We start from the raw sequence: 111,204 nt of genomic DNA on the forward strand, positions 1-111,204 counted from the left end.
CCGTGACCGAGATGGCCGGCAAGGTCTTCGTGACCACCGAACTCGGCGGCGGCGGCACCGCCACGGCGAAATCGGTGGCCATCGCGAGGCGCGGTGTCGCGAATGTGCTGAGGCACGCCGGCATCCTGGCGGGGGAGCCCGAGGCCGGGCCGACGCGCTGGCTCGACATGCCCTCGGCCGACTGCTTCGGCTTCAGTGAGGAGGAGGGGCTCGTCGAGTTCCTCAAGGATCTCGGCGATCCGCTTACCAGGGGCGAACCGATCGCCCGCATATATCCACTGGGCCGCACCGGCGCCGCACCGTTCGAGCATTGCGCGGCCCTCGACGGCCTGCTGGCCGCCCGCCATTTCCCCGGCCTCGTCAAGCCCGGCGACTGCCTTGCCGTGGTCGCGACCGAAGTCGGCGGCCCCTGAACCATCACCGACAACCAGACGAGCCGGACACAACCGGACGAAGACCATAACCAGACAGGAGAAGAAAATGATGAAAGCGTTCCGTTTTGCCAGTATCGTGGTCCTGGCCTTCGCCGGATTCGGCGTGGCGCAGGCCACCACGCTCGATGAGGTGAAGAGCAACGGCTATATTCGTGGCGCCAGCGCCAACGAGGTGCCGTATTCCTTCATGGACGAGAACGGTTCTGCCAAGGGCATCGGCCCGGATGTCGCGGCGGCCGTGCTCAAGACGATGGGTGTAAGCGAGGTCGACTGGTCGGTGACGCCGTTCGGCTCGCTGATCCCAGGCCTCAAGGCCAAGCGCTTCGACTTCGTCGCAGCGGAGATGAACATCCTTCCCGACCGCTGCAAGCAGGTTGCCTTTACCGAGCCGAATTCGAGCTACGGCGAAGGACTGATGGTGCCGACCGGCAATCCAAAGAAGCTGCATTCATACGAGGACATCAAGAAGGATCCCTCCCTCAAGGTCGCGATCGTTTCCGGCGCCGACCAGCTCGACTTCCTGCATGGCCTCGGCGTTCCCGACAGCCAGATCGTCATGATCCAGGCCAATGCCGACGCGCTCTCCACCATCCAGACCGGCCGCGCCGATGCCTATGCCGCGACCGAGCTGACGGTGGCCCAGCTCGTCAAGGGCGCCACGGGCGTGGAGCAGGCCGAACCGTTCTCCGATCCTGTGATCGACGGCAAGCCGGCGCGTTCCTATGGCGGCTTCGACTTCCGTCTCGAGGACAAGGACTTGCTCGACGCCTTCAACAAGGCACTGGTCGAATTCAAGAAGACGGACGACTACAAGAAGATCCTGACCTCCTACGGGCTGAGCCCCGAGAGCGTCGAGGCTGCGCGGACCAAGAAGACGGCCGATCTTTGCGCCGGCAAGTAAGGTATCCCGGTGCGCCGGCCTGAAAGGCCCGGTCGAAAGTCGCCTGAACCTCGACCTTCCTCATTGCCGGGCCTTCCCCCGGCAATACGGGCAAGCGCAAACACTGCGGGAATTGCTCCTGGCTGCCCCGCACAAGCCCAGGCAAGGCGAGGAACAGAGTCTCGCTCCGCATTGTTGCGACTTTTGAGTCAGGTTCCCAAGGCCGGCGCATCGAATGTCAATCTGTTCCGCCGAGCCGGAGTGGCTTCGCGACACCGATCGAAAGGCCGCGACCATGGTCTGGACCCATTATCTGCCTGCCCTACTGCGGGGCGCGGAGGTCACGCTGATCATCGGCGTGATTTCCACGCTGATCGGCGCGGTGATTGCCTTCGCCGCCGGCATTGCCCGCGCCGAAGGCAGGCGCGTCGCCTCGTGGATCGCGCTTGTCTATATCGAGATTTTCCGTGGGACCTCGTTGCTTGTGCAGCTTTTCTGGCTGTTCTACGCCCTGCCGCTGATCGGCATCTCCTTCGATCCGATCGCCACCGGCATTGCCGGCCTTGCGCTCAATATCGGTGCCTATGGCGCGGAGGTCGTTCGCGGCGCCTTGCAATCCATCCCGCCGCAGCAGCGCGAGGCGGCGCGGGCGCTGAATTTCTCCCGGTGGCATACCCTGTTCCACATCTACCTGCCGCAGGCGGTAGTGGAGATGATGCCTTCCTTCGGCAATCTCGCGGTACAGAACCTGAAGGACACTTCGCTCGTCTCGCTGATCACCATCGCGGACCTCACCTTCCGAGCCCAGAACCTTCGCAACATGGCACCGGCCAACAGCGCGACGATCTACGGCATGACGCTGATCGGCTATTTCGTCATGGCACTGATGTTCTCCGCCTTCATGCGCTGGCTGGAGCGGTTCCTGCGCCGCGGGCCGGCCTTCCCGCGTAGCGCGCACGGCTGAAGGGAGGGCTCGCATGATCTACGGTTACGCGTGGGACACCTCCTCCGACCTCGCCTTCGCGCTCTCGATCCTGCCGATCCTGGGGATCGGCCTGCTGGTGACGCTGGAGGCGACGGTCTGCGGCTTCGTTATCGCGATGGTGCTCGGCCTCGGCCTCGCCTTGCTGCGCCGCAGCCGCTTCAAGCCGCTCGCCTGGACTACTGCCTTCCTGGTGGAGTTCATCCGCGATACGCCACTGTTGGTGCAACTCTTCTTCCTCTTCTACGTGCTACCGGTCTACGGCATCGTGCTGCCACCCTTCCTGACAGGCGCCATTGCCCTCGGCCTGCAATATTCGGCCTACACTTCGGAGGTCTATCGAGCCGGCCTCGACGCCGTGCCCCGGGGACAATGGGAGGCGGCGATCGCGCTTAATTTCAGCCATGCCCACACCTATTCCAGGATCGTGGTGCCGCAGGCCATTCCTCGCGTGCTCCCAGCACTCGGCAACTACCTCGTCTCCATGCTCAAGGAGACGCCGGTGCTCTCGGTGGTGACGGTAGCCGACATGGTCAACCTCGCTAATCTGATCGGCGACCGCACCTTCGAATATATGGTGCCGCTGTCGCTGGTCGGCCTGATCTTCCTCATTCTCACTTTGCTGTGCTCGGCCGGCATCCACGTGCTGGAGCGGGTGCTGCCCAAGAGCGGAATCGCCCTGCGATGACAGACACGCCCTCGACCATCGACCCCTGCATCCGCTTCGCCAATGTCACGAAGCGCTTCGGCACGCTTACCGTGCTCGACGATTTCAACTTCGCCGTCGCTCCCGGGGAGAAGGTCACGCTGATCGGCCCTTCAGGATCCGGCAAGTCCACTGTGCTCCGCATCCTGATGACGCTTGAGCCCTTCCAGGACGGAAAGTTGGAACTGCGGGGGCTGTCCTATCACGAGCCCGGTGGTCGCGGCCCCTTCCGGGCGAGCGAGAAGCACCTGCGCCAGATCCGCGGCCAGGTCGGCATGGTGTTCCAGAGTTTCAACCTCTTCCCGCACATGACAGTGCTACGCAACGTGGTGGAAGCACCCGTGAGCGTGCTCGGCCTTCGGCGTGCCGAGGCGGAGGCGCGCGCTATGGACCTTCTGCGCATGGTCGGCCTGGCGGACAAGAAGGACCATTTCCCCAGCCAGCTCTCCGGCGGCCAGCAACAACGTGTCGCCATCGCCCGCGCGCTTGCCATGCGGCCGCGTGTGCTCCTGTTCGACGAGCCGACTTCCGCGCTCGACCCGCAACTCGTGGGCGAGGTGCTGGGCGTCATCCGTTCCCTTGCCCATGAGCACGACCTCACCATGCTGTTGGTGACGCATGAGATGCGTTTCGCCCGCGAAGTATCGGATCGCGTCTGCTTTTTCGACAGGGGTAGGATCGTGGAGCAAGGCGATCCAGAGCGGATCTTTTCGGCGCCGGAACAGGCACGAACCCGGGAGTTCCTGCAGTCGGTGCTTTAGTCCGGCGAGCATGAGCGCCCCTGATCCGCCCGGGAAGCGACGAGCCTTCGGCGTCCCGCCACCAACACCGAAGATCTATCGGCGCCTTGCTGCCCGAACCGAGACATCCTCGTTCGCGCCCGGCCTAGACTCGCATGAGAGCCAAACGGAGTTGCCGGGATGACTGCTGCCACTGCCTTCAAACGCTCCTCCCATCCGACACTCGGCCATCTCGCCGACGGCCAGCTGCTGCGCGAACTCGCCTATGTCGATGGCCGCTGGACGCAGGCACAGGACGCGGCGAGCTTCGCCGTCGACGATCCGTTCTCAGGCCGCACACTCGTGCACGTGGCGAGCCTGGGCACGCAAGAGACGGGCCTGGCGATCGATGCGGCCCAGCGCGCCTTTCCCTCCTGGGCAGCACGGGCGCCGCAGGAACGCGCCGCCCTCCTGCGCGCCTGGTATGAGCTCATCCTCGCGGCGAGGGAGGATCTGGCGCTGCTGATGACGCTCGAACAGGGCAAGCCGCTGGCCGAAAGCCGCGGCGAGATCGACTATGCCGCATCTTTCGTCGAATGGTATGCGGAGGAGGGCAAGCGGGTGAATGCCGAGAGCATCACCAGCCATCTGCCCGGCGCATATATGCAGGTTACGCGCGAGCCGCTGGGCGTTGCCGCCTTGCTCACGCCATGGAACTTTCCTTGCGCCATGGTGACGCGCAAGTCTGCGGCTGCACTGGCGGCCGGGTGCACCGTGGTGGTGCATCCCTCCTCCCACACGCCCCTTTCGGCCCTGGCGCTGGCCGAGTTGGCAGACCGGGCGGGACTGCCGCCGGGTGTCTTCAACGTCGTCACCGGCGACGCCCGCATCATCGCTCCGCGCCTGTGCAAGGATACGCGCGTGCGCGTCGTCAGCTTCACCGGGTCCACCGAGGTCGGCCGCCTGATCGCGGCCCAATGCGCTCCGAGCGTAAAGCGCCTCGTGATGGAGCTCGGCGGCAATGCGCCGCTGATCATCTGCTCCGACGCCGATTTGGATCAATCAGTCGACATCGCAATGGCGGCAAAATTCGCCACCTCGGGTCAGGACTGCCTGGCGGCCAATCGCATCTATGTCCAGCGCCCGCTTTATGAAGCCTTCTGCGGAGCGCTGGCCGGTCGGGTCGCCGCGCTGAAGGTCGGCGGCGGCCTTGAGGAGGGCGTCGAGGTCGGCCCCCTCATGCATGAAGGAGCCGTGGCCCGTACAAGGGCGCGCATTGATGATGCACTGGCGCAGGGCGCCCGGCGGCTTGCGGGCGAGGGTGCGGCCCCGGGGAACCTCTTCGTGCTGCCTACGCTCCTCGTGGATGTGCCCGACCAAGCCGCCATCATGCGCGAAGAGCAGTTCGCGCCCGTCGCCTGCGTCACGCCCTTCGAGGACGAGGCGGAAGTGATCGAGCGCGCCAACGCCACCGAATACGGGCTGGTCGCATACGTCGTCACGCGCAACGGCGCGCAGGCCCTGCGCCTCAGCCGCGCGCTGCAATACGGCATGGTGGCTGTCAACCGTGTCAAGCTCACCGGCGCGCCAGTGCCCTTCGGGGGCGTCAAGCAGTCTGGCATGGGCCGCGAGGGCGCGCGACATGGCCTCGAAGCCTTCACCGATCTCAAATATACCTGTCTCGATCTTGCCTGAAAGGAGAGCCCCATGCTCGAACGCCCCGTTTCCGACAATGAGCTGACCGCCTGGGACCGCGATCACTTCTTCCACCCCTCGACCCACATGGCCCAGCATGCGCGCGGAGAGACACCCAACCGTATCATCAGGGGCGCCGAGGGCGTCTATATCCGGGATCGCAACGGCAAGAGCAGCCTGGATGCCTTCGCCGGCCTCTATTGCGTGAATGTCGGCTATGGCCGCACCAGCATCACAGATGCCATTGCGGCGCAAGCGGCCGAGCTACCCTATTACCACGCCTATGTCGGCCACGGTTCCGAACCGTCGATCCGGCTCGCCAAGATGATAATCGACAGGGCGCCGCAGGGCATGAGCCGCGTCTTCTTCGGGCTCGGCGGCTCGGACGCCAACGAGACCAACATCAAGCTCGTCTGGTACATCAACAATGTCCTGAAGCGCCCACAGAAGAAGAAGATCATCTCACGCTGGCGTGGCTATCACGGATCAGGCCTGATGAGCGGCAGCCTGACCGGGCTTGCCGCCTTCCACAACCTGTTCGACCTGCCATTCGGCCAGGTCGTCCATACCGAGGCGCCCTATTATTACCGCCGGCCCGACCGTTCCCAGAGCGAGGAGGAATTCGCACAGTATTGCGCCGACAAGCTGGAAGAACTGATCCAGGCCGAAGGTCCCGACACCATCGCCGCCTTTATCGGCGAGCCGGTACTGGGTACGGGCGGCATCGTTCCGCCGCCCAGGACCTACTGGGACAAGATCCAGGCCGTGCTGACGAAATACGACATCCTGCTGATCGCCGACGAGGTGATCACCGGATTCGGCCGCTTGGGCAGCATGTTCGGCTCGGATCATTATGGCATCAAGCCGGACCTCATCACCATCGCGAAGGGCCTGACCTCGGCCTATGCGCCGCTCTCGGGCGTGATCGTCTCCGAGAAGGTCTGGCGCATCCTCGAGCAGGGCTCGGACGAGTTCGGGCCGATCGGCCATGGCTGGACCTATTCGTCCCACCCGCTTTGCGCTGCCGCCGGTGTCGCCAACCTCGAACTGGTCGATGAGATGGATCTCGTCGCGAACGCGCGTACGGTCGGCGCCTATTTCAAGAAGGCGCTCGGCGAGGCGCTCGGCGCCCACACCCATGTCGGCGAGGTGCGGGGCGAGGGAATGCTAGCGGCGGTGGAACTGGTGAAGGACCGCGACGACCGTGTCTTCTTCGATCCGTCGGAAAAAATCGGCCCGCGCGCGGTCGCGGCGATGCTGGAGCGCGGCGTCATCGGCCGGGCCATGCCGCAGGGAGACATCATGGGTTTCGCGCCTCCGCTTTGCCTCACGCTCGAAGAGGCGGACATCGTTGTGGACGTCGCGAAAAAGGCGGTGGTCAGCGTGCTGGGCAGTTGAGTCGGACGGCGCGCCGGCACCGTCGAAACCCATGGCATCGATCCCGTCTGCGCACCCGCTCAGCCAAGCTCTCTCGCAAACTTTGAAATGGTTCGTGAAAAGGGCGGTTGGCGCCGCCTTTCAGGCGGCCAGGAGTTCGGACTGCGCCTTCAGTGATGGACATAGATTATAGGCAAACCGCGCCTGTCGTTTACGCATCATGTGAACCATCTCGGTGCCGGAGAGAGTGATTTCGGCACTTACCGTCGACTTGAAGCCGAGCATGGAGCGGACGCGGCGCTTGATGCGCCTATGGTCCTGTTCGATGCGGTTATTGAGGTATTGGCTCGTGCGGATCCGGATCGATTTCAAGGCCTGCCGCGATGAATTGCACAAGCGATTTTCTGCATCGCAGCATCGGATCGCCTCGCGGTTGGTCTGACTGCCATCGATGACGATGCGGTCTGGGCGACCATGGCGGGCAAGAGTCTGCCGCGAGCAATTGATGCGTTCAAGGTTAAGATTAGGATCGCTCTTCGCGCTGGCCACCTGGCATTTCTGTCAGACGACGCGGACGTCTCGCCCTACCCTAAAGCCGGGCTCCCTCTGCCGTCCTCTACAGCTATGATTGGGCCCAAAAAAAGGGGCAGGGGAGGAGCGCCGTTGGACAGGGAAGCGATCTTCTTGGACGGCTTTGGCATCACGGCCAGCGAACTGGTGCCCCTGGGTACGGTCGCCATCATTCACAAGAGCGGCGAGGTGAAAGTAGTGCCGGCCGAACATCTGCGTGCAACCATCGAGCAGTTGGGCAGCGACAAGGTGGAAGGCGTCTCAATGGCTCCATCGGAATTCGAGAAGGTGCGGCTTGTCCTCGATCGCCAGGAAAAACAGAAAGCCGCAAATGAGAAGGACAGCTGACCCAGCCGGGCGTCGCAGTGGTCCTGGCGGGGTGACTGCAGGGCAAGCTGCGCTTGGGAAGGATAGAGGAGGGGAGAGGCGATCGGGCGGTACGCAGCACTACTCATCCGCCAGATCGCATTCGTCCTTGCGAACCAGGTAATTGTCGTCCCGAAAGGTTACGATTGAGTGTGCGCCGCCAGGGTAACTTCTTTCTGGCAGCGCCGCCCTTTACGCCCCTCTTGGTATCCCGGCCTCAGTGTGGGCGGGACTATTTCTTGGGACGCTGGCGCTGCACGCCACCTTTTCCAAGTCCCATGGTCTTGGCGAGCTCAGAGCGCTGCCGGGCATAGTTGGGCGCCACCATCGGATAATCATCCGGCAGACTCCACTTTTGGCGGTACTCGGCCGGTGACATGCCATATTGGGAGTGACCTGAGACCCTTTTCTCCTCCGGCTTGAGGGAGAGTCCTGGGTTCATTTCTGGCCTTAGGCGGCCTGTTTTTCCAGCGCGGATTTAAGGGCGAACTCGGCGGGCGTCATGCTGCCGAGGGCCGAGTGGGGTCGATGCCCATTGCAATCCTCCTTCCATAAGCTGATGGCGCTGCGGGCCTCAGTGAGCGTCGAGAACAGCGTGTCGTTAAGGCACTCGTCCCGGAAGCGCCCGTTGAAGCTCTCGACGAAGGCATTCTGCGTGGGCTTGCCGGGGGCGATATAGTGCCATTCGACGCCGATCTCCTGGCACCAACGCAGGATCGCCATCGAGGTGAGCTCGGTGCCGTTGTCGGACACGATCGTATCCGCCCGGCCGCGCAGGCGAATGACGGTGTCCAGTTCCCGGGCAACGCGTAGGCCCGAGAGAGACGTATCGGCGACGAGTGCCAGGCACTCGCGTGTATAGTCGTCGACGATGGCGAGCACCCTGAAGCGGCGACCGTCGCTGATCGTGTCGGAGAGAAAATCGAGGCTCCAGCGCGCATTGGCTCGATCCGGCGTGAGCATGGGCCTGCGGGTACCCAGTGCCCGTTTACGGCCGCCGCGCTGGTGCACCTGCAACTTCTCCTCGCGATAGAGCCGCCGCAGCTTCTTCTGATTCATCACGATGCCCTGACGCTGCCCGCTGCGACATGGGTATGACCTTCGAGCATCGCCAGCATAAGGGCCTGAACAACCGGGCCGAGAATTCGCACCAGCCGACCCGGCGACGAGAACGAAGTATGAAGAGATTCAAATCCGTCCGCCATCTCCAGCGCTTCGTCTCAATTCACGATACCATCGCCAACCTCTTCCACTTTCCGCGCCATAGCCTGTCCGCCATCGACTATCGGAGCCTTCGCACCGAGGCGATGACCGTGTGGGAGGAGCTTGCCGGCACCTGCACCTTCGTCTGATTGCGGTGGTCAGTCACACCATTGCCCCGTCGAGATCCTGTCAACGTGACAGTGCCGATACCAGAGAGGATGACAGGCTCTCGGCCGCTCGGGAGGGGGTTTTGGCCCCAAACTCCACGTTGTCGTAAATGCGCTGGGCCCGCGTGTGCGCTCCGAGATCGACCCTGGCCAGTAGAATGACATGGCGCCAGCCTGCGACTTGATCCAGGGACTGCCGGCAACTCAGGTGATCGCCGACCGGGCCTATGATGCCCATCGGCTGCACCACGTTGTTCTCGATCAGGGCGGCGAGCCTGTCATTCCGCCCCGCCGCCACCGCGCGTACCAGGACCGCCAAGACAAGATTGCCTATAAGAACAGCTTGGGCACTGAAGGCTTCTTCGCCAAACTCAAACAGGGCCGGCGCATTGCAACCCGATACGACAAATGGGCCGAAAACTTCCTCGGTCTCGTCAAAATCGCCAGCATCATGCTATGGCTCAAATGATTAATTTGTCACCACAGCCTAAACTCAGACGGTTTTGGGCAACCTCGCTGGAGCGAACTGCTCCGAGATGACCTGAAGCCGTTCCTGCAGCCGTGGCGCGACAAAATCCAGGAATGCCCGAAGCTTCAACGGCTGATGCTGGCGAGCGGCATGGACCATCTGGACGGGAAAAGACGGCGGCGCCCAATCGTCCAAAATCGAGACGAGAATGCCCTCGCGCACGCTCAGGGCCACTTGGTAAGACATGACGCATGCAATCCCTAGGTCGGCAGCGGCGGCGGCGATAACCGCATCAGCCGTGCTAACCGAATAGCGCGGTCGGATGACGACCGTCTCCTCTCCCTGCGGACCGGCAAAGGACCACTCGCGCCAGAGCTCGATGCCCTCATAGGCGATGCACTCATAGCTCGGAAGTTGGCTGGGTGAGGCTGGTGTGCCACGGCGCTCCAAAAAGGCAGGACTCGCGCATGTGACCCAACGGACATAGCCGATGCGCCGTGCGATCAGCGTGCTGTCAGGCAGATTACCGATTCTCACCGCGACATCGATGTGCGACTCGACCAGATCCATGATCCCATCGGAAAGCGCCAGACGCACTGTGACCTCGGGATACGCCTTGAGGAAGTCATGGACGATCGGGGCTACATGCATCTTGCCAAACATGATCGGTGCCGTAATCAGAAGTTCACCGCGCGGCGCAAGATACTCACCGGACGCCGCTCGCTCTGCTTCGGCCAGTTCCTCCAGCACACGTCGTGCCGCAGCGACGTAGGCAGCGCCAGCCTCGGTCAGCAGGAGCCTACGGCTGGTCCTCACGAGAAGTTGGGATCCCAGCAACGCTTCAAGATCGGACACCCGACGGCTGACTGTCGGCAGTGGAATACTCAGCATTCGTGACGCGGCGGACAGACTGCCTCCGTCGACGGCGGCGATGAGCGTGCGTATCGCTTCAAATCGATCCATGCTTCCTCTCGTATTATGGAAGTCTCGCTTCCAAATATAGCGACTACTGCCGTTTTTCGGAAGGAGATACTCACTCCTGCGAGGCCAACCGTGGCCTCCCCTTCTCTCAGGAGTGAAGCCTATGTCACGAATCCCGACCCCGACGCTGGAAGAGGCGCCCGCCGCCTCGAAGCCATTGCTCGCTGCCGTCAAGCAACAGCTCGGCACTGTGCCGAATCTGTTCCGTATCGTCTCCAATAGCCCAGCGGCGCTGGAAGCGTATCTCGCCTTTTCGGGCACGCTCCGAAAGGGCGCCCTAGCGGCGGCGACCGGAGAACGTATCGCGCTGGCCATAGCCGAGGTGAACGGCTGCGACTACTGCCTCTCGGCGCACACTTACCTGGCTCGCAACCTCGCCAGGCTCGACGACGCGGAGATCACTGCCAATCGCAGTGGGGCCTCGAACGACGTCAAGGCGGACACAGCAGTCCGTTTCGCGGCAAAGCTCGCGCGGGAGCGCGGCCACGTGAGCCAGACCGACATCAATGCCGTCAAGGGTGCAGGCTATTCGGACGGCGAGGTCGTCGAGATCATCGCGCATGTCGCGCTCAACGTGTTCACAAACACCATCAATGAAGCTCTGGGCACAGAGATTGACTTCCCCCGAGTGGCGGCTCGGAGCGCCGCCTGACTCCGAGCGAACCGAATACTACAGCGAAGGCGCGACAGCGAACAATCTGTCACGCCTCCTATCGAGGAGAACTATCATGTCTGTTCATTTCAAAACCGCCGACGTTGACGGCCTTGAGGTCTTCTATCGCGAAGCGGGCGATCGCAACCGGCCAGCGGTGATGCTGCTCCACGGCTTTCCAAGCGCGAGCCACATGTTTCGCGATCTCATCCCCGAGCTTTCGGATCGTTACCATGTCGTGGCGCCGGACCTTCCTGGATTCGGCCTGACCGCCCAGCCAGGGCGTAAAGAATTCGCCTACACCTTTGAGAACATCACAAGGGTGATCGATCGTTTCACGGAGGTCCTTGGCCTCGAGAAGTTCGCGATCTACGTCTTCGACTATGGTGCGCCTGTCGGCTTTCGCCTGGCGGTCAAGCACCCGGACCGGGTGACTGCAATCGTCACTCAGAACGGCAATACCTATCTGGAGGGTGTCTCCGACGCGTTCGCGCCTGTCCAGGCTTACTGGAAGGAACCGACACAGGCCAACCGCGACGCACTGCGTGGCTTCCTGGCGCCTCAGACCACGCTGTTCCAGTATACCCATGGCGTCTCAGACCCGAGCCTGGTCTCGCCCGACGGCCGCAACCTCGACGACTTCTACTTGGCGCGGGCGGGTAACGATGAGATCCAGCTCGACCTGCTGCTCGATTACAAATCGAACGTCGCATTTTACGGAGCTATCCAAGCCTATTTGCGCACATATCAGCCGCCGGTACTGGCTGTCTGGGGCAGGAACGACCCGTTCTTCATTCCACCGGGCGCCATGGCCTTCAAGCGCGATGTCCCGTTGGCCGACGTCAGATTTGTCGAGAGCGGTCACTTCGCGCTTGAGACCCACGCCGCCGAGATCGGCGTAGCGATGCGCGAATTCCTGGCCAAGCACGTTGGCTGACGTCCTGAACTGCCCAGCGATCAAGGGGATCGCTGGGCAACGCCGCCACAGCCATGGAGGATCAGGCCCGTGGCGCCATCCACAAGGAGACCGACAATGATCACTCCCACCGAAATCATCCGTAGCTTTTACAACATGCTGAGCACCGGCGACGCACCGGGCGCACTCGCACTGATGGCGCCAGACATCGAATGGGTCACTATGTGGCAGTATAAGGTTGAGGGCCGTGGGCCGGAACGGGTTGCCGACGGCATATTCAAGCCGCTGATGGCGGAGTGGTCCACCTTTACGCTAGTTCCGACTGAGTTCGTCGCGGACGGCGACACGGTCGTATCGCTGGGCGACTTCACCGGCGTTTATGCCTCGACGGCCAAGCGGGTGGAGGCGCGGTATGCTCACATCTGGACCGTCAGGGACCTGACGATTATTCGCTTCCGTCAGTATATTGATACATTGGCGGTCGCTGAGGCGCGCCAGTCATGAACCGCGTAGCGATTGTCACAGGGGCCAGCCGAGGAATCGGACGCGCCACAGCCATCCGCCTCGCCCGCGACTTCGCCGCTGTTGTGATCGTGGCGCGCACTGCGCCGGCGCTGTCCGACACTGCGGATGCGATCCGCAAGGCTGGTGCCCAACCACTAACCCTGGTGCATGATTTGAGGGAGCCGCAAGTCAATGACGCCATAGTCCGGGCGACGTTGCACCACTTCGGCCGGATCGATGCGTTGGCCTGTATCGCTGGGGCGGTGCCGCAGCTCGACCTTTTTGCACTGACGGACGAACATTGGGCTGACGGCTTTTCGCTGAAGTTTCACTCGGCGCGGCGTTTGACGATCGCCGCTTGGGATGCGCTCAGGGTGTCGCGTGGATCTGTCGCAATCACATCTGGGATATCCGCCTATGCGCCCAAGGCTTCGCTGGCTGCCGTCGGAACGATCAATGCCGCGATCCTGGCGCTGGCCAAGACATTCGCAGATCGCGGCCTGCAGGACGGCATCCAGGTGAATACGATCCTGCCAGGGTCCGTAATGACCGACCGGCGCCGGTCTATGCTCCAAAGCTATGCGGACGTACACCATCTGGAGCTCAACGCAGCAACGGAGCGGTTCGCCGCCGAGGCAGGAATCGCTCGCTACGGGCAGCCGGACGACATTGCCAACGCTATCGCTTTCCTGTTTGCGCCCGATAGCCAGTGGATGACTGGATCGGCGCTGCGTGTGGATGGCGGAGAAACGAAGGTGGTGTGATGCGTAAGCGGCATTATATTCGGCCAATCAATCTGGCTGTTCAAAAAATTCGCAGATAGCGCACACTCTAAGCAAGGGACGAAGCGATCAGCCAACTCCAAGAGACCGGCTGGCAGAAGCGACTTGTTAATCTAGCTCGAGCTTTCGGGAAATTTCATCAAACGCTTGGTCAGCAGAATGTAACGATGATTCACGGGGCAATCGTCCAGCTGCGCCACTATTGAATATCCAAGCTTTTCATAAAAAACAGGAGCCTGGAAGCTGTGGGTTGACAGGATAACCCGTCCGCAATCCCGACGGAGCGCCTCTGCCTCTACCGCGTCCATCATTAGGCGACCAAGTCCTTGCCGCCGGTGCCTTTCCGCGACGAAGAGTACCTTGATTTCGCAATAGCCGCCCCAGGTATAGCCATGGAGACCGCCCTGAAACTCTCCTTCAGCCGACTGTGCGATAATCGAGAGCAGACGCGAATCTCCAACCCCGGTATGAGCGATATTGTGGCTGTCGAGAAGATCATCGAGCATGCACTGCTGCTCAAAGCTCGCAGACTCCGAAATGCAAAGGTGTATTGCGCTTGCCATACCTAGCACTTTTCTGTCGCTGAAGAGAATTCTGTTTGCGGGCAAGGCAAGCCATTCTCTTCTTTCCCTGCAGCTACGTCGAGCCGCATTGCACAGCGATGATGTCGCGGCAAACCGCGCTTTACCTCGTCGTTCAAAAGCGACTGAAGCCTTGGGGATATCGTTCCTTCACCCAATATGCTGAATCCCCAATTGGCATAGAGCGCTGCATTCCATGGCACGTTCTTGAAGGTAGTCATCGTCAAAGCCGATATATTGCGGCGACGCGCACATCTAACTGCAGATTCGACAAGCGCTCGGCCAATCCCACAGCCTTGCCAGTCTCGATAGACGGCGAGCTCCCAGACGTGCAGGTCGCCGTCTTCGATTGTGCTGCATAAAAAGCCAACGGGGTGCCCACTGGGGGACAAGGCACTCCAACTCAATCCCTGTTGGACCAAGTGCCGATACTCATCGAGTGAACGATCCTTCTCTTGCGCTATCCAGGCCAACTCGGCGATTTCCTCGAAGCGCATGCCAGCGCTTCGTTCGATCGTCGGGAAATGGCCCGCATCGGTGCTTGTTGCAGACCTAACGATGATATCTTCGACGTCAGCCATGAATTGCCCACGATGGATGTGAATGAGATCGGGTGCCATTCACCCTCCTTCGTTTTTCAACTCGCGCTCGTTACACGCGAGGAGACGGATGACGTCGGATCGATGCCATGATTGTGGATCACGCCGGGAGAAGGGACACAGTAGTCACTTTCAAGCAAGTGACATACACGGACCACCCAAGACAAGATCATGGGTTTCTTGACTATTAGCAAAGCATGCTACGACGCCTTCGGGATCGCTCTACCTGGCGATAGCCTTCTATTCCCCAAGCTCATCGCCTCGCGCTCCAGGCGTATGTCCCGTCCGACCTTCAGCCGGCTTCACAGTCGACCAGTCGATCGAGTTCGTCCAGTTCCTCAGCATGCTTCCGCCCCCAATCGCACAATGCGAGAAGCACGGGCTCCAGACTGAGTCCGAGGTGCGTCGCCGAATATTCCACTCTCGGAGGGACTTCGCGGAATACCTCGCGCCGGACGAGTTGGTGCTCCTCCAGCTCTCGCAGTTGTCCGATCAGAACCTTTTGAGTGATGGCCGGCATCAGCCGTTGCAGCGCGGACAGACGTCTGGGACCATCGAAGAGGTTGTAGAGAATGATTGCTTTCCAGCGCCCCGAAATCACCTTCAGTGCTCGCTCGGCGGGCAGGGACGGCAAGCGATTGATGATTTCCGTCATACTTACCTTTTGGTCGGTATGAGACATAAATGTCTGTAGTTCCGGTTCGGAGACTATCGCAGTTTCGCACCTGCAACAATGTTGTTCAGGAGCAAAATCATGAAGGCCATTTCCATCGAGCGGTTCGGCGGGCCGGACGTCTTGCAACTCATCGACCTACCGACTCCGCAACCCGGCCGAGGCCAAATCAGGATCCGCATCTACTCTGCCGGCGTCAACTTCGCCGAGACGCTCATGCGGCGCGATCAATATGCGATGACGCCACCGCTGCCGTCGATCCTCGGTTCAGAAGCCGCAGGTGTGGTGGATGCCCTCGGCGAGGACGTGGTCCAATTTCGCGTTGGCCAGCGTGTCGCCGTGCCAATGTTCGCTGCCGGCGCCTTCTTCGGAGGCTACGCGGAATATACCGTTATCGATGCCGCCTGGGCTGTGCCTCTGCCGGATGCCGTTTCCTTCGATGTTGCGGTCGCACTCATGGTTCAAGGCCTGACAGCCCTTCATCTGGTGCGCCGCACGGCTCCTGCCGGCAAGACAGTCTTGATAAGTGCTGCGGCGGGCGGCGTCGGGTCGCTGTTGATTCAATTGGCACGCCGGGAATCCGCGAACCGGATTATCGCCGCAGCAAGCACCCCGACAAAACGGAGCCTGGCGCTCTCATTGGGAGCCGACGCGGCCGTCGACTACACCCAGGCGGGCTGGCAGCAAGATTGCACCCCCGATGTCGTCTATGAATCGGTGGGTGGCGACATCACCATGCAAGCGCTCGGCGCGCTCGCTCCAGGGGGCAACATCGTCATTTTCGGTGCCCTGAACATCCAGCAATTCCAACTCGGCGTTCCGGATCTGCTCGGCCTGATCTTCAAGAACCAGTCCGTTACGGGCTTCGCGCTGGTTCCCCTGCTAACGCCAGAAAACACCAAGGCCGATCTCGGTGCGCTTTTCCGGCTCGTGGCGGCCGGCGAGCTCATGGTGAAGATTGGTGGCACCTATGCGCTCGCCGACGCGGCCAAAGCCCACCGGGCAATCGAGACGCGCGGAACGACCGGCAAGATCGTGCTGCATCCCGCTGGGAGGCACTCCTGACGATCGCTTGACGGCAAGCATCAATTCACGCTGTCGGCGGCCCCGAACGTCGCCGGCAGTTCCTCGCAATGACGGTTAGCATGGAACATCAAGAAGGTCTGGCGAAATCATAGCGGAAGGGGTGAATGCGGCCTACCGGCCAAGTTGGGACAACGCTCCGTCGAGCCAGGCAGGATCGACCATGTGTCCGCCGTCATGTAGGCAAAGCGACAGGGAACCGCGTAGGCAATCGTCGACCCGGCAGGTGACGCCGCCCACGATGACAGTCTTGATGTTCGTGGTGGAGCAGGACGCTCCTTGTCGCAGGATCGCCATGCTCTGGAACGTGTCGCCTTGGTGAGCCGTCGCAGTGACCGCTCGCCCGGCAAGTGGGAACGTGCGGTCGGCTCGGCCATGAAAATGGAAGAGCGGTGGTGATACTGCCGGGCAGTCCTGCGGCCGGGGGAGGGGATTCCAGAATACGCCGGAGAAGGTGACGGCACCCGACACCCGGTCGCCGAGCAGGCATATCGAGTACCATGCCATCGAAGCACCCTGCGAAAAGCCTCCGAGGACGACCTTGTCGGGTCCAAAGCCAAATCGGGTCTGCAGGTCGTCCAGAACCCTGCCCGCGAAGGCGATATCGTCACGATGATGGAAAGGGGCATTGGGGTGCGACCAGGTTCCGCCCAAACCATCGACCGCGACGAAGGCTAGTCCGTGCTTCAGCGCCGTGTCGACCAGGGCGCGGTCCTCCATCTGCAGGGCTGCCGAGCTTTGGTAGCCATGGAAGAAGACGTAGACGCCTGCCGCCTGCCGGCCTGAGGGGAACTCGATCCGATAGGAGCCATCCGCAATCGTGCAGACGATACTATCGCCGCAGGTTGGTTCACCGGCGATTACCGATCCATTCGCTGCCATCAAGGTGATCCCAATGACGACGAAAAGCCATAAGTGTTTGAGCAATGACATCGTTCAGGTACTGGATAAGAAAGGATTTCGCGGGTTGTCCGTTTGCGCTGCTAGAGCGTTTTGTGTTTTGCCGGAATCGGCAAAGCGCAAAGACGTGTTTGAGAACATAGAGTTAGAGCAGAGCAGCGTTTCCATCTAAACGCGCTTTGCTCTCGTTGGCCGCTGCCGGAATATCCTTGCCGAGAAGCGCCGAGACAGGTCGGATCAGGCCTTCAAGTAACTCGCGTTCCGGTCGTGCCCTGGCCAGCACGCGGACGCCGAGCAATACACAAAGGAGCAGGCGCGCGATATCCACCGGCGATTGGTGCGAGGGAATGGATCCGTCGCGCTGTCCCGCCTCCGCGCAGCGCCGGAAAAACTGCTCCACCTGAACCAGAACAGCGGCGATGGCGCGCTGGAACTCCGGATCGTGCGGCGCCAGTTCGAGCGCCGAATTCACCAGCATGCATCCCTTCGTGTTGGGATCGCTCAGGGAGCGGTCCACGATCTCGTTGAAGAACGCCAGGAGCGCGTCCCGAGGCGGAAGATGGTGCTCGAAACGGCCAACACGATCACCGAAGCTCATGCTCACATAATGATCCAGAGCGCGCCGATAAAAGGCCCGCTTATCTCCGAAGGCGTTGTACAGGCTCGCTGTCGTCAGACCTGTCTTCTCCGCAAGGTCCCGCATCGAGGTGGCTTCGTAGCCGAACTCCCAAAAAGCGAGGACTGCGGCATTCAACACCGCCTCCTCATCGAATTCGCGTGGACGGGCCATTCAACCACACTCCCTCGTCCGCGTCAGTGGGCACGAGGCGAGCTCCCGCAAATGTGTTTGGACGTGCTTTGTCATCTCAGAGGCACCATGTTCTATATCGATCGTTCTAAAACTCAAGAAACGAGACGCGATCGCCGCTCCTCCTCACGTATTTTTTAACTGTCGCCGCATCGGCCACGATCTGAGCACTCACGCATCGCTGCCCAGACGCAATGACCAGCCTCCAAAGGATAGCAAATGCCTCTCAAGACAGCAGTTTCCATTGCCACCTTCACCGGCCTTCTTGTACTTAGCCCGCCGGTGTTGGCTTCAGGTCCTCGCAGCGAGGACGTCACCTTGCACGCCGACGATAACATCTCGGTCTATGGCACATATTATCGGCCCGCCGGGAATGCACGCGCCCTGATCCTTTTATTCCATCAGGCCGGCTCCAACCGTGGTGAATATGCGCCGATCATCCCGCGGCTTACCGCCCTGGGGTTCGACGTGCTTGCCATCGACCAGCGGGCCGGTGGGGCGATGTGGGCGCGTCAGAACCAGACCGTTGCGAGGCAGGGGCAGGCGGCGACTTACAAGGCTGCACTCCAAGATCTCGAGGCTGCTCTCCAGTGGGGCAGGACGCATAATCAGTCGGAACCTGTCATCGCCTGGGGCAGCAGCTACTCGGCCGCCTTGGTTTTCTTGCTCGCCGCCAAGCACCCCGGCGAAGTGAAGGCCTTGATGGCGTTCTCGCCCGGGGAATATCTCGACACCGCTGACGAAGTCCACAGCGCCGCCGCGCATGTGTCGGTTCCGCTGTTCGTGACATCGGCCAGGGATGACGCCGAGATCGCGCAGGCACGGTCGATCCTGGCAGCCTCTCCCTCCGCACAGAAGACCCAATTCGTACCGGCCATATCGGGCGTGCATGGTTCCTCGACCTTGCGGGAAGACGAGAATCCGGACGGCGCCGCCGAGAACTGGGCCGCGGTCAAGGCGTTCCTCGCCTCGCTCAGATTCCAATGAAACAAGGGTGCGGGTGGGCACCGAGCCTCACGTAACGATCACGATGTCGTCAAGGCGTAACGGCGCTTCGCGGTCTCTCGTAGATACCGGTGTGAGGCGGAAATCTGAGCTGGTTCGAGGATACAAATCACAGGGTGGCGCGAACGTCCTCCCTCAATCTTATTTAAAAACCCCTGTAACACTCCTGCTTCGTTCAACGAAGAGGAAGTATCCGCAGCGAAACTATCTGAGGCGTATTATGAAAATCCAAGACAGTATCAAGAATACGACTGGAGCGGCAGTACTCGCTCTGCTTTCTTTGTCATCTGCAGCTTTCGCGGATGAGATCTACTCGACAAACGGTATCGCGATTTCCGGCTACGATCCGATCAGCTATTTTACCGACCACCGTGCCGTGAAAGGATCCGACGCATTTTCGGCGACTTACAGCGGCGCGAAATTCCTGTTTGCCTCGGCCGAGCACCGAGATGCGTTCTTGAAGGATCCCCAGCGCTATTCGCCCCAATATGGCGGCTATTGCGCCTATGGCACGGCTCAGGGTCACAAGGCTTCCACCGATCCGCAGGCCTTCACCGTCATCGGCGACAAGCTCTATCTCAACTACAATCTGGATGTTCTGAAGAAATGGCGGCAGGACCCGGCCGGTTATATCAAGCAGGCCAACCAGAACTGGTCGACCGTCAAGGACGAGAAGTTCGTTCCCTGATTGCGGCACGCCCCCTTACTCCTACCCGCATAGGGTGGATCCCGGTCGTTGATACCGGTGATCCTGTTTGCGCCCGATGCGTTCACGCTTGCGCGTCGATCTGCAGGCTCTGCTCTCTCCGCTCCCGACTTCGTGTCCCTAGGCGCCCCCAACTTCCCACGAACGTGTGACCACGTGTTTTGCGTTCGTGACAACTGCATGTGTTTTATCACGAGTGTTCTAAAAAGACTCGCTCGTGAGGAACACACCAGACTTGGCCGGGCCGCAAAGTCGACCACGACCTTGTCGTCACGAAAGGAACTTCCAATGACCACCGATGCCTATGGCCTTCAGACGAGCGCTGTGGACGCCGCTGCGACGGCCGCATTCGAAGAAGCGGTTTATGGCCTCGCGGCACACCGTCCCTCGACGGGTGCTGCGATCGGGCAGGCGCTTGCCATCGATGCCGATCATGTGTCGGCTTTGGCCCTGAAGGGCTTTGCCAATATGATCCTCGGTCGGGAGGAACTGATCGGCAACGCCGTGGGTGCCCTTGCAGATGCCAGACGAGCCCTGGCCGCCAAGGACGGCGGCACTGCGGATGAACGCATCCTGGTCCAGGCCCTCCAGCACACCACTGCAGGCCAGTTCGCCCGGGCCGCGGACCATCTCGACGCGAACTTTGCCGATCGGCCCGGTCTCTTCCTCCCGTTCAAGATCTCGCATGCCCTGCGCTTCATGCTCGGCGATGCCAAAGGCATGTTGTCGGCTTCCCAGCGCATGATGTCTACCTGGTCCGCCGATCAGCCGGCCGCCGGCTTCCTGCTCGGCTGCCACGCCTTCGCCCTGGAAGAACATGGCCGCTATGACGAGGCGGAGAAATATGGCCGCCTCGCAACCCTGCTGCAGCCGGAGGATTCCTGGGGCTCGCATGCCGTCTCCCATGTCTACGAGATGCGCGGCGATACCCGCTCCGGCATCGACTGGCTGGAGGACAGCCGCAGCGTCTGGTCGCGCTGCAACAATTTCAGCTTCCACATGGCCTGGCACCTGGCCTTGCTCCACCTGGAACTCGGCGATCACGCTCGTGTCCTCGATCTCTACGATAAGGAAATCCGCCCCGAGCCGACCGATGATTTCCGCGATGTCGCCAACGCCGTCTCCCTGCTCTGGCGCCTGGAGCATCTGGGCGTGCATGTCGGCAACCGCTGGCAGGACCTCGCCGAGATCGTACGCCGCCGGCGTACCGACACCACTGTGGTGTTCGCCTCCCTGCATAATCTGATGGGTCTTGTGGCTCTCGGCGACCGCTCGGCGGCAGCAGAACTGCTGATGGCCCTGCAGGTCAAGGCGCAGGGTGACGACGACCAGGCTCGCGTCGCGGCCGAAGTGGGCTTGCCGCTTGCCCGTGCCATCACCGGGTTGGGGTCTGAGCAGGGCATGCTCGACCGTATCGCCCTTGACACGCCTCGCGTCGGCGGCAGCAACGCCCAGCGCGACCTCTTCATCCTGGCTCTGGCTGAGAGCGCCTCGCGGCGCAGCGACTTCGCGGCGCTCGATGAGATCCGCCACGCCCGTCACCGCCTGAAAGCAGATGACAGCCTGATCAACGCCATCGATGCCAGGGTTTCTTCTTCCCACCCCCCCTGCGCGCTTGACACAATCGAATGGAAAATCTCCCATGACCATGGTCAACACTTCCGTCCCGGCTACTCCTTTCCCGGCGATCGGCGATCGCCTTCTTCCCACCATCCTTCTGGCCGGAGCCACGGCCGATCTCACCTGGGAGGTCTGGGCCCGCGGCATCACCCCCTTCTTGGTGGGTGGTCCCCTGGAGCCAGCTGCCCTTGTGCAGTCCGTGTTCGGTTTCCACAATGTGCTGTTGGCCGAGTTGATCCACGCCATCGTCGGCGTGGTGTTTTATCCCATCGGCTATCTCTTCATCGCCCGCCCGCTGCAGCGTCTGATCTTCCCTAGGCTGCCCCTGGTGCTGACGGCTCTGGGCTTCGGCACCGGCCTGTGGATCTTTGCCCTCTATGTGATGGCCCATCTATTTGCAGGCCTGCCGGCCTTTCTCGGCTTCATTCCGCTGACCTGGGCTTCGCTCGCCGGCCATCTGATGTTCGGGCTGATCGTCGCCTTGGTGGTGAAGTACCGCGAGGGCCATGTTCCGGAAAGCATGATGTCATGAGCCGGGTTGCCGACATCATCGCGGCCACGCTCCACGCTCATGGTATCCGGCACGCCTTTGGCATGCCGGGTGGCGAGGTGGTGACCCTCATCGATGGTCTCGAAGCTGCCGGCATCGCCTTCCATCTGGCGCGGCATGAGACAGCTGCGGCCATCATGGCGGCGGGCGCCGCTGTGACCACCAAGACGCCGGGGCTCCTTGTGACAACCGTTGGTCCAGGACTTGCCAATGCCGTCAACGGCATCGCCGACGCCGCGCAAGAGCATGTGCCGCTTATCGTGATTTCGGGGGTCGTCGACCGGCCCACGCGAGCGCGCTACACCCATCAGGTCATCGATCACCAGGCGCTGCTGCGACCATTGGTCAAGGCCAGCTTCGAGATCGAAGCTGAGAGCGCCGGCTCAACCGTGGCGCGGGCACTGTCCCTGGCGCTGACGGAACCGACGGGGCCGGTCCATCTCGATCTGTCACCGGCGACAGCGGCCATGGTGGCTTCCGACCGCCGCGCAGCCGCTCTGCCGAGGCGGCTCACCCTGCAGGCAACGGCCGGAGATACGGGCGTCGGTGAGATTGCCCGATTATTGGCCCAGGCCGACCGTCCGTTGATCCTGGCCGGTTTCGAAGCCGCGCGGGCAGGGGCCAGCACGGCTCTCCTTCAATTCGCCGAGCAGGTCAGCGCGCCGATTGTAACCACCTACAAGGCTAAGGGCATCATACCCGAAGACCATGCCCTGGCGCTTGGAGCGGCCGGGCTCTCGCCCGCGGCGGATGCTATTCTGCTCGACCTCGTTCGCAAGAGTGACCTGCTGCTCTGCATCGGATACGACCCGATCGAGATGCGTTTGGGTTGGCTTGATCCACTGGCGGAGCCGGGAGGGATCATCGAGATATCGGCAGCGCCGGCCGATCATGCCATGCATCACGCCGGGATGCGCCTGATTGCCGACACTGTGTCATCGATCAAGGCTATTTCAGCTACGATCCAGTTTCGTGGCGTACCTGCCCGGAGGGTTTGGCGAGACAACGAGCCGGCGGCTGCCAAAGCCAAGCTTGTGGCGCGTTTTGCCGCACCTGTCGGCTGGGGGCCGCACCGCATCATCGAGGAGCTCAATGCGGCGGCGGGCGATGACGCCGTCGTCACCGTCGACAGCGGCGCCCACCGCATCCTCCTGTCCCAGAAGTGGCGGTCTCGCCGGTCTCTGACGCTCCTGCAATCGGCGGGGTTCTGCACGATGGCTGCCGCCTTGCCGTTGGCTATCGGAACCAAGGTTGCCGCGCCGTCGCGCCGTGTCATCGCGGTGATGGGCGATGGCGGGCTGGAGATGGGCATCGGCGAACTCGCCACACTCCGCGACCTTCGCCTGCCCGTCACCGTCGTGGTCTTCCAGGACCTGAGGCTTTCCCTGATTGCCTTGAAGCAGGCCTCAGCAAAGCTCCGCCCCAGCGGCGTCTGCCTCGGCCAGACCGATTTTGCCGCCGTCGCCAGAGGATTTGGCGGGCATGGTCGCACGGTCGAAACCATCGAGGATCTGCGTGCCGAGCTGACTTCAGCCACGGGCCGCCCCACCTTCACCCTTATCGCCTGCAGGTTCGACGCCGATGCTTATGACAACGCCTTCTGAGTTCCGGCACGCCCAGCCGATCGAGATGAGGCCGCGCAAATCGGCCCGCGATCCCCGGCTGGATTTCTTCCGGGGGCTCGGCATGTTCATAATCCTGACTGCTCACATTCCGGACAATGACTGGATCCTCTGGATCCCGGCCCGTTTCGGCTTTTCCGATGCGACGGAGATGTTCGTATTCCTGTCCGGCATGGCCTCGGCCATTGCCTTCGGACGAGTGTTTGATCGCGATGGCTTCCTGCAAGGCACGTCCCGCGTCGCCAGACGCGTGTGGCAGATTTACTGGATACACGTGGCAGTCTTCGTGGTGATCGCGGCCATGACTGCCGCCGCTGGTATTCGGCCCGATGGCAGCGAGACCTACATACAGGAGCTCAGCATCGACCATTTCTTCGCCGATCCCGGTTCGTTGCTCGGCCGCTTCCTGACGCTGACCTATGTGCCCAACTACTTCGATATCCTGCCTATGTACCTGGTCATCCTGGCCCTGATGCCTGTGGTGTTGCTGATCGAGCGCGCCAGCCGCCTCTTGGCCTTCGCCTTCATCGCCGGCCTGTGGGCGCTTACACAATTCCACCTGCTCGATCTTTCCGCCGAGCCCTGGTCGGATCGCCCGTGGTTCTTCGATCCCTTCGGCTGGCAGCTCCTGTTTTTCGTCGGCTTCTTCTTCATGCGCCGTACGCTGCCGGCTCCCGGCTTCGATCGCCGCCTTCGGCTGGCAGCTGCCTTATTCGTATTGGCATCGGTGCCCTTCGCCTATTTCCGCGTCCTCGAGGCCTCGTCCTTCTTTGGGATCGCGGCCCATGCGCTGATGCCGTTCACCGACAAGACGCATTTCGGCATCCTGCGTCTCCTGCATTTCCTGGCGCTCGCCTATCTCGCCATGCATCTGGTGGGCGAGGGCGGGAGGCGCCTGAAGGGGCTTCTCGTCACTGTGATCTCGAAGGTCGGCCAGCAGACGCTCGCCGTCTTCGTCACCGGCATGGTCACGGCGCAGTTTCTCGGCATCGTGCTCGATCATACCGGCCGCAATACCCTGACTGTCGCTGCCGCCAACCTCTTGGGTTTTGCCGTGCTCACACTGGTTGCTTATACGGTCGCCTGGTTCAAGGAAGCGCAGGCCAAGGCCCCGGCCGCCAAGCAGATGGTGCTGGCATGACAAGCGAACGAAGCCCCGGTAGCCTGGAGGGCCTGCGCATCCTCGACCTCTCGCGCATCCTTGCCGGGCCGACCGCCACGCAGTTGCTAGCGGACCTTGGTGCCGAGGTCATCAAGGTGGAGCGTCCGGGCAGCGGCGACGACACCCGCGGCTGGGGTCCGCCTTTCCTGGCGGACGAACTGGGCGAAGAGTCCGATCTCAGCGCTTATTTCGTCTGCGCCAATCGCAACAAGCGTTCGATCGCCATCGATCTGTCGACCAGCGAGGGCGCGGATCTTGTCAAACGTCTGGTGGCGATCTGCGATGTCGTGGTGGAGAACTACAAGCCCGGCGATCTCGCGCGCCGCGGCCTTGGCTATGAGGATCTTCGCCGCATCAAGGCCGACATCGTCTGGTGCGCGATCTCGGGCTTCGGGCAGACCGGCCCCTATTCTGATCGCATCGGCTACGATTTCCTGATCCAGGCCATGGGCGGCATCATGAGCATCACAGGCGAACCCGATGCTAAGGGCGGCCAGCCGATAAAAGTCGGTGTCGGCATCGCCGACGTGATGTGCGGCATGTACGCCACCGTCGGCATTCTGGCGGCGCTGCGGCACCGCGATCGAGCCGGGGAGGGGCAATATATCGACCTCTCGCTCTACGATACTCAAATCGCCTGGCTGATCAACGCCGCTACGAACTACCTTGTTTCTGGCCGCACCCCCGTACGGCTCGGCAATCGTCATCCCAATATCGCGCCCTACCAGACCTTCCCGACCCAGGACGGGCACATCGTCGTGGCGATTGGCAATGACAGCCAGTTCGAACGTTTCACGCGGGTGATCGGTCGTCCCGACCTCGTTGGCGATGAGCGCTTTCGCCAGGTGCGGGACCGCGTGGTCAACGTCGATGCGCTCGATGAGATCGTCTCCCACCAGATGCGCCGGGGAACTTCCGTCGACTGGTTGGAACGCTTGATCGATGCTGAGTTGCCGGCCGGACCTGTCGCGAACATCGATCAAGTCCTCAACGACCCCCATACCCTTGCGCGGGAAATGGTCGTCACCATGGGGCGAGAGGATGCTCCGCCTATGAGGGTGCTTGGCAATCCGCTCAAGATGTCGGCGACGCCGCCGCGGTTCGAGCGGCCGCCACCGCATCTCGATCAGGACCGCCAAGCCGTACTCGATCTGATCACACAGCAGCCCACCCCGCAAACGGGTTGGTCGAGCCGCACTGACTCGCTTCTGACCTCTGAGCTCGCCAAAAAAGATCGACGCATCCAAGAACTCGAGGCCCGGCTTGCACTCATGATGTCAGCCCAATGAATCAACGAGGAACTCGAGATATGAAAAGCAGACAATGACGTAATTCTCCTTCTCATACAGTGCTCATGCTAGGCGCTTGATCCGTTCTCGATGGCAGGGATTACCTCCGCCCGCAGCCAAATTGAACGGTAAGCTCCAAGCAAGTTCTATATTTTTCCTAGAGTTTATCCATGCACCAGAAATCGAAAAAATTGGATTTTGACTAGATCCATGATTTAGCTTCCATGTTCAAATCCGGATTTCGTCGAGAACACGGCAGCCAACTTAAAGCAAAGCCAGGAAAAGGAGAAGGCTCGTGGCATTTCGGAGTGATGCTGGTGCCTTCTCTAACGTCAGGCGGCATCGGAACGCTGCATCTGATCGATAACTGGCAACACGTCGGATGGCTCTGGTCGGCGCGTATAGTCCGGATTGATCTCGGCGTAACTGATGATCCCGTCGCGGCCGATCACATAGCGCGCTGGCATTGGAAGAGTCCAGCTATCGTCATCGTTGAACAGTTCCAGATTTACACCGAGCTTCAGGTACGTCTGCTTCAGATCGTCCGGCAGTGCCCAACGAATGCCAAAAGCCGCAGCGAGGGCACCGCCTTGATCCCGCAGGATGGGAAAGCCGAGATGGAGAGTCTGTCTTGTTTTCCGACTGTTGACTTCTGTCTGCGGCGAGATCGCCGTGAGTGTCGCGCCACGCGCCTCAATTTGAGGACGTGCTTCTTCAATAGCCTCGAGATCGATATTGCAATAGGGGCACCACATGCCACGATAGAAAGTTAGAATTAGCGGTCCTTTCTCCGTCAGGTCGCCAGAAGATATTGCATTTCCGTCGGCATCGGGCAGCGTGAAGACTGGCGCGCGGTCCCCGGCCTTCAGGGCGCGGTCGACTTGGCCGGAGGCAATGAGCTGTGCCGTCACGCGATGCATGAGTGCAACCACTTCTGGCGGGGCCACCTCGGTTTCGAATTTGGTTCTAAAAGCATCGAGCTTTTCTTGAAGAGACATCTTCATCTCCATCCATAAAATATATGCCGGCTGACTTTGAAAAGATCTATCACTCGGATCCGTTTCACTAGCCAATGGTCCTGAGTAGGAGTTATTCATCCCTGCTATGAATGATCATCTCTCCGCATTGAGGTTGTTTACACGCGTCGCGCGGCGTTCCAGCTTTTCAGGAGGTGGCCGCGAACTCGGCGTTCCCCAATCGACCGTGTCCCGCGTAGTGGCGACGCTGGAGCGGGAGCTCGGAACGGCGCTGTTCACACGCACCACCCGCGCTGTCGTCTTGACGGAGGCAGGCCAGGACTTCCTGGCACGGATTGAGCCGATCCTCGCTGACCTCGAAGAGGCCGAACAAGCGCTGGTGGCACCGAACGCGCTGCGCGGCTTGCTGCGCGTTGGACTTTCCTCGAGCTTCGGAACAAGACAGATTGCTCCGAGGCTGCCCGCCTTCCTGCAACGCCATCCAGCCTTGCGAATCGAGCTTTTGGCGGACGACCGCCGGCAGGATCTGGTAACGGAAGGTGTGGATATCGCGCTCCGTTTCGGCGAATTGCAGGACTCGTTAGCTATTGCGAGGCGCCTTGGCGTCTGGACACGGGTCATTGTTGCCTCGCCCGGTTATCTGCAAAGCGCTGGCCTGCCGCGACAGCCCACCGATCTAGCCAAGCATTCGATCATCCTTGGGCCGTCACCTCTTGGGCGCACATGGTCTTTCCGCAAGGATGGCAAGACGACATCCATGCGAATGGAAGGCCGGCTTGTTGTGACAATGAACGAGATAGCAACCGCAGCGGCCGTTTCCGGCGCCGGCATCGCCTCAATGAGCATCGCTGGCTGCCGCGCTGAACTTGATGATGGCTCTCTGGTCAGAGTGTTGCCCGATTGGGACATGGGGTCAGTCGAAATCTACGCGGTCTTCCCGGCTGGCAGGGCAGCCAAGCCCTCCGCCCGCGCCTTCGCTGACTTCCTTAGAGACGCACTCAAGATTTAAGAAATAATAACATGACTCTCTGAAATTGGGTGGCCGATCAACCGTGGTCTTCCGCCTGAGAAGTGATCCTCCGCAAAGTAGGCCATTCAGCCTGAGAGAAGACGTTGAAATGTGCCAGAAGAGGCACAAGCCCGAAGAGATTGTCGCGAAGTTGCACCATGTCGATGTTCTGTTGTCGCAATGAAGATCGGTATGAGAAGCGGTCCGTTCCATCAACGTGACACAATTCACCTTTTATCGCCGGCGTTGGAGGCAATCGTCTAGCCTGCGCCACCACACGGATCAGCGCCATCATCTCGCCTGGCGATGGCCCACAAGCCCATCGTGCCTCAAGACTTAAACTGAACCACCCTATGGGCGCGGGCTAATTAATGACTATGGCCTAACGTCAACAGCTTCTAACTACATTTTGGGGCAAGTTGTGTATTACGATATCGGGAACGTCTTCGATCCAGCTTATGCAATGGTGTGCCGTGTTTTGGAGAATTAGCTTACGATGCAGCGGGTTTTCATATAGCTACTCTTGAACAAGGTATCTGACTTCTGGTGGCAGAATGTTATTGGTGTAAGGCCCGTTGGGCGCTAGATTATTGCGCTTGCCGGCTTTCTAAGTCGTCATCTAAACTGGGTGGGTCTAGTCGGCACACACCGGCTCTAGGTGCCTGGTGATCTCAGGGGTTTTCTGGGGCCGTTATGTAAACACTGTAGCCACAGCATCGCATTGACGCCGCAATTTAGCCGCCAGCGCCCCGTCCGGGAGATTGTCTTCGATGTCCACGAGAAGCCAGTTGGACCGAGTCCTTCGGGCCCAGCTCCGTGCTCTTCATGGCAACCGTAAAGCCCTCGCGCACAAAAGCCATTGCTGGGCTAATGCAGATCGAAGTTCTTCTTGCCGGCTGCAGCTATTTTTTGTCCGGCGGCGTCAAGCGTATCCAGCAGCGTATTCGGCGTAAGTATCTCGGGGAGCGCTGTGCCCTGCGGTTGGCGCGGTCCATACACGACGTCAAGCGGGATGCCGAAGCGCCCAAAGCTCTGGACGTATGCGGCGATTGTCGGGTTCGGTCTGCTCCAATTCGCTCGTAAACGAACAACGTCCGGTCGCTTGAGGCGAGCATTCAGCTCAGCACTACCGAGCAACGTCAATTCATTGACCTTGCACGTCAAGCACCAACTCGCGGTAACATCGACCCATACAGTTTTTCCGGAAGCGACAAGTGCATCGATGGCGGCGGGATTAAACGATGGTTGGTCATCTGCAGCGGCGGCAGTTTGGCCTAGCCGGGTAGTGGGCGCGACAGATACAACCAGAAGAGTCGTCAAGGCGAGAGATCCTAGTATTACCCCGCCAGGAACTGTCCGGGCCTCGAACCGGTTGCTGCGAGCCATGACGGCTTGAAAGCAGAGCATGCTGGCGAGCAAGCCGGCAACCGTGCCGGCAATGATGTCGTCTGTGACATTCCACAGGATCACCAGGAGCCAAAGCGTTGTTGCGAGCAGCAAAAGTCCCAAACCTTGGCGCAACCGAACCATCCAAGCACCCGGCCGGGGCAACCAGGTCACCAGCCTCGGAGCAACCGCGACGACCATGAACGGCATGGCCATGCCGACCCCCAAACTGAAGAATATAATCAGTATCTCGGCGGCACCTCGGGCGAGGGCAAACCCGACCGCCGTACCGACAAAGGGCGCGGAGCAGGGGGTAGCAAGAATCGTCGCGAAAGCGCCGGCAAGAAAAGCTTCAATGATTGGACCGCGCGCGGCCGTAAGTCCCAATCGAGCGAACACACGCGGCAAACGTATGGGCAGCCACTCAAAAAAGCTGGCCGCGAACAGCGTTGTCACGAGTGCCATACTGGCGAGAAACCAGGGTTGCTGAAACTGAATGCCCCAGCCAAGCGTCGCGCCCGAAAGCTTGAGGCCGACAAGCGCGATCGCCAGAATCAGGAACGATGCCAGAATACCCAGTGTCGTCGCAATCGCTCCATACCTTGCTTCGGCCGGCCGTGCGCCCGCGTGGCGGGCGAGGGCGAACAGCTTGATCGAGAGGATCGGCAAGACGCAGGGCATCAAATTCAAGATCAGTCCGCCGACCAAAGCAAGGGCAACGACTGTCAGAAGCTCTGCGCCGTGGGGAAGCTGTCTTGGCGAGATCTCGGGCCCGGGAAACTCAGCTGATCGGGCGCCATCAACCACGGTCAGCGTGACGGGGCTTTTCTCAGCCGCGCTCGCTGGTAGGGGGATGGTTAGCTTGACCGACTGGCCTTGATTGCCAAGTTGCACTATCGGCGCTGGTGGGAGGCCAATGCCTGATCCCTCGACAAAGAGGTCGGGGGAATGAAAAGGTGCAATTACGCTCTTGAGAGCGACTATCAGTCTCCTGTCCTGCCCGGTTCCTTCAATATGGCTGTCGGTCAGTTCAATACCGGAGGCGGCAAGCGTTCCTGGCAGCACCGATCGCGCGGCGGCAATGTCGGATGCCTCAGGCGAGGCTTCCCCTTGGCCGCCAGGCAGATCCAATGCAAGGATAGCATGTTTCGGCACGCAGATATTGGCGCAAGAGGCATACTCGATCGACATGGCAAGGTGCGTCGACGCGTGCGGGTCAATGAGCAAGAGCCTCACCGGAAGGATGAACTGCCCCTCGTAGATGCTGCTCTGCAACCCGTCGACGACCAAGCGTGAGGGGGCCGGCCAAGACACCACTGCATTCTTTAGATTTTTTGAGGCCGACCAGTTGATGACTGGCGCAATGCCGGCGTCACCGGGTGTACGCCAGTATCCGTGCCATCCCGGCGGGTAGCGAAACTCCACCCCTGCCTGAACAACGTCGCTGTAGACACTGTCCGTTGCGGTCAAGAGACGGACGGATCCGCGCTTGTCGCCAACCCAATCGGTAGCAGCGGCTTGCGCTGAATTCACCACTCCGAAAGCGAATGCCGCGAAGAAGGCAACCTGAATCCAGCGAAAGCAAATCATGGCCACCAGCCGATCACGACGCGTCATTCACGCGGGTTGCGCCGATGATGCCACCGTCTGCATCCTCGATCAGCACGGCCGCCTCCTCGCCAGACGGTTTCGGGCTATTGAGCGTTATGGGAGCACCAGTCCACTGACCGACGGAGCGAATTGAGCGAACGATGTTGGATTCTGTAAGAGTACGGCCGCCATTTTCGCCGCGACCGATCACCGTGGTATGGCGCGCATCATATCCGATCAGGACAACTCGACCGTTGCCGGCGCCAAGCCCTACCGAGATCGACACCGTTCCACCCTTTTGGATCGCAGTAACAGGCGCGGTTGCGGATTGAGCTTGCCTGGCGACATCGATTGCGGCTTCCGCGGTGCGCCGGTCAGACCCGACCAGCCCCGTTCTGCCATCAACTACCATTTCCGGCGTATAGGCAGCATCACCGAACCGCGCCGCATAGTTGGCTTGGCGTTGTGTAGCCGCATCCAGAGAAAACGGGTCTTTCCAACCGAGATCGTTCCAATATGTGACGTGGAAGGCGAGCGGAAGCACATCGTGTCTCTTGCTGGAGAGTTCAGTCAGATAATTGTCCGCCGGCGGACACGACGAGCAGCCTTCTGATGTGAAGAGTTCGATCACCACCGGCCGCTCTGCTGCGTTGGCAAGCGTGGGCACGCTGAGGAGAATGGCGGCTATGGTGAAGTGGCGAGAAAGCATGATGGAACTCCGTTGTTGGGAATACGACTACTGTTCGCCTCCTCTGCATCAAACGTTACAGGCAGGGGATTGGCGCGGGTTCACAAATAAGTCATCAGTGCATGATTGAGATTATGACGATATATTAGTCACTGATTTCAGAATTCGAACGTCGTCATATTTTTTATTTAAGAATAGAAGATAGTATGGAGTCTTAATTCTCTAAATTATTGAGTTAAAAGTCATCTTTATTCATAAAATTGTTGAGTATTGATGTTTTTACCAAAATTGGCGGGCAGTCGCGGCTCTTCGTCCCTTTGGCGTTTTGCTTCCGATCCTCAGCCATACGATGCGGAACCCCAGCACGACCAGAACGACGAGCGCGTAGACCACCGGCTCGACTAGCCACACTTTCTTGATCATGATGAAGTGCAGCGCACCGAGCGCCACCGCTGCATAAGAGAGTTTGTGGAGCCCGTTCCAGGCCTTGCCGCCCATCGTACGGATCGAAAAGTTGTTGGAGGTGACCGCAAGCGGTACCAGCAGCACGAAGGCGGCCATGCCGATGGTGATGTAGGGCCGCCGCAGGATATCCAGCAATGCAGCGCTGACGTCGACGCCGCGGTCGAGCACCACCCATACGCTCAGATGCAGCAGCACGTAGTAGAAGGCAATCAACCCGAAGGCGCGGCGATAACGTAGCAGGTTGACCTTGAAGAGCTGGCGCAGGGGTGTGATGCACAAGGTGGCGATCAGGAAGCGAAGCGCCCACAGCCCGAGGCCCCATTCGAGCTGCGCCACCGGATCGGCACCGATCCGGCCGGTTAACGCGAGATAGAACAGCCAAACCGCCGGAAGCAGGCCTACAATATAGACCAGGATGCGGGGGACGTTCGGCACTACCAAACGCAGCGCGGATCCCGCGCCGGGGGCAGGGCTCGTGCTCATCAGAAGTTCACCCTCAAGTCCATGCCTCTATAAAGCGAGGCAACCTGTTCGGCGTAGCCATTGAACATCAGGGTCGGCTTCCGGCCGGCAAGCAGGCCGGCGCCGATGACGCGCTCGGCCGCCTGGCTCCAGCGTGGATGATCGACCTTGGGATTTACATTGGAATAGAAGCCGTATTCCTGGGAATTCTCCTGGTTCCATGAGGTCTGCGGCTGCTTCTCCACCAGGCTGATGCGCACGATCGACTTGATGCTCTTGAAGCCGTATTTCCAGGGCACGACGAGACGGATCGGCGCGCCGTTCTGGCCGAGCAGGGTTTGGCCGTAGAGGCCCGTCGACAGAATGGCGAGCGGATTCATCGCTTCGTCCAATCGCAGCCCTTCGACATAGGGCCAGGTCAAGGCCGGAAAATAGGCCGCCTGCCCTGGCATCTCGGAAGGACGCACCAGGGTCTCGAACGCGACATATTTGGCGCTGCCCTGCGGATCGGCGCGCTTGATCACATCGGCGAGCGGAAAGCCGAGCCACGGGATCACCATCGACCATGCCTCCACACAGCGGTGGCGATAAATTCGCTCCTCGATGGTGAAGGGCTTGACGAAATCCTCGAGCGCGAAGGTGCCGGGCCTATTGACGAGACCATCGACCTTGATCGTCCAGGGCGCCAGGGTCAGCTTGCCGGCATAGGTAGCGGGATCATCCTTGTCAGTACCGAACTCGTAGAAATTGTTATAGTTGGTGATGTTCTCGAAGCTGGTAAGCTTATCGTTGGTGGAGAACGGGCTCTTGACGCCCGCCAGGGGCGTCGCATCGGCGACGCGCGACAACGCAGCGTTGATGGTGACGCCGGCACTGCCGATTAGCAAATTCCGACGGTTGATATAGGTTTGCCTCGGCGTCACATGCGCTTCGGTGAGATCGGGAGCGTGGCGGATGAGCATGAATTCCTCTGCTATATATTGGCCGTCTATTCGGGAGATCTGCCCGCGATCATGTCGGTCCAGAAGTGGTTCAGTTACGAACGCCTTTGCTGGTTCGATCGAGCGATCCCGGAAGTCCGAGAAATGAGCGAATAGCGTGATCGATCGATAGCCTTCCCGGACCCCATGCCATGAGGCTGAGCGCCATCGCCGCCCATGTGATGTGGATAGGCCAGCCATCGGGCACGGTCAGCTCGACGATCAAGGTCATGAAGAGCAAACCTAACGCGGCAAAGCGCGTGGCGAACCCCAACACCAGCAAGATCGGCAAGATGATCTCCCCGCAGCCGGAAAGGAAGGCCACCACAGTTGGCGCCGGAAACGGGTAGGGACCGCCCGGCAGATGCAGCATGAACTCGTCCGTGAACAAATCGACGGCCGTATCGCTGAGTTGCAGGAAGCCATCCCACTTCAATACGCCGGAGCGCCAAAAGGGCACGGCGAGCGCAAAGCGCATCACGAACTGGACAATGGAAGGTTGCGCAACAATCTGGATCAAGGAACTTGCCTTGCTGGCAAGAAAGGCAAGCTGCCGAATCCTGTCACTGACGGTGTTCTGGTTGACTGTCGTCGTCATTGTCCGTCTCCGAGATTGATGGTCATGAAGGCGCCAGCCTCGATCATCCCGCTGATGCTGGCCGGGATATCGAACGAGGGCTCCGCCTCGAGAGCGGCGGCTACAGCGACGCCCAAAGGGTCTCCTCCGGCGAGATGTGTCAGGAACGTCGCGCCGCCGGCTGGCAGATGCCGGACGACGACATCGAGATCAGGCCTGGTGATGAGCGCATCCTCCGGGACGATGGCTTCGATCATTCCGACCGGCTGCTCGCTGCGATTGGCCGCAAAGATCGTCACCGCGGGAAATTGCGAGCGCACGATCCGAGTGGCGGGATGCGGCGTGAAGACGACTTCGGCCAACCGTTCCGGCGGAACCACAGCCAAAGCTTCGGGCGCGAGTGGCTGCGCATCCGCCGCGTGATAGGCATCGAGCCATGCCCGCTCGATCCGAGCGGTGTCGGCGAGATACGGCATCGATTGCGCATACTGATACTGCTCAACGAAAGCAGGAAAGTCGCGGCCATATTCGAACAAAAGGGGCGATATCGGCGGCGTGGCGCGGATATGAAAGCGCGCCATAGCGCGGAAGAACTCCACACCCGTGATACGCTGCACGGCAGGATAGATCGACGCCAGCGCATCGATCAGGCTGACGGTGACATTGTTGCGGTAGACGTTGTAGCGCTTGACCGCCCCTTTGCCTTTCGGCCCGGCTAGCATCCCGGGTGTTGCCTGCTCGGGATCAATGAGGCCGTACGAGAACTCCACCGGAAAGGAAAGCCGGTTCGCATTGCCAACGGACTCTTGTTCACGCAGCGACATGGCGATCCCCTGGCAAGAAAGCGGATTTGTAGCGGTCAAGGATGGTTCGCGCCGCGTGCGCCTCTGCCAGGAGCACGGGCCATTCGGGAATGCTGCTATCCCATTCGACAAGCGTTGGAACGGGACCGCGCTGGCTGACCACGATCTCGAAGAGCTTCCACACCGCATCGGCGACCGGGCCGTCATGGCTATCGATAAGCAGGAGCTCTCCTTCATCGTCGGCCTGTTCAGCGTGACCGGCGAGATGAATCTCACCCACCGAGGCAAGCGGGAAATCGGACAGATAGTCGAGTGCCGAAAAGCCCTGATTGGTCGCGGAAACGAAGACATTGTTGATATCGAGCAGGAGTCCGCATCCCGTGCGTCGTGCGATCGCGCGGATGAAATCGGGCTCGCTCAGCGTGGATTCGCGGAACGCCACATAGGTCGAAGGATTTTCGAGCAGGATCGGGCGGCGGATCTCTTCCTGCACCTGGTCGATGTGGTCGCAGACCCGAGCGAGCGTCGCCTCGGTGTAGGGCAAGGGCAGAAGGTCATTGAAGAAGGTCGTCTCGTGCGTCGACCAGGCAAGATGCTCGGAAACCAAGGCCGGCTCATAGCGCTCGACCAGAGAGCGGAAACGCTCCAGATGCGTCCTGTCGAGCGGCTGCGGACCGCCTATAGACATGCAAACGCCGTGCAGTGATACCGGATTGTCGCGACGGACTTGCTCAAGGGCGCGATGGGGCGGACCACCCTTGCCCATATAGTTCTCGGCGTGAACCTCGAAGAAGCCGTCTTGCTTGCCTCCGGCCAGGATCGCGGACAAGTGGTCGTGTTTGAAGCTTGTCCCGGCAAGACCTGCAACAGGATGCGCCGGAAAGCGGAGAGGGATCGCCATGCCGGAGGTGGCTGGCTTGGTCATTGGGTTCATCGTTGTCTCCGCTTTCCGGCGTCTAGGGTGTCGCTACGAGATCGCGCCGCCCGTCAGGACGCGGTCAGAGAACCATGCTTGCCGTTCGGCAAGACGATGCTGGTGCAGGTGCCGCCCTGCACGAACTTCCAGGAATTGGCCTGGAAATCGACCGTCGAAGTGCCCTGGCAGCTCGTGCCCGGCCCGGCCGCACAATCGTTCTGGCCCTTCAGAGCGACGCCAAAGCATTTTTCCTTGTGAGCGGCGACCGCCGCGTCACCCTCAGCTTTCGTCAGGGGGGCGGCGAAGGCGATCGAGGCCAAGGCCGTCGTCACGGCGCCGGCGAGGATGGCCGAGCTCACGATTGTTTTTACAGACATGACGTTCTCCAAATTGGGTTTTGTTGCACCTAGTTAGCGGGTGCACTGACGCTTACGGGTGTGGCGAAACAATCGTTACGGCTGCCGTTTCTCACGAGTCCGTGATTGTCATCCCACGCAGTTCGCCCCAAGAGGCTTTGGCATAAGTTGTCGTGCAGACAGTACCCCGGACTGCCCGGGTGGATATTCAAGCAGATACGCCGGAAAGCTGCGATAATCGCCGAGACAAAAGACCGATGGTCTGCCATGGGGTTAGTGCACTCCCCGCTTTCCGGCGTCTTCCGCACGCCTAAAGTTCGGCTCAGACGGGCTTCAGCGAGCCGTGGCCGCCGTTGGGCAGGACGATGCTGGTACACGTGCCGTGCTGCACAAACTTCCAGGAGTTGCGCTGGAAATCGACCGTCGAGGTCCCCTGGCAGCTCGTGCCGGGGCCAGCGGCGCAGTCGTTTTGGCCCTTGAGGGCGACGCCGAAGCACTTCTCCTTGTGCGCGGCCACGGCGGCCTTTGCCTCGGCCTTTGTCAACGGTGCCGCACCGGCCATGGACGCAAGTGCCGTCGTCACAGCGCCGGCGAGCAGGACCGAACTCACAGCGGATTTCACAAACATATATTTTCTCCAGGTTGGAACTTCTTCGCGCCGCTTGTTGAGCGCATCGGTCCTTTCGCTTGCTGGAAGAAGATCGTTACTGTTCGCCGCTCTCACTAAGCCGTGATCAACTCAATAACTCGCCATACCTTCCATGACGGCGTGGTCGATCGCATGGCAGCCGGGAGGACCGGCCTCGCCTCAGCGTGACACTCTTGGAGGGCGTTCACTCACGCGTGATGCGTTGCGCTGTAACGCGCCCTCGTCTTTGTACGAAACGGGGACAGGACGGCGCATTGCCGTCCATGCGGAGATGGAAATCATGATGATGAGACGTTTGCTGGTGACGACCGGGCCGCTTGCTCTACTGGCCGTGCTTGGAGCCCGTTGTCTTGGTTCGTTTGGCTCGGCGCAAGCCGCCGGCTCCATGCCGGCAATGGCCGAGGGCAAGTTTGCCGTTAGCCATAGCGACGCCGAGTGGCATAAGCTGCTGACCGCAGACCAATATGCGGTGCTTCGCGAGGCCGCGACCGAGTATCCCTATTCGAGCCCATTGCTGCATGAAGAGCGCAAGGGCGTCTTCGCCTGCGCCGGCTGCAGTCAGAACGCCTTCTCCTCCACCACCAAATTCGACAGTGGCACGGGCTGGCCGAGCTTCTGGGCGCCGATCGAAAGTGCTGTCGGAACCTCGCGGGACACCTCGTTGGGCATGATCCGGACCGCTGTGCATTGCAGCAACTGCGGCGGCCATCTGGGGCATGTCTTCAACGATGGCCCTGCGCCGACAGGGGAGCGTTACTGCATGAACGGCGTGGCGATGAACTTCAAGACGGTTTCAACTTGATAGATGCAGGGCATAGCGCGAGGGCGTTCTCCGACGCTCGCTATGTCGCTTGAAGCCGGGCATTGGATAGATGAGGATCGAAATCCGTGAAAAGCTATAACATCGCGATGATTACGGGCGCCGGTGGAAATCTTGGCAGCGCGGTTGCCGTCGAATTGGCGCGGAGCGGCGCGAGCCTAGCCTGTATCGATCGCTCCGCCGAGGCTATCGAAAGGCTGGCGGGGCAACTGCCCCCCGGCACCAAACTCCTTCCGATCACCGGCATCGATCTTAGCGAACATGAAGCCTGCGTTGCGGCCGTTGAGCAGGTGAAGGAGCGCTTCGGTGGTGTCGACGCCCTTGTCAACACGGTCGGTGGTTTCCAGGTTGGTCCCTTTGCCACTGAGGCGTTGCGGCAGTGGGATCTGATGATGAACCTGAATGCGAGAACCGCCTTGGCCGTTAGCGCGGCAGTATTGCCGGCGATGCAAGCGGCAGGCTATGGGCGCATCGTTCATATCGCGGCGGCACCCGGCCTGAAGGCGACCGCCGGCCAGGCCGCCTATGCGGCTTCCAAGGCCGCCGTGATCCGGCTCACCGAGACGATCGCCGCCGAATATCGCGCCGACGGCATCACAGCCAATTGCATCCTGCCCGGCACCATCGACACGCCTCAGAACCGGGCAGCGATGCCCAACGCCAAGAAGGACAGCTGGGTGTCGCCGCAAGCCATCGCCCGCCTGATTGCCTTCCTCGTCTCACCGGCCGCCGCCGTGGTCACCGGCGGCGCCATTCCCGCGACTGGTCTTGATCGCGAGGCAGCAGCATGATCGATCCGTCCGATCCCATCCAACTCGCACTCGGCGTCTGGGGCTTCGTCGGCCTTGTTTTCGCGGTCGCGTTTCTCCTTTTGGGATTCGACAAGGTCGATGAGGCCGCCCATGGCGCTTATGCCGTTCGGCCGCTCCTCATTCCCGGCCTCGTCCTGCTTTGGCCCCTGGTGATCTGGCGTTGGGTTGCGTTGTCGAAGCGGGGGCCTTGACCATGCAGCGCGCCCACAGAAAAGCCCACGCGACTATCTGGCTCGGCCTCGTTATTCTTCTCCCGGTCGCTCTTGCGATCATTTTCATGAGCCAGCCCAAGCTTGCGCGGGACGCTCCTGCGATCCGGCTGGATGCTGTTCTGGGCGGCAAGGACGCCACACCATGAGCGTCTCCTACAAACCGGTGATCTGGAACCGTACCAAGCTCATCTATGATGGCTTCCTGCTCTGCGGCGTCGTCCTCTACATCCTGGTGTTCCTCAAGCTGGCACCGCTGTTCTTCGTCCCCGACCAGGCGCCTGACCTGCCAACCTTGCGCATGCGCGGCTTCGGATCGCTCGCCTTTCTGCTGCTGACGGTCGTGCTCGCCATCGGTCCTCTGGCGCGGCTCGACACCCGCTTCCTGCCGCTGCTTTATAACCGGCGGCATTTCGGCGTGGTCACGGCCATCGTGGCCGCCACCCACGCGATGTTCGTGCTGAACTGGTATTTTTCCTACAGCCCCACGCCGGTACTTTGGGCGCTGTTCACTAGCAATACCGGCTTCGACCGGGTAGCTGGGTTTCCCTTCGAACTGTTCGGCATCTTTGCCCTTCTCGTCCTCGCCGTCTTGGCGGTGACGAGCCATGATTTCTGGCTTTCGTTCCTGACACCGCCCGTGTGGAAGGCCATCCACATGAGCGTTTATTTCGCCTACGCGGCCGTTGTCCTGCATGTGACGCTGGGGGTGCTGGTAACGGGACAGAACCTGCTTTTGACCGTCTGTGTCGGCGCAAGTCTTGCCCTGCTATGCAGCCTTCATCTCCTGGTGGGCCGTCGTGAACGCACCGCCGATCGCGCCGGTTCGCCGACCGCGCCCGAGCCCGGCTGGATCGTCGTTGGAGACGTATCCGAGATTCCCGAAGGTAGGGCTCTCATCGGCGCCGCACCCAATGGTGAGCGCATTGCCGTCTTTCGTTCCAAGGGTCGGCTCTCCGCCCTCTCCAATGTCTGCTCCCACCAGAACGGACCGGTCGGGGAGGGCAAGGTCGTGCTTGGTTTCGTGACATGTCCCTGGCACGGCTACCAGTACCGCCTCGACGACGGATGTTCTCCGCCGCCCTTCAAGGAGAGGATCCGCAAATACCGCGTCGCCCTAGCTGGTAGCCAGGTTCACGTCGAGACGAACCCCGTCCCCCTCGGCACGAAGATCGAACCGGTAATCATCCCCGAGGCCCTTCTCGCCGCCATCGGTGCCACTCCCTAAGCCGTGAGGCCCTCATGACATTGCACACACCCGATCCCGGATTCTTCGTCGGCTATTTCAGGAAGGTGCCGCCGGCCATCCGGACCTTCATGTTGGTGTTCGGCGTTTTCTTCGTCTCCGGCCTCGCTTCGGCATCTCTTGTGTTAGCCCTTGCCGCCAGGAGCCCGGGATCGGGAAACTACGTCGATGAACTCCACGGCGGGCATCTCACCGGCTTCCTCGAAACGCGGCCCTATCCGATCCTCCGCGTGCCGGCGACCGCCGCGACGCCCGCGAGGGCCATTATGCTTTCGGGCGCGGGAAAGTTCGGTGTTGACGAGATCGCGGACCCATTGAGCGGTAGGCTGATCGACGCGGGTGGTGTCTTCGTCAAAAGGGGTGACCTCGATATGCTGCTCGCCGGCGGCCCGGCCACGTTGCACGCTGCGGCGATTGCGACGGCGGGCGCAACGACCCCCGCTGCCGCCGAGCCGCTTGGGCACTGGCGTCTGACGGGGGAGATCTGCGACGGCAAATGCTACGGTGGGGCCATGCGTCCGGGCGGCGAACTGGCCCACAAGGCCTGCGCGAATCTTTGCATCTCCGGGCATGTTCCGCCGGTTTTCGTTTCGACCGCGCCGGTCGACGGCCACATTTTCTTCCTGCTCGCCAGTTCCGATGGCGGTCCGATGCCGGCAGCATTGAAGGACCGAACCGCCGTGCGTATCCAACTCGACGGCGTCATCGAGCGTCGCGACAATCTTCTCATCTTCAAGATTGATCCTTCCTCGGTTAAGGCTGGATAGATGAGTGAAGGAGTGCCTGTTCCGTCCCCGTCTCGCTATGCCGGCTTTCTCCTGGTTCTGCTTGCGGCACTGATCTTGATTTTGGCCTGGCTCTATCTCCTGCCTATCCTCGATGGAACGATGGTGGACGAGCTGAAATATGTCCTCTACGCCGCCTTTGCCGTTGGAGTTCTTTCGGCCTTCCATTGGTTCGAAGAAAAGCTCTTTTCTTCTACCAGCTAAGCGGGCACCAAGAAAGTTTTCAGTTCCAATATTGGCGTTTCTGTAACACAAGACTCTATTGCAACGAAGTAATCTACTGAAAACGTACTCTATGCGGCTGCCGAGCGTCTGAATGGCTGGGCCGGGAGATCTGATATGAATACAGACGAACTTATTCATATATTAGAGCAAGACGCGCAAGTGCCATGGCCTTACAAGCAGGTCGTTCGCGTCGCAATTGTGGCCGGAATTGTCCTGGCTGGTGGCATGTTCTTCGCGATCATTGGGCCCAGGCCCGATATTGAGCAAGCATCCGAAAGCATTCGCTTTCTATTCAAGTTTGTCGTGACGCTGACCCTGGCTGGAACGGCCTTGGTGGTGGCGTTCCGTTTTGGTCGGCCCGGCGTGCCGCTGGGGCCTTGGAAATGGCTCTTGCTGGCGGCGCCACTCCTTCTGGGATCGGCTGTCGTGCTTGAGCTTCTCGCCATGCCGCCGGTCACCTGGATGAGTAGGCTGATCGGGACGAACTCCCGCGTATGCCTGACCGTGATTCCATCTCTGTCGATGCTGCCCTTGGCGTGCCTGCTGCTGGCGTTTCGGCAAGGAGCGCCGGCAAACCCCCGACTATCGGGTGCGCTTGCCGGTTTGGTCGCAAGCGGCATCGCTGGTACTTTCTATGCTGCCAATTGCATCGACGACAGCCCGCTCTTCGTGGCGACGTGGTATCCCTTGGCCACGAGCGTGGTCGTACTCGTCGGCTCCTGGGCGGGATCGACGTTGCTGCGCTGGTAGCTGTCACAGAGGGCTTGCCAGAGACGACTTTCAGCTGCCGCCGGGCTCCAACAAACTATCAAGCCGTCGGATCGGCGGCGGAAATGTTAGCAGCCACGATGTTTGCGACGTCGAGCAACGATGTGCAGATGAAGTCTGGTTGCCCTGCATATAAATCCGCCTGAGATCTGACGGCGAGAAACGCCGCTTCGGAGGGGATTGGAGCGGACTCCAAAAGAACCCTTTGAAGTGCGACGGAAGATGTTCGCTCTATGCGAATGGTTGGCAGGCCGAAGTTTCTTGCGCCTGCCAGATCAAAGCCATTTGAGGATACGAGAGCGACTTCGTGCGGCAACAGTTCCAGTCGGGTGACGGCCGCACGATAGATCTCGGGATGAGGTTTGTAGCGGCGGACATCATCCGAACAGATGATATGTTCGAAAACCGAATTCAGTCCCGCATGCTCCAAGAGCGCCGCCAGCATGGCGCTGCTGCCGTTTGAGAGCAGCGCAAGACGTTGGCTGCACAGGCTAGCAAGAGCTTCGGCGGTGTTCGCATAGAGATCCAGTTGGTTGAAGGATTCGGACAGTGCTTCAACCAGCTGCGCATCCACGTTGGGTGTAATTGTCCTGACGGCGTAGTCGAGGGCATCTCGCGTCAGGGCTGCGAAATCCGTAAAATTACCCATCGCCGTGCGTTGCCAGGTATATTCGAGCTGCTTCTGGCGCCAGATATCGGTGATGAATATACCGCGGCCTGGATAAGCAGATTCGACCGAGCGCCAAACAGATTGCGTATCGAACAGCGTGCCATAGGCGTCAAAGACCAAGGCCTTTATCATTTGTATTTCCTACTATCCGCGGATGAGTTCGACTCGGATCCGCAATACCGGAGAGTCGATGAACCTGCGCTTCAAATGGACGCATTCAGGCTCCCGGCTGGTGAAATTGAGATCATAGGGCCTTTATCAGCGGTGATTGGTCTCCCACACCGTTCTTAGGCGGATGCCTCCAACACGTCGGCGAGAATACTGACCAGTTCGTCGATTTGCGCCCTGGAGACGATCAGCGGCGGCGACAGGGCGATGATATCGCCGGTGGTGCGGATGAGCAGCCCCTTCTCATAGGCCTTGAGGAAGGCAGTGAAGGCACGCTTGGTCGGCTGTCCCTGGATCGGCTCGAGTTCGATGGCGCCGATCAGGCCGAGATTACGGACGTCGATGACGTGAGGCAGGTCCTTGAGCGAATGCATCGCATCGGCCCAATAGGGCGCGAGTTCGGCGGCCCGCGTGAGCAGCCCTTCTTCCTGGTAGGTATCGAGCGTCCCGAGCGCCGCGGCGCACGCGATCGGATTGGCCGAATAGGTGTAGCCGTGGAAGAACTCGATCAGATGATCGGGGCCCTGCATGAAGGTGTCGTAGATGTGCTTCTTCACGAACATGGCGCCCATCGGGATGACGCCCGACGTGATGCCCTTCGCCACGGTCATGATGTCGGGCGTGACGCCGAAGTAATCGGCGGCGAAAGGCGTCCCGAGGCGCCCGAAGCCCGTGATGACCTCGTCAAAGATCAGCAGGATGCCGTGCTTGTCGCAGATGGCGCGGATGCGCTCGAGATAACCCTTCGGCGGGATCAGCACGCCCGTGGAGCCGGCGACGGGCTCGACGATCACGGCCGCGATGGTGGAGGCGTCGTGCAGCGCGATCACGCGCTCGAGGTCCTCGGCATATTCGACGCCGAATTCGGGTTGCTCGCGTGAGAAGGCGTTCCGCGACGGGTCATGCGTATGGCGGATGTGATCGACGCCGGTGAGCAGCGTGCCGAAGGTCTTGCGATTGGAGACGATGCCGCCCACGGAAATGCCGCCGAAACCGGAACCGTGATAGCCGCGCTCGCGGCCGATCAGGCGGAAGCGCGAGCCCTCCCCCTTGGCGCGATGGTAGGCAAGAGCTGTCTTCAAGGCCGTGTCGACGGCCTCGGACCCGGAATTGGCGAAGAAGACGTGATCCATGCCGGCAGGCGTAAGCTGAACCAGGCGGGAGGCCAGTTCGAAAGCCTTGGGATGGCCCATCTGGAAAGCCGGTGCGTAATCGAGCTCCGCCGCCTGCTGTTGAATGGCCTCGACGATCTTGGGCCTGCCGTGACCCGCGTTGCAACACCACAAACCCGCGGTACCGTCCAGCACCGAACGACCATCGGTCGTGGTATAATGCATGTCCTTGGCGGATACGAACATGCGCGGATTGGCCTTGAACTGTCTGTTGGCCGTATATGGCATCCAGAAAGCCTCAAGATTGTTGGTCACGCGGGCAAGCACGTTCACGGGACTATCTCCACTGGCTCAGATAAGGCGTCGAGTTCCACGCAAGGGGACTCGCACTCTGTTTTTAGAACGATCGACATAAAATGCCTAGGATAGAAAGGGGGAAACTCGACGTGGAACCGAGCCACCGGACATGGCAAGCGAACATCCTGCTTTGCTGAACTCGATCGGCAAAAGAGCGTCAATCGTTCGATGAGAAGATGGGGGCTCTTGGAAAGGTATTTCCGGTTGTCATTGCAGCACTGACGACTGTCCAGGCCCACCCCTGCGGGAGACGATCTACGCCCCTGGTAACTTGTCTGCCAGGACAGAAGGCTGTCGGATCACAGGCGGCAAGGCGAGCAGATCTGACGCGTTTGCCATCAGGGACGCGGCTACCGCCCCGCTCAGATGGGCGTTGCGCCCAGCTTCGGTATCGAAGGCATCGAAGATCGCAAACGTGTCATTGTCATAGCGGACGGCGAACCAGGCCACGGTGCCGGGTTCGGACGCAACCAAGCCTTGGGCGCTTCCGAGGAAACTGGCAATGGCCTCCTCCTTGCCAGGCTTGGCCTTGAGTTCGACGTAGATGGCAAAATGCGTCATGGAAATATCCTCTTGTTGCGACTGTGGTGGCTGCTGGTTTTACAACGCAGCGAGATAGTTGGATGGGAACATGTCCTGCTTGGCGCCCACGTCCATCCTGGCTTTGAAGACGTGTGGCCCGGACAGCTCCGAGCCGAGACCAGCTTGAAGGAGTGTTGCGGCCTGTGCTGACCGTACTTGGGCAGGAAGAGCGTTACGGCAGGGGCGAGATGCCATGACTGGAGGTTCAATCGGGCTGACGCCGAAGCTGCAACTCTGCATGGGCAAGGGGATGGGGCGGCTTCCAGGTTCCGCGTCGGGACGAAATAGGAGCCGCCCCGCCGCGTCAGGCCCTGCCGGGCTTCAGCGTGCCCTTGATCGTGTGGCAGGTGCCCTTGGGCACCAGCTTGAACGACGCCTTGTCGTAGTCGATCGTGGAATGCCCGGCGCAGTCATGCTTGCCGGCGGCACAGTCGTTCTGTCCCTTCAGGGCGACGCCGTAGCACTTCTCCTTGCCGATGGCCTGCTCGGGGCTGACAGGGCCGGCGAAGGCGGGCATCGCAATGGCGGCGAGGGCCGAGGCGAGGGAGCCCGCGAGGGCGAGCGTTACGATACGACGATCCATTATGGTATCTCCATGGAATGCAGCGAGCCGCTATCGGCTTGCAACGGCTCCTACGTCGGACTGCCGGCGATCATTACGGCCCGTAACAAAGACGTGAACCCACGCGTAGAAGGGGTGAGGCGTGCATAATTCCCCACGTGAAGAAGAGTGGGCGGCATGGCTGCGGGCGGCGATCGCAGGTGACGGCGGAGCCTATCGGCGCTTCCTGCTGGCGGTGACGCCTTTCCTGCGAGCCCTGGCCCGCAAGCGCTGCGAGAGTTTCGGCGCCCCACCGAACGAGGCTGAGGACATCGTGCAGGAAGTATTGCTGGCCATCCATCTCAAGCGGGGCACGTGGGATCCGGCACGCCCGCTGGGTCCCTGGCTTTCGACCATCGTCCGCAACAAGATGATCGACACCATGCGCCGCCGTGGTCGGCAGACGGTCGTCCCGATCGAGGACGTGGTCGAGACGCTGCAGGCGGAGGAGCAGACGGATGATCTTGATCACCTCGACATCGAGCGCCTGCTTGCGCGTCTCAAGGAGCCGCAACGCGATATCGTGCAGTCCATCTCGGTGCGCGGCACGAGCATTCGGGACACGGCGGCCCGGCTCAACATGTCGGAGGGGGCAGTACGCGTTGCCCTGCATCGCGCTCTCAAGACCCTGGCGGCGCTCTACCGGAGTGACAAGTCGTGAAGACCGATGATTTCATCAAGGCGTTGGCTCAGGACAGCGCGGTCCGCTGGCGGCTTGGCCGGGCCCTTGCCGCCGCCTTCGCCGGAGGTGTGGTCATCGCCGGCATTCTCTTCTTCTGTTCCATCGGCATGCGGCCCGATGTCGGCGGTGCCATGCATACGGGGCGCTTCCTGTTCAAGTTCCTGGTCACTCTCACGCTGGCTGCGACGGCAACCGGCCTCCTGCTGCGCATGGCGCAGCCCGGCGTTTCACTGGGCGTGTGGGGCAAGGCCGTGGCCGCCGCACCCGTGCTGCTGGCGGTGGCCGTCATCGTGGAACTGGTGGTTATGCCTCCCTCCACCTGGGAGACGCGCTGGATCGGTACCAACGCCCGCTATTGCATGATGCTGATCCCGCTGCTGGCAGTGGGGCCGCTGGCGTGCATTCTTTATGTCATGCGCCAGGGAGCCCCGGAGAACCCGGGTCTCATGGGAGCGATAGCCGGGCTCGTCGCCAGCGGCATTGGCGCGACCTTCTATGCCACGCACTGCCCGGACGACAGCCCCCTTTTCGTGGCGACCTGGTATCCGCTGGCGACCGGCGTCGTGGTGCTGGCCGGCTATTTCGCGGGCAGGAAATGGTTGAAATGGTAGGTCGTTCCAATCATGAAATGTACCACGCTGCTTGTGTGGCCGGTTTCCTGTGCGATCGGAAATGCTCTTCCGCGGGCGCGGGTTGAGCGTGATCGATGCACTTCGCCATCTCGGTAACGTTTGCTAACGTTGGCTCCGAGTATCGACACCGAACCTAAACCCTCCCGCGCTATCCGCAACGCAATCCTAGCCATGCCCGCAGCTTGCGCTCGTTGAGAGCTCTCAACAAACTGACTTCATATATGGAACTATGGAGCGTCCGAGGCGGGCTGGGGAGCAAGACCGCCCCTCAGGCCCCCTCAAGATGCCTTCCTGTTCCACCTAGCGCTGTCCGCCTGAAGCAGTGATACGTTCACCGGTTAGCCAGGCTGCCTGGTCTGAAGCCAGGAACAGCGCGACGCGCGCGATGTCGTTCGGACGCCCGAGGCGCCCCATCGGTAAGGTGGCACCGATGGCTTTGGCGCTGTCACCGACAACGCCGAGATCCGCCAACCCCTCGGTCTCCGTCATGCCAGGCGCGATGCTATTCACGCGAATGCCGCGACTGGCAAGCTCATTGGCAAGTGCCTTGGTCACAGCGTCCACGGCCGCCTTCGAGGCCGAATAAACCGCGGAATTCGGCACCGGATTGGCGCTGGAGATCGAACTCAGATTAATAATGCTGCCACCAGCGGGAAACGAACGGGCCGCTTCCTGTGAGGTAAGCAAAGTGCCCAGGACATTGATGTCGAACTGGCGTCGATAGTTCTCCTCCGTCACCGCGTCCAATGGTTCGAAGCTGAAGACGCCAGCATTGTTGACGAGGATGCTCGCTGGCCCAAACGCAGCGTTTGTCACTGCGAACAGTCGCTGCACATCGGCGCGCTTGCTAACGTCACCCTGAATGGCGACCGCCCTGCCGCCCTCACGCTGGATTTCATCTACCAGCCTCTCGGCCGCCTCACGACTCAAGGCATAGTTTACCGCAACCGCTGCACCAGCCTTGGCCAATTCGCGTGCGATCGCTGCGCCAATCCCCTTCGAAGCGCCCGTCACAATTGCTACCTTGCCGTGAAGGGTGTCCATGCTGCTTCTCCTTCAATATGTCGCCGTCCGTTGCGGCACTTGCGGGGAGATAATGCATGCAACGATCGTGCAGTAGCGCCGACATCTCGATATAATATATACGTGTTCCGCATGAATAATCGTCTGCAACAACTCGCCGCCTTCGTGCGCACCGCGGAGACCGGTAGCTTCTCCAAGGTCGCAGGCGAGTTCGGCTTGTCGCAACCCTCGATCTCGCGAACCGTGGCGGCGCTGGAGGAAAGGCTCGGCGTCAAACTCATCACACGGACCACCCGCCAGCTGTCACTCACCGCCGCAGGAGAAGCACTGCTACCCCGGGCGCGTGAAGCGCTGGTCAGTGTCGAGGAAGCGGAGAATGCTGCCCGCGGGGCCGATCGATTGTCGGGTCTCTTGCGCATCGCCATGCCGCCGGCGTTCGGTAGCAGGCTTGTCGTTCCGTTGCTGCCTGCCTTCCTCGAACTCCATCCCGAGCTCAGCGTCGATCTCAAGATGGCCGACCGTTTCGAGAACTTGATCGCCGAGGGGGTCGACTTGGCACTACGTCTCGGCGACCTGCCTGATTCCAGCTTCGTGGCACGCAAGCTCGCGACTGCGCGGCGGCTTTTTATCGCTGCACCAGCCTATCTCGACCGTCACGGCGCACCGCTCGAACTCGCCGACCTCGCGAGACATCAACTAATCGAGGGACCCAGCGGCGGCGGCGAATTCAATTGGACGGCCTGGCGCGCCGGCACTGTCGAAACCCAAGCCATCGATCCCCGCCTGCGCACCCGCTCAGCCGCTGGCGTTGTCGCTTGTGCCTCGGCCGGACTTGGGATCGCCACCGCCTCCATCTGGATGTGCGGTGAAGAACTCGCCTCGGGCACTCTGGTCGAGGTGCTTGCCGAGTACGAGCTCCAGCCCGTCAGCGCTTATATAGTCTTCCCCACGGGCAGGCGACCGACACGAAGGGCGCGAATTTTCGCCAGCTATCTAGAAGAAGCTCTGCGAACTCCAGTATCATAGCGAAATGTCCTGAGCTGCTATCGAGAGGCTCATGAAACTGCAGTGAAATCTGCATCGGCACGCGCCTACTCGGAGAACTCGCCCAATCCGGCAGAGGTATTTGTGCTGATCGCTTGTATGCGGGAGGCGGGCCTAGCGACGAAGTGGTTCGCCAACGGGCGAGCTGCGCAAGGGCTTTAGATCCCATACAGGGGCTTTAGATCTCATAGGTGGATGCGTGATGAGAGTCGCCCAGTAGCTTTCGGCCCTTGGGCGTAGTATTCGCCTTCCGTGTTCCGACCCCTCTCTTTGGGTACATGACCTTGCCGGTCCTTTTCATCAGAAGCGGGCGAGTGACCTCGCCTGTGGTGGGATTGTGTATTTGGCGATAGATCGTTGCGCCAACCAGCAGTTTGGACCACGCCACTCTACAATATCGGCGGTCGCAAGACATCGAGCTCCGGGCAAGGAATAGGTCACTGGACTGCCCCTATCGCGGTGGACAAGCCCCGCCTATGACATAGTAGGTACGAGGCATAATCGGGGTTTCCTCTTTCCTGCACGCCAAGGGCCTCAGCAACCTTGGAACTGAAGAGACGCCTCAACTATTTCCGCGTGGGAGGAATTAGCGTGCATCGCCCCTTCAAGGGGCCTGACCAATTTTCGCGAGAAAACCACTTGATGCAAATCGTGGCCAATACCGACGCCGCACTGTTCCTGCTTGAGCGGCGGTGGCCGGCTGCAAACGGCTCGGCGCGCGAGAAGGCAATCCGCGTTTGTCATCAGGTTGGACTTGGCGAGTCATATCCCGACGAAGCAAGGGAAGCGCTCATGGGTGCGTTGAAGCAGGCTAAGTTTGAAGTATGGTGATCAGAATCTATGAATTGTATGGATACGTAGGCTCAAGATCAGATCTACCATAAGCGCAGCAACGGTTCGCCCTCTGTTGGGCGCTACTCATTAGTTTGCATAGTGTCCCGGTGCACCCCGTGCATAATATCCCTGAGCCGTGCAACGGTGTGGCACAGAAAGCCAAAAATTGGAATGACACAAATATCTCCGTTCGACCTCGTTTCAATCTTGCTAACTCTTTCAGCTGCTCTCGCCTACCTGAACTATCGGCTTCTAAAGCTTCCTCTTACCGTTGGGCTCCTCATCGGAGCTGTAGCCGGCACAATGGTCCTCATAGCGATCGATGGCTTTGTCCCAAGTATCGATTTGAAGAACCAAATCCGAGGGCTGCTCGCTGCAATCGATTTTCCTACAACGCTGCTGAATGGTTTTCTGGCCTTTCTGCTGTTCGCTGGCGCGCTGCACGTGAACTCCGCAGACATGTTTGCCCGAAAATGGACCATCCTCGCCTTGGCGTCCTTCGCTACGGTTCTTTCCACAGGCTTGATAGGTGTATCGCTTTTTGCTGTCGCAATGGTTTTCAGCCTCGGTATTCCACTAGCCTGGTGTTTGGTTTTCGGGGCCCTGATCTCTCCGACCGACCCGGTGTCGGTCCTCGACGCATTAAAGCGCGTTGGCATTTCGCGACACTTGCAAGCGACGATTGCGGGGGAGAGCCTATTCAACGACGGCGTCGGTGTCGTACTTTTCACGCTGATGCTCACCTTGACCACGAGCGGGCATCTGGCCGATTTCGGCCCAATTGAAATAATCCGCCTGTTTCTCGTCGAGGCCGTAGGTGGCGGGTGGCTCGGATTGGTACTTGGCTATGCAGCCTTTCTGCTGATACTTCAGGTAGACGACTACAACGTTGAATTATTGGTCTCTCTCGCGTTAGCCGCCGGAACCTATAGTTTAGCCGGATTTCTGCAGGTTTCAGGACCGATAGCAGTCGTTGTTGCCGGGATACTTTTCGGCAATCACGGCATGCATAAAGGGATGACCCAAAGTTCTCGTGAGCATTTGGATACCTTCTGGCATTTGGTGGAAGGTATTCTCAATGCAGTATTGTTTGTCATGATCGGATTGGAAATAGCAGCTATCGATCTCGACGGCCGAGCAATGGGAGCATTGGCATTGATGATACCAATCGTTCTGGTCATCCGCTGGCTAAGCGTGACAGCGTCCGCGATGCCGTTAAACCTGCACATTCCCACTGCTCGCCGGCGCGGCTCGTTTCTAGTTCTTACATGGGGCGGCCTTCGCGGCGGGTTGTCGGTTGCCATGGCATTGTCCCTACCCGAAAGCCCGAGCAAAGCGCCAATACTCACCCTTGCATATGGCGTCGTGGTTTTCTCCATTATCGTGCAGGGACTTACGCTTGAGCGTGTCGCCCGACGATTTCTTGCCCATCCATAAGCTTGATGCGAACCGGGCATGCCTTAGACGGCTCGCCGGCACGCAGTGCCCTTGGAGCGCACCTCTCGGCCAAAGAAGGTCGGAGGGAGCTGGGGCGATCCCAGGACCCTGCGGGTCCGGGGCAGGGAAACCGCCTTGCCAAAAGCAAATTAGGACAGAAGGCTTGCCCCTTTCTGTGCGGCGGGACTTGTCGCGCTGATCAGCCGCTCGGATGCGCGGTGTGTTGTTGACCGTCCTGAACGAGAAGATCGCCTGGACCGTCCCGTATGGTATGGACCAGCATCGCAATGCCAATCGTCATCAAAAAGGCGGCAATCCAGCCACGGTCGCAACGCAGGGCCCAAAGAGAACCAAACAGAAGGGCTATCAACATTACACCAGTCGTTGCATTTTCCATCATCCATCATCCCTCCAGCCTACGATCCCGAATATCTATCCGTCGGTACCTTCGCGCTTGCGCAAACCCATCAGGATTTCGTTTGCAATGCTCAGATATTCGCCGTTGAAGTGGTGGCCACCATCTGTCTTAAAGACATCGGTTTTGCGCAAATCGAGAGACGGACAACTGGTGTCCGGGTCATTCTCGCCGTAAAAGCACTGGATGAGTCCCCCAGGTATCTTGGCAAGTTCCGGCGCAATCGGAATTGCGTCGTGACTTGCGATGCCGAGCCAGTCGGAGATCCTGATTTCCCAATCCGCCTTTGCACCGACGCCGAGAAAAGAGAGCATGACGATGTCTGTCTTCGTATCGGGCGGAAGCGCGTTGTAGGTTGCCGCCAGAACATCGGCGCCGAACGAATATCCGATCAAGGCGACCTTCGTCGCATGCCACTTGGCCTGGTAGCTCCTTATTGCTGTGGCGAGGTCCGCAGCCGTTTGTGCCGGAGTCTTTCGGTGCCAAAAGTAGCGCAGGCTGTCCCATCCCAGGACTGGAACCCCATCATGCTGCAGAAGCCGACCGATACTTCTGTCGAGGTCCCGCCAGCCACCGTCCCCCGACAGCATGACAGCCATGGTGCGACTGGGGGTGGAGACGGGAAGAGGAACGAGCGGCAGCGCCGCAAAACCCTGCAGGTCCAGCTTTTCGAGGTGAGGTAAGACCAGCATTGCGAGTGCGCGGGCTCGGTCGGTTCCCATCTCAGGATTCACGTCGATGGGGGTACCTTGCTCGCGTTCGAGTTGGACGGCTGCGCGCTGAAGAGGCGAAGCTTGCGGTGTCAGGCCGACTGACCAGAACCCATTCGTAGTCAGCGGTGGAGTGCCGAATCGGTTTCCGGACGTGATGACCGTCGACAGCACCGAACACGAGAGCCCCTGCGGCGTCTGCACCTGCGGATCGATGGTGACAGCACCCGCGATCGTGTGCGGGGGGGAGCCCGCAAGTATCAACTGGGCGAGCGCACCGCCGGCGCCCATGCCCACCAGAATCGGAAAATGATAGTTATCTCCTACCCGGCCACGCTGCAGCTTCTGGCTCAATCCCTCCACGTCTCCCACCAGGTCGCTGCACGGCCGCACGCCCGGTCGGGGCAAGGGAACCACATTCGAAAGATAAGTGTCGAGATCGACGCCGACGGCAAGCGAGCCTTGAGCTGCCAGGGCATCCAGTGCACGCTGGTCTTCCTCTTTCCAGCCGCCGCTATCGGAGAACAGTACCACATAGGCCCGGGCTGTTCCTGGCGGTTCCGCCAGGCGGACTTGGCCAAAACGCCCCCCGTCGACTGCCCAACTCGGGGTGGGGGTCGCAAGGGCCATCAGGCAGGCGATGGCAATAATCAAACGCGTCATGCTAACCTTTCACGCGGCTTTCGAATGGGGGCTGAGCCTTATCCTCGTGGTTTCACGACGGCTTGGAGTGTCTTGGCAAATCGTGGGCCTGCACGCCGAAGCTCCTCAACATGCAGCGATGCGAGCGAACGCAAATAATCTTCCCCCAGGCTTGTGAGGGTCACGAAGACCCGCCGCTTGTCGCCAGGGTCTGGAACGCGGGTTAGTAGACCCAGCTTTGCCATACGGTCCACGAGCGATACGGCGGTGTGGTGGCGGATGAACATGAGTTCCGCCAGATCACCGACCGACAGGGGCTCATGGCTCGAAAAGCCCTTGATCGCAACGAGAGCCTGATATTGGTGCGGCGTGACACCAGCATCGGCGGCTGCGGCTTCCGAGAACGCCAGGTACTTTCTGATCTCATACCTAAAGCGGGCGAGGGCGTCGTAGTTCACATCGGCTTCTCTCTCGGCGTCATTTTTGGCGACGTTGGGAGAAGCCTGCTTTTCCTTGAGCATATCGGACTCCGAAAGGCAGCCTGCATCGTCGCTTGAGATAATGGTCCAACGACATTATATCGAGTTTCGATGTATTTCAATTGCGGTGACTATGTCGTCGCCCCTGATCTCGAGAAGGTCAAGCCGTGCCGAGCAAATTGCAGGAAAATCGTTCATCGCCTGTTGGCGCGGTCGATGCGCCAGTTCTGGGATGGATGTTCCGCATCAGGGCGAAGGGCGTGCCTATCCTCCTGCGCCGGCGCGCGGCAACGACGGCAGGAGCAGTCACACTCGGTCTGACGGCCCTGTGTTTTGCCTGGTTCGCCGACCAGGCATCGAAGCTCTTTCAAGTCCTCTACCAACAGGTTCCTTACGCCCCCTTGGTAATCACACCCCTTGGCCTTGCAGGTATCGTCGCCCTTACCACGCGTCTTGCTCCAGCGGCCCGAGGATCCGGGATACCTCAGGTAATCGCTGGGGCAGAGGATCCAAGGAGGGCCGTCGGCGCGGGCTTGATCTCGTTGCGCACGGCATTCCTCAAGTGCCTCGGCACCGTGGGCGCGCTTCTCGTTGGCGCTTCGGTCGGGCGCGAGGGACCAACCGTGCAGGTGAGCGCAGCCATCATGGCCTTCATGCATCGGGCGATGCGGATCGAGCTTTCCTCGGCGGTGGTGATCGCCGGCGGCGCGGCAGGTGTTTCCGCAGCTTTCAATACGCCGCTCGCGGGCGTTGCCTTTGCGATTGAGGAACTTGCCGCCTCCTACCAGCAGCGACTTGCCCTGTTGGCGATGGCGGCGGTCATGATCTCCGGTTTGGTCAGCCTTGGTCTGGCCGGTGATTATGTCTATTTCGGTGCCGTTCATCAGACCATGGCGCTGGGTCCGTCAATTGCGGTAGCACTGGCCGCGGGCATTATCGGAGGTATTTGCGGGGGCGTATTTTCTCATCTGGTGATCGGTTTCGGGCGCTCATCCTCGCCTCTTTTAGTGAAACTGCGATCGCGTCCGATCGTCCTAGCGGGAGGCTGCGGCCTCATAATCGCGATTTTGGGGATTGCCACGGGTGGCGCTACCTGGGGCGCAGGCTACGATTCAGCCAAGATGCTCGTCGAGTCTCACCCCCAACCGCTCTGGTACGGACCGGCCAAATTCCTCTCGACCTTGGTGACGATGTTCAGTGCCACGCCCGGCGGTATCTTCGCCCCCTCGCTTGCAACCGGTGCCGGCGTTGGTAACATTCTGTCTCTTCTGTTTCCCGGCCAGCCTTTAGGTGCTGTCGTCATTCTCGGCATGACGGGCTATTTCGTTGGGGTTGTTCGCGCTCCCCTTACAGCCGTCCTGATCATTGCCGAAATGACCGACAGCCGGGCGATGATCCTCCCGCTTCTCGCAACGGCCATCCTTGCCGACGGTGTCTCAGCCTTCATATGCGCCGATCGTCTGTATCATAGCCTGTCAAAGGGCTTTCTGATCAGGCCGGCGCAGGAAGAAAAGCCAGGCGTCGCCTAGACAGACCGGCTAGGAATGATCCCGGCAACGTTCGAGCGGCTGCCTGACTGGTTGGGAAAGCAAGAGTGTCTCTCGCAGCTTCCGGCCAACGAGGATGAGAGCCGCAAAACCTGCACCAAGCCCAATGGACAAGAGGATGATACGCAGTTGGGAAAGGTTTCCTGACAAAGCTTCTCGGGCTTGAGAACCGAGAAAGACCTCAAGCGCAATCCCGGGCAGTATGCCAAGAGCGGTTGCGGTGATGTAGGGAAGGAATCGGACTGAGCTTGCACCGAACAACAAGCTTTGAATGCTGGAAGGAGCAATGGGTGAAAGCCGGCACAGCAAAACGATGCGCCAGCCCTCACCTCGAATTGTATCCAAGGCCAGCGCGACCAGTTGCCAGCGCTTGGTTAATTTCCCTCCCAAACGGCCCCGCAGCATCGAGCCAAGACAGAACGCTGCAACCGCGCCGGTCAGAGAACCGGCAAGAGCGATCGGAATGCCCAGGAAGCCATAGACCGAACCGACCAGGACACAGAGCATAGGCCGTGGCAGAATGGACACGCCGCTCAGGGCGAACAGGGCCATCATGCTCCACACACCCCAGAAGCCCGCCAGATGAAGGGAATGGGAAAGCAGTTCGAGACGGGTTGAGGTCGCGGAAACAAACTCACTCATCCAAACGCTCCGTTGGTCTTTGGAGATGCCCACGGCTTCATTTCGGTTCCGCACATAAGTAACTCTACGAAGGATAGCTCACAGGGTAAATCGATATTCGATATATTCCCACCACGCGATGGCAGCAGATTCAAAAATCCTCACCGGAAAGAGTCAGGCGGCAACGCCTGGTAAGACTTTGAAAATGAACCGGTTGCCGCATCAATTCCCCGGGGTCGACCTACGGCGGCCGTCAGCATTGCAGGCCAAAGCCGCGCGGTGGGACATGTCATGGCTCCTCTCTGCGCACTGCGTCATTCGTGAATGGCGTTGCGGTGGAAACCGGATGGGAAGCTTCGGCCTTCGATCCTGCTTTGAGGTTTCGCACTGCTGCCATTTTTCCGGGCTGTAGCTGTTCTTGTGCATAGAAGGTATAGGAGAGAGTGAGTTCCTGGATGTTCTCGGCGGTGTCGTCTCGCAACAGGGCATCGTCGATATAGAACACGACCGGCATTCTTGCAGATTGCTTTGCCTCAAGGCGCTCCTGCGTAAAGCAAAAACACTGGATCTTGTAGAAATAGGGAGCGACTCCGGAGGGCGTAACGTTGTAGACGGCACGAGCGATCGTCGCTCGCCTCGAATTGTTGACCGCGTCGAAATAGACCGTGGTCGGTGAATTGACTTGAACATCCACGGAGCGCTGCTCCGGACGGAAGCTCCAGTCAAGGCCCGGCGCCACATTGGTATCGAACAGAACCCTCAGCTTGCGATCTGAACGGGCGCCGACCACTGCTACGCCGGCCGACCGCCTTGTCGTACCACCATAGCCCGTCGCGCCGCAAAACATGCGATAGAGCGTCGGCGCGTAGGATACGGTGACGAGCATGCTGGCGACAAAGGTACAGGCCAGAAATACAGTCAGTCGAATGCCGTCTTTTCTGGGCGCCATGGCTTCATCCTATAAAATGAGCCCCAATAACCGAGCCAGATGGCGTAGGAACACAGCGATATCGCCAACTCATGACGATCGAGATGAGAAGTCTCCTGAGCGCCCACAGCCGCAACGCGAGTGCTCCGGCGCACTCGCGGCATGCAGAAATCATCTGCATCGCCCAACCGCTGTCGCCCAGGCCGCGGAGAAGCCCGTGAGCGAATAGGTGTCGCTATTGCGATTGCCGCGGCTAGAGGTGCTGTTCACCCGAACATCCCGTCCAGTCCTCATCAGATCGACGATTGTCTTTCCATCGGCATCGTTCTGCGGCCAGGCATTCTCTCCTTGGCCATAGAGTGTAAAACTCTGACCATTGATCTGTAGTGTGTGGGAGACTCCCTTTTTCGCAGGAAAACCCAGCGCAACAGCGATTTCCGGAGCGCCTTTTCCACCTGGTGGATTGGTGACGAAAAGCGTGCCAGGATCGCGCTTCAGACCATCTGGGGACCTGCTTTTCGGCGAACTCGAAATAAAACAGCTTACGGAGTTCTTCGAGCCGAGAGCATAGGCTGTCCAGTCGCCTGATGCACCGATCTGTCGGGGATCGGCAGCCATCGCAGGAGAGGCAAGGATAACGAGCCCCGTCGCGATACATATGGCCCGCGATCCGTGCAGGCAGATCGCCGCAATGCGTCCTGGTGCGTAGGTAGGGCGAGGCACGGATACGATCAATGGCAATACTCCTCGTGTTTCGTGCGATGGGACCTGGGCAGTTGAGCGACGAATAGGTCTCATTTGGAAGCCAAGGGACGACTCCCGAATTTGGCGGTCATCTGCAACGCCAAATTCATATCGAACTTCGATATAGTTTGGCAAGGCTTGCGCATCGCGTGGTGTGGGTTCTGGTAAACTCAATGTCAGACTTTAGGAGGATATTTCCGATTTTGTTCCAAAAACTCGTGTGATGACGGATCCAGAAATCGTGTAAATATCCCACAAAAGTCTTATATATCAATAATATAATTTATTTCTCTTCCGTTTTTAAAAACAATTTACCATGATATTGAGTAATAGTTGATATAAACGAGATTATTTTAAGTATAATATAGGTTTATTACTTTAGTCTTTTGGATATTTTACGCCTAAGGCCAAAAGCGTTCAATTCTCTAGTATGTCCAATAACTATATACCAAAAAATGCCCGTGGCCCGCCCCCGAAAGGTCACCTAAAAATTTTTTAATTCGGTAAATTTCCTCGACTATCGATATAAATTGATACGCCCGCCGCTGAAATGGGCCCCATCGATGGGCGTGGTACCACAGTAGCAGACAAGGCGTGGTTCCCTGCTATCGGAACATCCCTTCAGCGGGGTCCTTCGTCGGAGACAGCAAAAACAAGTGGGGGAACTTGATGTCCATCAAAAGTGCGACGATGACAGCTGAGGTGATGCGGTCCTATTTGTCGACCCACGCGATCCCGTCGGAGGATCTGCCGAAACTCGCTGGGGAAGTCCATGCACTGCTCCATGATCTATCGAGCGCAGGCCCCACGGCCTCTTCGGCCAAGGATAGGCCAAAGCCGGCTGTTGCGATCGAAAAGTCCATACAAGCGGGATGTCTCGTCTGTCTTGAGGATGGTCTGCGCTTCAAGTCCCTGAAGCGCCACCTGCGCAGCCGCCATGGACTCTCGCCACAGGCATACCGCGAAAAGTGGAATCTTCCCGATAGCTATCCAATGAGCGCCTTTCGGCATTTCGGCATATTCATGAGGCCCGGAAAGGCCGAGGAAGTTACCGTGGTCGTTGTGGAAGAAGAGCCTTTAGGCTCGGCGGGTGAGGCCTCGAACTGATCTGACCTCGATATTAGGTTTCTTGATACGCGGTGGCGCTCAACCCACGCGGGAATTTCCATTTGCGGGACCGGCATGTCCCGTGTGTTTGCAGGAAGTGACCATGTCAAGAACGGTTCTTTTGTTCGGCGCCAGCCTCCTTTTTCTGGCAATTGCGTCCAGTGCTCGCAGCCGGCTTGAGGAAGTGGATTGTGTGGCGGATGCGATGGCCCAGCGCGCTGCCCTCTATTCGATCATGAAAGTACTGCCGCTAAATCTTCCCTCGAATTGGACGGAAACGGGACCTGGCCCGACAATCAAACCCACCGGCACCTCGTGGGTGGCGAGCAAAGCGTTTCGTGCACCTTCGGGACCAGCTACTTTGTCCATCACCGCCTATCGCGACGTCATAGCGCACTACTTCATAAGAATTGGGCTGAATCTGAGAGCCGATGGACTATTCGCGATCCGGGGGCGCACCTTCCGGGCAATGACAACGCGCAGGGGGACTCTTTATATCCTCGTTGGAAGGGCCGTCGTCGTGACCGTCAGCGGAGCAGCGGACAGGACGGATAAGGCATTGCTTGCCGCAAGACTCGATTCCGCCCTGCTTAGCCGGCTTGACCGCATCAGTACGACACCTTCACTCGGTGCATCCGCTTGCTGAAGCTCTACCAGTCTTCGATCCATCGCAGATCGCCGGCTGAATTCTTACAAGCCCTAATGCCGAGGCGGCAGTAGCGGATGCCTATATTTCCACTGCGCCCAGAGCGAAACGATCACAACGAGACATCCAATCAGCCAATGTGTCCACTGGGCTCCGCTAGCATGACTGAACTTGAGGACTTCGGGCGCCAGGATAAGCCACAGCCCGAGGGCTGCAGTTGCCCATTCCTCCCATTGAGCCACTGCCTTGAGAAGCGTGGCGTCGAAAAGGGATGCTGCTGCCAAATAGGCGAGGCCGAGGGCACTAAGCCAGGCGCTCCAGTCAGCAGAGTGATTGTCGAACCTGAACAACCAGGGAGACACAAACAGGATCGCAGCCGCTGCGCCCAGTATCCAGTCCTGAGTCCTTTTGTCATGCAGAATTGCGCTGGTCATCATGGTCATCTTCCTCCTGTCAATTACTCCCCCGTGAATTCACCCCGAGATCTCAGGGTCTTTCGTTCATCGACTGGACATGCCAGTGAAGCCATTCGGCCCAGGAAGAAACGGCGACTGTGAGCGTTCCAAGCAACCAAAAGGCAGAGGATACGCTTTGCCTGCCTTCAAACCCCAAAAGCCAGGGGGCAAAGATCAGCCCCAAACCGAGAGCGGCAGCGAGCCATTCTTCCCAATGCTCCCCCTGCGAGAAAGAGGCGGCCACTCCGAGATACCCGATGAAAACGGCACCGAACCAAGCAAGCCAGGCGGCCAGGGTCCCGACGTAGCCAATCAACCAAGGAGAGGCAAAAAGCACGAGTGCGATGCCGAGCAAACCCCAATCCTGGGCTTTCTTGCTGAAAAAAACGGAGCCCCCCATATCTCCTCTCCTCACCTGAGCTTTAACAAAATCTATATCGAGTTTCGATATTAACTGTTAGTTAAATCGCAGCAAGGTTCGGGCTCACATTTAGGCCATCGTTCGTGCCGGTTTTGGTTTCTCTCGAAGCGCGCCAGGGTTGGAACCTACGAAATTTAATTTTCTTTTATATCGATCGTCGATATTATATGCATCCGACTGGGCCACCGGTGGCTCGAGGAGAGGCAGATCCGTTGCACGGCACCATCGGATCTACAAACGCCCCAAACGAGCAAGACGGTTGCCCGGCGGGCAGGGAGGGGAAGGGGGCGGAGCGGCGATGCGGTCGTTCCGCTCCCTTCCGGCTTCTGGCCGGTGCGGCGGAAAGTCAAACCAATGCTGATGGAAGCCACGATGAATGTGAATGACCCGGGTCGTGGCTCTCGATGCGACAGCAATCGGGTGCAGAAGGGATGCTTCCGTCGCTACCTCTCGAAGGCAAGTGGCGTTCCTAGTGACCGAGGTCCCCGATGATCTGGATACGATTGCTTGGTGCGCTTTTTGCCGGTGCGACCTTGGTAGTACTCACGGTAGCTGCATTTCTTGGACTTGAGATCGCCAATATCGACCGGGACTTGCCCGACTTCAGCAAACTCCGGAGTTACGAACCGCCGCTCATGACGCGCGTCTATGCTGGCGATGGAACGATCCTTGCGGAGTACGCCAGGCAGCGCCGGCTCTTTATGCCGCTCGAGATGATCCCCCGACTGCAGATCGACGCTTTCTTGGCGGCTGAAGACAGCAACTTCTACTCCAATCCAGGCATTGAACCCTGGAGCGTGGTGCGTGCTGCAATCGTGAACCTTCGCAATCGCGGCTCAAACAGACGGCCGATGGGAGCCTCGACCATTACGCAGCAGGTGGTAAAGAATTTTTTCCTCACCAATGAGGTGTCTTACCGGCGCAAGCTTGAAGAAGCTATTCTCGCGCTAAGGCTTTCCCAAACCTACTCGAAAGATAAGATTCTGGAACTTTACTTGAACCAGATTTATCTCGGCAGCGGCAACTATGGCATCGCTGCGGCTGCGCTCGGGTATTTCGGTCAACCGGTGCGCGAACTCACCATCGCGCAGATGGCCTATCTCGCAGCCTTGCCAAAGGCCCCAAGCAACTACGATCCCGAACACAACCGTGACGCTGCACTGGCAAGGCGCAATTGGGTGATCGGACGAATGGTGCACGAGGGATTTATTACGCAAGCCCAGGCGGACAAGGCAGTCAATGCCCCCCTTGGTGCCGCCGGTCACGAACTTCCGCCCGATGATCGCAATGGTGCTGCGTATTTCGCTGAGGATATCCGCCGGCAGTTGAACGAGCGCTATGGAAGCACGAAACTGTACGAAGGCGGCATGGCGGTTCGAGCAACCCTCGACCGGCGTCTTCAAACATTGGCCCACAAGGCCCTGGTCCAAGGCCTGGTGAAGTGGGACCAACAGCATGGTTACCGCGGGCCCTTAGAGAACGTTGAAATAGGATCTGATTGGCGTCAGACACTCGCGGCGCAGCACAGCCTGGGCGATGTCGAACCGTGGCGCCTTGCGATCGTCCTCCAGGCAGATTCCGACATGGCTCTCGTCGGGCTGCAGCCGGCGCCGCGGAACGATCGTTCTCCATCCTCTTCCACCAGTACGGACACGGGAACCGTTCGATTGAGCGGTGTGACCTGGGCGCGTTGGGCAAAGGGTCCCACAAAGGGCCGCCCGGTGACGCGCGTCGACACCATACTCAAGCCTGGCGACATCGTTTATGTGGAACCCTCCGAGCGAGAGAAAGGTACCTTTGATCTGAGACAGATTCCGGAGATCTCCGGGGCCATTGTGGCGATGGATCCGGCAACCGGCCGAGTCCTTGCCATGGATGGCGGCTTCTCTTTTCAAAACAGCCGCTTTAATCGCGCAACCCAAGCCTTTCGCCAGCCAGGTTCCGCCTTCAAGCCTTTCGTGTACGCGGCAGCACTGGACGATGGGTACACGCCCTCGACGATCGTCTCCGACGATCCTGTCAGTATCGCCCCCGGCGGAGGCCAGCCGCTCTGGAATCCAGCAAATGACGAGAACAGATATTACGGCCCTCGTCCCCTGCGCTTCGGATTGGAGTGGTCCAGAAACGTCATGACCGTTCGGGTTGCGCAGGATATCGGGATGCCCCTGATCGCTCGGTACGCCACCCGGTTCGGGATCTACGACGATCTGCCACCCTATATTGCTATGTCTCTAGGCTCTGGAACGACGACTCTCATGCGTATGGTGACGGCCTACGCCATGCTCGACAATGGTGGACGGCGGATCAAGCCTACACTAGTTGACGATATCAAGGATCGACTTGGCCATACCATATACAAACATGACGAGCGTCTATGCCCAACTTGCAACTCCTCCATTTGGTCGGGGCAGAATGAACCACGTTTGATCGACAATCGTGAACAGGTCCTCAATCCAGCCACTGCCTACCAAGTAACCTCCATGCTGGAGGGAGTCGTCCAGCGCGGGACAGCGCGCGTCCTCAGAGCACTGGATCGACCGATCGCCGGCAAAACAGGAACCACGAACGACTCCAAGGATGTCTGGTTTGTCGGCTATTCCCCTACTCTCGTATCAGGTGTCTATATTGGCTATGACACGCCCCGGCCTCTTGGCAGGACGGCGACAGGCGGCCGGATTGCAGCCCCCGTGTTCGGCGCTTTCATGCAAGGGGCTCTTGCCGATGCCCCTGCCGAAGCGTTTCGGATCCCTCCAGGAATCAAACTGATTGCGGTTGACCTGCGCACCGGACAACGGACATCAGACGCGGCTCGTACAGTTCTGGAAGCCTTCAAAATTGGCACGGCCCCGCTTAGTTCAGATGGCACGGATGGCGCCTATCGCAATAGCGAGTCACATGGTATCGCCATTGGGACGGCCAACCTATATTAATGTATCCAACCCAGAGCTGTTAGTATTATAAATATATGTATAAACCATATATAATAATGCGTCGATACTAATATATTATATTTTTGTAATAATTGTATTTTTGCGATTCATGTCAACATTATACCTAAATTCTTTGGCCGCACTATTACATTCTAAGTTTCGAGCTGGGATGTTTGGCAGAAATTATCCAGGGAGTGAAGTCAAATGCGCACCCCGCTTCTATGCTCGGCTGTCATCCTCGCAGGCGTGCTTGCACTGTCTTCTGCGCCAGCTGTCTGGTTTGGTGGCGGCAATGATAATCATCTACACAATCGCCTATATTGCTTTCCAATGCCAGGAAATCCGCGCATAGGCTTGTTGGGTCGGCATCGGTCAGGTTCTGAATTAAGGCTCCTTACATTTCCTCTGAAGGTGAAGAGATGGATATAGATGCACCGCTCCGGAACCGTCTGCCGAGACAATACTTTGACCCTATGCGAAGTACAAAATGACAAACGAGAAAAGGAAGGTCACAGGCGGACCCGCCCTGAAGATTTTTGTATTCACGATTGTACTGGCAATTTCAGTAATTGTCGGAGTCTTTTTAATATGTCTTAGTATAGTATGACACATGGTTTGCGATCAGGTGCGGCAATCTGAAGCTTGTCTTGCGGTCGAGGGGTCGATCGCAATGTGCCTCCTGTTCAAATGAGCAACCACCGGACAATACTGCTTAGGCCAACTGGTCTTCGAGGTTCATACAACCTCGCCGCTCTCGTCGACAGGAACAAGTGAACAGGAAACCCAACAAACCCTGCGCCAACAGCGTTGCCGCTTCGGGAGGTGGCGTCGCCTTAACCGGCTGGTTGGGATCGACTTGATATTCGGGTTGTCATGACCGAAGCTCCGCATGCCCAGTTCAGACGCCACCGGTTTCCTGCTGAGATCATTGCCCATGCGGTATGGCTCTATTATCGGTTCCCGCTCAGCCTGCGCGACGTCGAAGATCTGTTGGCGGAGCGCGGCATCACCGTCACGTTTCAGACGGTCTCCGAATGGGCGGCGAAATTCGGCTTGAAGTTCGCTCATCAGCTCCGGCGCCGCTCACGAGGCCACTTTGCCGACAAGTGGCAGCTTGATGAGATGGTGGTGACGATCAAGGGGAAGAAATACTGGCTGTGGCGCGCCGTCGATGCAAACGGTTACGTCCTCGATGCCCTGCTGCAAAGCAGAAGGAACAAGGCAGCAGCGCTGCGTCTGATGCGCAAGCTGCTCAAGGGCCAAGGTACCACCCCGCGGGTGCTGGTGACTGACAAGCTGCGTTCGTATTCGGCCGCGAAGGCCGAGTTGATGCCGGGCGTAGAGCATCGCTCGCACAAGGGATTGAACAACCGTGCCGAAAATTCTCATCTGCCGCTACGGCGCCGAGAGCGGCGAATGATGCGCTTTAAGTCAGCGCGACAATGTCAGCGTTTCGTCTCGGTCTATGCCCAGGTCGCCAACCTCTTTCAGCTTCATCGCAAGCATCTTTCTGCCGCAGACCACCGCCAACTCCGCACCATCGCCCTCACCACCTGGCGTGAAACCGCATTGTCGACTGGGCTCTGAAATGCACCTTACAAGCACTCACGACGTCAGCGACCTTTAGCATCGACACCTCGGCGACGCGAAGGCCCGCGCCATAGGCGACCGAAAGCGCGGCCTGGTGCTTGAGGCAGGTGGTGGCGTTGAGTAGCCGGGCAACCTCGTCGCGGCTGAGCACCACGGGTAGGTTACGCGGATGCGCCAGCCGAACGAGCCGGCGCGCCAGGTCAGGGCGGTCGAGCGTGTGGGTGAAGAAGAAGCGCAGCGCCGATACAATACTGTTCATGGTGGGCACGGGGACACCATCGTCCTGCTGCTCGATCTGGAACCGGCGCAGATCGTCAATGGTCGCGGTGTCTGGCGAACGCCCAAGGAAGGTCGCCAAGCGTCCAATATCGCGGAGATAGTTGCGCTGCGTCTCCCGTGAGAAACGGCGCAAATTCATGTCGTCGATCAGCCGCTGGCGCAGCGGGCTGATGGGTGCATCGATAGTGGGATGGGGCATGGTCGGGCTCCTTGTTGAAGAAGCCCGTCATGCTCTGCCGCTGTCGGACGACGCTCAATGCAGGCGCGACGACCGGTTCTTGATCTCTACCTTAACCGCAGGCGCCCTCCCGCGTAGCGGGTTCGTTCTTCGGCCCCCAACCGATCGTTCCAGAGCCACCCATAACGAATGTTGCCACTGCCTTGGAAGAGCCGAAGCCAAGGGATTTTACTGGACGGCAAGGGACGACAGTCCGCCAAGCGATGTCCCTGTCTTCGCCCCTCCAACCTAGGACTGGCGGTTAGATTCGGTTCGCCCGCCTGAAGCGGCCAGACTACTTTTCTGTGCAATTAAATTAGAGATGCGCGACCATCTGACCACACTTGCGAGATTCCGAGGACCGACAACGCCGCTTCCACAGGTGAATTGAAATCTAGCCCTGCTCCTTGGGAATCAACTCCAGCATCGATTTAATGTCGACGTTCGGATGGTAGATGTATTTGCGGCCACCACCATAAGATGTCGGCACTTTCACGCGCCGAAGCACGTTATAATCAAATAGAATCTTCAGGAATTTGTTCACGGTCAGCGGATGAAGCCTAGTCTTCTCCGCAAGGGAAGCCGTTGTGACCTGCTCGCCCGCTTCGGTCATTAGAATGATCGTGACGTATATACCCAATTGCTGAATGACATGGACGCCCGAATAGGCCATCGATCCCTTAGAAAATACCCGGTTGGCGGCCGTGACCATCACAGCGCCGAGGCCGGCTCTCATCAGGGCATAATCTGGTTGCATCAATTAGACAACTCTGTATAGCATGTGTAGTTGGACATTCGGTGTGCGATTTTTGGGCAAAACCACCCGTCGTATGGCTCGACTGTACCGATTTTCGTCACAAAAGCCACTTGGGCCACAATTGGAAATATGTGAGCCGGCATAGATGAGAGGCAGCGGGTAGAACCATCCCCCTGACGATGGGGAGGATATCCGCGATGTCAGTATTGAATAGTCGCATGGTAGATTAGGGAAAATCGTTATGATGGACATTTGGCACTTCGTTCCACTATCTCTAGGACACTGTGTCACGCCTATGTCACGCCACTCTTACCTAGACGCCCCGACAACGTCTCTGATTTGACCTCGTTGTCTATTCGGGTAACATCCAGTAGTGAGCCAACGAAAATTCGAACAAATATCAACTTGTTCGCAGGGGTTAGATTGGCAACACTGTCAATTATGCCGGATTGTCGACAATCCGGTATGCGTCTACGCGGCAATTGACGCAGATCAATCCTTACGTCAGGCCGTGACGTCAAAATGACAATGTTCTAGAGCAAACCGTTAAAAGAGCATACTTTGGGCAACAGTAGCAACAGCGGGTTTATAACATCTTTAGCCGGAGCATCTTGTCGAGGCAGTTTAACTGCAGAAGACCCGTATCTGGCCCTTGAAGAGTACGTGAATGCCTATTGATCTCGGTCAATCTATCTGGGCGGAAGTGCGTGAGCTATGTGCGAAAAACGACGAGGATCTTACCGCTTACAGCCACCTTCTACTGATGCTGTCCAAGAGCAACGTGGAACAGGATCGGGTCCTGGATGCCGTCGGCGAGTTGGCCGTGGTGATAGAGCGATGGTCAGACGACTTGATCGTTCGCTTGTTCGAAGCAGTCGGTGAGCTTATTGACCTCGAGGGCGCGGAATGAAGGTCCTGGTCATTGAATCCCCCGGCAAGATCGAAAAGCTTAGCAAGATCCTTGGGGAAGGCTGGTCGATTGTCGCCAGCTACGGACACATCCGCGAAATGCCGGACAGAGAGATGGGCGTTGCCGCGCCCGCCTATCGGCCCGACTACGTCGTCACTGAGAGAGGAAGATCCGCAATCACGAAAATTGCCGGTTTGATTAGAACCGGTGCAGAGATCTATCTTGCCACCGATCCGGATCGCGAGGGTGAGAGCATCAGCTGGCATCTTGCAACGGTACTGGGCCTCGATCTCAAAACAACCAAGCGAGTGACCTTCAACCAGCTCACGCCGGAAGCCGTCCTGAAGGCTGTGAACGAGCCCCGAACGGTTGACGGGAGACTTGTTGCGAGCCAGGAGGCGAGAAGGGTCGTCGACCGGCTGGTGGGATACAGCGTCAGTCCGGAGCTCGGCCGGCGGGCCGGCCATCGCAGCCAGGGCACTTGGAGTGCGGGCCGGGTGCAGAGCCCGACCGTGCGCCTGGTGGTCGAGCGAGAACGCGCTATCCGGAATTTCAAGAGCACGACCCATTTTGGCGCCAAGCTGTCTATCACCGGACAGGGCAGGGCATGGTCCGCGAAGTGGCGGCTGAAGCCGGGCTTTGTTTCTGACGACGAACCCTATTTCATGGACAAGGGCTTTGCCGGCAGGGTCGCACAGATCCGCTCGCTCATCGTGGTTTCTGCAGCGGATGGCGAACAGCGGGTGCCGCCACCGGCGCCACTGATCACGTCGACGTTGCAGCAGGTGGCGAGCGCAAAATTGCGCGTTAGGCCGGACGAAGCCATGGAGCTCGCGCAAGCGCTCTTCGACCAGGGGCACATCACCTATCACCGAACGGACAATCCCAACCTTTCCGACGAGGCGATGGATCCCATCCGCTCGATCGGAGCGGTCTTGGGGCTGGAGGTCGCCGCCAGGCGCCGCTCCTACAAAGTCCGTGACGGGGCACAGGCCGGCCATCCGGCGATCACCCCGACCCATTGGGATGTCGAAGAAGCGGGAGAGACCGATAAGCAGCGCGCACTCTATCGGCTTATACGTCTGCGGGCGATCGGCTCCCAGCTGATGGACGCGCGGTACGCAAAGCGTGCCGTCGTCCTCAAGGCGCTCACCGACCTGGATGGTCGCGAGATCCATTTCGAGGCCGACGGTCGCATGCTGACAGATCCCGGTTGGATGAAGGTTGTTGGCACGGCCGGCGATCAGGAGGAGGGCGAAGACGAGGAAGGAGAGGGGGAGCTCAGCAACCCGGTCCCAAAGCTATTGGCAGGCATGCCAATCGCGGCCGCTTCAGGCGAGGTCACGACCAGCCAGACGAAGGCCCCTGGTCGATACACCCATGCCAGCCTCGTCAGGAAGCTGGAGGCGGAAGGGCTCGGTCGCCCGTCAACCTACGCGTCGATCATGAAGACGATCGAGGCCCGGGACTACGTGACCACCATGGGCGACAAGTTGCGGCCCACAGCGGACGGAGAGCATGCCGTCGATCTGATGGTGGGGCGCTTCGGCTTCATGGAGATCGCATTCACCCGCCAGGTCGAAGAGGAGTTCGACAAGGTGGCGCAAGGCCAGATGCGGTACGTCGACTGCGTAGCAGCTTTCCACGCCAAATTGACGGATGAACTAGCCGGGTTGGCACGGGACGTGGCCGTGAAGCCCTCCGAAGCCATGATGCGGGCGGTTGAGCAGAAGGCAAAGCGCGACAAGGTGCCGGTTCCCGAAGGCATGAAGGAGTCGCGGGAGATCTGCGAACGCTTTCTCGGGCCGCGCGAGGACCGGGATCCGACCGAGGGGCCACGAATGGCCAGCGCCCGGCAAATCGAGTTGGTGACGGATCTGGTGGGCAAGGGACGAATTCCCGCGCCTGCGGGCTTCCCTGATGGCATGACGGCCGCGACGGCATCCGCGGCGCTCGACAAGGCGTTCTCAAGCCTGAAGAAACGAGAGAAGACCTAGCAATGTCGAAGCTGCTGGCTGCCAGCCTGGTCGACGAGATCAAGAGCAAGGTCAAGCTGTCCGAGCTCATCGGCAAGGATGTGAAGCTGATGAAGGCAGGAAGGGAATTCAAAGGTCTCTCGCCATTCCAGCACGAGAATACTCCCTCCTTCACGGTCAATGACGACAAGGCGTTCTTTCACTGCTTCGCCTCGGGCACGCACGGCGACGCGATCAAGTGGCTGCAGCTCTACAAGGGGCTGGGCTTTCGGGACGCGATCGTGGTCCTCGCCGGCATGGCCGGCGTGTCGATCGACACCTCGACACCCGGTCAATCCGAAGAGCGCGCAAAGCTCCTATCAGCCTGCAGCGTCGCGGCACGGTATTGGCAGAATGCACTTTGGGAGGAGGCTGCGGCGGACCATGCCCGGCGCTACCTGGAGGAGCGCGGCGTTGGCGAAAGTCTCGCGAAAAGAATGGGCCTGGGCTGGTCGCCGCCCTCTGTGAACGGCTTGCGAGCCGCCCTCTCGGCAGAAGGAATTCGACGCGGCGTTGCCTATAAGGCGGGTCTCTTCACTCAAGAGGGCTTTGGGTTCTTTCGGGACCGGCTGATGTTCCCCGTCTGCAATGTCCAAGGGCGATCCATCGGGTTCGGCGGGCGCAGATTCGAGAACGGACCGAACGCCGGTCCCAAATATCTCAACTCGCGAGAGACGCCGATCTTTCACAAGGGCGGCGCATTCTTTGGCATCGACCGGGCACTCACGTCGATTGCCAAGAGCGGCCAGGTCGTGGTGGTGGAAGGCTATATGGATGCCATCACCATGCACCGGCATAGCTTCACGCATACCATCTGCTCGCAGGGGACGGCCGTCAGCTTGTCAGCCCTGCGCCGGGCGCTGCCGCAAACCCACGAGTTCATCTTCCTGCTTGATGGCGACAAGGCGGGCGCGGCGGCGATGGACAGGATCGTTGACGACGCACTGGCAGAGGCCGGCCCGAGCTGCATCGTCAAATTCGGCATACTGCCAGAGGGCGCGGATCCAGACAGCTTTCTGCAGCGCGAGGATCCGGCATCAATGCAAATGATCCTCGACACTTCGGTCGGGCTCGAGGAGGCGCTATGGCGCCGCTCCCTGCGGAAGCATATCGGCGACGGCCCGGAAACCCGCAGCGCCCTGGTCCAGGAGCTGATCGCCTGCGCCGATGCTATTGCGGACGAAGAGACGCGCGCCTGGATGCACACAGGCCTCGCCAGACGGATTGAGCAGCACTGCGGCCCGCGCCGACGACTGAATGAAATGCTCTAGGATCCCGCGGAATCGGAAGACGGCGCGGGTGGCGCCTCGCCGATGCGGAAGCCGGCCTCCTCGATGTGAGCCTTCTGCAGCGCCTCGATCGCGTCGGGCCGAATAGCCAGGCCGTAGGCACGCCGGGTGCCGCCCGTGCCCCCGTGGGGCAGCGGCGTGCGGACAATGAGCCCCCGCTTTTCGAGAACCCGAGTGAGGAAGTTCATATAGGAGGGATGCGTCTCGGCGCGAACCGCGATTTGATTGCCGGTCGGGACGCGGCCCTGACGGGTCTCGAGATCAATCAGGTTCAGAACTGCGAGAACCCGGAATCGAGCCGCGCCGGTATCACCCGGAAAGCGAGAATTCAGCACCAGGTCGGTCAGCTTGGCGATGTCGTTATGGTTCGGAGCTGGACGCTCGGGCGCCTTTTCAGGAAGCTGCGGCTGCTTCAGGGCGACAATGTCCAGGCCGACGCGGACGAGTACGCCAATCAGCTTGGGAATCCGTTGCTGATGTTCTTTCGCAAGTTGCTGAACGCGGGCGTGATCGTCCTTCGACAGGTGGGCATAGGTGTTGACGAAATCGTCGCCAAGGGCCTCCGAAAGCCATCTTTTGCGGTAAGCGTTGTACTGCGATTTCTTGTTGTCGCTATCACCCGTCATGAAAGATTATTTACCCGTGCTCAACGCCTTGAACAAGACCAGATTGGGATGCACGAAATCCGGCGTTCCCCATAACCCGGCTCTGTTCTTCTTGGCCAACAATTCCGCCACCAAATAGGGTTTGTATACAGGAGCGCCCTGATTTGTGAATGCAGCAAAAGCATAACCTTGGGTAACCATTATGGTGCCCAAATCGGGCGCATTCTGTCCAATGTGCGCCGCACAAACCACCATGATCACCGCTTTTTGGCTCGCCGTCGCAGGAATCTGGGCAATCGGCGTGCAGGTCGGGTGGGTGTCTCTCACCAGGGCGGCGAAGAGGGCGAGGGACGCTTCCCCGCAATCCTGCCGCGCGCCGGCAGCGTTGGTGAAGGCCGTGCCGCGTATACAAGACTGGATGCCGTAGAGACGGAGCCGCTGCGAACCCTGTTCCCACGTGTCGCCGGTTATAAAGCTGATTCCGGACTGAGGGATGGCGAAGACATTGGGGGCCGCCTGCGGCGCCGGCGACTGCTGCGCCACGGCCGCAGGGATGAGGCACAGCGCGGCAAGGGCGGGCGCGAGAAGCCAGCGGGGCACGAACATTTGGGATCTCCTGAACAAAAAGAAAGAGGCGGCCTAGGCCGCCTTGGAGTTGGTCGCTTGGGAGAAGGGTCAGACGAGTCCGGATGCAACGTTGACATCGGACGAGGAGGGGGAGGGGAGGCTGCTTGCGGTCGACGTCGTGGTATCGGTGAGGTCGCCACCGCCAACCATGCAGCTGCCGCCGCTTTTGCACGTGGCCGCAGCCTGGTTGATCTTGTTCTGGATCGCTCCGCCCCACGAGCAGATGCTCTGGTTATTGCCGTCCAGATTGGCCGTTCCGTTTCTCAAAGTGGCGCCGGTCGCTCGGACACCCCCGCTGCCGGCGGTTGGGCACTGGCCGTTATTCGCCTGCATGTATGCGATGTCATTCTTGCAGATGCCCGGCCCGAACTGAAAACAGGCCGACATCATGCCCGCCGTCACGGAAGTTCCACCGATAGATGAGTTGTTGGCCAGGGTTTGATAGCCACCTGTCGTGTTGGAGTTGCCGACCTGTTGCGCCCAGATGTCCACCTGCTGCTGCATAGGCAGGTTGAGATATTCCTGAGGGGTCATTCCAGCGGGCAGGTTGGATCGAGTGAGCTGGAGCACGCCAAAATTATTGCCGTTCGAGGAGCAGGTGTTTCCACCCGACTCCGCGATGGCCGCTCCTCCGAAATCGCAGGATGCATTCTTGAGGGTGCTGTTGGCGTTGGGCGAGTTCTTGACCGCATTCGCGATGTCGGATGCGGAGTAGGTCTGGCAGGCCATGGCGATCGAGCTGGGGAATGCCATCGTCGCCACCAGCAGGAGAGTTACGGGTCTAATCGATTTCCTCATCTCACCGACCCTAGTGAAGCTTGTAAGTGTTGGCGCCAGGCTGAGCCTTTCCGCCCTCGACGGTCATTACGGAAATCGTCTGCGTGGAGGGATCGAATGCCGCCAGGGTCATGTCGGACGCCGACCTATTGGACGTGGCGTCATACCCGGCCTCACCGCGCACCAGGTGGATGTCGAGATCGGGAATTTCCTTGAGGACCTTCACCGCTCCGTCGCGCAGCTCGGCAATGCGCGCCGGGCAAAACAGATCATCCGGCTGTGTCTCCACCGACGAGCATTGATCATTGACGGCCGACACTACGATCCGGGTGCTGCCGCTCTGAAAGGAGGTCGTGAAGAACTCTGCCACGAGTGGCAGGGTAGGAACTGACTTCTGCAAGCTCTGGCGCTGTGCCAACAGCGCGGGAACTCGATCCGCCCATATCTGAAGTTGAACATTGGCCGGCGACTTTCCCGACAAATCAACCGTTTCCGCGACAATGCGCTGCTGCTTGAGCGGTGCGGCGGAGGCCACGGAGAGACCTAGCCCCAGAAGAAAGATTGTGATCGCAGTTGCGAGCGTACGCATGGACTGCCTTCCTTTCTGATTGGCCCGGCAAGCAGGGTCCGTCCTGCTTCCGAGCTCGTGCGGAACAGCGGGTGTGCAAGCGGTCCCGAGGCGTCGCGGGGAACCGGCTGCAGGCGCGGCGAAGCGCGCCGAAGCTGGGCGGACGCCTCTTGACCGTGCGCTGATGGGCGGAGCCCTAAGGGTACTGCCTGTCATTGCGGCAGGCTCTGATAGAGACCGATATTCTTGCCGCATCCTGGCACGGGTTCGTGCCCGATGAGCGTGCCGATCCGGATCGCCCTATGCGCAATGTCGTAGGAGGCAAAAGTGCCAAGCCCGGTCGGGTCCGAGGACGGCTGCTGCATCTCCAGGAAGCAGGCCTTGAATCCGGTCGTCACTGTCTTGTTGCCGCCCTCGTAGATGGCAAGCTTCAACGGGCAGAGCTTGACCGTTATGCCAGCGGGACCGGCGAGGCTTTTCACCGAGCATCCGGACGTGGTGTTCAGCATCGAAACGACCGCGATCTTTTCAGGGCTGCGCACGACGAAATGGGCCTCGATCGCGGGAGCGTGGCGACCCTGGTAACTGAGGTCGCCCTGAGCGACATAGGAAGAGTCGTTCTGGGCAATCTCTTCGGCCCAAAGCTGCGAGTAGGCGGCGGTACTGGAAGTGGCGGTCGAGAGGTCTGCGTAGACGACAGAGTGCCACTGCGACCCGTCGGCAGGCGCGGCAGGCGCCTGTGTGAGTTGGGCGTTGGCCGCACCCTGCGTCATCGAGACTGCCAAACCTGCGAGGAGAAAGCGCTTCAGTAGCATTGGCAGATCACTTGCCGGTACGGAATGCGCGAACGAAGGAGCGCGCGACCCGCGCGATCAGAAGGACGCAGAACCCGACCGCCGCGGTGACTGTTGCTGCGATGGCGCCGATCGCCGCCAAAAAATGAACCCAGCCGGCAGTCGGCAGGAGGCCATTGTGAATCCAGCCGAGCGCCAGCATTCCCAATGCGACAAAGGCGAAGAGAAGGGCGAAAAGCCAGAAGCCAGCCTCGCCCAGGGCCTCGTTCTGCGTCTTTACTCGGATGACTGGCATGCATGCCTCCTCTTGCGCACGGCGATCAGGGGTTGATGGCGAACCAGATGGTCTGCTGAACGCCGTTGTTGGAGATGACGACGTTGTAGGGCTTGTCGCGGGTCGGACGGGGCGTCGTGGAAACACTCGTGGTGGATACCGAGTCCTTGCCGATCCCCCGCGTGGTCGTCACGCGACCGCAAAGGTTGCCGTTGGCGCTCGCTACCCAGCTGCTGCCTCCACCGTCCTTAGAGCTATCCCTGACCATGGAGCCCGCCTGGGTCCCCGCTGGGCAGTTTTCATAGGGAACGTGATTGAGGCCGCCAACCTGATTGGCCTCGGCACAAATCGGCCATGGCTCGCCGTGTTCCAGGTCACGATAAAGCTTCGCCATCACAGGCACGCAATAGGCTGATGACGTTGCGCCAAGGCAAAGAAGAACCTTGCAGCCAAAGGAAGCGTCCGCGGCCCTTACGGGCGTTGGCATTACCGCCCCGGCAATCATTCCGGCACACAGGATCACGGCTGCGGCGTTCTCTTTCACGGCCATTTATATACCCTCTATTTTCTCGTTGACTAACATTGAACACGCGGCTCTCATTGCCGCAAGCCCCGCGCTATCTGTTATCTTTTGCATATTTATGCGCCTTTTTGCTCAAACTGAGCACGGGTAGGTGCATTTTGGTCACATTCCCCACCGGAAGTGGTTTACGAAAAATAATAACTAGACCTAAACCATATTCACTATTAGTAATTTCTTCAAACGATAATTCGCGGCGGTGAATGCCCCTGCCGAGTCCCCCCGGGGGGCGTGGGCAAGTCGGGTCGGGCACTGTGGGAAATTGCAATGAAGCTGGGTTCGCATCACGCCATAAAACTCGCTTTGACATGCTCGATTGCTGTCACGAGCATTCCCGGTTTCGCGTTGGCGAACGATTCCGTGACGCTACCTGCAGTAAAGGTGACCGTAAGCGCCACAAACAATACTCCCTCGCAGCCCTCGGCCGCTACGACATCTGGAAGCGTGACGGGTTTGGAAGGGGCGGCGGCCGTGGAGCCCAAACCCGCACCCACTGAAGCGGAGGGCAGGGTGGACCTGCCTCGCTGCAAGGATGGAGAGGTGCCTCGGGAGAAGATCGCGGAGATGATCCGTGTCGAGGCGAGCCGACAAGGGGCTGACGCTAAACTCGCCCTGGCGATAGCCCACCAAGAATCGGACTACGGCCAGAAGAACAACTCGGAGGCCGGCGCACGCGGACCGATGCAGTTGCTCGCGTCGACAGCCGCGAGCTACCAGGTCACCGATATCTGCAACGCCGAGCAGAACATTCGAGGCGGAATCGCCTTTCTCAAAGATCTCAATGTCGAGTTCGGCGGGAACATCTACTTGCAGCTGGCGGCCTACAATGCGGGATCGAAGCGGGTCTACGCTTCGCGCGGCGTGCCGCCCATTCGCGAGACCGTGAATTACGTAGCGGTCGTGGCGAACGAATATTTCGACTTCGACAACGCCCTGCAGCGCTCCCGAAAGGGCAGGAGCGCGAAGGCCGCCATTGCGTCGGCCGACAGCGACATCACCGGATCCACCAATGCGGAAGGCCGGGGAATTCTCCCGGTCAATGCACCACGGGCTACCCCACCAGCCGTCAACCAATGGATTGGCGGCGTCCTTAACCTTGGAGAATAACCAGGAATGACGACTATGAACCCGCGTGTCACGCACGCGTTGATGATCGCAGCATTCGGTGCGTTTGTCCTGATCGGGAACGCCGACAGCGCGTTCGCGGCTGGCGATCTGTTCCAGCCGGTCAACACGATGGCCTCGCAGATCCTGCAGTTTCTGACTGGCACCTTCGCCACGACCGTCGCCACGATCATGGTAGCGGTCTGCGGCTACACCGCGTTTCGCGGCATGGTTCCCTGGGGCATGGCGATCTCGATCATCGTCGGCATCGTCTTCATCTTCGGCGGCGCTCAAATCGTGAGCGCGTTGAGCAGCGGCGCCGGTAGCGGAGGCTGACACGGGACAAGGTCGCTGGGCAAGCCAATGGCATACCAACCCGACAAGCCGATTGAGATTGCACCTCTCATTCTGCCCCTCACCAGGCCGACACTCGTGCTCGGCGTGCCGCGCGGCGCCTTCATTCTTGAGGGCGTCGTCGTCGCCATGGCGTTCCTGCAATCACATAACATCTTCATGTTGTTCCTGTTTTTGCCGCTCCACGCCATCCTTTACGTCTTTACGATCCGCGATCCGCGGTTCGTCGACATCTTTGCTGTGAAAGTGAAGAAGTGCTTGCCGGTCCGGAACAAAGGGTTCTGGGGCGGAAATTCCTATTCGCCTTGATCCGGACGGTGCCCAGTGGCCCTTGCCAAAACAGTTCGCTCTTCAATGATCTACGGCGTCGAAGCCGGCCGAGAGAAGCCCGTCGCGAACCAGGTGCCGTATACGCGCCATGTCGACGAGCGGACCGTTCGCACCAAGGACGGCATGCTGATGCAGGTCGTCAAGATCGAGGGATTTTGCCACGATACGGCAGATCAATCCGCGATCGACCAAAAGGCGGCCGTCCGGAATACTCTCATCAAAAGTCTCGGCGACAGCCGGTTTGCGATCTACGCCCACATTGTGCGCCGGCGGATCGAGCCGGTGGCGCCGGGTACTTTCGACAATGAGTTCTGCCGCCAGCTGAACGAACGCTATATGGCGGGGCTGCGCGATAAGCGCCTCTACGTCAACGACCTTTATCTGACCCTGATCCGCAAGGGCTACCACGGAAAGGTCGGCTGGGCCGACCAGGTGCTTCGCACTTTCCGCAAATCGGCAGGCGTATCCGCCGAGATGATGGAACGTGAAGCCCTGATGGAGCTCAATCAGCAGGTCGCGAATTTCACGCGCGACATGTCGGCCATGGGCGCCCGGACCCTTTCGGTCGTGAACGATGCCAACGGCTTCAAGCGATCGGAGGTGGTGGAATTCCTCGAGCTGTTCTTCAATGGCGGCGTGCCGGAGAAGATGCTGCTGCCCAGGATGGGGCTGGACGAGTATCTGCCCACCCGCCGCATTACATTTGGCAAGCGCGAGCTGGAGCTGCGCGGATCCTCTCCCGAGAGCACGCGGTTTGCGGCGCTCCTCGGCATTCGGGAATTCACCGATCGGACCTTCAGCGGCGTCTTCGATGAGCTCCTGAAGATCGACGGGGAGTTCATCGCGAGCCAGTCCTTCGCCCTGTCGGATCGTTCTGAATCCCTGACGCACATCAACATGGTGGAATTGCAGCTCAACACCTCCGACGAGCGAGGGACCGAACTGCTGGACCAGGTGATGACCGCCAAGAACGAAATTGTCAGCGGGCGCGCGGTCAACGGTCGGTATCACTTCACGGTCATGGCCCTCGGCAATACCCGGAAGGCCATGGAAGCCTGCATGTCAGAGCTCGTGAAGGCGATCCAGAACCAGGGGATCGTGACGGTTCGAGAGGACCTGAACCTGGAAGCAGCCTTTTGGGCGCAGATGCCTTGCAATTTCGAGTTTATTGCACGCAACCCTATCATTTCCTCGGCCAATTTCGTCGGCTTCGCGTCCTTCCATAATTATGCGGTCGGCAAGCGGGACGGAAACCACTGGGGGCCGGCGATCTCGTTGCTGCTCAGCAAGAGCAAGACCCCCTACTATTTCAACTTCCACGTCAATCAGGTCGGAAACTTCACCGTTGTCGGGCCCACCGGTTCGGGAAAGACGGTCGCCTTGTCGTTTCTGATGGCACAGGCGATGCGAGTCCGGCCGGAGCCGGCCTGCGCTTTCTTTGACAAGGACCGTGGTGCGGAGGTCTTCATCCGGGCGCTCGGCGGCCAGTACGAGGTGCTGGCGCCGGGCGAGCCGACAGGCTTCAACCCATTGCAGGTTGACGACACGCCGGCCGATCGGGACTTCGTGCTTCAGCTGATGCGCCTGTTGCTGCGGCCTCGGGGCACGGCGGAGCTCACTGTCGAGCAGGAGAAAATTATCGAGGACGCGGTGGAACAGACTTTCCGCGTTCCGAAGATGCAGCGCAAATTCCACGAGTTTGGCTACCTCCTGCAGGGCAGCGAGCGGCAGGGGCATGACGACCTCAAGTCCCGTTTCGACGTTTGGCTGAAGCAGCGCGGCTGGCTGTTCAACAACGAGGTCGACCGCTTCGATTCCAACAAGGCGATCATCGGGTTCGATCTGACAAAGATCCTCGATGACGACGATATTCGTTCGGCTGCCTTGGGTTACATCTTTCATCGGATCGAAGGCATGCTGGATGGGGTCCGCCCGTTCATGATGTTCATCGACGAAGGCTGGAAGATCCTGAACGACGAGCGGTTCTCGTGGTTCCTGAACGACAAGCTGAAGACGATCCGCAAGCTCAAGGGCCTGGTGGGCTTTGGCACGCAATCGGCGGCGGACATCGTGCGTTCGAAGATGTCGCGCACGATCATCGAGCAATCCACGACGAACCTGTTCTTCCCCAACCCCAAGGCTGATGAGCTCAGCTATCAGGACGAGGGCTTTGCGGTGACAGACGCCGAGATGGAGTTCATCCGCTCGACCCCGCCGGAAGCGAGACAATTCCTGATCCGGCACAACAATGACGCCGTGATCGCCACGCTGGATCTCTCCCACATGCTGGACTTTGTGAAAGTCCTTTCCGGCACGCCGGAGCGCGTCATGGAGTGTGCCGAGCTGCGCGCGAAGTACGGCGACGAACCTCAAAATTGGCTGCCGTATTTCTGCGGCTGGAAGAAGGAGGAGTGACGTGAGACTATTTTGCATTGTCGCTGCAATGTTGATGGGCCTGATCGCCGCGCCGGCCTTCGCCCAGGTGCCGACGACCGATGCCGAGCGCCTGACCCAGGAAACGGGTATCGCGAACTGCATGCAGAAGGCGCGGGAAGCGAGTGAGCAAACCGTGTCCCCGACCAAGGGGATACAGGGCAGCGTCGCAACGCCGGGAAGTGCGGGGCCGGCCGCGCAGATCGGTTCATCCGATGTCACCGGCAGTTCCTTCGCCAATATCGGAGCGCAGGGCGGTGCGGGTGGCGGCAACTGGATCGGCGACGGTACGTCGGGATCCGCGGTCTATGCCGGCTCGGCGACAATCGGTGGACAGGACCTCACGCCGTTGTTCCAGGTGGCCAATTCGATTGGTTCGCTCAAGGGCAACAACTTCGGCCAGGTTCTCGCTGCTACCGCCGCTATCGCCAACGCTTTGCAGCAGAACAAGGGAACGCTCGAAGGCTTCGCCTCCCAGATAGGATCTGCAAATGGAATCCAGGCGGGCTTCGATCAGAATTCGGCCGTCCGCGTCGGCTCGGCCGCGATCTGGAATCAGGCCGTGCAGGTCGGAAACACAACCCTGATGATCCGAAACCAACAGCTGGAGGAGCAGACCGCTGTAACGAGTGCGACCCAAAAGGCCATGGAGTTTGACGCCAGCAAAGCGGCCTTCGTGAAGGTCACGGCCCAAAAGGCGGACAACTCGATTGTTCAGACACAGGGTACGACGACCTACGACGCGGTCGCCCAGGCCCTGGACCAGCTTCAGAGCACAGCGGGGGCGCCGACAGTCACTGCAACCGGCTCGATCAACGGCCAATAGGGCGGTTCGGAATGAAGCTGCTCCGAACCCTCTTGCCACGAAACACCGCTGAGGCCCAAGCGGCCGCAGTCATCTTCCCCGGCCCGATCAACGGACAAAATAGGAGTTCAGAAATGAAGCTCATCCGTATCTTCTCTTTGGCGTTGGCGATCCTGGGCGGCAGCGCCGTCGCGCATGCCCAGGTCCCGGTCATCGACAGCGAAACACTGTCGCAGGCGACCCAGACTGCCTCCAACACGGCCCAGATTATGGGCACTAACCAGCAGATCATGGAAACCGTGCAGAAGACCCTGGCGGCTGTGACCGGCAATCGAACGACGGGCAACCTGGCGACCGCCGCACTCGGCAGCGGGTTCTCGATGGGCGGCGCTCCGGATCTGAGCAGTCTGCTCGGCGGTGGGCAGATGTCCTGGGGCAATCTGGGGTCGCTTGCGAACTCGGCGACCACGATCCTGAACGGCCTCAACCTGGTGAAATCGCTGAGCGGCAGCACGAATACCGCCAACCTGTCCGGCACGGACAAGGCCTATATGGGCGCAGTCAACACGGTAGCGGCTCTCACCAGCATGGTGCAGGGAACGCAGACCAGTGCCACCGCCCGTACCCAAGCCTTCACGTCAGCTGCCAGCCAGATCGGGACGGCTACCGATATCAAGGGCTCGATCGACCAGAACAGCCAACTTCAGGTGCAGACGGGGCAAACGATCAATGAGTTGATCGGGGTGACGAACACCACGAACGCAGCGTTGAATGCTCAGCAGCAGGTCGAACTGGCTGCACAGGCGAGGGCGGCGACCTTCATGGTCTACGATCCGGCCAAGGCGGCGTTCGTTCACTGATGGCCCGCACCTTCCTCAAGCTGCTCGTCGGCATCGCGATCCTGGCCCTCTCGGCGTGCGCGCACGCCGAACTCACAGCGCCTTGCTCGGCCAAAGCCAACTTCTGGTCCGGAGCGGCCTTCGCTTCGAGCCGCGACTGCGGGCCGATGCGCCCGGTTAATTGAACGGACGGCTCGCCCCGCGGGCGGGGCGAGCCAAGCTCGATAGGTGGAGATCGGCCATGTCAACGACAACGGATATCTTTGGCGCCTTGTTTGGCCGCATCGACAGTTTGGGCACGGGCATGGTCCAGACCATGTACACCGCATTTGCCACCGCTTTGGCCCCCGTCTTCTGGTCCGGCGCCACCGTCTTCGTGGTGTGGTGGGGCTACGAAATGCTGATCGGAAAGGTCGGCCTGACAGGCGGAACGTTTTTGTGGCGCGTCGGTCGTCTTGCGATCATCTATACCATGGCGACGTCGTGGGCGACCTTCAGCCCCCTCGTCGCGGATGTCCTGATCAAGGCGCCGAATGATGTGGCGACCGTGATCTGTCAGGGCACAGGCTCCTCGGATTGCGGCTCGGATACCAGTTCCATGTCGCAAGCGCTGAGCGACATGCTCGCCACGGCGACGAACGCCTCGAAGAACATCACACAGGCAGGCGGTTGGACGGGGGTCGGCTTGATGATCCTCGGCGCAGCGGTGCTGATCATCGTCGGGTTTCTGCTGTGCGTCGCGGCCGGGCTGCTCATTCTCGGCAAGGTGGCGCTATTTTTGATGTTGGCGTCCGCACCGATCTTCATTTGCCTGGCGCTGTTTCAGTTCACGTCGGGCATGTTCACCGGTTGGATGGCAGCGCTTTTTCAATACGGTCTTGTGATCCCCGTCGTCGTCTACGGGATCCTTGGCGTGATGATGATCGTGTTGAAGGACACGATGGGCGTGCTGGCCGCGCAGATCTCGAGCAACGAGACCATCGACCTGACTCTGGTCATTCCGTTCGTGTTGATGTGCGCCACCGCCACCTATCTCCTCTTCCAGGCGCCCACAATCTCGGCCGGTATCGCTGGCGGAGCTCGCCTCGAGGCGGGGCGCATGCTGGGGCATATGGGGCTTGCCGGGAAAGCCGCCGTCGCGCTCGGTGCGTTAGGGGCGTCCACTGGGTACCAGGGCGCTAGAGCAGGGGTAGCAGCTGCCGGCCGAGCCTGGGCCGGGCGTAACGCCACGCTCGAAGCAGCCCTCAAAGCCGCTCGCTCTTAAAACATAGATATTTTCGGGGGTCTTTATGACGAATGAGACGGCGCAAGCCGCGATGGTGGATTCGGCCGCCCAACTGGATCCGCGATACTATAGGGACGGGGAGGCGTGGGATAAGTCGACCCATCGCCTCACCCGGGCTCGTGCTGCGTTTTGGCGGACACTCGCCATATTCCTGGGGTTGCTGCTGGTGCTGGCCATCGGTGCGATTTTGCTGATGATTCCGTTGCAGAGAACGGAAGTCGTCACGCTCGAAGTCGACAAGAGCACCGGCTACCTGCAGGTCATGCGCCCGTTGAGCGAGAGCGGCGCGCTGACCCAGAACGAGGCCGTGACGACGAGCAACATCGTTCAATTCATCCGCGCACGAGAAACCTACGATCCCAAGGGCCTGAGAGATAATTTCGATAAGGCGTCACTGTTCTCGACGGGAAAGGCCACGCAGGACCTGGTGGCATCTTTCTCGCCCGGCAACGTTCAAAATCCCCAGCGGCTCTACGGATCGGACACCACCGTCAGCGTGGCGATCAAGTCCGTGAGTTTCCTGAACGAGAGGACCGCTTCGGTGCGCTTCTCGACAACGCAGAGCTCTCCAACGCAAACCCAGACCTTTGATTGGGTTGCGAACGTGCGGTTCAAATACACCTCGACACCGATCCGGATGGATTGGCGGTTCGACAATCCGCTGGGTTTCCAGGTGTTCGAGTATCGCCGAGATCAGGAAAAGATCACGCCGACTGTCGCGGCCCCGACCGAGGGAGTGCAGCAGTGAAGCTAGTCAGGGTTCTGATCGGCCTCCTCGTGGCCCTGGCGCCGCTTTCCGCCCACGCCGAAAGCACCCCAGCGGCCGTGAAGGCGGATCCCCGCATCAAGACGGTCAGCTATCAGAAAGACAACATCATCTCATTGCTGACGATGATGGGCGTTTCGACGATGATCGAGTTCGGGGACGATGAACGCATAGCGACCGTCACTATGGGCGATACCGTCGCCTGGCAGGCGACGCCGGACCAGACGCATCGCTATCTTTTCATCAAGCCCCTGGAGCCAAACGCCGTCACCAACATGAACGTCGTCACGTCGCAGCGGGTCTACAACTTCATGCTGCACGGAGCCGCGCCCGGCGATACGAGGCGGGCGGTGATCAAGCTGCGCTTCAACTTTCCCGAGCAGATCTCGGACGCGAAGCTGATGTCGCAGGCCAAGGACATGGTCAGCACGCCCAATATCAAGGCTGCCTTGGAGCATCCTGAACAGCTGAACTACGCCTATGGCTACAAGGGAAGCCCGGAAAACAAGCCGCTCGCGATCTTCGACGACTCTGTGAAAACGTTCTTTCAGTTTGCCAAGGGCGCCGAGATCCCGGCGATCTTCGCGGTAAAGAGCGACCGAAGCGAAACCCTGATCAATTATCGGCGCGAGGGCGACTACATCGTCATCGACAAGGTCGCAGCGCAGTGGACGCTGCGCAATGGTCCGGTCGCTACCTGCGTTTTCAATCAGAAGGCCAGCGCGGCGTCGCAATAGCGGCGCGGCCGGAGAGGCATCATCATGTCAAATTCAGACTTTGAATCGGAAGCGCGCTTCAACGAGTCGGTCGCCGCACCTACACCCAAGCGTGCAGGGCCTTTGGCGACGGTGTTGCTGGTAGGGACCTGTCTTGCCGCGATCGGTGTCGGCGTCTACGTCCAGTTTTTCCGGGAGCCCTCGAAGAAGGCGGAACAGCAGGAAGAATTCAACACCGCCCAATCCGCCCCAGGGCTCTCTTTCGACTTCCCGGCCGCCAAGCCCGACAATCGTCTCGTGTTGACACCTCCACCTCCACCAGCGCCGCCAGCGCCGCCCGTGGTGGTGCCGCCCCCGATCGAAGCCACCGCGATTCCGACCGTCGAGGCCTCACCGCCCGCGGTGGACCAGGATGAGCTCAAGCGCAAAGCTGCGGAAGAGGCAGCGCGTCTTGCGCGATTGCGCTCCCCGATGATCATGGTTGACGGGCAGGCCGCCGTGCAGGCCACGCCGTCAGCAGCAGGAACGTCGAATGCCACCGGGGCGCAAGACTATAAGGAGGACGATCCCAATCGCCAGTTCGCCAGCGGGATCGGCAGTCAGTCGGTGCAGGTCTCGGTGGCAACCCAAAACCTGCGGACCGATGCTCTGATTCCGCAAGGCACGCTCATTCGCGGCGTGCTTGAAACAGCCATGCAATCCGATCTGCCGGGCATGGTGCGCGCCATCACGTCTCAGGACACCTGGTCGTTCGACGGTCGGCGCATCCTGTTGCCGAAGGGCACGATGCTCACGGGTACATACAAGTCGGGTCTCTCACAGGGCCAGACCCGTGTTCTCGTGATCTGGACCCGCGCTTTGCGCTCGGATGGGACCTCCGTGGATCTGGGATCGTATGGGACGGATGACCTCGGACGTTCGGGCCTGACTGGCGAAGTGGACAACCACTATCTGCAGCGCTTCGGAGCCGCCGGCGCTCTTTCCATCATCGGCGGTGTGAGTTCGTTCATTGCGGGTCTGACGCCGGGCGGGCAACAGCGATCAACAAGCTCCAACAGCGGATCCAGCACGGCGCAAGAGGGCACCTCGCAAGCGCAGCAGACCATCAGCCAGACGATGTCCGACATGGCGAATACCGCGCTGAAGAGCTCGGTCAACATCCCTCCCACTCTCAATATCGACCAGGGCACGCAGATCATCGTCTTCATTCAGCGTGATCTCGATTTTTCGGCGCTTTACCCCAACCCATTGAAGGAAGCTCTGAATGAACTACGTCGTCCCAAAAGAGCAGCCCAACCGAACAATGTGGGAGGGGCTGGATACGTATCTCAGGCTTGCTGCGGGTCCAATTCGACAGTGGTTAGAAAGCCCTGACGTCATCGAAATCATGTGCAATCGGCCGGGCGAGATCTGGATCGAAGCCAGAGGCGAGCCGCACATGGTTCGCTACGAGGTGCCGGAGCTAACCAGGCAAGCGATTGTCACGTTGGCGACGGCTGTCGCCGGCCGAAGCAACCAGAACGTGAACTCGGAAACCCCGCTATTGTCGGCCGCGATGCCGAACGGCGAGCGATTCCAGGCGATCCTCTCGCCCACCTCCCCTGATGGAGGGGCTTTCTCGATCAGAAAGCAGGTCATCAATGACCTTTCCTTGAAGGACTATCGACTGATGGGCGGCCTGGATCACGTCAGGGTGTCGGGCCCCCGCCATGTCGATGATTTCTATATTTCGGACCTCGACCAGAAGCTGATCGAGATGCTGAAGGATCCTTCACCGGAAGCGCGCGAGGAATGGCTCCGCTTCGCCATTGTGAATCGCGTGACCATGCTGATCAGCGGAGGTACCTCCACGGGCAAGACGACGGTGCTGAACGCGCTCTTGAAGGAAGTGCCGGCGACCGAGCGCATCTTCACGATCGAAGATACCCGCGAGCTCAACCCCCCGCAGCCAAACAAGGTGCATACGGTCGCCTCCAAGGGCGGGCAGGGCAGGGCGAGGGTGACCATCCAGGACTGCCTGGAGTCGGCCCTGCGCATGAGACCGGACCGGATCTTCATGGGCGAAATCCGCGGTGCCGAAGCATTCTCATTCCTGCAGGCCGTGAACACGGGTCATCCGGGCAGCATGTCGACGCTTCACGCCGATAATCCTCGCGGCGCCTATGAGCGCGCAGCCATGGCGACGATGCAGGCCAATCTTGGGCTGGGCAAGGAGGAACTGCTCGACTTCGTGCGCCTGGTCGTTCCCGTCGTCGTTCAAATCGCAAGGGATCCGAACACCGGCAAACGCGCCGTCTCGGAAATCTATTTCAACAAGTGGCAGGGACAGGTTTAGCCATGAAGCGGGGGCGGAAGGTTGCGTGGAGCATTGCCGGTTGCGTCGGCGCGCTGGCAGGCCTGGCATGGCTATGGTCATTCAGCTATGCGAGTGCCTATTACTATCTGATGCACACGCCGGCGATCTATCAGGCCTTCCTTGCCGGGGATGTGCTACTGCCGATGCGGCAGGCCTCAGCCTACTGGCACGATCCGCGCGTGCATAAGCTCGTCGTTCTGGCGACCGCGGCCGCCGCCATCGAGGGCGTTGTCCTGGGCGGCCTCGTGTATCTCTTTATCAAGCGGCCATGGGTGGTGCGCCCGCCTGAAGAAGGGTCGCGCATTGCGACAGCGGAAGACCTTGCGGCCGCGGAGCTGATGAACGGGCGTCCTGGCAAGAGCGTGTTGCTGGGGACGTTCAACAAGAAGCAGGTCCGCTATTCCGGCGATTCCCATTTCTTTGTGAACGGCCCATCCCGGGCGGGCAAGGGTCGCGGGTTCGTCATGACCAATCTGCTCGAGTGGGAAGGTTCGGCGATCGTCCTCGACGTGAAGAAGGAGAACTTCAACCTGACGGGAGCCGCGCGTATGGCGCTCGGGCAGAAGGTTTTCCTGTTCGCTCCCGGCAGCGAAGTCTCACACAGATGGAATCCGCTCACCTTTGTGAGAGAGTGGCCCTCTCGCGCGACGGATCTCAGCAACCTGGCTGCAAGCTTGATCGTGCTTGGCGAGAAGGAAGAACCTTACTGGAAGGAGACGGCGAGAGGCCTTTTCGCGGGTGTGCTTGGATATGTCCTGGAATCGCGCACCATGGAAGGCCGTCGGCATCTTCGGTCGGCGCTGCGCATGTTCTCGACGGGGACGAGCTTTTCCGCCGTCCTCAATCGGATCCTCAAGGAAGAGCCGGAGCTCAATCCGTTCATCACGAATGCCTTCATGCAGCACCTCGGCCGCGACGAGGAGCAGCGTCCCAGTTTCGAGGGCCACATCACCACCTCGCTGAAGGCGTGGAACAATCTGTTGATGGCGAGCGCGACGGCGGGATCCGACTTCGATATCCGCAAGCTTCGCAGCGAGCCATTCTCGCTCTTCATCGCGGCGCCCGTCTCGGACTTTGGCACCGTCGAGCCGATCATTCGCCTGCTGATCCAGCAGATCCACGACATTATGCTTCGCGAGCTGCCGGACAAGAAGACAGAGCCCCACAAGGCGCTGTTGATGCTGGACGAATTCTATCAGTTCCAGCGCCTGCCCGAAATCATCCAACGCGCTCCGCTCGTGGCCGGGTACGGCCTGACGATTGCGCTCGTTGCCCAGAACATACCGCAGATCGACGAACGCTATGGCATCAAGACCCGTGATGCCTTGCTCGGCAACATGGATATCCAGCTCTACATCGGTGTTGGTGACGAGACGACCGCCAAGCTGGTCTCAGAAAATATGGGCAAGCACTGGGTCGAGCGGGAAGGGTGGGGCAAGGCGCAGGGAATTTCATTCGGGAAGACATCATCGGGAGGCCGTTTCGAACCGATGCCCTTGATGACGCCTGACGGTGTGCGTCGGCTGAACCAGGAGAAGACCATTCTGCAGATCCGCGGCTCCTATACCGCCGTGTTGGATAAGCTCAATTTCTACACACAGGCGCTCTTCCTGGACCGCAGGAGGGAAGTCGACGCGATGAAATTCGAGCTGCCGGATCCTCTGGTGGCGCAGATCGCGGAATGGCCGCTCTTTGAGCCGGCGCCGGCGGGAACCGTCGGCAGTCCGGCCGACTTCGCCGGGGTGCGGGAAGAGGAAGCCGCCGAGACGGACCAATCGACCGGCAAGCTGCCCCCGGGGATCGTCGGCGCTGCGCACCAGCTCTTTGTCAAGCCGGATCGATTCCTGAGGAGCGTTCAGCAGTCGCTCGATGCGATTGACGATGACAAGGTGACAGCGATCCTTCGTCAGCTCAGGGAACGCCCGGCTACATTGGGGGCCTTGAGGGCTGACGACCGTTCAGCGCGTCAGGGGCTGCTGAAGCGCGCTGGAAACAGAACCTCGGCCGAGGTCGCGGCGGGCTTGCTTCGGGAAGCAATTATCGCTGAACGACGGGGGATCATTGCGGATCGAGCACGCCGGTTCGCCGGCAGCGAGGCGGAACTGCAAATGCTCCGCACGGCCGTGGCGGGCGGCGCGGTTGCGCAGGCCATTCAAGGGGAGGGAGCCAGGTCGGCCGAGGCGGTACCATCACCCACGGCATCGCTGTCGGACCTGGCCACGACGCTCGATCGTCTGGAGGCAACGAGCGTTCCGGAAGACGACATGTTCGGCGGGGCGGCGATATCGCTGGCTGAGCCCGCAATCGTCGGCTTCGAGGTGGCAACCGAAGATGAAGACGAATTCGACATCTCGGCCGTTGTGGCGAGCCTGGATGACCTGGCTTCGGTCGAGCGTCTTGCTGCCCAGGACAGCGGCGACGGGGACGAGCAGCGTAAGGAGCGCCTGATCGCTGCGCTCGCTGGCGTTCGGGAGACGTTGGCCCGCTCAACCTCTGATAACCCCGAGTTCGCGACCTTCATCGGCATGGCGGCCTGAAGAGCGAACATGGGCAACATTTTTCGCGCTTCTAACCAATCTCGAACGGAACGATCCATGAGACTCGGCCTTTTCATCACTGCGACAACCGTCGCCATCGCGCTTGGAGGATGCTCCAACCAGAAGACCTATGGCGGCCCTGTGGTGCCGATCTACACAGCGCCTATCACGGCGTCAGCGCCCATCATGGCAACGACCAGGTATCAACCGTGCAAACCGAATTGCCCCTGCGCCAGGCGTCGTGTTCGCGTACGGCGAGGAAGCCAAACCCTTCGACACAGCGGATATTCCAGCGGGTTTCGGTATCCGAACGTACCAACAGATCCGGTCCCCTACGGGCAGCCGGCGAACACTGAGCGCGACATTGGACGCCAGGCCAAAGCGACAGCAGCAGGCGAGGGCGGCGCCGGAAGGGGGGGCCAAGTCTCAGGCCATTGGACGGTTCAAGGTGCCGCAGGGTGTTCGCTCTGGCTTTCCCAAAAGTCGCTGCTGGACCTCAAGCGCGCTTCCAGCGTCGGGTGTGCCACCGATTCCATCGGGAACATCACGGGCTGGAAGACAACGGGAAAGACTGTCGAGCTCTATCAGCCGGGCGCGAAGCCGCCCGCAAGATTTACGATCGGGCAGGACGGAAGCCTTGAAGGCGAGCCGGGCGGTAGCGCTTCTGGGATCCGCCTCAACCGTGCGCCGTGATCGCGGGAGACGAAGCCAGTCAAGGAGACGGAGGACATTTGAGATCGCGTAGTTGCTTCGCGAATTCGGCGACGCCACCCCTGCAAGGGTGAGCGCCTGCAGCAAGAACGTGCGGAGACGGTTCCTGCAAGAACCGCCTCCGCGCCCCACGCGTTACGCAGGGCCTGACTGACCGCCAGACCCTGAGCGTAGCGCAAAACCGTTAACCATAACACTCAGGGTTAGATCATGACGATTTCTGCCTCGGCAGTGGCCGTTGCGCGCCTGCGCGGCGACGGTCCATTGCGTCACAAGAAGCGCCTGCTCCTGCTGAGCGCAGCCAGCTTCGCTCTGGCGTCGGGAGCCTCCGGCGCTTTCGCTCAATCCCTCCCCAACTTCGGCGCGGCGCCGGGAACGGCCGTCGTCCAGGATGCCAACAAGAATGTCGGCATCAATCTTGGAAACGGCCTCTATCAGGGCACCGAGACCACCATCATCAATGGTGGCAACGGCCTGGTTGGCGCCACGCAATCGGTGATCGTGAATTCGGACAATGGTGAGATCTACGTGGACCGGAGCTTCGTTGTTGACGCCAACAACGGGGTGATCGGGACCGCGACGGATCCGGTCACCAACTCGTTCATCTTCAATGCGCCCAACGCGACCATCAGCGGCGACAACAACTTCCTCGCCAACGGCTCGAGTGCCATAGGCGACAACAACACCGCCTTCAACGGCGGCACGGTGACCGGTGACAACAACTTCGTCGTCGGCGGCACCGCCAGCGGCGCGAACACCATCGCGATCGGCAAGGGTTCCACCACCAGTGCCGACGATACGATCGCCATGGGATCGGGTGCGCAGGCGACCGCGGCCAACGCCGTGGCGCTGGGGAACAGCGCTTCCGCCCAAGGGCAGAATGATGTCGCCCTCGGCTCGGGTTCCCTCGCCAACGGTGCAACGGGCACCAGCAGCGTGGTCATCAATGGGCAAACCTACAGCTTCGCCGGCACGTCGCCGGTCGGAACGGTCAGCGTCGGCAGTGCCGGCAGCGAGCGCACGATCACCAATGTGGCGGCGGGCAGCGTCTCGGCCACCTCGACGGATGCCGTCAACGGCTCCCAGCTCTACGCGACCAACCAGGCGGTCGACGCGCTGGCGACCTCGATCGCGACGGGCGACCCTAACTCGGTCAAGTATGACGATCCCACCAAGTCGAGCATCACGCTCGGCGGCACAACCTCGACCGATGGCGGTGCGACGGGCGGCACCAAGATCACCAATGTCAGCCAGGGCACGCTGTCCTCGACCTCGACGGACGCGGTGAACGGGTCGCAGCTCTATACGACCAACCAGAACGTCACGAATGTCAGCAACCAGGTCACTAACCTGACCAACAGCGTGACGAACGGCACGATCGGGCCGGTCCAGACCACGGGCAATGCGAATGAGCTGGCTCTCGTGGCGCCGGGCGGGTCGGGTTCATCCCCGGGCGCCGCGCAGACCCTGACGAATGTCGCGGCCGGCGAAGTGTCCTCGACCTCGACGGACGCGGTGAATGGGTCGCAGCTCAACGCCACCAACCAGGCCGTCAGCACCTTGGCCTCAAACGCCGTCCAGTATGACGATTCCACCAAGTCGAGCATCACGCTCGGCGGCACGACCTCGACCGATGGCGGCGTGACGGGTGGTACGACCATCACCAATGTCAGCCAGGGCGCGCTTTCCTCGACCTCGACGGACGCGGTGAACGGTTCGCAGCTCTATACGACCAACCAGAACGTCGCGAATGTCAGCAACCAGGTCACGAACCTGAGCCAGGACGTGACCAATCTCGGCGCGACCGTCAACAACATCAGCCAGGACGTCACCAACCTCAACAACGGCACGGCCGGAATCGTCCGCCAGGTTGGCGGCGCCCCGGGGAGCGGCGACATCACGGTCGGCGCGGAAACAGGCGGCACCGTCGTCAACATGTCGGGCACGGACGGCGATCGGACCGTGACCGGCGTTGCAGCGGGCACGCTGTCCTCGACCTCGACCGACGCCGTGAACGGCTCGCAGCTCTATGCGACCGGCAGCACGGTGGCCACGATCCTCGGCGGCGGCGCCACCTACAACTCGACCACGGGCGAGGTGACCAACCCCTCCTATGTGATCAACGGCAACACCTACAACAATGTGGGTGACGCCCTGCAGGCGGCCGCCTCGAGCGGCACGGACGATCTTGCCGTTCACTATGTGGCCGATGCCAACGGCAACCCGACCAACCAGGTCGCGTTGACCGGTGACGGCTCGGGCGCCGCCGTGTCGATCACCAATGTCGCGGCCGGCTCGGTTGCGGCGGGCTCGACCGATGCCGTGAACGGCGGGCAGCTGCATGACCTCGGCCAGTCCCTGGCGGACGGCATGGGCGGCAACAGCACCTACAATTCCTCGACCGGCACGGTCACGACCTCGCTGAACTATGGTGGCAACACCTACAATTCGGTGCAGGGCGCCCTCACCAATATCGACAATTCGATCAATGGCGGCGCCGGCATCAAGTACTTCCACACCAACTCGACCGAGGCGGATTCGAGCGCCACGGGCGACAACTCGACAGCGATCGGCCCCCTGGCCGTGGCGACGGCGACGGACTCGATCGCGATCGGCAACGGCGCCGTGGCGAGCAACGCCGGCAGCGTCGCCCTCGGTGCGGGATCCACGACCGATGCCGTGCATGACGGGCAGAAGGGCTTCGGCTCGGCGACCGTCGCGGGATCCTCGGCAACCTCTTCCGTCTCCGTCGGGTCGTCCGGCAAGGAGCGGCAGATCCAGAACGTGGCGGCCGGCGTGGTGTCTTCCACCTCGACGGATGCCGTCAACGGCTCGCAGCTGAACTCGGTGATTGGCGGCGTCAACAATGTCGGCACCTCCACGGCCTCGGCTCTCGGCGGCGGCTCGCAGTACGATCCGACCACCGGCCTGATCAGTGCTCCGAGCTACACGGTGCAGGGCAACACCTACAACAATGCCGGCGATGCCTTCTCGGCGATCGACGGTGCTCTCAGCCACCAGGGCGCGCAGCTCAACTGGCTGACGAAATATGCCAATTCGAACTTCAAGCGTCTCGACGGCGCCATTGCCGGCATGACGGCCCTGGCCACGCTCGAGTTCGACCCGACGCCCGGCAAGTTCTCCGTCGCGGGCGGCTGGGGCTTCTATGAGTCCCAGCACGCCTTCGCGGGCGGCGTTGCCTACACCTTCAACGACAGGCTGCAGGTCAACGGCCGCGGCTGGTATTCGCCCTCCTCGATGACGGGCGGCGGCGGCATCGGCGTCCGGTATTCCTTCCCCTGATATCGGATTGCCACTGAGGCGGCGGGGATCAATTCCCCGCCGTTTTCGCATCGGCCCCCAAGCGGGGCGACACATCCCATCATTGAGGTTTCCATGTCCGTTTCGAAGACAGGCTCCGCCATTGTCCTGGCGGCCGCGATCGCCACCCTACCGTTGCTGGCCTCCGCACAGCAGGCGACGACGGCCGATGTTCCCGCCGCATCATCGCCGGCGCCGCAGCTGGATACGACGATCAGATTTGACGATGCCGTGGGGCAGGGCGAGACGCCGGCGCCCGGCGAACTCGTGAAGACCATCCGGGAATTCGGTCCCTGGACTTCGGTCTGCTCGCGAACCTCCAAGCGTGCCGTCTGCCTGTTCATCCAGACCGTGGTCAATGAGGCCCGTGCGCCCTTGTTGAGATGGGGCATCCGGCAGGACATCAAGGGCCGCTCCTACATCGTCATGGAGATGAGCAAGACCGTGGATACGGCGGCCGGCCTGCGCCTCCAGCTGGACGGCATCAAGCTCGCGCCCCAGGCCGTCGCCTGCAAGGTGACCTGCGCCTCCATTCTGCCGTTCGACAATGTCGTGGGCGGCTGGATCAAGACCGGCAAGGTCGCACGTTTCGAATGGACGTCCCGGGGCCAGCCGGTCGTTGCCACCGGCACGCTCGAGGGCCTGTCGCTCGCACTCAACGAGACGGACAAATATCTTGCAAGCGTGCAGCAGCCTGTGAATGCCGCCGCAAACGCGAGTTCTTCGGGCGCGGCCCCGGCGCTGGCCAAGGCCAAGCCCAAGGCGAAACCCAGGAAGCCCACTCGCCCGGCGCCGGCTGAGGTTGACGGCCAATGACCTCCTGGGCCTGGCCGAGGGGCAGGGCCTCGGAATCCTATCGCGTGATGCTCGGCGGGTCAGCCTCGAACGCCGAGACGAGCCCGCGCCAGCAGGAGGCGAGGGCACGCCTCTCGAACTGGTGCGAGGCGCGCGGCATCTGCCTCTTGCCGCAGCAGCCCAGCACCGTGCGGACCAACAGGCGAAGCGGCATGGAGCTCGGGCGCCTGATGAGAGCCTGTTTCGCAGAGGGCGTCGAGGGATACCTGGTCAGGATCGACCTTGAGTCGGTTCCCTTGCTCAAGCCCTGTCCCGCCGTCGAATGGATTGAGGCCACCCTCAAACGGATCGACTCGCGCGCTCGGCGACAAGAAGTCAAGGGCAGGCGGCCGAACCGACGAACTCGGCAGCATGTGCGACGCAGCACGACCTGAGGATCCAATCAGCATGTCCAACGTGTTTGTCGTCGTCACGCCGGTCTTCCAGGAGACCATGGCGCAGATCGAGAAAAACCACCTGTCCGTCGTGAATCAGGTCTTCGACTATCCGGCCACTGTGAAGCACCTATTGGTGTTCGACGGGCCACAGGCAACGCTGGCCGAGCATCTGGCAGACGCGCTATCGATCCGATTACCCGTGAATGCGAACGACTCCGGCGCGACGCCCAGGGCGGTCGGCGCCGCGATCGGCTGGACCATTCCGAACGCCTCCACGTCGTTATCTGGTCCGCTACAATGCGCAGGCGCATCGGTCGGAGCCGCGCAGCCGTCTGGAAGACTGGATCGCCAGTCTTCCAGATAGCGGTTATCGCGAGATGTGCGCTTGGGACCGCTTCTGCGCTTTCGCGCGAGAACCCGAGCGGCGCAAGATCGGCATCGATGCCCGGGTGAGCATCGACGGCATCCCATATGAGGTTGATGACTCTCTGGTCGGGGAGGAGGTCATCTTGTGGTGGGGCCTGTTCGATCGGGATCTTTATATCCAGCTTGAGGACCGGCGGTTTGGTCCCTTCAACCCGATCGGCGGTCCGATCCCGCTCCACAAATACCGGAAAATCCAAAAATCCAAAGCGGATGAGCGAGCTGACCGTGTCGTCGCTCTCGCGGAGCGCCGGCCTGCCTTCAACGCCGCGACAAGAGATCGTACCGTGACACAGGCGTGACCCAGCGTTCCAAAAGCGTATATGCCGTACCCCTAAAGATTGCCCGAAATTCTACAATTCGTCGTTGTGCTGATGCCGCGGCAACCCGACCAAAGAGCTCGCGCCAGACGAGATAGTTTGAAAATTATGCCCTCAAAAGAGATAGCAGCTAGCTCGCCTCGTCAACATTTCCTCAAAACACTTTTGTAACATATCTGCTCTTGACAAATATCTTTCTTATTAGCTGCTTTTGCTAACCATAGCAACATAACATCAATCGCACACCTTAATGTTCTAGAATAATACGTACCTTCTTCAATGTCAAAAAAGACACCAACCAGGCTTGCACAACAAAAAAATACTTGTACATTACGAAACTGTAATCTGTCCGTCGAGCAGAGTAGCGTTTTGCCCCTGGATGCATCGGCCTGTATACCTAAGGCAGCCCAGATGCGCAAAGTATATGGAGAATATTGGTGATTGCTTCGGCAGAAACAAAACATCCAAATAGAATGACACAAATCGTTTAGAATGACTCGTCTTATTTGGCGTTTCCGTTCTTCGTTAGCATATCATCTCTTGGGGCGTTGGTTCACTGTTACCGATTTGTTCAATGTTTAGGTCCCAAACCACTGAAATCAGGAATTGTTTAGGCCGTCCCGAGCATATAGTGCTGGACCGAATTCACGCGGTACATTCTCCATTAGATGTGGAGTTTGATCTCCAACCGGACCCAAGACCATGAACAGGATATTCTTGCTAATTATACTCGCCGCCGTGGTATTATTATATCGTATTGCTATTTATCCGTATATCCAATCCAATACTCTAAATATAATTATAGAACAAGTGATATGCGTAGTTTTTATATACTTTATGCTTGACAAAAAATGGCTCTAACTAAGCTCTCGACACAACAAGTTGAATTTTGGAGATGAATAATGGGATTTTGGGATGGTGTCGGAAGATCGGTTGCTGGTGGCGCCCTCGGCGGAGCGGCGGGTTCAATGCCGTCTCTTGGGTACAATGTTGATTTTCGCCGAGAAGTGAACCGGGTTGGTGCGTAATTTCCACTGAGATTTGAGCCATGTGACCCTTCCCCCAACGCTGTGCGCGACGGGGGACATAGGAGTGATCCACATGGGACTTTTGAACATCATCCGGCGCATGTCGTTACGGGAGAAGCTGCCGGTAAGAGAGATCGCGCGGCGAACCGGTCTGTCACGCAACACCATCACGAAGTACCTGAAGGCGGGTATTGTCGAGCCAAGGTTCGCCACGCCGGAACGGCCCAGCAAGCTCGATCCCTTTGCCGGGAAGCTGGCGGTCTGGTTGCAGAGGGAGGCCGGCAAGTCGCGCAAGCAGCGGCGGACCTTGAAGCAGCTTCATGCTGATCTGGTCGCGCTGGGTTTCACCGGATCCTATGGCCGGGTCGCAGCATTTGCCCGGGCCTGGCGGGTTGATCGGCAGCGGGAACAACAGACGACGGGCCGTGGAACCTTTGTTCCGTTGGCTTTTCGCTCGGGCGAGGCGTTTCAGTTCGACTGGAGCGAGGATTACGCGATCCTCGGCGGGGAACGCACCAAGCTGCAGGTCGCCCATATCAAGCTGTCGCACAGCCGCGCCTTCCTGGTCCGGGCCTATCTGTTGCAGAGCCACGAGATGCTGTTCGACGCGCATTGGCACGGCTTCCGGGTGTTCGGCGGCATACCGGGGCGCGGCATCTACGACAATCTATGGACGCCTCCTGTGCAAGGTAATCTGCTGGCAACGTTCGGCATTGGATGCGTGAATCTATCCGGCCTATCGCTGGAGCGATCACGCCCCTGGCCTTGATGGGAGTTCGCTGCCTCGATCCTCATAACATGATCGGCCTCGAGGGCCTTGTCGTAAATCAGGTTTCGAAGCGGCGGCTCATGCCGTTGTGCCATCAGTGTCTACCTCGCTCTCATCGCCGTGTCGGCGGCGATCCGTGGCGCCAGCGTAGTCAGCCGGCGGCGTAGCTCTCCTTTCGCGTCAGCAGCGCCCATGCGATGCGCGCCGTCTTGTTGGCAAGAGCGACGAGTGCCTTGTTAAATCCGCGGCGCTCCACGATCGCCTTAAGCCAGATTGAGCACCGATCCTCATGTTTAGCGAGCCGGCTGATCACGGCCCGAGCACCGTGGATCATCTGTCGGCGTAGATAGTGGTTGGCACGACGGCCAATACCCCCGAGGCGAGGCTTGCCACCAGTTGTGTATTGTCGAGGTACAAGTCCAATCCATGCCGCGAGTTCGCGACCTGAGTGGAAGTGGCGAGCGTCGTCGATGCTCGCCACGAGCGCAGTTGCAATGATCGGCCCGACACCAGGCAGGGCGGCCAGACGGCGGCAATCTTCTCTTTCTCGGCAGATAGCAACGATCTTGGCATCAAGTTTGGCAACGCGGATATTCACATCCTGAAGCTGGTCGAGAAGCTCTGCAAACAGCTCGCGTCCGAGGTCGGAAAGATCTGCCTGCGCAATCGTTCCGGTTGCTTGTGCAGCAAAACGCCACGGCCCTTGTGGCAGTACAAGGCCATATTCAGCCAGGAGTCCGCGAGTGTGGTTGATTAGCGAAGTCCGTTGAACGATCAGGCGCTCCCGAACGCGATGGAGCGACTGCAGATCCTGTTGCGCGACCGACTTCACCGGGACAAACCGCATTGTGGGACGAGTTGCGGCCTCATAGATTGCTTCAGCGTCGATCGCGTCGTTCTTCGAACCACGAACAAACGGCTTTACGAAGCGTGGATTGATCAATCGCACGTGTCGGCCTTCAGCCATGAACCATCGGCCCCAATGATGGGCACTGGCACAAGCTTCCATCGCGATCACCTTCGGCGCCATTTGATTTACCGTCTCTACGAGCTTTGCGCGACTAACCTTGCGCGAGACGATAACGCCATCAGCATCGATCGCGTGCAGATGGAATGATTGCTTCCCAAGGTCGATCGCGAGCAGATCCATGGTCATAGTTTCCCTCCTTCAAGTTGGTCACTGGCAGTGTGACGGAGAAGTGGGAGGCGTCCATCCCATAACATGAAGACGGCGGTGGACGCGATCTTCGTCGGCAAGGAACGCGCCTACAATCGCCGCTTCCTCCAAATGTGCAGCCATCATCTGGTCGATCCAGTCGCCTGCACGCCGGCGTCGGGCTGGGAGAAGGGCCAGGTCGAGAACCAGGTCGGCCTGGTCCGCGAGCGCTTCTTCACACCGCGACTGCGGGTGAAGAGCTATGAGGAGCTGAATGCTTGGCTCCTCGACCGTTGCATCGCCTATGCCAAAGCCCATTCTCACCCCGAGTTCCGGGACAAGACGGTCTGGCAGGTGTTCGAGGCAGAACGACCGAGCCTCGTTCCCCATGCCGGCCGCTTCGACGGCTTCCATGCGCTGCCGGCTTCGGTGTCGAAGACCTGCCTGGTCCGCTTCGACAACCGCTACTCGGTAGCGGCAAGCGCGATCGGCCGACCGGTCGAGGTCCGGGCCTACGCCGATCGGATCGAGCTGCGTCAGGATGGGCGTGCGGTTGGGGAGCATCGCCGCTGCTTTGGCCGCAACGAGACGATCTTCAACCCCTGGCACTATGTTCCGGTCCTGGCGCGCAAACCCGGGGCCCTGCGCAATGGCGCACCGTTCAAGGACTGGGTTCTGCCATCCGCACTCGACCGAGTGCGCCGCAGACTGACCAGCGCTGACGATGGCGATCGGCAGATGGTCGATATCCTTACCGCCGTGCTCAGCGACGGGCTATCCGCGGTCGAAGCGGCCTGTGCCGAGGCGCTGAACGAAAACGTCCACTCGGCCGATGTGATCCTGAACATCCTGTCCCGGCGCCGCGAGCCGATGGCGCCGCTCACCATCATGACACCGCAGGCCCTAAGGCTGCGGCACGAGCTGGTGGCGGATTGCGCCCGCTACGACACCCTGAGGAGGGCCATTTGATGGAACGTTCCGAGATCCTCAAGGCTATGGGAGAGCTCAAGCTCTTCGGCATGAAGGCCGCCTATGACGAGATCGTCTCCACGGCGGTGAAGCGCCAGCACGAGCCACAACGCGTCGTCGGCGACCTGCTCAAAGCCGAGATTGCCGAGAAGCAGGCGCGATCGATCAAATACCAGATCACCATCGCCAAGCTGCCGCTCGCCAAAGACATCGGCGACTTTACCTTCGAGGACACGCCGATCAACGAGACGCTGGTCCGCGATCTTGCCGGCGGCAACTTCCTCGCCCATCAGCGCAACATCGTCCTGGTCGGCAGCACTGGAACTGGAAAGACCCATTTGGCCATTGCCATCGCCCGCGCCTGCATACGCGCAGGTGCCCGCGGTCGCTTCTTCAATGTCGTTGACCTGGTCAACAAACTCGAGGCCGAGGGTCGGGCCGGCCGGCAGGGACGGATGGCCGACTATCTCTCCCGCAAGAACTTCATCGTCCTCGATGAACTGGGCTATCTGCCCTTCGCTCAATCGGGCGGCCAGCTCCTGTTCCATCTGATCAGCCGGCTCTACGAGCAGGCTTCGATCATCGTCACCACCAACCTCGCCTTCGGCGAATGGCCAAGCGTGTTCGGCGACGCCAAGATGACCACCGCGCTCCTCGATCGCCTCACGCATCATTGCGATATCGTCGAGACCGGCAACGAGAGCTGGCGCTTCAAGAACCGCGCCTGATCCAACACGCAGCACTCCCTGGACATTGAGCCCGCCGCCGCTGCGCAACCCCGACCAGCTCCGCGGCGGCGGGCTCAATGCGTCGCGTCCGATATCCAGCCCCCTCCGGCAAGGGGGTCAATTTTGGACGCCGTTCTGGGGTCAAATTTGGGCGCCGATTGACACGGTCTTGACGCGGATCGCCTTGGCCTTGAGCTGGTGAGTGATTTGATCGAACACTTGTCCAGGCCATGAGCGACCAGGGCCTTGCGAAAGCGTACGAAACTCGTGCGTTCCGGTGTCGGCTCACTGCTGGAAAACCCACAGAAGCGCCGGAACGAAGCTCGGTCGTCCAAGGCCTCTGCCAATTTCACATCAGACAGATCATACCACACCGAAAGCAGCACTGCCTTGAACAGCACAAGCGGGGGCCAGGCTGGCTCACCCTTCGCGGCACTGGAGATCGCTACCAAATGAGCATCAACCGGCTGCCAGTCGATCAGATCATGCAGTTGATCCAGCGATGAAGCTCGCCCACGGCTATTCCGATCCCAGACGAAGCTTTCTTGTCCAATCCGCCGACGTGAAATCCAAAACCTCAATCCATTGATTGGATTGAGAGAATCAAATCTCGAACGCTTCGTCTACGCCTACCCGCGCACAGGTCTCCTAGGTCACGAATATGGTTCGACCATAGGAGCCAGCGTGGCGCAGCGGCCTTTCAGTACGAGAAGCCTTTTTCGATCAATCTAGCCGCCGATGCTTCTGCAATTTCACGGTTTATTATTGAGCACCGATGGCCATAGCGTCCCAGCAACGGTAGTTCATTGCCATATGGGCCTGAACTCTGCTTCGGCCTCGGGTAATAAGTACCGACCTTGGACAAATTTAGTGCCCGGATTCTCGTATTGTAACACGAATAGTGCTGGCTGAGGCGCCTATTGCGCCGCCCCATAATAAGTCTTGAAATCGTCGTGCCCGTTCAATGATTGCGGTCTGTAGGGGCCGATGCTTGCGCATTGGGCTACTTGAGTAAGCTCAAAACGGGTCCGAACAGTAGGATGCACGGGCGCGTCATGCACGATCTCACGGATTTTAATCTCCCAGTTCTTGCGAGCGACGTAGCGCTTGAGCCATTCCCAATTCGGAAGTTTAGAGGCGTAGCCGTCGAGCGTGTCGCGCATAGCTGCGACCTCGCAATGCTGCACGCCATCTGCCGCAGGAAAGATGTTGAGGCGGGTGCCAGATTCGCCGGTGTTTAGCATCTTTTTACCGTCAACATAGATTGGCCCTGCCTTAAGACCGTCCGGAATTGATGTCGCCTCGCCGCACATCCACGCTAAGGAGATATCCGAAAGACGGGATTCCGGCTCCGGATAGGAGCCACCGATGTCGGAATGGTTTCCCGCGAACCAAAGCTGAACGAGCCGCAGATGACCGGGTATGTGCGGCGCTCCTTCCTCACTTCCGCCCCATCCAACCCGAGCAAAATCCTTGCGTGTTTCATCAATGGCATTAGCCGCTCGGGCGAAGGTAACGTGCCGGCTGAGAAGCCTATCGAAATTCTCGCCCTTCCACTCGGCTTTGTGTGACCGGCTCTCCCCCGGTTCAGGATAATTAGCGATAGTTTTGGTGATCGCTTTGGTCTGCATGTACCAAAAAATGGCGACGGCGATCACAGCCGAGACGATCTCCAAACTGAATCCAACAGCCATAAAACTAGTGCTGAACATCTTTGAACTCAGCGCCGCAGCTAGCAAGGCCGGAAGAAACGCAGCGACGAGTGTGACCACCGCAATGCCTGCACTCAAGCCCGCTTGGATGAGCCAACGTCTCGTTCCGGTAGCTCCAAGCGCGGCAACAGTATCAAATACCCCTATGAAGTAGGGAGCAGCATTGGAATCGGACCCATCGCCGGAGCCGTACTTTTCCTGGAAACGTCGGGCAAGCTCCAATCGCTCGTTTTCGAATTCTGCGCGAGGATGGCCAGCACCATGTTCGAGGACGACATCCACGGCCTCCCATGCGATGTCGCGTACAGATTTACGAAAGCGCATCAACGGCCCCGCGGGTGTCGTGGTCGGAATGCCGCAAAGCATCAGTAAGTTGGCCAGGCTACGAACCGTGTATGCTCCGCGGCTAAAGCCAAAAAGGTAAATTCGATCTCCAGGCTCAAAATGGTTGATGATGAATTCATAACAGTCCGTAATGTTGCGCTTGATACCCGCGCCAGTGACGGATCCAAGGAGCTTCTGTACAAAACGGACGGGTGCGGAAAGTGCTGTGGTGCCGATGTCGGTTCCAAGGCCGGCGTCATAAAAGGCAATCTGCTCGCATGGGTCAATTGCGTTGTCGGGATGATCGCGGGCCACACGATACATCTTATAGATGTTGCTGGTGCGTTGTTCAGGCCTTGCGCCTCCGTCTTGGCCAGTACCGTCTGAAAATACAACGATATTCTTTGGCATGAATTCTCCGCTGAATTTGGCGCCGGTTAGAACCCGGTGAAAGTTGCTTGTTTAATTCACTTACCAAGATCTTGGATCTGCCATCTTCACGAGCTTAAGACAAGAACTTCGCTCCGCTTTGTGGTGGGGGCGGGATAGACGATAGGCCTTTGGCAACGCTAGCAATTCGCACCCCAACTTAGAACGCACCCGTTACACGTGCGTGCAATGTCTCAGCTCGATAGAGAAGTCGCTTTTTGTCCCCGTTAGAAATGTCACTCCGAGCTGCCTCAATGTCGATCTCTGCGGCCCATTCTGAGGCTCAAGCAGCGCGGCGCAGTTGGTCGGGGTTGCGCAGCCGCGCTGCGACTTTGTGCCAGGACGGCTCAGCCAACCTTCAAGAGGCTCTGGCCTTGTCCGCGTCGCCGCGGCGCCTTGTTGCTGCGGGTCATGCCAGCTTGCTTCTGCTGGTCGGAGTGACCTTTCGAACGGGGTTCTACATGCTCGATTCGCGTAATCAACATTATGGAACATTAATTAGCCGGCTAATTATAAAAAGACAGAATGAAACTTCTCGTTAATGCCGACTGGCGCGCTACTTGTAGCGGATCGAGACCATCCGCGCTCGGGCTTGAAATCATCGGGATTTCTGGCTCGGATTAATTGAGATCGAACGTTCGGGCAGCTGCTCGCTGACGCTCTCGCCCATCCGATGCAGCCGGTTGCGGCAGCACGGACAAACCTTCTCCTCTTCGGCCAGATCATGCTCGACACGTTCGCGCGGCAGATCCTCAGGCAGTGGTTTGCGTCCCCGTTTCTTCGGCTCCGGCTTTTCCGCGTCCTCCAACCCGGTGTCCGGAATGGCAGCGGTGTCGGCATCATCGGTTTCCTCGCCTTCGGCGGCGGCTTGCTCGGCTTCGTTGAAGAGACGATCCTTGAGCTTCTCGCTGCGCGGCGCATAAGCGCCCCCACCTTGTCGCTTTGAGCGGCTCACTTCTTAAGGCCCGCGGCTTTACCGGGGGATACTTACAGCACCCCGATACAGCGGAGCAGGGTATGTAGTTCGGCCTCGACACCCGCCGCCCGCAGAACGGCATCCCGATCGATCCGGCGCGCCAGATTGGCGCGCGTCATGGGCTTTCTGTATTCCGGCCATTCCTTTTCGAGCGCCTTGATCGCCCCCTCCGCGTCGGGCGGGCGGTTGGCCGCCTTTCCCTCCATATGGCGCAGCAGCACCGCTTCAAAGCAGGGCCGTTGCCAGACGATCGTGATTCCGTAGGCGGCCGCAAGCTTGCGCGCTCGCCCGGCGCGCTGCGGATCGCGCTCGGCCTGGTCAAAATCCAAAAGCGCGAAGCGTTCCGCGGGCGCGCCGCGCTTCTTCTGGAGCAGGTTCAGACGCAGCACCGCCAGCTCGATACGCGACAACGGATCGCCGGCGCCCGGCCCCAATTCGTCAACGTGCAGGTGCACCGGCAGATTGGCATCGCGGATCAGGTCTTGCAGAAAGCCGGCATAACCGACTTCTGACGCGCCTTCGCAGCCGATATAAATCGGACGGCGAAGCTCGATATATGGCGGGCGACGACGTCTCATCCGAGGTGTGGAACCCCGCCGTATGCACCGCTCAGATATTTGCGGTAGTGGTTCTCGTCGCGGCGCACCTTCACGTCCATGAGGCTGTAAACGTGGCTGCGGCCCTGCCGGTCCTTTTCGCAGATCACGATTTCCTCCTTGTTGAGGTCATCGAGCAGTGAGGCCGAATGACAGGAAAGCCAGAGTTGTGCGTCGAACTTGTTGCGCCCCGAAGCCGCATAGAACCAGCGCACCAGTTCGGGCAGCATATTTGGGTGAATAGCCGCGTCCATCTCGTCGATCGCGGCGATGCCGCCCGTATCGAGCGCGCTCATGATGAAAGGAAACATCTTGATAAAGGCCCGGGTGCCGTGGCTTTCCATCAGCCAAGGCATTTCGACCGCAAGCCCCGCGTGTTTGAACAGCAGTAGCGGCCCGTTGTCCGTATGCTGAAAGCGCATCCCTTCCACGCCCACGTCAATGCGGCTTAGCTCATCTTTCAGCCGCGAGACGACGTTGGGCTGGTTCTTCAGGTAGTCGATAACGTCGCGATCGACGAAGGAATGCACAGGCTCAATCTGAAAGAAGGCCTTGCGCGCCGTATCCACGAAAAGCTGCGCGGTCGGATGCTGGAATTTGGCGAACGACGACAGCACTGTGTGGTTGCCGGCGAGCGTCTTCACTAGGTGCTGGAAGCCCGAGAGGCTGAAGGTCTTAGAGTCCTTCACCTTGCCCTCGGCATCGCGCTCATAGACACGCTGCCATTTCCCCTGGCCATTTGGCTTCTGGCGCAGCGCCTCGGACGCGATCCTTACCGCGAGACCATTCTTGAATTCGATTTCCAGCTCGTAGCGGTAGATGCCTTGCTCGACCTTTTCGCCGTTCACCGCGCGCTGAAAGACTTCCGGCGTCAGGTTCATGACGCCGCCTAACTCGATCGCGAACCGCATAGGCCGATCGGCGGATTCCACGTCGTTGAAACGCTCGATGCCAGCGAAGCCCGGCACCGTGCGCGCCACGCTGTCGCGGATCATCGTCACGACGAATTCGAGCGCACGCAACGTTGTCGTTTTGCCTGAGGCGTTCGCGCCATAGAGGGCGACGACCTTCGGCGCGCGCACGTCCGCGCCCTCGAAGATGGGGACATAACGGCCGTCAGGATCAGGCACTTTTCCATCCACCGACAAGTCGAGCAACTGCAGATCGCGAATGGAGAAAAAGTTTTCGACCTCTAGCTTGTAGAGCATGGGATACCTCGCCTAGCCCCCAAATAGCATCTTTAACGATATTTCGTCAACAATCCGATTACATGGCAAGCCCAAGCTCGCCAAGGGATTTGAACTCCAGGCGAGCATTGTATAGGGAATCGAGGAGCGCTTCCTGGCCCGGGTTCAGGGATATAGCTGAAGTGAGGGGCGGTGGAGGCTGTCGAAGGCCATCTCCGACAGTCAGCCGCTGGTCCGGCCCATCTGCTTCTGCCGCTCAAAAGCGATTCCTCATCATATACAAAGCGGCGGCAAGAGAGGCGAGCGCGAGGCCGGATTGAAAGAGGGCCTGCCGCAGTTCAACGGTCTTCCAGCGGTGGCAATGGCATCGCCAAGAAATCCGTTTCGCGCTGCAGCTCCTCGCAATCGCCCTGGAACACTTCCGCGATCGGCCGCCGGATGAGGCCGCCCGACGCGCGCGCGGCGAACCAAAGGGCGCGTTGGGCGAGCGCCATCAGCGCGCGCTCGGGATCTCCGCCAGCCGAGTTGAGGTAGCTGGCCGCAATTTCGTCGGCGCTGTTCATGTAGGCCGGCCCGCTCACATTCTCTGCCCGCGCGGACGATCCTTGGGCGGCGTCTGCGTTTGTGTTGCCTTCTGCTGCTCAGCCTGGGCCGTCTCCCGATTAAGCGCCGCCTGTTCGTCGGCCAGGCGCTGGATCTCGGGCGAACTGGCGAGGCTGGTCTGCATCGCTTGCCTGGGATTGCTCTCTACGGCGACTTCAGCCTGTCGCGCAGCCGTGGCCTCGACCTGGGAGCGGAAGCCGGGATCGGTCGGCGTCTCGTGCAGCGCGGAGGCGACATGCGCCTGGACGGCCTCACGCGCGGCCTCCGCCTCTGTACGATCGGCGATGCTCGCATAGGCCTGGTTGCGCTCGGCTTCGGTGCGAACCGGCGCGGAAGCCGGCGCCTGACTCTGAGACGTTTGCTGCTCGGTCAGCGCTGCCTCGGCGGCCGGCTTTGCCCGTTGAGCTTCCGCGGCCTCTTTCAGAGAACTCCATAGCGCCGTTTCGGCCGCTCGGAGTTCAGGCTCCGTGCGCCGGGCGGAGTCGAGGCTGTCGGATCGCTGGTCTTCGCGAACGCTCTCGCGCAGTTTCTCGACCTTGGCGTAGAGCTCATTGGTTTCGCCGCCGATCTTCTGCGCGGCCTCCCGCTCACCGCGCTTCAAACCGGACTGCAGCTGCTGGGCGTCGATGCCATTGTTATGCTGCACGAACTCGGCCGACGAGCGCTCGAAACTCTGCCGATGCTCGTGCGGAATGGAATTGATCGCATGTTGACGAGCCATGGCGAGGGCCATGGCGGCGTCTTCCTTGTTCTCATAGGCATGGCCCGCCTGTCCCTCGGCGTAGCGGGTCTCTCGCAACACGTTCACGAAGTTCTCGACCTCGGCCGTCTTATGCGCCGTGACCGCACGATAGGCCTCGGCGTATTCGGCAGCCTTCTCGTTCGGGATCGGGGCGGGACCGCGCTCCGCCTGCATACCCGGGTAGGTTTCAAACGGCCGGGTTGAAGCGTCGGCCGGCGGCTTCTCCTTCTCGCCTCCCCTGCCCTCGAAGCCAGCCGTCTTTTGACGCTCGGCTTCGACACGAGCCTTCTCGGCTTCGAACCGCTCCTTCAATTCCGGATTGGCGACCTGGTAGCCGTGCTCGGCCGCCAGCTGGAGCACCATCTCCTTATATTTCTCCGGACCCTTGACGTTGAGCTCACCCCACTTTTCATGGGCAAGCTGCATCGCCGCCAACGTCGCCTCGCGGTCCTTCCAATCGTTCACCTCGACCCGCTTGCCGGTGTCTGTGAACGCGACCTTGCCGGCGCTGCCGTCATCATACTTGTGCGCATAGCGGATGGCCTCGCCGCGCTGCTCCGGAACATAGGCAGAGAAATTGTCGTACTGCCGGGGCTTGGGCTCGACATACTTCTCGCCCTCGATGTTTCCGCCCGCCTGCTCCTGCTTCGCCTGCTGCTGCACGCCGCGCTCGAAGTTCTGCTCGATGCTGCGCCGATGCTTCAGGATCTCCTCCCGGCTCTCGGGCGGGGCATTGTCGGTCATGGCCTGCAGGTGCTTGTGGAGATCCTTGCGCGCCGCTTCCATGGTTTCGAGATTGGGCATTTCGATCGCTCCTCGATTGACGGGCTGCACCTGGGAAGGGGCAGTCGAAGTCTCGGCGTCGAGTCTGAGCGAATTTTTATCATTAGACAACATATAGCTGTCTTTGGGCTTCCCCTCGCGCGGCAAATCGGCGAGGCCGGCCGCTATTGCGGTCCTGTCCCGCAGCTGGAGGACCTTGCCCACGGTGTCGTCGCCGTGGAGCGGCCGGCGCGTCGCGGCAAGCTCGCGCGAGACGGCGACAATGTTCTGAGGATCCGAACGAGACGGCTTCAACTCGCCAATATTACCTTGAGGAATATCAAGATAAGAAACAGTGCCAGCGAACCTGGCTGCCATGGTTTCGGCCATGGCGCGGTTGCGCATGAAGAGCGGCGCGCTCGTCTCGGCCGCTCCGGGTCGGTCGGCACGATAAAGGCGCGTCGCGCCCTCTGCCAATGCAGGCTCCACGCTGACGGCGGCGATCGGCGCTGCATAGCGCTGCCATTGCCCTGCAACCGCCCTCGCCCGTTCCTTGCCCTCCGGACGGGTCGGAACGTGCACGGCTTGAGTCCGGACGGCCTCGACGCGCCGGCGCACATTCTCGCTCGCCTCGCCGCGCTCCACGCGGCGGATATCCTTCAGTTTGTAACCTGGCGGGTTCGCCCGCTCGAAGCGGCTGGCCGCTTCCATGGGAATATTCCTCTGGCGAGCCTCTTCGGCCAGTGTCGAGCGCCAGCGCGCAAAATCCTGCACGCCCGGGTGCATGCGTTCGCCCCGCTGGGACTGCATCTTGACGACGGTATGGATGTGAAGATGCGCGCGGTTCTCATGCAGCGCGAAGGCAAAGTCATGGCCGGCGAATTCGCGCTCGAGCGTTGCTCGAGCCGCAGCGACGAACGCCTCCTTATCGGTCCCGGGCTTTGCACTGAGAATGACATGAGCCACATCGCGCTGTTCGCGCGAACGCATGTCACGCTTCCACGACTTGGCAATCGCAAGATTGGCCTCGTGTCCACTGGTCGTCCTGCCGTTCTGCAATTCGGCGGCCCGGGCGCCGCCCTTCGTCAGGCGGGACATGTACCGAACGGCTCCCTCGACACCATGGGAAAACCCCAGGTCCTCGAACGCGCCGGCACCGCCAAAGGCCGCAGCCACCCTTCCCTCGAAGCCGGTCAGGGACTTCTGGTTGTCGTAGAGCCGGACACTCTTGCCATTGTCATCACGCCTCGCACTGGCCGCCGTGGTGACGACCTGAAGCCGGGTCTGTGATCCAACACGGTCGATCGTCCAGGCAAACTTATGGCCGGCCAGAACCTCGACGAGCGAAGCGCGGATCTGCTCGTCCGGTCGATGGTCATCCAGCGTCACGGCGAACATGAACATGTCCTTGCTCGCTTGGCGTTCGGTCGCTTCCTCCGTCCACTGGTCGGCAAGCGCCTGGATCCCGTCAAGTCCCTCGACCATGGACCCATCCGACATCTCGAGGCCGATCTCGCCCTGGTGGCTCTGATAGCTCATCAAAGCCCCGACGCGGGACCCACCGCTCGCAAAGGATGCCAGCTTCACCACTGCAGCCTGGGAGCCGCCCGCAAGCCCCGCCTTGACCGTCTCCGATGGCCGCTCCGAGGTCGCGGGCGCCCTGCCCGTCACAGCCGGCGCAACGGGCTTTGCTGTCGATCGGCTCGAGGGTGATGCCTTGACGGGGCTCCCGGCCACCATCCGCGGCCGGCGCTTGAGCCGCCACTCGTCCTCGAGCAACGACTTGTCGATGCCGCGCGCGCTTCCCCCCGCAGCCGGCCTGAGGGCGGCAGCTGAAGACGCCCGCGGCGCCTTGCTCCCAGCACGCTTCTTCGCTCCGCCCTGCCGGCTCGCCAGATCAGCATCCTGCAGCAGCAGGTTGAGGGCATCCGTGCGCTTCTTCAGGCCTGCAAAGCCGGCGCCGGCCATGCCTGCGAGACCGGGGAAAAGTTCCTCAGGCCCGGCCATCGCTCACCTCGGACGATGATGCGGAAAGGCCTCGCACCTGGGCCTTGGCACAGAGGGACAGGTAGGCATCCTGAGCCTGTCCCAGCAATTCCGTCAGCTGGCCGAAGCCTGTGGCAAGGGCGGCATTGGCAGGGACACGGCCGCTGTTCATGGCCTTCGTCATCTGGTTGATATTCGTCGCCACGCCTCTGATCTGGCGTACCAGATCCTGAATTTCCGAGCGCGCCTCGCCATCGAAGCTGGGTCCAAGGCCGGCCGCAATCCGGGCGCCGCGCCGCAGCGCCTCGCTCACGCCGATGCCCATTTCGGCGCAAACGCTGGCCAGTTGTGAATGCTCCGCCTCACTGAGACGTAGCCTGACAACGCGGTCCTTGCGCTCCTTTGAAGCCATGGGCGGTCTCGTTCCTTACTTCACTTCGTGGCGCCGGGACCGCTTGCGGGACTGCCGGCGCCACCCCTCTAAGCCAGCCCGGCGAGGGCACACGCAAATCATGTACCACATTATTTGCTATCCTGCCATTCACACTTTCTCTCAAAACCTTACGTCCGTGTCTCACTTCTATTTTCGACACATTGATCAAAACACCACACTTCTCAAATGCGCACAGTGCTCAAAAACGCATACCGCGCAATTACGCTAGGTGATCAAAAGCGCTGTGTGACGAAATGAGCAGGCGGCTCATAAACGCAGGGTGACCAGACGAGCATCGTGCTCATCTGAGCAGTATGCGCAAAAACGCAGGGTGCGCGAAGAAGCACAGTGCTCAAAAAGCCAGTGCGCACTGGGAGGCAGATGAGCCGCGATGCCAAAGGAACAACGGCTTGCTAATATAAACCATGTCACGTTATATATATTCTGTTTTGGGCTATCAGGAAGGAATGTCTACGTGCCAACGGTTGCGCTTGCAGCGTCGAAGGGCGGCGTCGGGAAGTCGACTCTTTGCGCCCTCCTCGGATCGGAAATGGCGAGCATGGGGTTGCATACCGCCATTCTCTGCGCGGATCCCCAGCACTCGACCTGGAAATGGGCGGAGCGATCGAAGGCCGCCGGACGGCTCGACAAGAACCTGTCAGTGGTGCGCGTCGACAATGAGGATCAGTTGCGGGAGCGCATCGAGAACGGATTGGACTACGACTTCATCCTGATCGACCCGCAAGGCGCCCTCAACCAGATGCTGGCGCTTTCGATCATCGCATCGGATCTGTCTATCGTGCCTTGCCGCGCGTCCTACATCGACGCCGTCGAAGCGGTCAGCGTGTTCAACTACGGGGCGAACCTCAAGCGTGCGAACATGCGTCTGGTGCTGAACGACGTTAAAGGCATCGACAAGACGACCGGTGCTTTCAAGGACGCCATCACGGCGATTGTGCACAACAAGCTCCCCTACTTCGACAGCGTGATCCAGTCCCGCGCGGTCTATGCCCAGTTCTCCAAGGACGCGGGGTCACTCTCCGAGCTGGCCACGGATCCATCCAAGCAGGAACAGGTGACCAAGGCCAAGGCGAACATTGCTCTGCTGATCAAGGAAATCTTCACCCACACCGGCACGGAATATGAGTGACCCAGGCAAGCCGTTCGCCCCGAGGAATATCTCGGTCAAGAAGAGCAAGCCGTTTCTGCTCGGCGATCTGTCCGAATTTCGAAGGGAGGCGGAGGCGGCCGGTGCGGCCCTCGGCCTGCTGGTGCCGAGCGTGAGCGGTCCTCCGGTCCTTCCGGAGGAGGAGGCGGGCGCGCCGCCGCCGATCGCACCCGTATCCGATCCGCACGAAGAAGCGGCCCCTGTCGTCCAGCGCCCGCCACGGACCACCAAACGGGAGGCGGACCGCATTGTGAGCGCGGGGAATACAGAACGGCGCATTGTCAGGGTGGCGTTGCGCGCCGACCTGGTGAAGCAGGCGCGGTATGCTGCGGCAGATGGTGACTGTCAGCTCCGAGATGTCTTCGAGGCTGCGCTTTCAGCCTACTTCAAGGGCCGAAAATAGAAGGCTCTCGCGTGCACGTGCACGTGTGCGCAAGAGAGCGTTTTTCAACACCTGGAGCCTAGAAGCCAACATGATAGATGAGTCACCTGGGAAGAGCAGCCGCCTTCCCGCTGTAGACGGCGAGACAGACGGGCCTGGCCAGGAAACCCAGCAGCCGCTCGGCTCCACCCGTGCGGTTCGGCGGTCAATTCGCGTCGAGATCCACCGCGGACTTGTGAAGAAGTTTCAACACGCCGCTATCGATCAGGATCGGACGTTTAGGGACCTGGTGGAAGAAGCCATGCAGGATTTTGTGGCGCTCAAGCTCGATCGTGCCGAAGGGACCCACTCATGAGCCGGAACTCGAAATTGAGCGGCTACATAAAACAGCTGCAACACTACGAGGAGGAAATCAAAAAGTTGAATGACGCCAAATCGGCCGCGTTCAAGGATGCCAAAGGCGATGGCTACGATCCCAAGATCATGCGTGTCGTGCTCCGAATTCAGAAGAACGGGCTGGATAAGCACCAGGAGGATCAGGCCCTAGTGGACGCCTATCTGGCTGAGCTGCGCTGACCGAAGTGCCCTTCATTCAATGGGAAAAGCCATGACCATGAACAGCGGCCTTGCTGCCGCGCTCGGAATCGTATTCGGCGCTCTTCTGGGGGTGTCACTCGGACACTCCACGATCACCCGTGGCGATCCTACCCCCCCGACCGTTGAAGCCCCCTCCCAAGCTCAGGCACAAGCGGCGATCATCCGCAAGGTACCGGAGACATTCGCAAAGCTCTCGGTGATGCTGGGCGAGTGCACACCAGGCGGCGGGGTCGCCGCCGGTGTGATGTGCGCGGTCAAACTCCAACTCACTGCCAGCGAAGCCCCCGACATTCGCTCGGTCGGCTTCGCACGAGTAGCGGGCCAATGGGAGGTCTCGCGATGGTGAGGAGCTGGCGTTGCCGAACTCGGGGGACCATTGATGGCGTGCAGCGCCAGCAGAGAATAATAGATTCCAAGATGCTGCGCGCGCGGAGAGCCGGACAAGTCAGGCGGCAGAACCGCAACAATGCGATGCGCCGCCGAAATTCTAGCAACGGCATCCGCGGCCAGGTTTCCTGGTTTGCTCATAAATCCCGGTCTCCACTACAGACGCTTACCATTGATCTGCTGGGGGCAGAGGTAGACACTTCCTGCGCAGTGAGCGATTGGCGGCCACCATGCGCAGCCAGCGCTAGTAACTCGCGAACGTCTCCTTCCCGCCAATCCGGCAACGCAAGCAACTCGTCATCCGTCCACCCTGCGACATCAGCCAGCGCCCCAAGGGGCCAGTGACGGCGTAGCAGAGCGTCAAGACGCACAGACGCCTCGCAATCTTCCAGCCTCACTTGGGGAGGCCTCGACCGCCCAGAAGGGTTGAGCGTCTGCACGCCTTCTCGCGGAGCCAACTCTCCGAAAGTACGCGCCAGACGACGCCCCGCCCCTCCGGATCGCGCTCGAAATATTCGGCGGGCCAATTGGAGGGCACGGCGAAGAAGGATCGGGCCTCGTCCTGCGAAGCCGCAATAACGTAATGCCATCTGTCGAAGTCATATTGGCGCATGGTCAGTAACTCCATATCCAACAACCATCCCTGCACAGTCTAAATCTATCTCGGACGTAGAGAAAAGTCCATCAAAAACAAACTGTTATTGGGTGGCGCATCAATAAGGGGAAGCAGCCAAATGTCAGTTTCTCGCGAACATTTTGCCCGCTCGACGGTCAGTTCAGCTCGAAGGAATGCCCCCAATAGGCGTATCCACGCGGCTTGGTTCCGTCCGGCTTCCGGACTCGCACCGTGATTGTATTGCAGTGGGTCCCGACGCTCGAAAAAGAGCCGGCCGGCAGGTCCGAGAACCCGCCGCCGAGCTCGATCATGAGCTTGCGAAAGCCTCG

The 111,204-nt window shown here is 60.2% G+C and carries 112 protein-coding genes and 13 pseudogenes (1 of these 125 only partly in view); 71 read left to right on the forward strand and 54 right to left on the reverse strand.

Annotated elements, in window-relative coordinates; all coding sequences use genetic code 11:
* The 7 genes and pseudogenes from AC6H34_RS30030 to AC6H34_RS30060 all read left to right on the forward strand — a co-directional run.
* Positions 1-413 (forward strand): annotated as a pseudogene (locus AC6H34_RS30030) (N-alpha-acetyl diaminobutyric acid deacetylase DoeB); the annotation flags it as partial.
* Between the two features lie 70 nt (positions 414-483).
* Positions 484-1,335, forward strand: a complete 852-nt coding sequence (gene ehuB / locus AC6H34_RS30035) for an ectoine/hydroxyectoine ABC transporter substrate-binding protein EhuB (protein WP_448151219.1) — start codon at positions 484-486, stop codon at positions 1,333-1,335.
* 274 nt (positions 1,336-1,609) lie between these two features.
* Positions 1,610-2,278 (forward strand): ectoine/hydroxyectoine ABC transporter permease subunit EhuC, encoded by a 669-nt coding sequence (gene ehuC / locus AC6H34_RS30040; protein ID WP_448151220.1) that lies wholly within the window; start codon positions 1,610-1,612, stop codon positions 2,276-2,278.
* Between the two features lie 13 nt (positions 2,279-2,291).
* The gene (gene ehuD / locus AC6H34_RS30045) at positions 2,292-2,984 is read left to right on the forward strand and encodes an ectoine/hydroxyectoine ABC transporter permease subunit EhuD (RefSeq protein WP_448145970.1); all 693 of its coding nucleotides are present in this window, start codon (positions 2,292-2,294) and stop codon (positions 2,982-2,984) included.
* On the forward strand, positions 2,981-3,763 hold the full coding sequence (gene ehuA, locus AC6H34_RS30050; protein WP_448145971.1) for an ectoine/hydroxyectoine ABC transporter ATP-binding protein EhuA: 783 nt from the start codon (positions 2,981-2,983) through the stop codon (positions 3,761-3,763). The genes ehuD and ehuA overlap by 4 nt, the downstream gene beginning before the upstream one ends.
* Positions 3,764-3,922: 159 nt before the next feature.
* The gene (locus AC6H34_RS30055) at positions 3,923-5,416 is read left to right on the forward strand and encodes an NAD-dependent succinate-semialdehyde dehydrogenase (protein ID WP_497541347.1); all 1,494 of its coding nucleotides are present in this window, start codon (positions 3,923-3,925) and stop codon (positions 5,414-5,416) included.
* A gap of 12 nt (positions 5,417-5,428) precedes the next feature.
* Entirely contained in the window at positions 5,429-6,814 is a 1,386-nt protein-coding gene (locus tag AC6H34_RS30060; protein WP_497541348.1) for an aspartate aminotransferase family protein, read from the forward strand.
* Positions 6,815-6,934: 120 nt separating this feature from the next.
* Here the strand turns inward: AC6H34_RS30060 and AC6H34_RS30065 are convergent.
* Positions 6,935-7,288: pseudogene (locus tag AC6H34_RS30065) on the reverse strand (DDE-type integrase/transposase/recombinase); the annotation flags it as partial.
* A 168-nt stretch (positions 7,289-7,456) separates the two neighbouring features.
* Between AC6H34_RS30065 and AC6H34_RS30070 the strand changes: the two are divergent.
* A complete protein-coding gene (locus tag AC6H34_RS30070; protein ID WP_497541349.1) occupies positions 7,457-7,711 on the forward strand; it encodes a hypothetical protein in 255 nt (84 codons plus the stop codon).
* A gap of 250 nt (positions 7,712-7,961) precedes the next feature.
* Here the strand turns inward: AC6H34_RS30070 and AC6H34_RS30075 are convergent.
* Positions 7,962-8,120 (reverse strand): annotated as a pseudogene (locus AC6H34_RS30075) (MucR family transcriptional regulator); the annotation flags it as partial.
* A gap of 59 nt (positions 8,121-8,179) precedes the next feature.
* Positions 8,180-8,806, reverse strand: a pseudogene (locus tag AC6H34_RS30080) (IS3 family transposase); the annotation flags it as partial.
* On the opposite strand from AC6H34_RS30080, the pseudogene AC6H34_RS30085 reads away from it, so the two are divergent.
* Positions 8,797-9,081, forward strand: a pseudogene (locus tag AC6H34_RS30085) (DDE-type integrase/transposase/recombinase); the annotation flags it as partial. The pseudogenes AC6H34_RS30080 and AC6H34_RS30085 overlap by 10 nt on opposite strands.
* A 73-nt stretch (positions 9,082-9,154) precedes the next feature.
* Positions 9,155-9,568 (forward strand): annotated as a pseudogene (locus AC6H34_RS30090) (transposase); the annotation flags it as partial.
* 24 nt (positions 9,569-9,592) lie between these two features.
* Here AC6H34_RS30090 and AC6H34_RS30095 read toward each other — a convergent pair.
* Entirely contained in the window at positions 9,593-10,531 is a 939-nt protein-coding gene (locus AC6H34_RS30095; protein WP_497541350.1) for a LysR family transcriptional regulator, read from the reverse strand.
* Positions 10,532-10,652: 121 nt separating this feature from the next.
* Here AC6H34_RS30095 and AC6H34_RS30100 point away from each other — a divergent pair, with 121 nt between their 5' ends.
* The 4 genes from AC6H34_RS30100 (at position 10,653) to AC6H34_RS30115 (ending at position 13,385) form a co-directional block, all read left to right on the forward strand.
* Complete coding sequence (locus AC6H34_RS30100) at positions 10,653-11,201, forward strand: carboxymuconolactone decarboxylase family protein (protein WP_497541351.1); 549 nt, start codon at positions 10,653-10,655, stop codon at positions 11,199-11,201.
* A gap of 76 nt (positions 11,202-11,277) precedes the next feature.
* On the forward strand, positions 11,278-12,138 hold the full coding sequence (locus tag AC6H34_RS30105; protein ID WP_497541352.1) for an alpha/beta fold hydrolase: 861 nt from the start codon (positions 11,278-11,280) through the stop codon (positions 12,136-12,138).
* A 96-nt stretch (positions 12,139-12,234) separates the two neighbouring features.
* Positions 12,235-12,621 (forward strand): nuclear transport factor 2 family protein, encoded by a 387-nt coding sequence (locus tag AC6H34_RS30110; protein WP_497541353.1) that lies wholly within the window; start codon positions 12,235-12,237, stop codon positions 12,619-12,621.
* Positions 12,618-13,385, forward strand: coding sequence for an SDR family oxidoreductase (locus AC6H34_RS30115; RefSeq protein ID WP_497541354.1), 768 nt, complete (start codon positions 12,618-12,620; stop codon positions 13,383-13,385). Before AC6H34_RS30110 ends, AC6H34_RS30115 begins: the two co-directional genes overlap by 4 nt.
* Positions 13,386-13,516: 131 nt before the next feature.
* Here AC6H34_RS30115 and AC6H34_RS30120 read toward each other — a convergent pair whose 3' ends face one another.
* The 3 genes from AC6H34_RS30120 to AC6H34_RS30130 all read right to left on the reverse strand — a co-directional run bounded on the left by AC6H34_RS30120 (position 13,517) and on the right by AC6H34_RS30130 (position 15,238).
* A complete protein-coding gene (locus tag AC6H34_RS30120) occupies positions 13,517-13,909 on the reverse strand; it encodes a GNAT family N-acetyltransferase (RefSeq protein WP_497541355.1) in 393 nt (130 codons plus the stop codon).
* Between the two features lie 59 nt (positions 13,910-13,968).
* Complete coding sequence (locus AC6H34_RS30125) at positions 13,969-14,604, reverse strand: GNAT family N-acetyltransferase (protein ID WP_497541356.1); 636 nt, start codon at positions 14,602-14,604, stop codon at positions 13,969-13,971.
* A 271-nt stretch (positions 14,605-14,875) separates the two neighbouring features.
* A complete protein-coding gene (locus AC6H34_RS30130) occupies positions 14,876-15,238 on the reverse strand; it encodes a winged helix-turn-helix transcriptional regulator (protein WP_497541357.1) in 363 nt (120 codons plus the stop codon).
* A gap of 99 nt (positions 15,239-15,337) precedes the next feature.
* Here AC6H34_RS30130 and AC6H34_RS30135 point away from each other — a divergent pair, with 99 nt between their 5' ends.
* Complete coding sequence (locus AC6H34_RS30135) at positions 15,338-16,321, forward strand: quinone oxidoreductase family protein (RefSeq protein WP_497541358.1); 984 nt, start codon at positions 15,338-15,340, stop codon at positions 16,319-16,321.
* Between the two features lie 132 nt (positions 16,322-16,453).
* Here AC6H34_RS30135 and AC6H34_RS30140 read toward each other — a convergent pair whose 3' ends face one another.
* Complete coding sequence (locus tag AC6H34_RS30140) at positions 16,454-17,221, reverse strand: CE1 family esterase (RefSeq protein WP_497541359.1); 768 nt, start codon at positions 17,219-17,221, stop codon at positions 16,454-16,456.
* A 163-nt stretch (positions 17,222-17,384) separates the two neighbouring features.
* Positions 17,385-18,029 carry a TetR/AcrR family transcriptional regulator gene (locus AC6H34_RS30145; RefSeq protein ID WP_497541360.1) on the reverse strand — a complete coding sequence of 215 codons (645 nt, stop codon included), beginning with the start codon at positions 18,027-18,029 and terminating at the stop codon, positions 17,385-17,387.
* A gap of 237 nt (positions 18,030-18,266) precedes the next feature.
* Between AC6H34_RS30145 and AC6H34_RS30150 the strand changes: the two genes are divergently transcribed.
* Positions 18,267-19,034 carry an alpha/beta hydrolase gene (locus AC6H34_RS30150; RefSeq protein WP_497541361.1) on the forward strand — a complete coding sequence of 256 codons (768 nt, stop codon included), beginning with the start codon at positions 18,267-18,269 and terminating at the stop codon, positions 19,032-19,034.
* A 238-nt stretch (positions 19,035-19,272) separates the two neighbouring features.
* Positions 19,273-19,740: a YHS domain-containing (seleno)protein gene (locus AC6H34_RS30155; protein WP_497541362.1), complete on the forward strand. Its 468-nt coding sequence runs from the start codon at positions 19,273-19,275 to the stop codon at positions 19,738-19,740.
* Positions 19,741-20,028: 288 nt separating this feature from the next.
* On the opposite strand, the gene AC6H34_RS30160 is transcribed toward AC6H34_RS30155, so the two are convergent.
* On the reverse strand, positions 20,029-21,414 hold the full coding sequence (locus AC6H34_RS30160) for a hypothetical protein (RefSeq protein WP_497541363.1): 1,386 nt from the start codon (positions 21,412-21,414) through the stop codon (positions 20,029-20,031).
* Here AC6H34_RS30160 and AC6H34_RS30165 point away from each other — a divergent pair.
* The 4 genes from AC6H34_RS30165 to AC6H34_RS30180 are packed head-to-tail and all read left to right on the forward strand — an operon-like array spanning position 21,401 to position 26,001.
* On the forward strand, positions 21,401-21,910 hold the full coding sequence (locus AC6H34_RS30165) for a hypothetical protein (protein ID WP_497541364.1): 510 nt from the start codon (positions 21,401-21,403) through the stop codon (positions 21,908-21,910). The two genes, AC6H34_RS30160 and AC6H34_RS30165, sit on opposite strands and share 14 nt — an antisense overlap.
* Positions 21,907-23,532, forward strand: coding sequence for a thiamine pyrophosphate-binding protein (locus AC6H34_RS30170; RefSeq protein ID WP_497541365.1), 1,626 nt, complete (start codon positions 21,907-21,909; stop codon positions 23,530-23,532). Before AC6H34_RS30165 ends, AC6H34_RS30170 begins: the two co-directional genes overlap by 4 nt.
* Complete coding sequence (locus AC6H34_RS30175) at positions 23,516-24,691, forward strand: OpgC family protein (protein WP_497541366.1); 1,176 nt, start codon at positions 23,516-23,518, stop codon at positions 24,689-24,691. The genes AC6H34_RS30170 and AC6H34_RS30175 overlap by 17 nt, the downstream gene beginning before the upstream one ends.
* Positions 24,688-26,001 carry a CaiB/BaiF CoA transferase family protein gene (locus AC6H34_RS30180; RefSeq protein WP_497541367.1) on the forward strand — a complete coding sequence of 438 codons (1,314 nt, stop codon included), beginning with the start codon at positions 24,688-24,690 and terminating at the stop codon, positions 25,999-26,001. Before AC6H34_RS30175 ends, AC6H34_RS30180 begins: the two co-directional genes overlap by 4 nt.
* 332 nt (positions 26,002-26,333) lie before the next feature.
* On the opposite strand, the gene AC6H34_RS30185 is transcribed toward AC6H34_RS30180, so the two are convergent.
* On the reverse strand, positions 26,334-26,999 hold the full coding sequence (locus AC6H34_RS30185; protein ID WP_497541368.1) for a peroxiredoxin-like family protein: 666 nt from the start codon (positions 26,997-26,999) through the stop codon (positions 26,334-26,336).
* 106 nt (positions 27,000-27,105) lie between these two features.
* Here AC6H34_RS30185 and AC6H34_RS30190 point away from each other — a divergent pair, with 106 nt between their 5' ends.
* The 3 genes and pseudogenes from AC6H34_RS30190 to AC6H34_RS30200 all read left to right on the forward strand — a co-directional run.
* Positions 27,106-27,987, forward strand: coding sequence for a LysR family transcriptional regulator (locus tag AC6H34_RS30190; protein ID WP_497541369.1), 882 nt, complete (start codon positions 27,106-27,108; stop codon positions 27,985-27,987).
* Positions 27,988-28,096: 109 nt separating this feature from the next.
* Positions 28,097-28,243, forward strand: a pseudogene (locus tag AC6H34_RS30195) (IS3 family transposase); the annotation flags it as partial.
* Positions 28,244-28,351: 108 nt separating this feature from the next.
* A pseudogene (locus tag AC6H34_RS30200) lies at positions 28,352-28,477 on the forward strand (acetamidase/formamidase family protein); the annotation flags it as partial.
* 377 nt (positions 28,478-28,854) lie between these two features.
* Here the strand turns inward: AC6H34_RS30200 and AC6H34_RS30205 are convergent.
* From AC6H34_RS30205 to AC6H34_RS30245, 9 genes are all read right to left on the reverse strand, one after another.
* Positions 28,855-30,990 carry a protein-disulfide reductase DsbD family protein gene (locus AC6H34_RS30205; protein WP_497541370.1) on the reverse strand — a complete coding sequence of 712 codons (2,136 nt, stop codon included), beginning with the start codon at positions 30,988-30,990 and terminating at the stop codon, positions 28,855-28,857.
* Positions 30,977-31,672, reverse strand: a complete 696-nt coding sequence (locus tag AC6H34_RS30210; RefSeq protein ID WP_497541371.1) for a DUF1223 domain-containing protein — start codon at positions 31,670-31,672, stop codon at positions 30,977-30,979. Before AC6H34_RS30210 ends, AC6H34_RS30205 begins: the two co-directional genes overlap by 14 nt.
* 258 nt (positions 31,673-31,930) lie before the next feature.
* On the reverse strand, positions 31,931-32,599 hold the full coding sequence (gene msrQ, locus AC6H34_RS30215; RefSeq protein WP_497541372.1) for a protein-methionine-sulfoxide reductase heme-binding subunit MsrQ: 669 nt from the start codon (positions 32,597-32,599) through the stop codon (positions 31,931-31,933).
* A complete protein-coding gene (gene msrP / locus AC6H34_RS30220) occupies positions 32,599-33,540 on the reverse strand; it encodes a protein-methionine-sulfoxide reductase catalytic subunit MsrP (protein ID WP_497541373.1) in 942 nt (313 codons plus the stop codon). The genes msrQ and msrP overlap by 1 nt, the downstream gene beginning before the upstream one ends.
* 70 nt (positions 33,541-33,610) lie before the next feature.
* On the reverse strand, positions 33,611-34,156 hold the full coding sequence (locus AC6H34_RS30225) for a DoxX family protein (protein ID WP_497541374.1): 546 nt from the start codon (positions 34,154-34,156) through the stop codon (positions 33,611-33,613).
* Positions 34,153-34,959, reverse strand: coding sequence for an HvfC/BufC family peptide modification chaperone (locus AC6H34_RS30230; RefSeq protein ID WP_497541375.1), 807 nt, complete (start codon positions 34,957-34,959; stop codon positions 34,153-34,155). Before AC6H34_RS30230 ends, AC6H34_RS30225 begins: the two co-directional genes overlap by 4 nt.
* Positions 34,946-35,872, reverse strand: coding sequence for an MNIO family bufferin maturase (gene bufB / locus AC6H34_RS30235; RefSeq protein ID WP_497541376.1), 927 nt, complete (start codon positions 35,870-35,872; stop codon positions 34,946-34,948). Before bufB ends, AC6H34_RS30230 begins: the two co-directional genes overlap by 14 nt.
* 53 nt (positions 35,873-35,925) lie before the next feature.
* Positions 35,926-36,231, reverse strand: a complete 306-nt coding sequence (locus AC6H34_RS30240) for a BufA1 family periplasmic bufferin-type metallophore (RefSeq protein ID WP_497541377.1) — start codon at positions 36,229-36,231, stop codon at positions 35,926-35,928.
* A 301-nt stretch (positions 36,232-36,532) separates the two neighbouring features.
* Positions 36,533-36,838, reverse strand: coding sequence for a BufA1 family periplasmic bufferin-type metallophore (locus AC6H34_RS30245; RefSeq protein WP_497541378.1), 306 nt, complete (start codon positions 36,836-36,838; stop codon positions 36,533-36,535).
* A 301-nt stretch (positions 36,839-37,139) separates the two neighbouring features.
* On the opposite strand from AC6H34_RS30245, the gene msrB reads away from it, so the two are divergent.
* The 8 genes from msrB to AC6H34_RS30285 all read left to right on the forward strand — a co-directional run bounded on the left by msrB (position 37,140) and on the right by AC6H34_RS30285 (position 41,706).
* Positions 37,140-37,661, forward strand: coding sequence for a peptide-methionine (R)-S-oxide reductase MsrB (gene msrB / locus AC6H34_RS30250; protein ID WP_497541379.1), 522 nt, complete (start codon positions 37,140-37,142; stop codon positions 37,659-37,661).
* An 86-nt stretch (positions 37,662-37,747) separates the two neighbouring features.
* The gene (locus AC6H34_RS30255) at positions 37,748-38,470 is read left to right on the forward strand and encodes an SDR family NAD(P)-dependent oxidoreductase (protein WP_497541380.1); all 723 of its coding nucleotides are present in this window, start codon (positions 37,748-37,750) and stop codon (positions 38,468-38,470) included.
* Positions 38,467-38,682, forward strand: coding sequence for a hypothetical protein (locus AC6H34_RS30260; protein WP_497541381.1), 216 nt, complete (start codon positions 38,467-38,469; stop codon positions 38,680-38,682). The genes AC6H34_RS30255 and AC6H34_RS30260 overlap by 4 nt, the downstream gene beginning before the upstream one ends.
* Positions 38,679-38,849, forward strand: a complete 171-nt coding sequence (locus tag AC6H34_RS30265; protein ID WP_497541505.1) for a hypothetical protein — start codon at positions 38,679-38,681, stop codon at positions 38,847-38,849. The genes AC6H34_RS30260 and AC6H34_RS30265 overlap by 4 nt, the downstream gene beginning before the upstream one ends.
* Positions 38,846-39,928, forward strand: coding sequence for a Rieske 2Fe-2S domain-containing protein (locus AC6H34_RS30270; protein ID WP_497541382.1), 1,083 nt, complete (start codon positions 38,846-38,848; stop codon positions 39,926-39,928). The genes AC6H34_RS30265 and AC6H34_RS30270 overlap by 4 nt, the downstream gene beginning before the upstream one ends.
* 14 nt (positions 39,929-39,942) lie before the next feature.
* Positions 39,943-40,713 carry a hypothetical protein gene (locus tag AC6H34_RS30275; protein ID WP_497541383.1) on the forward strand — a complete coding sequence of 257 codons (771 nt, stop codon included), beginning with the start codon at positions 39,943-39,945 and terminating at the stop codon, positions 40,711-40,713.
* Positions 40,714-40,725: 12 nt separating this feature from the next.
* On the forward strand, positions 40,726-40,935 hold the full coding sequence (locus AC6H34_RS30280; RefSeq protein WP_497541384.1) for a hypothetical protein: 210 nt from the start codon (positions 40,726-40,728) through the stop codon (positions 40,933-40,935).
* A 135-nt stretch (positions 40,936-41,070) separates the two neighbouring features.
* Positions 41,071-41,706, forward strand: a complete 636-nt coding sequence (locus AC6H34_RS30285) for an NrsF family protein (protein WP_497541385.1) — start codon at positions 41,071-41,073, stop codon at positions 41,704-41,706.
* A 58-nt stretch (positions 41,707-41,764) separates the two neighbouring features.
* On the opposite strand, the gene AC6H34_RS30290 is transcribed toward AC6H34_RS30285, so the two are convergent.
* The 4 genes from AC6H34_RS30290 to AC6H34_RS30305 all read right to left on the reverse strand — a co-directional run bounded on the left by AC6H34_RS30290 (position 41,765) and on the right by AC6H34_RS30305 (position 45,196).
* Positions 41,765-42,526 carry a haloacid dehalogenase type II gene (locus tag AC6H34_RS30290; RefSeq protein ID WP_497541386.1) on the reverse strand — a complete coding sequence of 254 codons (762 nt, stop codon included), beginning with the start codon at positions 42,524-42,526 and terminating at the stop codon, positions 41,765-41,767.
* 155 nt (positions 42,527-42,681) lie between these two features.
* Positions 42,682-44,007, reverse strand: a complete 1,326-nt coding sequence (gene aptA / locus AC6H34_RS30295; RefSeq protein ID WP_497541387.1) for an omega-aminotransferase AptA — start codon at positions 44,005-44,007, stop codon at positions 42,682-42,684.
* 279 nt (positions 44,008-44,286) lie between these two features.
* Positions 44,287-44,592 (reverse strand): putative quinol monooxygenase, encoded by a 306-nt coding sequence (locus tag AC6H34_RS30300; RefSeq protein WP_497541388.1) that lies wholly within the window; start codon positions 44,590-44,592, stop codon positions 44,287-44,289.
* Between the two features lie 325 nt (positions 44,593-44,917).
* Positions 44,918-45,196, reverse strand: coding sequence for a BufA1 family periplasmic bufferin-type metallophore (locus AC6H34_RS30305; protein WP_448147082.1), 279 nt, complete (start codon positions 45,194-45,196; stop codon positions 44,918-44,920).
* Between the two features lie 121 nt (positions 45,197-45,317).
* On the opposite strand from AC6H34_RS30305, the gene AC6H34_RS30310 reads away from it, so the two are divergent.
* A complete protein-coding gene (locus AC6H34_RS30310) occupies positions 45,318-45,875 on the forward strand; it encodes a sigma-70 family RNA polymerase sigma factor (RefSeq protein WP_448147083.1) in 558 nt (185 codons plus the stop codon).
* The gene (locus AC6H34_RS30315) at positions 45,872-46,507 is read left to right on the forward strand and encodes an NrsF family protein (protein WP_497541389.1); all 636 of its coding nucleotides are present in this window, start codon (positions 45,872-45,874) and stop codon (positions 46,505-46,507) included. The genes AC6H34_RS30310 and AC6H34_RS30315 overlap by 4 nt, the downstream gene beginning before the upstream one ends.
* 321 nt (positions 46,508-46,828) lie before the next feature.
* Here AC6H34_RS30315 and AC6H34_RS30320 read toward each other — a convergent pair whose 3' ends face one another.
* Positions 46,829-47,572, reverse strand: coding sequence for an SDR family NAD(P)-dependent oxidoreductase (locus AC6H34_RS30320; protein WP_497541390.1), 744 nt, complete (start codon positions 47,570-47,572; stop codon positions 46,829-46,831).
* A gap of 111 nt (positions 47,573-47,683) precedes the next feature.
* Between AC6H34_RS30320 and AC6H34_RS30325 the strand changes: the two genes are divergently transcribed.
* The 3 genes from AC6H34_RS30325 (at position 47,684) to AC6H34_RS30335 (ending at position 50,866) form a co-directional block, all read left to right on the forward strand.
* Positions 47,684-48,577: a LysR family transcriptional regulator gene (locus AC6H34_RS30325; RefSeq protein ID WP_497541391.1), complete on the forward strand. Its 894-nt coding sequence runs from the start codon at positions 47,684-47,686 to the stop codon at positions 48,575-48,577.
* Positions 48,578-49,186: 609 nt separating this feature from the next.
* A complete protein-coding gene (locus AC6H34_RS30330; protein ID WP_497541392.1) occupies positions 49,187-49,426 on the forward strand; it encodes a DUF982 domain-containing protein in 240 nt (79 codons plus the stop codon).
* A gap of 174 nt (positions 49,427-49,600) precedes the next feature.
* Positions 49,601-50,866, forward strand: coding sequence for a cation:proton antiporter (locus tag AC6H34_RS30335; protein ID WP_497541393.1), 1,266 nt, complete (start codon positions 49,601-49,603; stop codon positions 50,864-50,866).
* 199 nt (positions 50,867-51,065) lie between these two features.
* Here the strand turns inward: AC6H34_RS30335 and AC6H34_RS30340 are convergent, their stop codons facing one another.
* From AC6H34_RS30340 to AC6H34_RS30350, 3 genes are read right to left on the reverse strand one after another with little or no spacing between them, the layout of a single operon-like run.
* Positions 51,066-51,266 (reverse strand): hypothetical protein, encoded by a 201-nt coding sequence (locus tag AC6H34_RS30340; RefSeq protein WP_497541394.1) that lies wholly within the window; start codon positions 51,264-51,266, stop codon positions 51,066-51,068.
* Between the two features lie 32 nt (positions 51,267-51,298).
* Positions 51,299-52,654 carry a virulence factor family protein gene (locus tag AC6H34_RS30345; protein ID WP_497541395.1) on the reverse strand — a complete coding sequence of 452 codons (1,356 nt, stop codon included), beginning with the start codon at positions 52,652-52,654 and terminating at the stop codon, positions 51,299-51,301.
* 38 nt (positions 52,655-52,692) lie between these two features.
* Entirely contained in the window at positions 52,693-53,154 is a 462-nt protein-coding gene (locus AC6H34_RS30350) for a MarR family winged helix-turn-helix transcriptional regulator (protein ID WP_497541396.1), read from the reverse strand.
* Between the two features lie 194 nt (positions 53,155-53,348).
* On the opposite strand from AC6H34_RS30350, the gene AC6H34_RS30355 reads away from it, so the two are divergent.
* Positions 53,349-54,641, forward strand: coding sequence for a chloride channel protein (locus AC6H34_RS30355; RefSeq protein ID WP_497541500.1), 1,293 nt, complete (start codon positions 53,349-53,351; stop codon positions 54,639-54,641).
* A 9-nt stretch (positions 54,642-54,650) separates the two neighbouring features.
* On the opposite strand, the gene AC6H34_RS30360 is transcribed toward AC6H34_RS30355, so the two are convergent.
* From AC6H34_RS30360 to AC6H34_RS30370, 3 genes are all read right to left on the reverse strand, one after another.
* Positions 54,651-55,301 carry a TVP38/TMEM64 family protein gene (locus tag AC6H34_RS30360; RefSeq protein ID WP_497541397.1) on the reverse strand — a complete coding sequence of 217 codons (651 nt, stop codon included), beginning with the start codon at positions 55,299-55,301 and terminating at the stop codon, positions 54,651-54,653.
* A gap of 268 nt (positions 55,302-55,569) precedes the next feature.
* Positions 55,570-56,229 (reverse strand): cytochrome c oxidase assembly protein, encoded by a 660-nt coding sequence (locus AC6H34_RS30365; RefSeq protein WP_497541398.1) that lies wholly within the window; start codon positions 56,227-56,229, stop codon positions 55,570-55,572.
* Positions 56,230-56,379: 150 nt separating this feature from the next.
* Positions 56,380-56,943 (reverse strand): invasion associated locus B family protein, encoded by a 564-nt coding sequence (locus AC6H34_RS30370; protein WP_497541399.1) that lies wholly within the window; start codon positions 56,941-56,943, stop codon positions 56,380-56,382.
* 678 nt (positions 56,944-57,621) lie between these two features.
* On the opposite strand from AC6H34_RS30370, the gene AC6H34_RS30375 reads away from it, so the two are divergent.
* Together AC6H34_RS30375 and AC6H34_RS30380 are read left to right on the forward strand one after the other, a co-directional pair.
* Positions 57,622-58,059 carry a Ros/MucR family transcriptional regulator gene (locus tag AC6H34_RS30375; RefSeq protein WP_497541400.1) on the forward strand — a complete coding sequence of 146 codons (438 nt, stop codon included), beginning with the start codon at positions 57,622-57,624 and terminating at the stop codon, positions 58,057-58,059.
* A 103-nt stretch (positions 58,060-58,162) separates the two neighbouring features.
* On the forward strand, positions 58,163-58,705 hold the full coding sequence (locus AC6H34_RS30380) for a hypothetical protein (RefSeq protein WP_497541401.1): 543 nt from the start codon (positions 58,163-58,165) through the stop codon (positions 58,703-58,705).
* Between the two features lie 53 nt (positions 58,706-58,758).
* Here the strand turns inward: AC6H34_RS30380 and AC6H34_RS30385 are convergent, their stop codons facing one another.
* Positions 58,759-59,142, reverse strand: a complete 384-nt coding sequence (locus AC6H34_RS30385) for an SPW repeat protein (RefSeq protein WP_497541402.1) — start codon at positions 59,140-59,142, stop codon at positions 58,759-58,761.
* A 49-nt stretch (positions 59,143-59,191) separates the two neighbouring features.
* The gene (locus AC6H34_RS30390; RefSeq protein ID WP_497541403.1) at positions 59,192-59,560 is read right to left on the reverse strand and encodes an SPW repeat domain-containing protein; all 369 of its coding nucleotides are present in this window, start codon (positions 59,558-59,560) and stop codon (positions 59,192-59,194) included.
* Between the two features lie 509 nt (positions 59,561-60,069).
* Between AC6H34_RS30390 and AC6H34_RS30395 the strand changes: the two genes are divergently transcribed.
* Complete coding sequence (locus AC6H34_RS30395) at positions 60,070-62,511, forward strand: penicillin-binding protein 1A (RefSeq protein ID WP_497541404.1); 2,442 nt, start codon at positions 60,070-60,072, stop codon at positions 62,509-62,511.
* Between the two features lie 873 nt (positions 62,512-63,384).
* Positions 63,385-64,098: an IS6 family transposase gene (locus tag AC6H34_RS30400; RefSeq protein ID WP_497541405.1), complete on the forward strand. Its 714-nt coding sequence runs from the start codon at positions 63,385-63,387 to the stop codon at positions 64,096-64,098.
* 16 nt (positions 64,099-64,114) lie between these two features.
* Here AC6H34_RS30400 and AC6H34_RS30405 read toward each other — a convergent pair.
* Both AC6H34_RS30405 and AC6H34_RS30410 read right to left on the reverse strand, forming a co-directional pair.
* Positions 64,115-64,579: pseudogene (locus tag AC6H34_RS30405) on the reverse strand (tyrosine-type recombinase/integrase); the annotation flags it as partial.
* Positions 64,580-64,991: 412 nt separating this feature from the next.
* Positions 64,992-65,357 carry a hypothetical protein gene (locus AC6H34_RS30410; protein WP_497541406.1) on the reverse strand — a complete coding sequence of 122 codons (366 nt, stop codon included), beginning with the start codon at positions 65,355-65,357 and terminating at the stop codon, positions 64,992-64,994.
* 664 nt (positions 65,358-66,021) lie between these two features.
* On the opposite strand from AC6H34_RS30410, the gene AC6H34_RS30415 reads away from it, so the two are divergent.
* Genes AC6H34_RS30415 through dnaG form a run of 3 tightly spaced genes read left to right on the forward strand, consistent with a single transcriptional unit; the run spans position 66,022 to position 69,550 of the window.
* Positions 66,022-66,264, forward strand: coding sequence for a hypothetical protein (locus tag AC6H34_RS30415; RefSeq protein WP_497541407.1), 243 nt, complete (start codon positions 66,022-66,024; stop codon positions 66,262-66,264).
* Positions 66,261-68,261, forward strand: coding sequence for a type IA DNA topoisomerase (locus AC6H34_RS30420; protein ID WP_497541408.1), 2,001 nt, complete (start codon positions 66,261-66,263; stop codon positions 68,259-68,261). Before AC6H34_RS30415 ends, AC6H34_RS30420 begins: the two co-directional genes overlap by 4 nt.
* 2 nt (positions 68,262-68,263) lie before the next feature.
* Positions 68,264-69,550: a DNA primase gene (gene dnaG, locus AC6H34_RS30425; protein ID WP_497541409.1), complete on the forward strand. Its 1,287-nt coding sequence runs from the start codon at positions 68,264-68,266 to the stop codon at positions 69,548-69,550.
* On the opposite strand, the gene AC6H34_RS30430 is transcribed toward dnaG, so the two are convergent.
* The 7 genes from AC6H34_RS30430 to AC6H34_RS30460 form a co-directional block, all read right to left on the reverse strand.
* Positions 69,547-70,194 (reverse strand): winged helix DNA-binding protein, encoded by a 648-nt coding sequence (locus AC6H34_RS30430; protein WP_497541410.1) that lies wholly within the window; start codon positions 70,192-70,194, stop codon positions 69,547-69,549. The two genes, dnaG and AC6H34_RS30430, sit on opposite strands and share 4 nt — an antisense overlap.
* Positions 70,195-70,200: 6 nt before the next feature.
* The gene (locus tag AC6H34_RS30435) at positions 70,201-70,779 is read right to left on the reverse strand and encodes a thermonuclease family protein (RefSeq protein WP_497541411.1); all 579 of its coding nucleotides are present in this window, start codon (positions 70,777-70,779) and stop codon (positions 70,201-70,203) included.
* A 69-nt stretch (positions 70,780-70,848) separates the two neighbouring features.
* Positions 70,849-71,553, reverse strand: a complete 705-nt coding sequence (locus AC6H34_RS30440) for a hypothetical protein (RefSeq protein WP_497541412.1) — start codon at positions 71,551-71,553, stop codon at positions 70,849-70,851.
* Between the two features lie 55 nt (positions 71,554-71,608).
* Positions 71,609-72,166, reverse strand: coding sequence for a hypothetical protein (locus AC6H34_RS30445; protein WP_497541413.1), 558 nt, complete (start codon positions 72,164-72,166; stop codon positions 71,609-71,611).
* A 191-nt stretch (positions 72,167-72,357) separates the two neighbouring features.
* Entirely contained in the window at positions 72,358-72,918 is a 561-nt protein-coding gene (locus tag AC6H34_RS30450; protein WP_497541414.1) for a hypothetical protein, read from the reverse strand.
* 49 nt (positions 72,919-72,967) lie between these two features.
* A complete protein-coding gene (locus AC6H34_RS30455; RefSeq protein WP_497541415.1) occupies positions 72,968-73,234 on the reverse strand; it encodes a hypothetical protein in 267 nt (88 codons plus the stop codon).
* 25 nt (positions 73,235-73,259) lie between these two features.
* The gene (locus AC6H34_RS30460) at positions 73,260-73,763 is read right to left on the reverse strand and encodes a hypothetical protein (RefSeq protein WP_497541416.1); all 504 of its coding nucleotides are present in this window, start codon (positions 73,761-73,763) and stop codon (positions 73,260-73,262) included.
* Between the two features lie 297 nt (positions 73,764-74,060).
* Here AC6H34_RS30460 and AC6H34_RS30465 point away from each other — a divergent pair, with 297 nt between their 5' ends.
* From AC6H34_RS30465 to AC6H34_RS30540, 16 genes are all read left to right on the forward strand, one after another.
* The gene (locus tag AC6H34_RS30465; RefSeq protein ID WP_497541417.1) at positions 74,061-74,900 is read left to right on the forward strand and encodes a lytic transglycosylase domain-containing protein; all 840 of its coding nucleotides are present in this window, start codon (positions 74,061-74,063) and stop codon (positions 74,898-74,900) included.
* Between the two features lie 6 nt (positions 74,901-74,906).
* Entirely contained in the window at positions 74,907-75,233 is a 327-nt protein-coding gene (locus AC6H34_RS30470) for a TrbC/VirB2 family protein (protein ID WP_497541418.1), read from the forward strand.
* Positions 75,234-75,260: 27 nt separating this feature from the next.
* Entirely contained in the window at positions 75,261-75,560 is a 300-nt protein-coding gene (locus AC6H34_RS30475) for a VirB3 family type IV secretion system protein (RefSeq protein WP_497541419.1), read from the forward strand.
* A 15-nt stretch (positions 75,561-75,575) separates the two neighbouring features.
* Complete coding sequence (locus tag AC6H34_RS30480) at positions 75,576-77,996, forward strand: VirB4 family type IV secretion/conjugal transfer ATPase (protein ID WP_497541420.1); 2,421 nt, start codon at positions 75,576-75,578, stop codon at positions 77,994-77,996.
* Between the two features lies 1 nt (position 77,997).
* Positions 77,998-78,840 carry a hypothetical protein gene (locus tag AC6H34_RS30485; RefSeq protein WP_497541421.1) on the forward strand — a complete coding sequence of 281 codons (843 nt, stop codon included), beginning with the start codon at positions 77,998-78,000 and terminating at the stop codon, positions 78,838-78,840.
* Positions 78,841-78,953: 113 nt separating this feature from the next.
* Positions 78,954-79,679 (forward strand): type IV secretion system protein, encoded by a 726-nt coding sequence (locus AC6H34_RS30490; RefSeq protein WP_497541422.1) that lies wholly within the window; start codon positions 78,954-78,956, stop codon positions 79,677-79,679.
* On the forward strand, positions 79,679-79,843 hold the full coding sequence (locus AC6H34_RS30495; RefSeq protein WP_497541423.1) for a hypothetical protein: 165 nt from the start codon (positions 79,679-79,681) through the stop codon (positions 79,841-79,843). Before AC6H34_RS30490 ends, AC6H34_RS30495 begins: the two co-directional genes overlap by 1 nt.
* 56 nt (positions 79,844-79,899) lie before the next feature.
* Positions 79,900-80,922, forward strand: coding sequence for a TrbL/VirB6 family protein (locus tag AC6H34_RS30500; RefSeq protein WP_497541424.1), 1,023 nt, complete (start codon positions 79,900-79,902; stop codon positions 80,920-80,922).
* A gap of 52 nt (positions 80,923-80,974) precedes the next feature.
* The gene (locus tag AC6H34_RS30505) at positions 80,975-81,691 is read left to right on the forward strand and encodes a VirB8 family type IV secretion system protein (protein ID WP_497541501.1); all 717 of its coding nucleotides are present in this window, start codon (positions 80,975-80,977) and stop codon (positions 81,689-81,691) included.
* Positions 81,688-82,446, forward strand: coding sequence for a P-type conjugative transfer protein VirB9 (gene virB9, locus AC6H34_RS30510; RefSeq protein ID WP_497541425.1), 759 nt, complete (start codon positions 81,688-81,690; stop codon positions 82,444-82,446). Before AC6H34_RS30505 ends, virB9 begins: the two co-directional genes overlap by 4 nt.
* A gap of 24 nt (positions 82,447-82,470) precedes the next feature.
* On the forward strand, positions 82,471-83,799 hold the full coding sequence (virB10, locus tag AC6H34_RS30515; RefSeq protein ID WP_497541426.1) for a type IV secretion system protein VirB10: 1,329 nt from the start codon (positions 82,471-82,473) through the stop codon (positions 83,797-83,799).
* Between the two features lie 13 nt (positions 83,800-83,812).
* Positions 83,813-84,760, forward strand: coding sequence for a P-type DNA transfer ATPase VirB11 (gene virB11 / locus AC6H34_RS30520; protein ID WP_497541427.1), 948 nt, complete (start codon positions 83,813-83,815; stop codon positions 84,758-84,760).
* A 2-nt stretch (positions 84,761-84,762) separates the two neighbouring features.
* The gene (locus AC6H34_RS30525) at positions 84,763-87,318 is read left to right on the forward strand and encodes a type IV secretory system conjugative DNA transfer family protein (protein WP_497541428.1); all 2,556 of its coding nucleotides are present in this window, start codon (positions 84,763-84,765) and stop codon (positions 87,316-87,318) included.
* A gap of 186 nt (positions 87,319-87,504) precedes the next feature.
* The gene (locus AC6H34_RS30530) at positions 87,505-88,011 is read left to right on the forward strand and encodes an AprI/Inh family metalloprotease inhibitor (protein ID WP_497541502.1); all 507 of its coding nucleotides are present in this window, start codon (positions 87,505-87,507) and stop codon (positions 88,009-88,011) included.
* 228 nt (positions 88,012-88,239) lie between these two features.
* Entirely contained in the window at positions 88,240-91,332 is a 3,093-nt protein-coding gene (locus AC6H34_RS30535) for a YadA-like family protein (protein ID WP_497541429.1), read from the forward strand.
* Positions 91,333-91,425: 93 nt separating this feature from the next.
* On the forward strand, positions 91,426-92,166 hold the full coding sequence (locus AC6H34_RS30540) for an invasion associated locus B family protein (RefSeq protein WP_497541430.1): 741 nt from the start codon (positions 91,426-91,428) through the stop codon (positions 92,164-92,166).
* Positions 92,167-92,203: 37 nt separating this feature from the next.
* Here AC6H34_RS30540 and AC6H34_RS30545 read toward each other — a convergent pair whose 3' ends face one another.
* Positions 92,204-92,359, reverse strand: a complete 156-nt coding sequence (locus AC6H34_RS30545; RefSeq protein WP_497541431.1) for a hypothetical protein — start codon at positions 92,357-92,359, stop codon at positions 92,204-92,206.
* A 233-nt stretch (positions 92,360-92,592) separates the two neighbouring features.
* Between AC6H34_RS30545 and AC6H34_RS30550 the strand changes: the two genes are divergently transcribed.
* The 3 genes and pseudogenes from AC6H34_RS30550 to istA all read left to right on the forward strand — a co-directional run.
* On the forward strand, positions 92,593-92,946 hold the full coding sequence (locus AC6H34_RS30550; RefSeq protein WP_497541506.1) for a hypothetical protein: 354 nt from the start codon (positions 92,593-92,595) through the stop codon (positions 92,944-92,946).
* A pseudogene (locus tag AC6H34_RS30555) lies at positions 92,858-93,256 on the forward strand (IS481 family transposase); the annotation flags it as partial. The gene AC6H34_RS30550 and the pseudogene AC6H34_RS30555, both read left to right, overlap by 89 nt.
* Positions 93,257-94,426: 1,170 nt before the next feature.
* Positions 94,427-95,029: pseudogene (gene istA, locus AC6H34_RS30560) on the forward strand (IS21 family transposase); the annotation flags it as partial.
* A 244-nt stretch (positions 95,030-95,273) separates the two neighbouring features.
* Here the strand turns inward: istA and AC6H34_RS30565 are convergent.
* A complete protein-coding gene (locus tag AC6H34_RS30565) occupies positions 95,274-96,272 on the reverse strand; it encodes an IS110 family RNA-guided transposase (protein WP_497541503.1) in 999 nt (332 codons plus the stop codon).
* Positions 96,273-96,341: 69 nt separating this feature from the next.
* Here AC6H34_RS30565 and AC6H34_RS30570 point away from each other — a divergent pair.
* Both AC6H34_RS30570 and istB read left to right on the forward strand, forming a co-directional pair.
* Positions 96,342-97,247, forward strand: a pseudogene (locus tag AC6H34_RS30570) (Mu transposase domain-containing protein); the annotation flags it as partial.
* Positions 97,247-97,975, forward strand: coding sequence for an IS21-like element helper ATPase IstB (gene istB, locus AC6H34_RS30575; protein ID WP_497541432.1), 729 nt, complete (start codon positions 97,247-97,249; stop codon positions 97,973-97,975). The pseudogene AC6H34_RS30570 and the gene istB, both read left to right, overlap by 1 nt.
* A gap of 74 nt (positions 97,976-98,049) precedes the next feature.
* Here istB and AC6H34_RS30580 read toward each other — a convergent pair whose 3' ends face one another.
* The 8 genes and pseudogenes from AC6H34_RS30580 to mobC all read right to left on the reverse strand — a co-directional run bounded on the left by AC6H34_RS30580 (position 98,050) and on the right by mobC (position 107,704).
* Positions 98,050-98,556, reverse strand: coding sequence for a transposase (locus AC6H34_RS30580; RefSeq protein ID WP_497541433.1), 507 nt, complete (start codon positions 98,554-98,556; stop codon positions 98,050-98,052).
* A gap of 336 nt (positions 98,557-98,892) precedes the next feature.
* The gene (locus AC6H34_RS30585) at positions 98,893-100,422 is read right to left on the reverse strand and encodes a T6SS phospholipase effector Tle1-like catalytic domain-containing protein (RefSeq protein ID WP_497541434.1); all 1,530 of its coding nucleotides are present in this window, start codon (positions 100,420-100,422) and stop codon (positions 98,893-98,895) included.
* A 661-nt stretch (positions 100,423-101,083) separates the two neighbouring features.
* Positions 101,084-101,362, reverse strand: a pseudogene (locus AC6H34_RS30590) (IS66 family transposase); the annotation flags it as partial.
* A 65-nt stretch (positions 101,363-101,427) separates the two neighbouring features.
* Positions 101,428-101,994, reverse strand: a complete 567-nt coding sequence (locus AC6H34_RS30595; RefSeq protein ID WP_497541435.1) for a hypothetical protein — start codon at positions 101,992-101,994, stop codon at positions 101,428-101,430.
* Positions 101,991-103,220, reverse strand: a complete 1,230-nt coding sequence (locus AC6H34_RS30600; protein ID WP_497541436.1) for an AAA family ATPase — start codon at positions 103,218-103,220, stop codon at positions 101,991-101,993. The genes AC6H34_RS30595 and AC6H34_RS30600 overlap by 4 nt, the downstream gene beginning before the upstream one ends.
* Positions 103,221-103,537: 317 nt before the next feature.
* The gene (locus AC6H34_RS30605) at positions 103,538-103,762 is read right to left on the reverse strand and encodes a hypothetical protein (protein WP_497541437.1); all 225 of its coding nucleotides are present in this window, start codon (positions 103,760-103,762) and stop codon (positions 103,538-103,540) included.
* A 14-nt stretch (positions 103,763-103,776) separates the two neighbouring features.
* Positions 103,777-107,313 carry an LPD7 domain-containing protein gene (locus tag AC6H34_RS30610; protein ID WP_497541438.1) on the reverse strand — a complete coding sequence of 1,179 codons (3,537 nt, stop codon included), beginning with the start codon at positions 107,311-107,313 and terminating at the stop codon, positions 103,777-103,779.
* Positions 107,300-107,704: a plasmid mobilization relaxosome protein MobC gene (gene mobC / locus AC6H34_RS30615; protein ID WP_497541439.1), complete on the reverse strand. Its 405-nt coding sequence runs from the start codon at positions 107,702-107,704 to the stop codon at positions 107,300-107,302. Before mobC ends, AC6H34_RS30610 begins: the two co-directional genes overlap by 14 nt.
* A gap of 412 nt (positions 107,705-108,116) precedes the next feature.
* Here mobC and AC6H34_RS30620 point away from each other — a divergent pair, with 412 nt between their 5' ends.
* From AC6H34_RS30620 to AC6H34_RS30640, 5 genes are all read left to right on the forward strand, one after another.
* The gene (locus tag AC6H34_RS30620; protein WP_497541440.1) at positions 108,117-108,875 is read left to right on the forward strand and encodes a nucleotide-binding protein; all 759 of its coding nucleotides are present in this window, start codon (positions 108,117-108,119) and stop codon (positions 108,873-108,875) included.
* On the forward strand, positions 108,868-109,296 hold the full coding sequence (locus AC6H34_RS30625) for a hypothetical protein (RefSeq protein WP_497541441.1): 429 nt from the start codon (positions 108,868-108,870) through the stop codon (positions 109,294-109,296). Before AC6H34_RS30620 ends, AC6H34_RS30625 begins: the two co-directional genes overlap by 8 nt.
* 70 nt (positions 109,297-109,366) lie before the next feature.
* A complete protein-coding gene (locus AC6H34_RS30630) occupies positions 109,367-109,630 on the forward strand; it encodes a hypothetical protein (protein ID WP_497541442.1) in 264 nt (87 codons plus the stop codon).
* Positions 109,631-109,644: 14 nt separating this feature from the next.
* The gene (locus AC6H34_RS30635; RefSeq protein WP_497541443.1) at positions 109,645-109,851 is read left to right on the forward strand and encodes a GapR family DNA-binding domain-containing protein; all 207 of its coding nucleotides are present in this window, start codon (positions 109,645-109,647) and stop codon (positions 109,849-109,851) included.
* Positions 109,852-109,888: 37 nt separating this feature from the next.
* The gene (locus tag AC6H34_RS30640) at positions 109,889-110,218 is read left to right on the forward strand and encodes a hypothetical protein (RefSeq protein WP_497541444.1); all 330 of its coding nucleotides are present in this window, start codon (positions 109,889-109,891) and stop codon (positions 110,216-110,218) included.
* Positions 110,219-110,653: 435 nt separating this feature from the next.
* Here AC6H34_RS30640 and AC6H34_RS30645 read toward each other — a convergent pair whose 3' ends face one another.
* The gene (locus AC6H34_RS30645; RefSeq protein WP_497541445.1) at positions 110,654-110,872 is read right to left on the reverse strand and encodes a hypothetical protein; all 219 of its coding nucleotides are present in this window, start codon (positions 110,870-110,872) and stop codon (positions 110,654-110,656) included.
* A 158-nt stretch (positions 110,873-111,030) separates the two neighbouring features.
* Positions 111,031-111,204, reverse strand: partial view of a DUF4942 domain-containing protein gene (locus AC6H34_RS30650; RefSeq protein ID WP_497541446.1) — the final stretch only. It continues 1,329 nt past the right edge of the window; 174 of the gene's 1,503 nt are visible here — the last part of the coding sequence; the start codon falls outside the window, past its right edge; its stop codon occupies positions 111,031-111,033.

Source organism: Labrys sp. ALF-8 (assembly GCF_059699065.1).

Excerpts from the sequence above, each read along its gene's own strand:
- ehuB (WP_448151219.1), top strand. The coding sequence starts at position 484 with ATGAAAGCGTTCCGTTTTGCCAGTATCGTGGTCCTGGCCTTCGCCGGA.
- ehuC (WP_448151220.1), top strand. The coding sequence starts at position 1,610 with ATGGTCTGGACCCATTATCTGCCTGCCCTACTGCGGGGCGCGGAGGTC.
- ehuD (WP_448145970.1), top strand. The coding sequence starts at position 2,292 with ATGATCTACGGTTACGCGTGGGACACCTCCTCCGACCTCGCCTTCGCG.
- ehuA (WP_448145971.1), top strand. The coding sequence starts at position 2,981 with ATGACAGACACGCCCTCGACCATCGACCCCTGCATCCGCTTCGCCAAT.
- AC6H34_RS30055 (WP_497541347.1), top strand. The coding sequence starts at position 3,923 with ATGACTGCTGCCACTGCCTTCAAACGCTCCTCCCATCCGACACTCGGC.
- AC6H34_RS30060 (WP_497541348.1), top strand. The coding sequence starts at position 5,429 with ATGCTCGAACGCCCCGTTTCCGACAATGAGCTGACCGCCTGGGACCGC.
- AC6H34_RS30095 (WP_497541350.1), bottom strand. The coding sequence starts at position 10,531 with ATGGATCGATTTGAAGCGATACGCACGCTCATCGCCGCCGTCGACGGA.
- AC6H34_RS30100 (WP_497541351.1), top strand. The coding sequence starts at position 10,653 with ATGTCACGAATCCCGACCCCGACGCTGGAAGAGGCGCCCGCCGCCTCG.
- AC6H34_RS30105 (WP_497541352.1), top strand. The coding sequence starts at position 11,278 with ATGTCTGTTCATTTCAAAACCGCCGACGTTGACGGCCTTGAGGTCTTC.
- AC6H34_RS30110 (WP_497541353.1), top strand. The coding sequence starts at position 12,235 with ATGATCACTCCCACCGAAATCATCCGTAGCTTTTACAACATGCTGAGC.
- AC6H34_RS30115 (WP_497541354.1), top strand. The coding sequence starts at position 12,618 with ATGAACCGCGTAGCGATTGTCACAGGGGCCAGCCGAGGAATCGGACGC.
- AC6H34_RS30120 (WP_497541355.1), bottom strand. The coding sequence starts at position 13,909 with ATGCTCGATGATCTTCTCGACAGCCACAATATCGCTCATACCGGGGTT.
- AC6H34_RS30125 (WP_497541356.1), bottom strand. The coding sequence starts at position 14,604 with ATGGCACCCGATCTCATTCACATCCATCGTGGGCAATTCATGGCTGAC.
- AC6H34_RS30130 (WP_497541357.1), bottom strand. The coding sequence starts at position 15,238 with ATGACGGAAATCATCAATCGCTTGCCGTCCCTGCCCGCCGAGCGAGCA.
- AC6H34_RS30135 (WP_497541358.1), top strand. The coding sequence starts at position 15,338 with ATGAAGGCCATTTCCATCGAGCGGTTCGGCGGGCCGGACGTCTTGCAA.
- AC6H34_RS30140 (WP_497541359.1), bottom strand. The coding sequence starts at position 17,221 with ATGGCAGCGAATGGATCGGTAATCGCCGGTGAACCAACCTGCGGCGAT.
- AC6H34_RS30145 (WP_497541360.1), bottom strand. The coding sequence starts at position 18,029 with ATGGCCCGTCCACGCGAATTCGATGAGGAGGCGGTGTTGAATGCCGCA.
- AC6H34_RS30150 (WP_497541361.1), top strand. The coding sequence starts at position 18,267 with ATGCCTCTCAAGACAGCAGTTTCCATTGCCACCTTCACCGGCCTTCTT.
- AC6H34_RS30155 (WP_497541362.1), top strand. The coding sequence starts at position 19,273 with ATGAAAATCCAAGACAGTATCAAGAATACGACTGGAGCGGCAGTACTC.
- AC6H34_RS30165 (WP_497541364.1), top strand. The coding sequence starts at position 21,401 with ATGACCATGGTCAACACTTCCGTCCCGGCTACTCCTTTCCCGGCGATC.
- AC6H34_RS30170 (WP_497541365.1), top strand. The coding sequence starts at position 21,907 with ATGAGCCGGGTTGCCGACATCATCGCGGCCACGCTCCACGCTCATGGT.
- AC6H34_RS30175 (WP_497541366.1), top strand. The coding sequence starts at position 23,516 with ATGACAACGCCTTCTGAGTTCCGGCACGCCCAGCCGATCGAGATGAGG.
- AC6H34_RS30180 (WP_497541367.1), top strand. The coding sequence starts at position 24,688 with ATGACAAGCGAACGAAGCCCCGGTAGCCTGGAGGGCCTGCGCATCCTC.
- AC6H34_RS30185 (WP_497541368.1), bottom strand. The coding sequence starts at position 26,999 with ATGTCTCTTCAAGAAAAGCTCGATGCTTTTAGAACCAAATTCGAAACC.
- AC6H34_RS30190 (WP_497541369.1), top strand. The coding sequence starts at position 27,106 with ATGAATGATCATCTCTCCGCATTGAGGTTGTTTACACGCGTCGCGCGG.
- AC6H34_RS30205 (WP_497541370.1), bottom strand. The coding sequence starts at position 30,990 with ATGACGCGTCGTGATCGGCTGGTGGCCATGATTTGCTTTCGCTGGATT.
- AC6H34_RS30210 (WP_497541371.1), bottom strand. The coding sequence starts at position 31,672 with ATGCTTTCTCGCCACTTCACCATAGCCGCCATTCTCCTCAGCGTGCCC.
- msrQ (WP_497541372.1), bottom strand. The coding sequence starts at position 32,599 with ATGAGCACGAGCCCTGCCCCCGGCGCGGGATCCGCGCTGCGTTTGGTA.
- msrP (WP_497541373.1), bottom strand. The coding sequence starts at position 33,540 with ATGCTCATCCGCCACGCTCCCGATCTCACCGAAGCGCATGTGACGCCG.
- AC6H34_RS30225 (WP_497541374.1), bottom strand. The coding sequence starts at position 34,156 with ATGACGACGACAGTCAACCAGAACACCGTCAGTGACAGGATTCGGCAG.
- AC6H34_RS30230 (WP_497541375.1), bottom strand. The coding sequence starts at position 34,959 with ATGTCGCTGCGTGAACAAGAGTCCGTTGGCAATGCGAACCGGCTTTCC.
- bufB (WP_497541376.1), bottom strand. The coding sequence starts at position 35,872 with ATGAACCCAATGACCAAGCCAGCCACCTCCGGCATGGCGATCCCTCTC.
- AC6H34_RS30240 (WP_497541377.1), bottom strand. The coding sequence starts at position 36,231 with ATGTCTGTAAAAACAATCGTGAGCTCGGCCATCCTCGCCGGCGCCGTG.
- AC6H34_RS30245 (WP_497541378.1), bottom strand. The coding sequence starts at position 36,838 with ATGTTTGTGAAATCCGCTGTGAGTTCGGTCCTGCTCGCCGGCGCTGTG.
- msrB (WP_497541379.1), top strand. The coding sequence starts at position 37,140 with ATGATGATGAGACGTTTGCTGGTGACGACCGGGCCGCTTGCTCTACTG.
- AC6H34_RS30260 (WP_497541381.1), top strand. The coding sequence starts at position 38,467 with ATGATCGATCCGTCCGATCCCATCCAACTCGCACTCGGCGTCTGGGGC.
- AC6H34_RS30270 (WP_497541382.1), top strand. The coding sequence starts at position 38,846 with ATGAGCGTCTCCTACAAACCGGTGATCTGGAACCGTACCAAGCTCATC.
- AC6H34_RS30275 (WP_497541383.1), top strand. The coding sequence starts at position 39,943 with ATGACATTGCACACACCCGATCCCGGATTCTTCGTCGGCTATTTCAGG.
- AC6H34_RS30285 (WP_497541385.1), top strand. The coding sequence starts at position 41,071 with ATGAATACAGACGAACTTATTCATATATTAGAGCAAGACGCGCAAGTG.
- AC6H34_RS30290 (WP_497541386.1), bottom strand. The coding sequence starts at position 42,526 with ATGATAAAGGCCTTGGTCTTTGACGCCTATGGCACGCTGTTCGATACG.
- AC6H34_RS30300 (WP_497541388.1), bottom strand. The coding sequence starts at position 44,592 with ATGACGCATTTTGCCATCTACGTCGAACTCAAGGCCAAGCCTGGCAAG.
- AC6H34_RS30305 (WP_448147082.1), bottom strand. The coding sequence starts at position 45,196 with ATGGATCGTCGTATCGTAACGCTCGCCCTCGCGGGCTCCCTCGCCTCG.
- AC6H34_RS30320 (WP_497541390.1), bottom strand. The coding sequence starts at position 47,572 with ATGGACACCCTTCACGGCAAGGTAGCAATTGTGACGGGCGCTTCGAAG.
- AC6H34_RS30325 (WP_497541391.1), top strand. The coding sequence starts at position 47,684 with ATGAATAATCGTCTGCAACAACTCGCCGCCTTCGTGCGCACCGCGGAG.
- AC6H34_RS30335 (WP_497541393.1), top strand. The coding sequence starts at position 49,601 with ATGACACAAATATCTCCGTTCGACCTCGTTTCAATCTTGCTAACTCTT.
- AC6H34_RS30340 (WP_497541394.1), bottom strand. The coding sequence starts at position 51,266 with ATGATGGAAAATGCAACGACTGGTGTAATGTTGATAGCCCTTCTGTTT.
- AC6H34_RS30345 (WP_497541395.1), bottom strand. The coding sequence starts at position 52,654 with ATGACGCGTTTGATTATTGCCATCGCCTGCCTGATGGCCCTTGCGACC.
- AC6H34_RS30350 (WP_497541396.1), bottom strand. The coding sequence starts at position 53,154 with ATGCTCAAGGAAAAGCAGGCTTCTCCCAACGTCGCCAAAAATGACGCC.
- AC6H34_RS30355 (WP_497541500.1), top strand. The coding sequence starts at position 53,349 with ATGTTCCGCATCAGGGCGAAGGGCGTGCCTATCCTCCTGCGCCGGCGC.
- AC6H34_RS30360 (WP_497541397.1), bottom strand. The coding sequence starts at position 55,301 with ATGAGTGAGTTTGTTTCCGCGACCTCAACCCGTCTCGAACTGCTTTCC.
- AC6H34_RS30365 (WP_497541398.1), bottom strand. The coding sequence starts at position 56,229 with ATGGCGCCCAGAAAAGACGGCATTCGACTGACTGTATTTCTGGCCTGT.
- AC6H34_RS30375 (WP_497541400.1), top strand. The coding sequence starts at position 57,622 with ATGTCCATCAAAAGTGCGACGATGACAGCTGAGGTGATGCGGTCCTAT.
- AC6H34_RS30380 (WP_497541401.1), top strand. The coding sequence starts at position 58,163 with ATGTCAAGAACGGTTCTTTTGTTCGGCGCCAGCCTCCTTTTTCTGGCA.
- AC6H34_RS30385 (WP_497541402.1), bottom strand. The coding sequence starts at position 59,142 with ATGATGACCAGCGCAATTCTGCATGACAAAAGGACTCAGGACTGGATA.
- AC6H34_RS30390 (WP_497541403.1), bottom strand. The coding sequence starts at position 59,560 with ATGGGGGGCTCCGTTTTTTTCAGCAAGAAAGCCCAGGATTGGGGTTTG.
- AC6H34_RS30395 (WP_497541404.1), top strand. The coding sequence starts at position 60,070 with ATGATCTGGATACGATTGCTTGGTGCGCTTTTTGCCGGTGCGACCTTG.
- AC6H34_RS30400 (WP_497541405.1), top strand. The coding sequence starts at position 63,385 with ATGACCGAAGCTCCGCATGCCCAGTTCAGACGCCACCGGTTTCCTGCT.
- AC6H34_RS30415 (WP_497541407.1), top strand. The coding sequence starts at position 66,022 with ATGCCTATTGATCTCGGTCAATCTATCTGGGCGGAAGTGCGTGAGCTA.
- AC6H34_RS30420 (WP_497541408.1), top strand. The coding sequence starts at position 66,261 with ATGAAGGTCCTGGTCATTGAATCCCCCGGCAAGATCGAAAAGCTTAGC.
- dnaG (WP_497541409.1), top strand. The coding sequence starts at position 68,264 with ATGTCGAAGCTGCTGGCTGCCAGCCTGGTCGACGAGATCAAGAGCAAG.
- AC6H34_RS30430 (WP_497541410.1), bottom strand. The coding sequence starts at position 70,194 with ATGACGGGTGATAGCGACAACAAGAAATCGCAGTACAACGCTTACCGC.
- AC6H34_RS30435 (WP_497541411.1), bottom strand. The coding sequence starts at position 70,779 with ATGTTCGTGCCCCGCTGGCTTCTCGCGCCCGCCCTTGCCGCGCTGTGC.
- AC6H34_RS30440 (WP_497541412.1), bottom strand. The coding sequence starts at position 71,553 with ATGGCATTCCCCAGCTCGATCGCCATGGCCTGCCAGACCTACTCCGCA.
- AC6H34_RS30445 (WP_497541413.1), bottom strand. The coding sequence starts at position 72,166 with ATGCGTACGCTCGCAACTGCGATCACAATCTTTCTTCTGGGGCTAGGT.
- AC6H34_RS30450 (WP_497541414.1), bottom strand. The coding sequence starts at position 72,918 with ATGACGCAGGGTGCGGCCAACGCCCAACTCACACAGGCGCCTGCCGCG.
- AC6H34_RS30455 (WP_497541415.1), bottom strand. The coding sequence starts at position 73,234 with ATGCCAGTCATCCGAGTAAAGACGCAGAACGAGGCCCTGGGCGAGGCT.
- AC6H34_RS30460 (WP_497541416.1), bottom strand. The coding sequence starts at position 73,763 with ATGGCCGTGAAAGAGAACGCCGCAGCCGTGATCCTGTGTGCCGGAATG.
- AC6H34_RS30465 (WP_497541417.1), top strand. The coding sequence starts at position 74,061 with ATGAAGCTGGGTTCGCATCACGCCATAAAACTCGCTTTGACATGCTCG.
- AC6H34_RS30470 (WP_497541418.1), top strand. The coding sequence starts at position 74,907 with ATGACGACTATGAACCCGCGTGTCACGCACGCGTTGATGATCGCAGCA.
- AC6H34_RS30475 (WP_497541419.1), top strand. The coding sequence starts at position 75,261 with ATGGCATACCAACCCGACAAGCCGATTGAGATTGCACCTCTCATTCTG.
- AC6H34_RS30490 (WP_497541422.1), top strand. The coding sequence starts at position 78,954 with ATGAAGCTCATCCGTATCTTCTCTTTGGCGTTGGCGATCCTGGGCGGC.
- AC6H34_RS30495 (WP_497541423.1), top strand. The coding sequence starts at position 79,679 with ATGGCCCGCACCTTCCTCAAGCTGCTCGTCGGCATCGCGATCCTGGCC.
- AC6H34_RS30500 (WP_497541424.1), top strand. The coding sequence starts at position 79,900 with ATGTCAACGACAACGGATATCTTTGGCGCCTTGTTTGGCCGCATCGAC.
- AC6H34_RS30505 (WP_497541501.1), top strand. The coding sequence starts at position 80,975 with ATGGTGGATTCGGCCGCCCAACTGGATCCGCGATACTATAGGGACGGG.
- virB10 (WP_497541426.1), top strand. The coding sequence starts at position 82,471 with ATGTCAAATTCAGACTTTGAATCGGAAGCGCGCTTCAACGAGTCGGTC.
- virB11 (WP_497541427.1), top strand. The coding sequence starts at position 83,813 with ATGTGCAATCGGCCGGGCGAGATCTGGATCGAAGCCAGAGGCGAGCCG.
- AC6H34_RS30525 (WP_497541428.1), top strand. The coding sequence starts at position 84,763 with ATGAAGCGGGGGCGGAAGGTTGCGTGGAGCATTGCCGGTTGCGTCGGC.
- AC6H34_RS30530 (WP_497541502.1), top strand. The coding sequence starts at position 87,505 with ATGGCAACGACCAGGTATCAACCGTGCAAACCGAATTGCCCCTGCGCC.
- AC6H34_RS30535 (WP_497541429.1), top strand. The coding sequence starts at position 88,240 with ATGACGATTTCTGCCTCGGCAGTGGCCGTTGCGCGCCTGCGCGGCGAC.
- AC6H34_RS30540 (WP_497541430.1), top strand. The coding sequence starts at position 91,426 with ATGTCCGTTTCGAAGACAGGCTCCGCCATTGTCCTGGCGGCCGCGATC.
- AC6H34_RS30545 (WP_497541431.1), bottom strand. The coding sequence starts at position 92,359 with ATGCCGCTTCGCCTGTTGGTCCGCACGGTGCTGGGCTGCTGCGGCAAG.
- AC6H34_RS30550 (WP_497541506.1), top strand. The coding sequence starts at position 92,593 with ATGTCCAACGTGTTTGTCGTCGTCACGCCGGTCTTCCAGGAGACCATG.
- AC6H34_RS30565 (WP_497541503.1), bottom strand. The coding sequence starts at position 96,272 with ATGGATCTGCTCGCGATCGACCTTGGGAAGCAATCATTCCATCTGCAC.
- istB (WP_497541432.1), top strand. The coding sequence starts at position 97,247 with ATGGAACGTTCCGAGATCCTCAAGGCTATGGGAGAGCTCAAGCTCTTC.
- AC6H34_RS30585 (WP_497541434.1), bottom strand. The coding sequence starts at position 100,422 with ATGCCAAAGAATATCGTTGTATTTTCAGACGGTACTGGCCAAGACGGA.
- AC6H34_RS30595 (WP_497541435.1), bottom strand. The coding sequence starts at position 101,994 with ATGAGACGTCGTCGCCCGCCATATATCGAGCTTCGCCGTCCGATTTAT.
- AC6H34_RS30600 (WP_497541436.1), bottom strand. The coding sequence starts at position 103,220 with ATGCTCTACAAGCTAGAGGTCGAAAACTTTTTCTCCATTCGCGATCTG.
- AC6H34_RS30605 (WP_497541437.1), bottom strand. The coding sequence starts at position 103,762 with ATGAACAGCGCCGACGAAATTGCGGCCAGCTACCTCAACTCGGCTGGC.
- AC6H34_RS30610 (WP_497541438.1), bottom strand. The coding sequence starts at position 107,313 with ATGGCCGGGCCTGAGGAACTTTTCCCCGGTCTCGCAGGCATGGCCGGC.
- mobC (WP_497541439.1), bottom strand. The coding sequence starts at position 107,704 with ATGGCTTCAAAGGAGCGCAAGGACCGCGTTGTCAGGCTACGTCTCAGT.
- AC6H34_RS30620 (WP_497541440.1), top strand. The coding sequence starts at position 108,117 with ATGCCAAAGGAACAACGGCTTGCTAATATAAACCATGTCACGTTATAT.
- AC6H34_RS30625 (WP_497541441.1), top strand. The coding sequence starts at position 108,868 with ATGAGTGACCCAGGCAAGCCGTTCGCCCCGAGGAATATCTCGGTCAAG.
- AC6H34_RS30630 (WP_497541442.1), top strand. The coding sequence starts at position 109,367 with ATGATAGATGAGTCACCTGGGAAGAGCAGCCGCCTTCCCGCTGTAGAC.
- AC6H34_RS30640 (WP_497541444.1), top strand. The coding sequence starts at position 109,889 with ATGAACAGCGGCCTTGCTGCCGCGCTCGGAATCGTATTCGGCGCTCTT.
- AC6H34_RS30645 (WP_497541445.1), bottom strand. The coding sequence starts at position 110,872 with ATGCGCCAATATGACTTCGACAGATGGCATTACGTTATTGCGGCTTCG.